This is a genomic window from Thermocrispum municipale DSM 44069 (assembly GCF_000427825.1).
In the GTDB taxonomy this organism is placed as follows: Bacteria; Actinomycetota; Actinomycetes; order Mycobacteriales; family Pseudonocardiaceae; genus Thermocrispum; species Thermocrispum municipale.
The window spans coordinates 230687-346029 of record NZ_ATYT01000003.1; the positions used below are offsets into that span (position 1 = coordinate 230687).

At 68.8% G+C, this 115343-nt stretch carries 104 protein-coding genes and 4 tRNA genes (2 of these 108 running past the window's edge); 65 read left to right on the forward strand and 43 right to left on the reverse strand.

The genetic code is table 11. From position 1 onward, the window contains the following. Positions 1-313: the 5' portion of a hypothetical protein gene (locus YWM_RS0101040; protein WP_043659044.1), read on the reverse strand. It extends 50 nt beyond the left edge of the window; 313 of the gene's 363 nt are visible here — the first part of the coding sequence; its start codon is at positions 311-313; its stop codon lies off the left edge, out of view. A gap of 89 nt (positions 314-402) precedes the next feature. Here YWM_RS0101040 and YWM_RS0101045 point away from each other — a divergent pair, with 89 nt between their 5' ends. Continuing rightward, positions 403-2151 carry a hypothetical protein gene (locus tag YWM_RS0101045; RefSeq protein WP_028849149.1) on the forward strand — a complete coding sequence of 583 codons (1749 nt, stop codon included), beginning with the start codon at positions 403-405 and terminating at the stop codon, positions 2149-2151. Between the two features lie 316 nt (positions 2152-2467). Here YWM_RS0101045 and YWM_RS0101050 read toward each other — a convergent pair. Further along, positions 2468-2542 (reverse strand) — tRNA-Val (locus tag YWM_RS0101050). Between the two features lie 390 nt (positions 2543-2932). Between YWM_RS0101050 and YWM_RS0101055 the strand changes: the two genes are divergently transcribed. From YWM_RS0101055 to YWM_RS0101080, 6 genes are all read left to right on the forward strand, one after another. Continuing rightward, complete coding sequence (locus tag YWM_RS0101055) at positions 2933-3358, forward strand: SsgA family sporulation/cell division regulator (RefSeq protein ID WP_028849150.1); 426 nt, start codon at positions 2933-2935, stop codon at positions 3356-3358. A 90-nt stretch (positions 3359-3448) separates the two neighbouring features. Continuing rightward, positions 3449-3521: transfer RNA gene (locus YWM_RS0101060), tRNA-Gly, on the forward strand. 28 nt (positions 3522-3549) lie between these two features. Beyond that, positions 3550-3620 (forward strand) — tRNA-Cys (locus tag YWM_RS0101065). Between the two features lies 1 nt (position 3621). After that, positions 3622-3696, forward strand: a tRNA-Val gene (locus YWM_RS0101070). Between the two features lie 358 nt (positions 3697-4054). Further along, a complete protein-coding gene (locus YWM_RS27130) occupies positions 4055-4333 on the forward strand; it encodes a helix-turn-helix domain-containing protein (protein WP_425426456.1) in 279 nt (92 codons plus the stop codon). A gap of 264 nt (positions 4334-4597) precedes the next feature. Beyond that, positions 4598-4861, forward strand: a complete 264-nt coding sequence (locus YWM_RS0101080; protein WP_028849151.1) for a DUF732 domain-containing protein — start codon at positions 4598-4600, stop codon at positions 4859-4861. A 168-nt stretch (positions 4862-5029) separates the two neighbouring features. On the opposite strand, the gene YWM_RS0101085 is transcribed toward YWM_RS0101080, so the two are convergent. Further along, positions 5030-5224, reverse strand: coding sequence for a DUF397 domain-containing protein (locus YWM_RS0101085; protein ID WP_028846263.1), 195 nt, complete (start codon positions 5222-5224; stop codon positions 5030-5032). Further along, positions 5199-6059 (reverse strand): helix-turn-helix domain-containing protein, encoded by an 861-nt coding sequence (locus YWM_RS0101090; protein WP_028849152.1) that lies wholly within the window; start codon positions 6057-6059, stop codon positions 5199-5201. Before YWM_RS0101090 ends, YWM_RS0101085 begins: the two co-directional genes overlap by 26 nt. A gap of 393 nt (positions 6060-6452) precedes the next feature. Here YWM_RS0101090 and YWM_RS0101095 point away from each other — a divergent pair, with 393 nt between their 5' ends. The 4 genes from YWM_RS0101095 to YWM_RS0101110 are packed head-to-tail and all read left to right on the forward strand — an operon-like array spanning position 6453 to position 8886. Next, on the forward strand, positions 6453-6701 hold the full coding sequence (locus tag YWM_RS0101095) for a hypothetical protein (RefSeq protein WP_028849153.1): 249 nt from the start codon (positions 6453-6455) through the stop codon (positions 6699-6701). Next, positions 6698-7075, forward strand: a complete 378-nt coding sequence (locus YWM_RS0101100) for a hypothetical protein (RefSeq protein WP_028849154.1) — start codon at positions 6698-6700, stop codon at positions 7073-7075. Before YWM_RS0101095 ends, YWM_RS0101100 begins: the two co-directional genes overlap by 4 nt. Positions 7076-7090: 15 nt before the next feature. Then, positions 7091-8050 (forward strand): radical SAM/SPASM domain-containing protein, encoded by a 960-nt coding sequence (locus YWM_RS21625; RefSeq protein ID WP_084612115.1) that lies wholly within the window; start codon positions 7091-7093, stop codon positions 8048-8050. After that, complete coding sequence (locus YWM_RS0101110) at positions 8047-8886, forward strand: phosphotransferase family protein (protein ID WP_052344425.1); 840 nt, start codon at positions 8047-8049, stop codon at positions 8884-8886. Before YWM_RS21625 ends, YWM_RS0101110 begins: the two co-directional genes overlap by 4 nt. A gap of 131 nt (positions 8887-9017) precedes the next feature. On the opposite strand, the gene YWM_RS27135 is transcribed toward YWM_RS0101110, so the two are convergent. Then, on the reverse strand, positions 9018-9473 hold the full coding sequence (locus YWM_RS27135) for an N-terminal phage integrase SAM-like domain-containing protein (RefSeq protein WP_084612116.1): 456 nt from the start codon (positions 9471-9473) through the stop codon (positions 9018-9020). Positions 9474-9493: 20 nt separating this feature from the next. After that, positions 9494-9655 carry a hypothetical protein gene (locus YWM_RS26005; RefSeq protein WP_156914573.1) on the reverse strand — a complete coding sequence of 54 codons (162 nt, stop codon included), beginning with the start codon at positions 9653-9655 and terminating at the stop codon, positions 9494-9496. A 1014-nt stretch (positions 9656-10669) separates the two neighbouring features. On the opposite strand from YWM_RS26005, the gene tnpA reads away from it, so the two are divergent. Further along, positions 10670-11068, forward strand: coding sequence for an IS200/IS605 family transposase (gene tnpA, locus YWM_RS0101120; protein WP_028849156.1), 399 nt, complete (start codon positions 10670-10672; stop codon positions 11066-11068). After that, entirely contained in the window at positions 11069-12262 is a 1194-nt protein-coding gene (locus tag YWM_RS0101125) for an RNA-guided endonuclease InsQ/TnpB family protein (RefSeq protein ID WP_028849157.1), read from the forward strand. A gap of 915 nt (positions 12263-13177) precedes the next feature. On the opposite strand, the gene YWM_RS0101130 is transcribed toward YWM_RS0101125, so the two are convergent. From YWM_RS0101130 to YWM_RS0101140, 3 genes are all read right to left on the reverse strand, one after another. Continuing rightward, positions 13178-14227, reverse strand: a complete 1050-nt coding sequence (locus YWM_RS0101130) for a TolB family protein (RefSeq protein ID WP_028849158.1) — start codon at positions 14225-14227, stop codon at positions 13178-13180. 312 nt (positions 14228-14539) lie between these two features. Next, positions 14540-15844 carry a hypothetical protein gene (locus YWM_RS0101135; RefSeq protein ID WP_156914574.1) on the reverse strand — a complete coding sequence of 435 codons (1305 nt, stop codon included), beginning with the start codon at positions 15842-15844 and terminating at the stop codon, positions 14540-14542. A 533-nt stretch (positions 15845-16377) separates the two neighbouring features. Further along, positions 16378-16869, reverse strand: coding sequence for a VanZ family protein (locus tag YWM_RS0101140; RefSeq protein ID WP_028849160.1), 492 nt, complete (start codon positions 16867-16869; stop codon positions 16378-16380). 137 nt (positions 16870-17006) lie between these two features. On the opposite strand from YWM_RS0101140, the gene YWM_RS21630 reads away from it, so the two are divergent. The 3 genes from YWM_RS21630 (at position 17007) to YWM_RS0101155 (ending at position 18754) form a co-directional block, all read left to right on the forward strand. Then, positions 17007-17615, forward strand: coding sequence for a maleylpyruvate isomerase N-terminal domain-containing protein (locus tag YWM_RS21630; RefSeq protein WP_084612117.1), 609 nt, complete (start codon positions 17007-17009; stop codon positions 17613-17615). 113 nt (positions 17616-17728) lie between these two features. Further along, complete coding sequence (locus tag YWM_RS21635; RefSeq protein WP_052344427.1) at positions 17729-18232, forward strand: pyridoxamine 5'-phosphate oxidase family protein; 504 nt, start codon at positions 17729-17731, stop codon at positions 18230-18232. Between the two features lie 129 nt (positions 18233-18361). Next, positions 18362-18754, forward strand: coding sequence for a hypothetical protein (locus YWM_RS0101155; protein WP_156914576.1), 393 nt, complete (start codon positions 18362-18364; stop codon positions 18752-18754). A gap of 22 nt (positions 18755-18776) precedes the next feature. Here YWM_RS0101155 and YWM_RS0101160 read toward each other — a convergent pair whose 3' ends face one another. Then, complete coding sequence (locus tag YWM_RS0101160) at positions 18777-19592, reverse strand: LLM class flavin-dependent oxidoreductase (RefSeq protein ID WP_028849162.1); 816 nt, start codon at positions 19590-19592, stop codon at positions 18777-18779. A gap of 280 nt (positions 19593-19872) precedes the next feature. On the opposite strand from YWM_RS0101160, the gene YWM_RS0101165 reads away from it, so the two are divergent. Further along, positions 19873-20667 carry a GH12 family glycosyl hydrolase domain-containing protein gene (locus YWM_RS0101165; RefSeq protein WP_028849163.1) on the forward strand — a complete coding sequence of 265 codons (795 nt, stop codon included), beginning with the start codon at positions 19873-19875 and terminating at the stop codon, positions 20665-20667. A gap of 156 nt (positions 20668-20823) precedes the next feature. Then, a complete protein-coding gene (locus YWM_RS0101170; RefSeq protein ID WP_028849164.1) occupies positions 20824-22062 on the forward strand; it encodes a low temperature requirement protein A in 1239 nt (412 codons plus the stop codon). Positions 22063-22245: 183 nt separating this feature from the next. On the opposite strand, the gene YWM_RS21640 is transcribed toward YWM_RS0101170, so the two are convergent. Further along, positions 22246-22818: a TetR/AcrR family transcriptional regulator gene (locus YWM_RS21640; RefSeq protein ID WP_052344428.1), complete on the reverse strand. Its 573-nt coding sequence runs from the start codon at positions 22816-22818 to the stop codon at positions 22246-22248. Then, positions 22799-23230, reverse strand: coding sequence for an SRPBCC family protein (locus YWM_RS0101180; protein WP_052344429.1), 432 nt, complete (start codon positions 23228-23230; stop codon positions 22799-22801). The genes YWM_RS21640 and YWM_RS0101180 overlap by 20 nt, the downstream gene beginning before the upstream one ends. Before the next feature lie 169 nt (positions 23231-23399). Between YWM_RS0101180 and YWM_RS27215 the strand changes: the two genes are divergently transcribed. Further along, positions 23400-24041: an Rv0361 family membrane protein gene (locus YWM_RS27215; protein WP_156914577.1), complete on the forward strand. Its 642-nt coding sequence runs from the start codon at positions 23400-23402 to the stop codon at positions 24039-24041. A 181-nt stretch (positions 24042-24222) separates the two neighbouring features. Here YWM_RS27215 and YWM_RS21650 read toward each other — a convergent pair whose 3' ends face one another. After that, on the reverse strand, positions 24223-24816 hold the full coding sequence (locus YWM_RS21650; protein WP_084612119.1) for a phosphatase PAP2 family protein: 594 nt from the start codon (positions 24814-24816) through the stop codon (positions 24223-24225). Positions 24817-24896: 80 nt separating this feature from the next. Between YWM_RS21650 and YWM_RS0101195 the strand changes: the two genes are divergently transcribed. From YWM_RS0101195 to YWM_RS21660, 3 genes are all read left to right on the forward strand, one after another. Continuing rightward, a complete protein-coding gene (locus tag YWM_RS0101195; protein WP_052344432.1) occupies positions 24897-25586 on the forward strand; it encodes a response regulator transcription factor in 690 nt (229 codons plus the stop codon). Then, positions 25583-26650 carry a sensor histidine kinase gene (locus YWM_RS21655; protein WP_052344433.1) on the forward strand — a complete coding sequence of 356 codons (1068 nt, stop codon included), beginning with the start codon at positions 25583-25585 and terminating at the stop codon, positions 26648-26650. Before YWM_RS0101195 ends, YWM_RS21655 begins: the two co-directional genes overlap by 4 nt. A gap of 99 nt (positions 26651-26749) precedes the next feature. Continuing rightward, complete coding sequence (locus YWM_RS21660; protein ID WP_052344434.1) at positions 26750-27826, forward strand: alpha/beta hydrolase; 1077 nt, start codon at positions 26750-26752, stop codon at positions 27824-27826. Positions 27827-27869: 43 nt separating this feature from the next. Here YWM_RS21660 and YWM_RS0101210 read toward each other — a convergent pair whose 3' ends face one another. Both YWM_RS0101210 and YWM_RS0101215 read right to left on the reverse strand, forming a co-directional pair. Beyond that, positions 27870-29441 carry an ABC-F family ATP-binding cassette domain-containing protein gene (locus YWM_RS0101210; RefSeq protein WP_028849167.1) on the reverse strand — a complete coding sequence of 524 codons (1572 nt, stop codon included), beginning with the start codon at positions 29439-29441 and terminating at the stop codon, positions 27870-27872. A gap of 298 nt (positions 29442-29739) precedes the next feature. Beyond that, positions 29740-30450 (reverse strand): hypothetical protein, encoded by a 711-nt coding sequence (locus YWM_RS0101215; protein ID WP_028849168.1) that lies wholly within the window; start codon positions 30448-30450, stop codon positions 29740-29742. A gap of 216 nt (positions 30451-30666) precedes the next feature. Between YWM_RS0101215 and YWM_RS0101220 the strand changes: the two genes are divergently transcribed. Continuing rightward, a complete protein-coding gene (locus tag YWM_RS0101220) occupies positions 30667-32154 on the forward strand; it encodes a sugar transferase (protein WP_028849169.1) in 1488 nt (495 codons plus the stop codon). On the opposite strand, the gene YWM_RS0101225 is transcribed toward YWM_RS0101220, so the two are convergent. Next, entirely contained in the window at positions 32132-33286 is a 1155-nt protein-coding gene (locus YWM_RS0101225) for a glycosyltransferase (protein WP_043659051.1), read from the reverse strand. The two genes, YWM_RS0101220 and YWM_RS0101225, sit on opposite strands and share 23 nt — an antisense overlap. After that, on the reverse strand, positions 33283-34515 hold the full coding sequence (locus YWM_RS21665) for an O-antigen ligase family protein (RefSeq protein WP_043659317.1): 1233 nt from the start codon (positions 34513-34515) through the stop codon (positions 33283-33285). The genes YWM_RS0101225 and YWM_RS21665 overlap by 4 nt, the downstream gene beginning before the upstream one ends. 216 nt (positions 34516-34731) lie before the next feature. On the opposite strand from YWM_RS21665, the gene YWM_RS21670 reads away from it, so the two are divergent. After that, entirely contained in the window at positions 34732-35889 is a 1158-nt protein-coding gene (locus YWM_RS21670) for a DUF1972 domain-containing protein (RefSeq protein WP_052344435.1), read from the forward strand. Then, positions 35886-37553 (forward strand): hypothetical protein, encoded by a 1668-nt coding sequence (locus YWM_RS0101240; protein ID WP_084612121.1) that lies wholly within the window; start codon positions 35886-35888, stop codon positions 37551-37553. Before YWM_RS21670 ends, YWM_RS0101240 begins: the two co-directional genes overlap by 4 nt. A gap of 297 nt (positions 37554-37850) precedes the next feature. Here the strand turns inward: YWM_RS0101240 and YWM_RS0101245 are convergent, their stop codons facing one another. From YWM_RS0101245 to YWM_RS0101255, 3 genes are read right to left on the reverse strand one after another with little or no spacing between them, the layout of a single operon-like run. After that, positions 37851-39575, reverse strand: a complete 1725-nt coding sequence (locus YWM_RS0101245) for a right-handed parallel beta-helix repeat-containing protein (protein ID WP_169720947.1) — start codon at positions 39573-39575, stop codon at positions 37851-37853. Positions 39576-39577: 2 nt separating this feature from the next. Further along, entirely contained in the window at positions 39578-40015 is a 438-nt protein-coding gene (locus YWM_RS0101250; RefSeq protein ID WP_028849173.1) for an FAD synthase family protein, read from the reverse strand. Then, entirely contained in the window at positions 40012-40758 is a 747-nt protein-coding gene (locus YWM_RS0101255; protein WP_028849174.1) for a CDP-alcohol phosphatidyltransferase family protein, read from the reverse strand. Before YWM_RS0101255 ends, YWM_RS0101250 begins: the two co-directional genes overlap by 4 nt. Positions 40759-41016: 258 nt before the next feature. On the opposite strand from YWM_RS0101255, the gene YWM_RS21675 reads away from it, so the two are divergent. Both YWM_RS21675 and YWM_RS21680 read left to right on the forward strand, forming a co-directional pair. Next, the gene (locus YWM_RS21675; RefSeq protein ID WP_052344436.1) at positions 41017-42510 is read left to right on the forward strand and encodes an AAA family ATPase; all 1494 of its coding nucleotides are present in this window, start codon (positions 41017-41019) and stop codon (positions 42508-42510) included. Next, positions 42510-43730, forward strand: coding sequence for an MATE family efflux transporter (locus YWM_RS21680; protein ID WP_052344437.1), 1221 nt, complete (start codon positions 42510-42512; stop codon positions 43728-43730). The genes YWM_RS21675 and YWM_RS21680 overlap by 1 nt, the downstream gene beginning before the upstream one ends. Positions 43731-43789: 59 nt before the next feature. On the opposite strand, the gene YWM_RS0101270 is transcribed toward YWM_RS21680, so the two are convergent. Beyond that, positions 43790-45124 carry an LVIVD repeat-containing protein gene (locus tag YWM_RS0101270; protein ID WP_425426449.1) on the reverse strand — a complete coding sequence of 445 codons (1335 nt, stop codon included), beginning with the start codon at positions 45122-45124 and terminating at the stop codon, positions 43790-43792. A gap of 580 nt (positions 45125-45704) precedes the next feature. On the opposite strand from YWM_RS0101270, the gene YWM_RS0101275 reads away from it, so the two are divergent. Next, entirely contained in the window at positions 45705-46406 is a 702-nt protein-coding gene (locus tag YWM_RS0101275) for a DUF305 domain-containing protein (protein WP_028849176.1), read from the forward strand. A 92-nt stretch (positions 46407-46498) separates the two neighbouring features. Here YWM_RS0101275 and YWM_RS0101280 read toward each other — a convergent pair whose 3' ends face one another. Further along, complete coding sequence (locus tag YWM_RS0101280) at positions 46499-46885, reverse strand: hypothetical protein (protein WP_028849177.1); 387 nt, start codon at positions 46883-46885, stop codon at positions 46499-46501. A 244-nt stretch (positions 46886-47129) separates the two neighbouring features. On the opposite strand from YWM_RS0101280, the gene thrS reads away from it, so the two are divergent. The 13 genes from thrS to YWM_RS0101355 all read left to right on the forward strand — a co-directional run bounded on the left by thrS (position 47130) and on the right by YWM_RS0101355 (position 63378). Next, positions 47130-49193: a threonine--tRNA ligase gene (thrS, locus tag YWM_RS0101285; protein WP_028849178.1), complete on the forward strand. Its 2064-nt coding sequence runs from the start codon at positions 47130-47132 to the stop codon at positions 49191-49193. A 15-nt stretch (positions 49194-49208) separates the two neighbouring features. Beyond that, positions 49209-49769, forward strand: a complete 561-nt coding sequence (locus YWM_RS0101290) for an HIT family protein (protein ID WP_028849179.1) — start codon at positions 49209-49211, stop codon at positions 49767-49769. A 665-nt stretch (positions 49770-50434) separates the two neighbouring features. Further along, a complete protein-coding gene (locus tag YWM_RS0101300) occupies positions 50435-51952 on the forward strand; it encodes a sugar transferase (RefSeq protein ID WP_084612122.1) in 1518 nt (505 codons plus the stop codon). A gap of 1 nt (position 51953) precedes the next feature. Continuing rightward, positions 51954-53189 (forward strand): class I SAM-dependent methyltransferase, encoded by a 1236-nt coding sequence (locus tag YWM_RS0101305; protein WP_028849181.1) that lies wholly within the window; start codon positions 51954-51956, stop codon positions 53187-53189. Beyond that, positions 53186-54025 (forward strand): sugar phosphate nucleotidyltransferase, encoded by an 840-nt coding sequence (locus tag YWM_RS21685; protein WP_052344438.1) that lies wholly within the window; start codon positions 53186-53188, stop codon positions 54023-54025. Before YWM_RS0101305 ends, YWM_RS21685 begins: the two co-directional genes overlap by 4 nt. Positions 54026-54048: 23 nt before the next feature. Then, the gene (locus tag YWM_RS0101315; RefSeq protein WP_028849182.1) at positions 54049-54675 is read left to right on the forward strand and encodes a PIG-L deacetylase family protein; all 627 of its coding nucleotides are present in this window, start codon (positions 54049-54051) and stop codon (positions 54673-54675) included. Beyond that, positions 54672-55817, forward strand: a complete 1146-nt coding sequence (locus YWM_RS0101320; RefSeq protein ID WP_028849183.1) for a class I SAM-dependent methyltransferase — start codon at positions 54672-54674, stop codon at positions 55815-55817. The genes YWM_RS0101315 and YWM_RS0101320 overlap by 4 nt, the downstream gene beginning before the upstream one ends. 3 nt (positions 55818-55820) lie before the next feature. After that, on the forward strand, positions 55821-56963 hold the full coding sequence (locus tag YWM_RS0101325) for an NAD-dependent epimerase/dehydratase family protein (RefSeq protein WP_211232402.1): 1143 nt from the start codon (positions 55821-55823) through the stop codon (positions 56961-56963). After that, positions 56963-58273, forward strand: coding sequence for a UDP-glucose dehydrogenase family protein (locus tag YWM_RS0101330; RefSeq protein ID WP_028849185.1), 1311 nt, complete (start codon positions 56963-56965; stop codon positions 58271-58273). Before YWM_RS0101325 ends, YWM_RS0101330 begins: the two co-directional genes overlap by 1 nt. A 47-nt stretch (positions 58274-58320) precedes the next feature. Continuing rightward, positions 58321-59583, forward strand: coding sequence for an MATE family efflux transporter (locus tag YWM_RS21690; protein ID WP_052344439.1), 1263 nt, complete (start codon positions 58321-58323; stop codon positions 59581-59583). A 7-nt stretch (positions 59584-59590) separates the two neighbouring features. Continuing rightward, a complete protein-coding gene (locus YWM_RS26725) occupies positions 59591-61729 on the forward strand; it encodes a polysaccharide pyruvyl transferase family protein (protein ID WP_245565877.1) in 2139 nt (712 codons plus the stop codon). Beyond that, a complete protein-coding gene (locus tag YWM_RS0101350) occupies positions 61726-63048 on the forward strand; it encodes a glutamate-1-semialdehyde 2,1-aminomutase (protein ID WP_028849186.1) in 1323 nt (440 codons plus the stop codon). Before YWM_RS26725 ends, YWM_RS0101350 begins: the two co-directional genes overlap by 4 nt. A 150-nt stretch (positions 63049-63198) precedes the next feature. After that, positions 63199-63378, forward strand: a complete 180-nt coding sequence (locus tag YWM_RS0101355; protein ID WP_028849187.1) for a hypothetical protein — start codon at positions 63199-63201, stop codon at positions 63376-63378. Here the strand turns inward: YWM_RS0101355 and YWM_RS0101360 are convergent. From YWM_RS0101360 to YWM_RS0101435, 16 genes are all read right to left on the reverse strand, one after another. Next, positions 63351-64844, reverse strand: coding sequence for a right-handed parallel beta-helix repeat-containing protein (locus tag YWM_RS0101360; protein WP_028849188.1), 1494 nt, complete (start codon positions 64842-64844; stop codon positions 63351-63353). The two genes, YWM_RS0101355 and YWM_RS0101360, sit on opposite strands and share 28 nt — an antisense overlap. Before the next feature lies 1 nt (position 64845). Further along, positions 64846-65490: a phosphatase PAP2 family protein gene (locus YWM_RS0101365; RefSeq protein WP_052344440.1), complete on the reverse strand. Its 645-nt coding sequence runs from the start codon at positions 65488-65490 to the stop codon at positions 64846-64848. Positions 65491-65553: 63 nt separating this feature from the next. Further along, entirely contained in the window at positions 65554-66543 is a 990-nt protein-coding gene (locus YWM_RS0101370; RefSeq protein ID WP_028849190.1) for a GHMP family kinase ATP-binding protein, read from the reverse strand. Beyond that, positions 66540-67256 carry a nucleotidyltransferase family protein gene (locus YWM_RS0101375; RefSeq protein ID WP_028849191.1) on the reverse strand — a complete coding sequence of 239 codons (717 nt, stop codon included), beginning with the start codon at positions 67254-67256 and terminating at the stop codon, positions 66540-66542. The genes YWM_RS0101370 and YWM_RS0101375 overlap by 4 nt, the downstream gene beginning before the upstream one ends. Beyond that, positions 67253-68377: an NAD-dependent epimerase/dehydratase family protein gene (locus YWM_RS0101380; protein ID WP_028849192.1), complete on the reverse strand. Its 1125-nt coding sequence runs from the start codon at positions 68375-68377 to the stop codon at positions 67253-67255. The genes YWM_RS0101375 and YWM_RS0101380 overlap by 4 nt, the downstream gene beginning before the upstream one ends. Beyond that, positions 68374-69519, reverse strand: a complete 1146-nt coding sequence (locus YWM_RS0101385) for a glycosyltransferase family 4 protein (protein WP_028849193.1) — start codon at positions 69517-69519, stop codon at positions 68374-68376. Before YWM_RS0101385 ends, YWM_RS0101380 begins: the two co-directional genes overlap by 4 nt. A 9-nt stretch (positions 69520-69528) precedes the next feature. Then, positions 69529-70731 carry an HAD-IIIA family hydrolase gene (locus tag YWM_RS25505; protein ID WP_043659063.1) on the reverse strand — a complete coding sequence of 401 codons (1203 nt, stop codon included), beginning with the start codon at positions 70729-70731 and terminating at the stop codon, positions 69529-69531. Then, entirely contained in the window at positions 70728-71954 is a 1227-nt protein-coding gene (locus YWM_RS0101395) for an O-antigen ligase family protein (protein ID WP_028849195.1), read from the reverse strand. Before YWM_RS0101395 ends, YWM_RS25505 begins: the two co-directional genes overlap by 4 nt. Continuing rightward, entirely contained in the window at positions 71951-73471 is a 1521-nt protein-coding gene (locus tag YWM_RS0101400) for a right-handed parallel beta-helix repeat-containing protein (protein WP_245565878.1), read from the reverse strand. Before YWM_RS0101400 ends, YWM_RS0101395 begins: the two co-directional genes overlap by 4 nt. A 12-nt stretch (positions 73472-73483) precedes the next feature. Further along, complete coding sequence (locus tag YWM_RS0101405) at positions 73484-75511, reverse strand: heparinase II/III family protein (protein ID WP_028849197.1); 2028 nt, start codon at positions 75509-75511, stop codon at positions 73484-73486. Then, positions 75511-77694 (reverse strand): bi-domain-containing oxidoreductase, encoded by a 2184-nt coding sequence (locus YWM_RS0101410; RefSeq protein WP_028849198.1) that lies wholly within the window; start codon positions 77692-77694, stop codon positions 75511-75513. The genes YWM_RS0101405 and YWM_RS0101410 overlap by 1 nt, the downstream gene beginning before the upstream one ends. Further along, positions 77691-79619 (reverse strand): asparagine synthase (glutamine-hydrolyzing), encoded by a 1929-nt coding sequence (asnB, locus tag YWM_RS0101415; protein WP_028849199.1) that lies wholly within the window; start codon positions 79617-79619, stop codon positions 77691-77693. Before asnB ends, YWM_RS0101410 begins: the two co-directional genes overlap by 4 nt. Positions 79620-79627: 8 nt before the next feature. Then, positions 79628-80824: a glycosyltransferase family 4 protein gene (locus YWM_RS0101420; protein WP_028849200.1), complete on the reverse strand. Its 1197-nt coding sequence runs from the start codon at positions 80822-80824 to the stop codon at positions 79628-79630. Continuing rightward, the gene (locus YWM_RS0101425) at positions 80821-82152 is read right to left on the reverse strand and encodes a nucleotide sugar dehydrogenase (protein ID WP_028849201.1); all 1332 of its coding nucleotides are present in this window, start codon (positions 82150-82152) and stop codon (positions 80821-80823) included. Before YWM_RS0101425 ends, YWM_RS0101420 begins: the two co-directional genes overlap by 4 nt. After that, a complete protein-coding gene (locus YWM_RS0101430; protein WP_028849202.1) occupies positions 82149-83699 on the reverse strand; it encodes a Wzz/FepE/Etk N-terminal domain-containing protein in 1551 nt (516 codons plus the stop codon). The genes YWM_RS0101425 and YWM_RS0101430 overlap by 4 nt, the downstream gene beginning before the upstream one ends. Further along, positions 83696-85084 (reverse strand): hypothetical protein, encoded by a 1389-nt coding sequence (locus YWM_RS0101435; RefSeq protein WP_028849203.1) that lies wholly within the window; start codon positions 85082-85084, stop codon positions 83696-83698. The genes YWM_RS0101430 and YWM_RS0101435 overlap by 4 nt, the downstream gene beginning before the upstream one ends. 365 nt (positions 85085-85449) lie before the next feature. Here YWM_RS0101435 and pgsA point away from each other — a divergent pair, with 365 nt between their 5' ends. Genes pgsA through YWM_RS0101455 form a run of 4 tightly spaced genes read left to right on the forward strand, consistent with a single transcriptional unit; the run spans position 85450 to position 88629 of the window. Further along, positions 85450-86061: a phosphatidylinositol phosphate synthase gene (pgsA, locus tag YWM_RS0101440; protein WP_028849204.1), complete on the forward strand. Its 612-nt coding sequence runs from the start codon at positions 85450-85452 to the stop codon at positions 86059-86061. Beyond that, complete coding sequence (locus tag YWM_RS0101445) at positions 86058-86981, forward strand: phosphatidylinositol mannoside acyltransferase (RefSeq protein ID WP_028849205.1); 924 nt, start codon at positions 86058-86060, stop codon at positions 86979-86981. Before pgsA ends, YWM_RS0101445 begins: the two co-directional genes overlap by 4 nt. Continuing rightward, the gene (locus YWM_RS0101450) at positions 86978-88138 is read left to right on the forward strand and encodes a glycosyltransferase family 4 protein (protein ID WP_028849206.1); all 1161 of its coding nucleotides are present in this window, start codon (positions 86978-86980) and stop codon (positions 88136-88138) included. The genes YWM_RS0101445 and YWM_RS0101450 overlap by 4 nt, the downstream gene beginning before the upstream one ends. After that, positions 88135-88629 carry a LemA family protein gene (locus tag YWM_RS0101455; RefSeq protein WP_028849207.1) on the forward strand — a complete coding sequence of 165 codons (495 nt, stop codon included), beginning with the start codon at positions 88135-88137 and terminating at the stop codon, positions 88627-88629. Before YWM_RS0101450 ends, YWM_RS0101455 begins: the two co-directional genes overlap by 4 nt. On the opposite strand, the gene YWM_RS0101460 is transcribed toward YWM_RS0101455, so the two are convergent. Beyond that, a complete protein-coding gene (locus YWM_RS0101460; protein WP_028849208.1) occupies positions 88622-90760 on the reverse strand; it encodes an elongation factor G-like protein EF-G2 in 2139 nt (712 codons plus the stop codon). The genes YWM_RS0101455 and YWM_RS0101460 overlap by 8 nt on opposite strands. A 187-nt stretch (positions 90761-90947) precedes the next feature. Between YWM_RS0101460 and pdxS the strand changes: the two genes are divergently transcribed. After that, positions 90948-91853 (forward strand): pyridoxal 5'-phosphate synthase lyase subunit PdxS, encoded by a 906-nt coding sequence (pdxS, locus tag YWM_RS0101465; RefSeq protein WP_028849209.1) that lies wholly within the window; start codon positions 90948-90950, stop codon positions 91851-91853. A 242-nt stretch (positions 91854-92095) separates the two neighbouring features. On the opposite strand, the gene YWM_RS0101475 is transcribed toward pdxS, so the two are convergent. Then, entirely contained in the window at positions 92096-92680 is a 585-nt protein-coding gene (locus tag YWM_RS0101475; RefSeq protein WP_028849211.1) for a helix-turn-helix domain-containing protein, read from the reverse strand. A 46-nt stretch (positions 92681-92726) separates the two neighbouring features. Between YWM_RS0101475 and YWM_RS21700 the strand changes: the two genes are divergently transcribed. The 14 genes from YWM_RS21700 (at position 92727) to YWM_RS0101545 (ending at position 106754) form a co-directional block, all read left to right on the forward strand. After that, positions 92727-93422 (forward strand): AzlC family ABC transporter permease, encoded by a 696-nt coding sequence (locus tag YWM_RS21700; protein ID WP_043659069.1) that lies wholly within the window; start codon positions 92727-92729, stop codon positions 93420-93422. 2 nt (positions 93423-93424) lie between these two features. Further along, positions 93425-93745 (forward strand): AzlD domain-containing protein, encoded by a 321-nt coding sequence (locus YWM_RS0101485; RefSeq protein ID WP_028849212.1) that lies wholly within the window; start codon positions 93425-93427, stop codon positions 93743-93745. A gap of 176 nt (positions 93746-93921) precedes the next feature. Continuing rightward, positions 93922-94545 carry a pyridoxal 5'-phosphate synthase glutaminase subunit PdxT gene (gene pdxT / locus YWM_RS0101490; protein ID WP_028849213.1) on the forward strand — a complete coding sequence of 208 codons (624 nt, stop codon included), beginning with the start codon at positions 93922-93924 and terminating at the stop codon, positions 94543-94545. 17 nt (positions 94546-94562) lie between these two features. Next, positions 94563-95312 (forward strand): YebC/PmpR family DNA-binding transcriptional regulator, encoded by a 750-nt coding sequence (locus YWM_RS0101495; RefSeq protein ID WP_028849214.1) that lies wholly within the window; start codon positions 94563-94565, stop codon positions 95310-95312. 29 nt (positions 95313-95341) lie between these two features. Continuing rightward, positions 95342-96178 (forward strand): hypothetical protein, encoded by an 837-nt coding sequence (locus tag YWM_RS26010; protein WP_156914581.1) that lies wholly within the window; start codon positions 95342-95344, stop codon positions 96176-96178. A gap of 315 nt (positions 96179-96493) precedes the next feature. Next, positions 96494-97063 (forward strand): DUF4262 domain-containing protein, encoded by a 570-nt coding sequence (locus YWM_RS0101505; protein WP_084612124.1) that lies wholly within the window; start codon positions 96494-96496, stop codon positions 97061-97063. Between the two features lie 96 nt (positions 97064-97159). Beyond that, entirely contained in the window at positions 97160-97744 is a 585-nt protein-coding gene (gene ruvC / locus YWM_RS0101510; RefSeq protein WP_028849216.1) for a crossover junction endodeoxyribonuclease RuvC, read from the forward strand. Further along, complete coding sequence (ruvA, locus tag YWM_RS0101515; RefSeq protein WP_028849217.1) at positions 97745-98347, forward strand: Holliday junction branch migration protein RuvA; 603 nt, start codon at positions 97745-97747, stop codon at positions 98345-98347. After that, positions 98347-99405 (forward strand): Holliday junction branch migration DNA helicase RuvB, encoded by a 1059-nt coding sequence (gene ruvB / locus YWM_RS0101520; RefSeq protein ID WP_028849218.1) that lies wholly within the window; start codon positions 98347-98349, stop codon positions 99403-99405. The genes ruvA and ruvB overlap by 1 nt, the downstream gene beginning before the upstream one ends. 162 nt (positions 99406-99567) lie before the next feature. Beyond that, positions 99568-99945 carry a preprotein translocase subunit YajC gene (yajC, locus tag YWM_RS0101525; protein ID WP_425426450.1) on the forward strand — a complete coding sequence of 126 codons (378 nt, stop codon included), beginning with the start codon at positions 99568-99570 and terminating at the stop codon, positions 99943-99945. Between the two features lie 154 nt (positions 99946-100099). Beyond that, positions 100100-101887 carry a protein translocase subunit SecD gene (gene secD, locus YWM_RS0101530; protein ID WP_028849220.1) on the forward strand — a complete coding sequence of 596 codons (1788 nt, stop codon included), beginning with the start codon at positions 100100-100102 and terminating at the stop codon, positions 101885-101887. A gap of 1 nt (position 101888) precedes the next feature. Next, positions 101889-103157, forward strand: coding sequence for a protein translocase subunit SecF (gene secF / locus YWM_RS21710; protein WP_052344441.1), 1269 nt, complete (start codon positions 101889-101891; stop codon positions 103155-103157). A 60-nt stretch (positions 103158-103217) separates the two neighbouring features. Continuing rightward, positions 103218-105536, forward strand: a complete 2319-nt coding sequence (locus tag YWM_RS0101540) for a RelA/SpoT family protein (RefSeq protein WP_028849221.1) — start codon at positions 103218-103220, stop codon at positions 105534-105536. A 432-nt stretch (positions 105537-105968) separates the two neighbouring features. Continuing rightward, positions 105969-106754: an enoyl-CoA hydratase-related protein gene (locus YWM_RS0101545; RefSeq protein WP_028849222.1), complete on the forward strand. Its 786-nt coding sequence runs from the start codon at positions 105969-105971 to the stop codon at positions 106752-106754. Positions 106755-106957: 203 nt separating this feature from the next. Here YWM_RS0101545 and YWM_RS0101550 read toward each other — a convergent pair whose 3' ends face one another. Next, the gene (locus YWM_RS0101550) at positions 106958-107896 is read right to left on the reverse strand and encodes a peptidylprolyl isomerase (protein ID WP_028849223.1); all 939 of its coding nucleotides are present in this window, start codon (positions 107894-107896) and stop codon (positions 106958-106960) included. Positions 107897-108018: 122 nt separating this feature from the next. On the opposite strand from YWM_RS0101550, the gene YWM_RS0101555 reads away from it, so the two are divergent. Both YWM_RS0101555 and YWM_RS0101560 read left to right on the forward strand, forming a co-directional pair. After that, the gene (locus YWM_RS0101555; RefSeq protein ID WP_028849224.1) at positions 108019-108675 is read left to right on the forward strand and encodes an MBL fold metallo-hydrolase; all 657 of its coding nucleotides are present in this window, start codon (positions 108019-108021) and stop codon (positions 108673-108675) included. Further along, positions 108672-109355: a hypothetical protein gene (locus YWM_RS0101560; protein ID WP_028849225.1), complete on the forward strand. Its 684-nt coding sequence runs from the start codon at positions 108672-108674 to the stop codon at positions 109353-109355. Before YWM_RS0101555 ends, YWM_RS0101560 begins: the two co-directional genes overlap by 4 nt. On the opposite strand, the gene YWM_RS21715 is transcribed toward YWM_RS0101560, so the two are convergent. Continuing rightward, positions 109327-110472 (reverse strand): YibE/F family protein, encoded by a 1146-nt coding sequence (locus YWM_RS21715; RefSeq protein WP_245565879.1) that lies wholly within the window; start codon positions 110470-110472, stop codon positions 109327-109329. The two genes, YWM_RS0101560 and YWM_RS21715, sit on opposite strands and share 29 nt — an antisense overlap. Before the next feature lie 785 nt (positions 110473-111257). Here YWM_RS21715 and aspS point away from each other — a divergent pair. Next, positions 111258-113033 carry an aspartate--tRNA ligase gene (gene aspS / locus YWM_RS0101570; protein WP_028849226.1) on the forward strand — a complete coding sequence of 592 codons (1776 nt, stop codon included), beginning with the start codon at positions 111258-111260 and terminating at the stop codon, positions 113031-113033. A gap of 4 nt (positions 113034-113037) precedes the next feature. On the opposite strand, the gene YWM_RS21720 is transcribed toward aspS, so the two are convergent. Continuing rightward, positions 113038-113589: a DUF309 domain-containing protein gene (locus YWM_RS21720; protein ID WP_052344510.1), complete on the reverse strand. Its 552-nt coding sequence runs from the start codon at positions 113587-113589 to the stop codon at positions 113038-113040. Positions 113590-113621: 32 nt separating this feature from the next. Here YWM_RS21720 and YWM_RS0101580 point away from each other — a divergent pair, with 32 nt between their 5' ends. Together YWM_RS0101580 and YWM_RS0101585 are read left to right on the forward strand one after the other, a co-directional pair. Continuing rightward, on the forward strand, positions 113622-114794 hold the full coding sequence (locus tag YWM_RS0101580) for a phosphotransferase (protein WP_028849227.1): 1173 nt from the start codon (positions 113622-113624) through the stop codon (positions 114792-114794). Positions 114795-114842: 48 nt separating this feature from the next. Then, positions 114843-115343: the beginning of a replication-associated recombination protein A gene (locus YWM_RS0101585; RefSeq protein ID WP_028849228.1), read on the forward strand. It continues 846 nt past the right edge of the window; 501 of the gene's 1347 nt are visible here — the first part of the coding sequence; the start codon lies at positions 114843-114845; the stop codon falls past the right edge of the window.

Consider the following 115343-nt stretch of genomic DNA (forward strand, 5'->3'; position numbering starts at 1 on the left):
CGAACATGATGACGTGGTCCTGCTCGGTCGACTCGTAGACCTGTGCGGCCTCGGCGATCTTGTCGCTCATCGCGCCGATGGCCTCGGTCATGTCGTCGACCAGGCCGCGTAACTCGTCCAGCTGCCTGGTGTAGGTGTCCTTGACGAACAGACCGATGAGGCCCCAGGACTCGTTGCTGACCCCATTCGCCCGCTCGACCAGAGCGTCGAACTTGTTCGACTCGCTCTCGTAGAAGTCGAGCGTGCCGACGAACGCTTTCAGTTCGCCGACTTCGACGCCGATACCGCTTCCGCTGGTCCCTCCACCACTCACGGCGTGCTCCTTCCCCCGGTCAGCGGTTCATGGTGAGAAATAATGGCACACTCGGCGTGCTCCGATTGTCGGTTTGAGGAGATCAGTTCGTGGACGCTGCCACGCTCGATCAGGTCGGATTGTGGGTGGCCGGGGGAGGGCTCGCACTTTCCACGGTGTCGGTCGTCGCCGCCAATGCGGCCGAATCGGACGCGCGACTGGAGGAGAAGGAAGTCGCGGCGCACGTGCTGGCCGACGCACGCGACAACGGGCTGACCCGGCAGGCGCCGTCGTTCGTCTCGTACACCAAGCCGGACACGGGGGAGCCGCTGGGGGAGCCACCTGCCTGGTGCGCAGGCTTCGTGGTCGGCGGATACGAGGCCGCCGCGTTCGGCTACGGCTCCCGTGCCGACGAGCGCTGCGTCATTCAGATCAGAACGCCGCGGACACCCGAACTGCGGGTCGTGCGGATCGGCGCCCCGGCGGAGGAAAAGCTGCGCCTGCGGCTGGTGAAAGCGCCCAGCGTGCGGGACTACCGCGGCGAGGTGTGCTCGGTCTACGCCGCCGACGAACGATTTGCGCACGCGTTCCGGCAGCTGGCGGTGGTGCCCTACGACGGTCTGCTGACACCGGACAAGGACAGCGTCCCGGAGTTGGACCGCCCGCAAGCGATCGGGCTTGCCGACGGTGTGATCAGCATCGAGGTCGCGGCCACGACCAACGAGAAGATCTTCGAGTACGCGAAGAACCTGCTTGCGCTGCTGCGAGACGTTCCGGACAGCTCGTGGCGAGCGTACGGACAGCCGAACCAGGTGCCGCCCGGCCACGGCGGCCGCTACTTCCGCAGCACACCAGGGCCGCGCGAGCAGCGCTACCGGTCTCTCACCGCGTTAGGGCTGGTCCCGGCGGTGCTGGTGGCGATCGCCTTCGGTGTTGCGGAGATCTGCCGCTCGCTGTCGTACCTGACCGAGCTGGACGCGCGGATCTTCAGCGGCGAGGAGCTCCCGGCCGTCTTCGGCGGGCGGTTCGCCGCGGTGCCGACGTCGTCATTGGCGGCGAACGCATGGGCGGTCCTGGGTGGCCTGATCGTGTTCCTGGTCGGATCGCTGGCGATGCGGGTCGCGCGCTGGACGGGCATCCGGGTGCCGACGTTGTCCGTACAGTTTCGGACTCTCCTGCGGCGTGCTGTGCTGGCTCTGACAGCTGGCGTGCTGTTGTTGGTGCTGATCAACCTCAGCATGGCCGGCTGGGTCGCCATGGGGCTTGCGGTCGTCCTCGATCTTGTGGTGGCGGGGCTGATCCTGGGGGCCGTCATCGCCCTGCGCCGGTTGTTGCAGCGCGACACCGCGGGTCTCGACCGCGGGGCATATCTCTTGTTGGCGGTGCTGCTGATCCCCGGCGCCTACCTCGCAGGGAATTCGGCTGCGGTCCTGGTGGGCGCCGCGACGACCGTCGACGTCACGGTCACCAACGTTGACCTGCGGCACGCGTACGAGGGACCTCGGCCGACTGAGGCACTGTGGACGGAGCCGCTTCCGTACCTGGATGTCGCGTACGAACTCGACGGGGAACGGCACGTCGTGGCGGACAAGCGGTGGTACGGCGAGCGAGAGGCCGCCCCGGACGAGGGCGACACCCTGACCACGGCCATCGCGCCACTCTGGCCACACCAGCTGTTGCCGGATCGCGCCAGTGCGGCAGAAGCGGGCAGCTTGGGTGTCGCGGAATTCTTGCTGATCTTTTTCCTGGTCGGCGGTGTCCTGGCCTTCCGAAAGGGTGGACGCGGTGTCGAGCCGCCTTACGCCGCGGCCGGACCCGGCGCATCGGCTCTGGACGAGGAGGACGCCCGAGGATGGTGAGTCGGGTGCGGCGTGGATGTGGCTTACTCGGCTGAACTGTTCGGCCGGCCGGGCACGAGGCGGTTCCTGCACACGGCTCGCATTCGCGATCGTCAGCGACGATGGTCCCGTCGACGATCGCCGTGGTGAGTACCCAGCCGTCACCCTGACAGTGATTGCAGATGATGTCCTCGGCCATGTGGCCCCTCCCGTTCGAACTGACTCAAGGAAGGACCTCGAGCACCCGGGCGAGGTTGGGGGCTCCGCAGCTGCGGAGCGCGGTTGCCGCTCGCCGACATGACGAAGACCCGGTCCGCGATCGGACCGGGTCTTCATGTGGTGCGCGATGCTGGGATCGAACCAGCGACCTCTTCGGTGTGAACGAAGCGCTCTCCCGCTGAGCTAATCGCGCTCGCTGTCGCAGTCGATGGTGACTGCACTTCGGAACTTTACCGAAGCCCGATCGGGGCCGTCACGGAGGGTCCCCATCAACGATCACTGAGGGCTTTGATCACGACACCGTACGCACAGGTAGCAGGTCAGGTGGGATACGGGTTAGCCGAAGATAACAATGGTGTGACCTTCGTCTTGCGGCATTCGCGCGACATCCCTTTTGCACGTGCAGCTTCCCGAGCAATATGGAGCGGACGCTTCCCGGCGTTGCCTTTGACCGGACGCGTTAGCTCGGCCAGCCATACGGGTGATTACGGCGGCCGAAGTGGGCCAACCGGGCATAGGTCGCGTCATAGGTGTGTACGCAGGTCGTTAGCACGACCGGGAAGGGAGACGAAGGGTAGAGACGATGCGCAACGACCATGTGACGCTCCGCTCGACCGCGGTGTTCGACTTGCTCGCACCGCGAGCGCCTGCCGTCCCGGTCAAGGTGGAGCTGCGATACGACACTCGCGACCCGTACGCGGTCGTCGCGGCATTCCGCACCGGCAAGGCCGGGTGGGTCGAATGGGTCTTTGCGCGTGACCTGCTCGCCGACGGCCTGCTGGCCGACTCCGGTGACGGGGACGTCCGGATCCGCCCGTCGGTCGAGGACCCCGAGTCGGTGTTCATCGAGCTGAACTCGCCGTCCGGGCACGCCATGTTCGAGGCCTCCGCGCAAGAGCTGGCGGACTTCCTGGACCGGACGTACGACGTCGTGCTTCCCGGCAACGAGCACCTCTGGGTCGACGTGGACGACGCCCTGACCCATCTCATCCCGAACGACCTGGCCTGAAGGTCAAATCCCGACCCCCGTGCACACGGCCTGGACGGCGTCGGCTAGAGTTCTCACCACAACCACCACGGAGCACCGAGGTGGCACAATGCGGATGTAGCGCAGTTGGTAGCGCATCACCTTGCCAAGGTGAGGGTCGCGGGTTCGAGTCCCGTCATCCGCTCGGCGATGGCTTTTGCTCAGGCCGACGCGGTGGAGTGGCCGAGAGGATAGGCAGCGGCCTGCAAAGCCGTCTACACGGGTTCGAATCCCGTCTCCACCTCGCGCGATTAGCTCAGCGGGAGAGCGCTACCTTGACACGGTAGAGGTCACTGGTTCGATCCCAGTATCGCGCACCAGCGTTTCCGCAGGCCGGGCCCGGTTTCGACCGGGCCTGAGGTGTGTTCGTGCCACGTACGTGCCAGATCAAAACCGATCTCGCTGACATGGGTGGCCCCCACCTGGACCACTGTGTAACGTTTTGGACATATCCAGAATCTCGGGCACGTTAGCCCCTCCGAGGGCGGGGCGAGCGGCGTCTCAGGCACCGGACGCTTGACGGCGATGGACGGTCCGTCACCCTCTCCGGGTAAGCCCTCAGCACCTTTACCGACGCCGGGCAGCACTGGGCCGACCGACGGTCTCGTGCGCCCGCGTTCGCACGTGAAGGGAGCGCTCCCCCCATGAACGGCCTCGAAGTCCGGCGCGAAAAAACTGATCTCGCTTAAAGCTGCCGCCGAGTATCTCGATGTGTCTCAAAAGTCTGTCCGAAACTGGATCGCACAGGGTCGGATCACCGGTTATCGCGTCGGCCGGCCCCCGCGGCGAGCATCTCCTCTCGATACTCTGCCGCGGTCATCTCGCCCGCGCACCCGGCGAGCAGCGCCACGGTCGATCCGACTGTCGCGACTAATAGCGCCAATTTGCGCATACTCTTCGGCCTTTCCCGCATGTCAACATTTCACATGTCGGGAGGATCAACTCGTTTGTTGCTGACCGTGGCGGAGATCACCCTCGATAATTTTGATCATTTTTGGCATTGGGCGACGTGTAACCAAGACACGAATGCCGCCGAAAAATCGCGGAAAAGGGGTTCATGATGTCACGCAAGATCATATTCGTGGCCGCGCTCGCAGTCGACATCGTTGGCCTGACGGCCTGCGCCGACGCGGAACCGGCTGAGAAGAACACGCCGACGAAGACCGCCACACGCACGAGCGAGAAATCGGAGCCGGCGGCGGGGAGGCCTACATCCCGGACATGTCGGACGACGAGTCGCCGGAGGATTCGGATCTGCCGCCCGACGAGCTGTTCCTGCAGCTGCTGCGTGAGCGCGGCATGGAGATCGAAGACTGGGAGGAAGAAACGACCATCGAGTTCGGCAAGCTCGCGTGCGAGTGGCTCGAGGAGGGCTTGTTGCTGGGCGACGTAGCCGCCCGCTACGAGGAATCATTCCGGGACGAGGACGCGATGTCCGTTGTCACAGTGGGGGCCGCAGTGTTCTGCCCTGAAAACGTGCGCTGAGCGTAGCCCACAGCAGCCCAGGGACAGCGCACTGGCCTCCGCAGGTCACGAGGCCGCCAGACCACTACCTGATCAGGCAGTAGCCTGAGTTGGATCAGGCGTAGCCCTAGACATGAGGCCCCTCTCCCCGCGCGCAGGGAGAGGGGCCCAGGCCACTGTGTCGACCGTTCAGGTCAGGTCGTCGAACTCGCCCGCCTTGACCCCCTGCACGAAGGCCGCGATCTCGGCCTTGGTGAAGGCCAGGCGAGGCCCGTCGGGGTCCTTCGAGTCGCGCATGAGGATGTGACCATCCTCGGCCTTGCGCAGCTCGACGCAGTCGGAGTCCGGGCCGCTGAAGCTAGACTTGCGCCACTCGCTGCTCATCTGCTGATCCTTCCACTTCTTCCTTGAGCCGCTCGATCAAACGCATCGATTCTGTCTCACCGAGTGCGACAGCATTCAGCTGGGACAGCACCCCGAGATAGATGCCCGTATGTTCTTCGGTGTCGAGAAACACGGTGCCGCGCAAGTTCTCGACATCCACGACTGGTTGCCACTCGTCGAACTCCAGCACGCTGAAGGGGCCGAGCAATGCGCCTCGCGCATCTGCTTCGGGGAGCACGACCCGCAGGGTGATGTTGTCCTGTTGCCCGATGTTGCGGAGCGCCGCGAGTTGGCGAGCCAGTATCTCCCTACTGCCGACCGTTGCTTTGAGCGCGGTCAGCCCAAGGAAAACCCGATATTCCACATCGCCTTTCAAGATCTGCTGGCGACGTACTCGAACCGTCAGCCGGGCCTCGACACTCGCCGCATCGAGATTCGGATCGAACTGAATGGCGGCGCGAGCATAATCCATCGTCTGCAGCAAGCCGGGGATCAGCATCGGAGCCCATTGTGTGATCTTCTGGGCATCGTTCTCGTAGTCCGCAAGGGCTCCCATCGTCTTCGTGACACCCGCGNGCTCCCACCAGCCGGGTTCGTCGAGCGAGCGCACGGTGGCGAGAATGCGGTCGCGCCGGTCACCAGTGACGCGGTACAGGCCGAGCAGACCCGAAATCTCTTCGGGGTTGTACGGCCCCTGGCCCTTCTCGATCCGGTGCAGACGATTGAAATCCCAGCCCACCCCTTCGGCAGCATCCCGCAGGCTCAGACCAGCGGATTCACGACTCTGACGTAGTGCCGCCCCCAGGCGCTTGGCCTTCACCTTCGACTTCGCCATTCAATCCTCCGTCTGGGTGAACTGCGACCCGTTTCAATTGCTGATACAGGCCGTCGGAGCGAACTCTAGCAGCCGTTGTTCACAAACAGACTGCGATCACTGAAACACGGAGGGACACAGCATGCAAGCCCCGACCCTGCAGCTGGCTAGCCGACCGTGTTTCACCTGCGCACCTGATCCGACGGATCGGGTGAGCGCAACCGCGGCACCCCCGCAGGTGAATCCCCGCCCCCTGCGGGGAGTGCCGCCCTCCACACCAGCCGTCGCCGCGATCCCACGGCACGTCGTGGTTGATCGCAGCAGCGGCGGTTCCCGGATGAACGATCTTGCCCTGCTGGCTGCGCCGATCACGACTCGTCAGCCGGGGTATTCGGCCACTGAGGTGAGTCAACGATGACCTTCACGCTGGTGTTCTTGCTGATCGCCGGAATGGCGTATGTGCCGTTTCTGGTGCGCTGGTATCGCCATCAGGCCAGGCTCGAGGGCACACCCCGCCCGCCGGTTCGCCCCATCTTGGACGTGGGTCGGCACAGCGAGGAGTACTCCCGGTTGATCGCCCACCCGCTCACCGTCGAGCAGGCGCAACGGAAGATCGCGCCCGGCATGGGCGGGATGTCGTCGAGATTGCGGAACGTGGCATGACCGGGCTGATCGGCGAATCCGAGGAAGAGCGCGCAGCCATCGACGCTCTGCGGCGCATCACCGCAGCCGGGTTCAAATCCTCCGGAGACAGTGTGCCGGGGCGGGTGATGGGCAAGCGCCGCGGTGACGGCGTTATCGACACCTATGTGGTGTTCGACGTCGACACCGCGTTCGCCGGCCGCTACTTGATCGACGACCACGGTGAGGTGGTGGCGGACCCGGTGTGGTTCTACTTCGGCCCGGTCACTGCGGCGATCACCGCGCTGCTGAAGCTGTCGCCCCACGGCAGCGAGCACGCGCCGAAACACCCCCTGTCCGGTGCGCCCGCGCAGTTCCAATTCCCCCCGTTTTCCCGCGTCGAACACAGCAACTGAGGAGAGGAAGGGTCGATGACCGCCGCAACGATCGATGCCCCGAGTAGCGAGGTGGCCGCGCCGCTGGAATTTGTGTGGTTGGAGATCACCGGCAAGTGCCAGTTCCACTGCACGCACTGTTTCGCCCGCAGCGGGCCACAGGGCTCCCATGGCTCGATGACCGCCGACGACTGGAAACGGGTCCTGGACCAGGTCGCCGCTACTGGTGTGCGCCTGGTGCAGTTCATCGGCGGCGAACCAACGCTGCACCCGGCGCTGCCCGCGCTGGTCGAGTACGCGCTCACGCTGGGGCTGCGGGTGGAGGTGTTCAGCAACCTCGGGCATGTGACCGACGAGCTGTGGGAAGTGTTCCGACGGCCAGGGGTGTCGCTGGCGACGTCGTACTACAGCGGCAACCCGGACGAGCACACCATGATCACCCAGCGCCCCGCCTCGTACGAGCAGACCCGTCGCAACATCGCACGCGCGGTGCGGTACCAGATCCCAATCCGGGTGGGCATCATCAAGGTGCTCGACGAGCAGGACATCGAGGGTGCACGCGCTGATCTCCTCGCCCTTGGTGTACCAGAGCAGGCGATCGGGTTCGACAACGTACGCGCCCTGGGGCGCGCGGCTGGGATCGCGCCGCGGCATACCCCGCTGGGTGGTTGCGACGCGGGCGAGCTGTGTGGTGGATGTGGCGATGGCAAGCTCGCGGTCATGCCGGATGGCTCCGTGACCCCGTGTGTGATGACCCGCGATCTGGAGTTGGGCACCGTGACGACGCACAGCATCACCGAGATCGCCGAGCTGTTGCCCCATGCCCGCCAGCGTCTGATCGCGCTCGGCATGCCCGAGCGCCAGCGAACCGGGTGCCGACCGGGTGGCAGCGGCGAGAATTGCTACCCGGAGAACGAAGCCTTCGGTGCGGGATGTCGACCCGGTGGTGGCGGCACCAACTGCTACCCGGAGAACGAGGCGGTGCGGAGGGCGTGACCAACAGCGAGTCGGCCGAGCGGCTGGAGGCGACATTTCGCCGCTGGCTGCTCGGGCACCGCGACCGCGCCGCCAAGCGGCTCGGGTTGACGGTAATCGGCGAGCCTGAGTTCGGCGTCGGGCTGCGCTCGGTCAGCGGTCTGTGCCGCACCAGCGGTTGGGAGCCGCGCTGGCTGCGCGTCGGGGCGGAGCTGGCCAGCGACGTGCGCGCGTTTCCGCTCGTATGGACCGGGATCGCCGAATCCAATGCGGTGCGGGGCGTACCCAAACCGTACGTGCTGGCCTCGACCGACTACACCGATGAGTTCAACGGCCTGCAGTTCTGCGTTCGCGCCGACGCGATGACCGTCATCGACGGTCAGCCGATCTCCTCCAGCCGGGTGCTGCGACACCCGGTCGATCTGCCCGACCAGTGGTGGAGCGACTTGCGGAGCGCGCTCGACACGCTGCGCGCCACACCGACCGACCGCGTGAAGAAGAACCCAGCCGCGGATGCCCGCATCCGCAAAGTGCTCGGCTTCGACCTGGTCATCCCGCAGCAGGAGACCGTGCACGGTGACTTGCACTGGGCCAATCTCTACCAGCCGCTGGCCATTCTAGACTGGGAACTGTGGGGCCGCGGCCCCGTCGGCGCGGACGCCGCCAAGCTGTACTGCCTGTCGCTGCTGATGCCCGAGGTCGCCTACAAGGTCTATGAGGTCTTCGAGGACCAGCTGGCCAGCGACACCGGCCGGTTGACGCTGCTGCACGTGGCAGCCAAGCTGCTGCAACCCGCGAAGCAAGAGTTTCCTGACTTGATCGACCCGCTGCACGACCTCATCGGCACGCTGCTGTGAGCAGCACGCGCCCCATTTGGGGGTGCACACAGAGTGCTCACTCCGTTACACGTAGATAAGATCCGTGTCGGTATGGGAGGGACCATGGGGAAACACGGCAAGGACAAGATCGAAGCCGACGGTCAGGGCACCTACGACCCGGACAAGACCAAACCGGTGGAGGAAGCCGGCTCGGTCTGCTTGGAGACCCGCTTGGTATTGCCCGCGCCCTTGATGCGACAGGGATTCCTCTTGATCAATGGTGGCTCATCGTTCAACGCAGAGTTAAGAATAGTCCGCAAAAGGCCGTATGCATGCGCCCGAGCAACGGGCCGGTCCTTCAATTTTACTCTCTTTCCGTTAATTGTACGGTGGCCGGGGTGGCACAGATGCGCATACCAGTTGCGAACGTCAGTCGTGGTGATGTCAGCCAACTTCATGCGCCCGAAGCGGGGATAGATATGGTTGCGCAGGACATATTCGAAATGTTCTCTTGAGCGGAGTTCGAGGTCTCTGGTCGCAAGCCATTCGGTCGCGTACTCGCGCAGCGTAGGAGTAGGCACACGCGCGGCTTCTCGTTGTTCCGGTGTCGTCCACGTGCTCTGCACGATCTCGGTGAACTTGACGTTTAGCCAGGTTTAGCGTCGGTCTTGGTGACGAAGGTCAGCGCACGGCCGTCCTCGGTCCGCGCTGTGTAGGTCGTGCCGTCGACGGAGTAGCGGACCTGGAACCGGCCCGATGGGAGCTTGCGGATGCTCCCGAACTTCTTTCTTGAGATGCTCTCGGCCATCGCGGTGGTGGGTTCTTTCCGTGCCAGATTCGTGCCAGGTTCAAAGTAGCTATGGTTCCGCAGGATTCCCACTGATTCCCGCGTTACTAGAAGCAATTCCGGCAGGCCGAACCCGCTATTCCCAGGTCATCTTAGTAGCGCAAGATGCCCCCCTTCTAATTCGATCCCAGTATCGCGCACCAGCGTTTCCGCAGGTCAGGTCCGGTTTTGCCGGGCCTTTCGCATGCGCGTGCCCCCAACGTGCCCTATCGGATCGGTCGGGCGGGGGTGCCTGGACCTGCGATGACATGTCTTGTAACGTTCCGGTTACACCTTGAACCTCGAGGCAGCTAGTCCCCCATGAGGGTGGGACGAGCGGCGTCTCCCGGCTTCGGACGCAGCGCGCGGAGTGACCTGCGCCACGTCTCCGGATAAGCCCGCAGCATCTTCACCGGCGCCAACCCACCTCCAGTGCCCGCGGCCTGTTCCAGAAGGTGACCTCCATCCACGGCGCAGTGGAACCCACCGTCGCCGGGCAAACCCGCTGGGCCTCAACTACATCAAGAACCGCTACGGCGATTCCGTGTCGGCGTGGGCGTTTCACCGCTCCCACAACTGCTAGGCCCAGGACGGCTGGATGCCACCCGGCGGCATCGGCAACAACACCACACGCAAACCCGAAGCGGTGCTCTCGAGGCGAGTCGTACGCCACTCGGTTGTCTCACTTGTCTCACGTGCTTGGGGAGTCGTCGTCGGCTCCTGGCCCTACGCGCGCGCGGGCGCCCGCGCACGCGTAGGGACAACCGCTCTCTCGCCACAAATTGGTGGGTTCATGAGACAACGTGAGACAACTGTCGGACCCCCGTGAGTGGGCGACCCGTCGGGCGCGCCAGCAGTACCGGGCCCGGTGTGTGTTCAGTGGCCGCCTGATGAGTTGATCGAAGTTCTTGGGCGCAGACCCCCGACTTCAGTCGTGGGGTTAGCCTAAATCTCCGATCCCCAGCATTAGATAGCTACAAGCTGTATACTGTTGGGGTGGCTGTAACACTGCGGTCGAACAGCAACATCGTCTTCCAGTGCGCGTACCACGTCGTGTGGTGCCCGAAGTACCGGCGGCGCGTGCTGGGCGGCCGGGTCGAAGAGCGGTTGAAGGACCTCATTCGCGAGGTGGTGGACGAGAAAGGAGCATGGCTGGTGGAGATGGAGGTCATGCCTGACCATGTCCGTCTGCTGGTCGAAGTCGATCCGCAGTACGGCATCCACCGGTTGGTGAAGGCCATCAAGGGCCGCTCGTCCCGTGTGCTGCGCGAGGAGTTCCCGCATCTGAAGTCGCGGTTGCCGACATTGTGGACGAACTCCTACTTCGTAGCCACGGTCGGCGGCGCGCCACTGGCGGCGGTGAAGCGGTACGTCGAGCAGCAGAAGGGCCGCTGAATGCTGACCGGCCGCCGCTACCTGCTCGCATTCACCCCTGAGCAGGAGGAATTCGCCGAGAGGATCGGTGATGCCTGCCGGGTTGTGTGGAACACCGCCTTGGAGCAGCGGCGCGCCTACCGCCGCCGCGGCGCGTTCATCGGTTACGTGGAGCAAGCGCGGCAGGTGGCTGAGGCCAAGAGGGACTTTCCGTGGCTGGCCGAGGCCCCGTCGCACACGCTTCAGCAAACGTTGCGCGACCTGGACCGGGCATGTGCGAGGCACGGCACGTTCAAGGTGCGATGGCGCTCCAAGCGGAAAAACGCGCCGACGTTTCGCTTCCCCGATGCCAATCAGATCACCGTGGAGCGAGTCTCCCGTCGCTGGGGCCGAGTCAAGCTGCCCAAGCTGGGCTGGACCCGCTTCCGGTGGACACGCCCGCTTGGCGGGCAACTTCGCAATGCCACCGTGCTCAAGGACGGCGGGCGCTGGTACGTCTCCTTCATCGTCGAAGACGGGCTGGTGGAGTCCGCACCGAACGGCAAACCTCCGGTGGGGGTGGATCGTGGTGTCGCCCTCGCAGTCGCTACCTCGTCCGGGTGGATGCGTGACCGCGAATTCATCACTCCAGGGGAGGCGGCGCGGCTCAAGCGGCTTCAGCAGCAGCTCGCCCGGCAGCAGAAGGGCTCCAACAGGCGTATGGCCACCCGGGCGAAGTTGGCCAAGCTGAACGCCCGCATCCGCGCCCGGCGTACCGACTTCCTGGCGTGGACCGCCAACCGCCTCACCCGTGACCACGGACTGGTCGTCGTGGAGGACCTGCGCACCAAGAATATGACGGCCAGCGCAAAGGGAACCGTCGAACAGCCAGGCCAAAACGTCCGGCAGAAGGCCGGGCTGAACCGGGCGATCTTGGCCAAGGGCTGGGGCAAACTGCTGACCGCCTTAGAACACAAGGCTCGTTACAACGGCTCCCGGATTCTGCGGGTGCCGCCTGCGTTCACGTCGCAGACTTGCCATGCCTGCGGGCACTGCGCGCCGGACAACCGTGAGAGTCAAGCGGTGTTCCGGTGCCGAGCCTGCGGCCACCAGGACAACGCCGACGTGAACGCCGCAAAGAACATCCTCGCCGCCGGGCTGGCGGTGACAGGGCGTGGAGACCTCGCCGTTGGGCGGTCCGTGAAGCGCCAACCACCCGAGACCGAGGCTGCATGAACGGCACCTCAGCCACGGGAATCCCCCACCTTCAGGTGTGGGGAGGAAGTCAACGTCGTCCTGGAGTGCACGGTCCAGCTCGGTGAACTTAGTCGTGCGCGTGGACTTCAGAGGTGTAAGACGCCTGGCACGTAAACCCGTGTACGCCTGTGTTGCGACCGCGTGATGCACGCGCACGAGTGCGCGCTTTGGGCGTGCATGGCGGGCTTACTCGGCTGCGACCTCGCGCGGTGCCCTAGGCCGCGCAGGACCGGTGAGCTGGGCGTTCGCCAAGGATTCAACGCGTGCACGCGGCACAGCAAACCTCTCAACCTCGTGCGCTGCACGCGTGTTCGAACGTGGTATGCACGCGTGCAGTGCACGAGGGGTCCTGGGGGCGTGCAAGACCGATTGCTCCGGCGCCCATCCCCGGCGCCGGGACGTGCGCGTTGACAAGCGACGAATGGCCGAGGCGCTACGCAGGCAACGACGGCTCCGTCTGACTGCGTGGGCTATTACCCGGTAATAGGTCGACGCTCGGTTTCGACCGGGCCTTTCGCGTGTCCGAGTCAGATTCGTGCCAGATCTCGGGGTCCCTTCAGGGGCTCCCTGGGGCCGGGTGCGATCTTGATAACACCGGTACCAACAGGAACTGCCCGGAGATCAACGCGGGTCGTGCCCACCGTCGGGAATCACCGGGAGCCCGCTGGTCCATCCGCGCGGGGCCCTCGGATCGCCGGCGCTCGAGCCAGGTGTCAGTGCGTCGCCGGCGGAGCCCCAAACCCGGAATCGTTTACAGCACCCGATCCGGGCCGAGCGGGCCGAACGGCGAAGCAAGCTCCAAAGGGCGTCAACGACGGCCGAGCATGGGGCACCGGCGAACATCCCGGCGGCGGGGGCCTGCGTGACTCCCCGCCGAACCCGGGATGGTGGGCGTCAGAACCCGGTCGAGGTCAACCAGATGCGCTCCTTGTGCCCGTCGGCACCCAGATTGCCGGCGCGCGACGTGAACACGACATCGCTGCCGTCGGCGTCGACCGCGATGTCGTCGACACCGCTGTCGGCTCCCGCGCCCAAGGAGTTCTCACTCACCCGGACCGTCTCGCCGCTGCTCATGTCGCGGGCGAACGCCTGGACGTCGGAGAAGACCACGACATTGCCGTCGTCCGAGATGGCGGAGATGTAGAGGGCGTTGCTCGGCTTGCCGTCGATGATGCTCGCCACTTCGGTGGAGCCTGCCGCGGTGTCCCGCCGGAACACGCAGCCGCCCTCGATCTGCTCGCACTCCTCGGACCCGTCCACCAAATTCGTGGCGCCCGAGGTGAACGTGACGTAGTGCCCGTCGTAGCTGACACCCCCGAGGACGACGTCACTGAAGTTTCCGGGTTCGCCGGTCGGTGACTGGTCGAGCAGCTCCCACTGCCCGGTGGACGCGGTGGCCTGGTACGCGTGGCCGTCGACGGTGTACGCGACGTGGCGTCCGTCCCCGCTGATCTTCGCAGTGCGGACCCCAGCCTTGTGCGACACCTTGGTGATTGCGTCAGTCGCCAAGTTCCACCGGTACGCGTGCACCGGGCCGCCTTCTTCAAGACTGCCGCGGAACGCCACCCAGCGGCCGTTGCTGGAGATCGACGGCTCACTCGCGCCCGCGACGCCGCGCAGCCACTGCGTGGAGCCGGTATTGATGTTGCGTACGCGCAGTGTGCCGCCACTGCCGATCACGACGTACGTGCCGGACCCCGAGATGTCGGCGACCGCGCCGTCACCCACCTTGCTGGTGTAGATCTTCGTGGTCTTACCGGAGGAGCGGTCGCGCACGTAGACATGCGACGCCTCTCCCTGCGACTTGGACGGTTCGACGAACACCACACGATCGGCGTCGTCGTCGACCCGGCTGTCGTAGACCTCGGGCGCCAGTTCGGCACCGGACGACGAAACCGAAATCAGCTCCGGCCCGGTGGCCCCCCACGCGGTGGTGGCGACCACCGCACAAGTCGCCAGAGCTGCTGCACCTGCTGTCAGGACACGTCGAGCGTGCATCCGTAACCCCTCCCCCTCACGTTGAAAACGGAATTGCACTGAGGACGCCTTCAGGTCGTTCGACGTTGCCCGAAAAGCGAGACAGGTCGGAATTTCTTCACCTCGCTGGAGTGGGGAGAGTCCGGTCACCAGGACCGCAGCGTGCGCCGCGGCCAATCATCAACCGCATGCCGCGTCAGGCCGGCGACCTGCCAAAACGGCACGCCGCACCCGCGGGAACCCTGGCGGGGGAGCCGGGGGACCGACGCTCGTGGCGTCCTAGGACGTGCGGTAGTCCTTGCCGTCCTCGCGCCGCCGCTCCCCGTGCTCCCCGCGGTTGAACTGGTCCTCTTCCGGCTCGACCTCGCCTCGGTCGGTCGGTCCGGTGTGTCCGTCCGGGTCGGACTGCACGCCCGGCTTCCTCGGGTCCAGGTCCACGCGCTTGCCGCTGATCCTCTCCTCGCGCCAATCCTTCATCTTCTCGCGGTAACGCTCGGCCTGGTCCGCGTCGGTCTGGGCGTACTCCTTGGCTGCCTCCTTGATCTGGTCCCCGGCAAGCAGGTAGCGCGCACCGCTGGTCTTGAAGAAGGATTCCAGCGTGTCGCGGATGGCCAGCACTTCCTTGTCCGCCTCGATCTGGTGACCGTCACGCCCGGCGAGCTGCCGGTCGGCGCTCGCGGTGGTGGTGATCTTGCTCAGCAGGCCCGCGTATCCCTCGGCCGCCTCGTAACAGCGCTGCGCGATGTCGAGCACGAACGCCACGTCCACCGAGTAACCCTTGGACGCGGGCGGATCGGAGCAGTCGCCGTCCGGATCGTTCCTGGTGAGGTCGTACAGCTCGAGGTTGTAGCTGTGCACTCCGCCCAAGGCGCTCTGCACTGTGCCGACCGAGACCAGGTATTCGGCCTCCGTCGCGTCCATCTCGGCGTGCAAGGAGCACACGTCGGTGTCCATCTGGGTGAGCAGTTCCGGCAGGCTCTTCGCGTGCACCTCCATGGTGGCCTCGGACATTCCACCAGCGAGGAAGCCGAGGAGGCCGACGACGACGCCCGCGGGTCCGGTGGCCGACGACACGGTCTTACCCAGCAACCCGACGACGCTGAGCACCTGGCCGACGATGTCGAGAGCCAGTTTGCCTTTGCCGGCGTCGGGAAACACCTTGACGGTTTGCTTCGCGTTCAGTGCCTTGGCCATGGCGGCGAGCCACTGCACCGTGTTGTTGCGCCCCACGTGCACGATCTTGGCCCGTTCGGAGTACAGCTCGGCCAGGCAGCCGAGCAGGACGGATTGGTTGTGCAGCGTCGGCTTGACCGAGGCGAGAAAGCCGTCCTTGACCGTGCTCGCGGCTAAGCCGGTCCAGCCGGCGAACCACTCCTTGTTCCCGTCGTTGCCGCCCAGCCATTCGACGTCCTCGAGGAGCGGACGGCTACCCAGCGGCGGCAGGTTCGCCTTGTCCGGCCCCTCGGTCTGCAGCCCGAGCCGGCCGCCGAGGCCGACGAACGTGTCGTAGACGTCCTCCAGCTCACCGAGTTCGAGCACCTCCAGCTGGGGAGTCCCTTGGCGACCTCTTCGCGCTTGTCCCATGCCCAGTCCGCGACCCGGGCCAATACGTCGGCGACCCGGCATTCGACATACTCCTGGCTCTGCTTGTTCCAGCCTTCGCAGGACTCCGCCGGGACCTCGCCCACCTGCCCGTCGCGGACCCAGCTCAGGTGCGGGCAGTCGGCGATGCTGGCCACCAGGTGGCCGTGCGACTCGGGCGGGGGCTGCCAGCGCAGCGGTTCCGGCGCGCCGGGTACGTCGAACACGGTCTTCGACAGCGCCTTGCAGGCTTCTTCGCGCCACCGGAATGTCAACGCCTCGTAGGACTCGTCCAGCCGCGTAGTCAGCGCCTTCGAGTATTCGTCGGCCGTGAGGTATGTGGCCATGTCCACCCCCCCTTCTCCCGCCCCCCAAGCAACCCGACCCTAACCGAGCGCCGGAATTTTCGAGGAGTTTTCGCGAATTCTGCGAAATTCGCGCGGCCGGTACATCGGCACATTTCTCTCGGTCCGTGCGTCGAGTTTGCGCACGTCGGAGGGGTGACATTTGCTTCGCGGCGGCACGGCCGTCCCGCGTCAGTCGGCGTCTTCGTTTGCGCGTTTTCGCGTCAGCCGATAGGTCAGCACGGCGAGCACGACACCGATGATCACGCCGAAGGAATTCATCGCCCAGTCGTTGGTGTCGCACGAGCGGCCGATCGCAGGAATCAGAGCCTGCACCGCTTCGATGGCCGCCGACAGGCCGATGCCCGCGGCGAGGACACGTCCGGGGCGCCGCGCCACGAGCGCGGTGAAGTACGCGGGCGGAATGAACAACGCGACGTTGGCCAGAAGCTCGACGCTGCCCAGCGTCGGCCACGATAACTGCACCGCGCACACCTGATCCAGGCGGCGGGACTCCGGGATCAGCGTCAATGCGACCACGGGCACCAGCGACAGTCCGGCGAGGATCCACAAGACAACGGCGCGGTGGCGCGCCAGGTAGCCGAGCAGGACACACGCCAGCGCGACAAGAACCAGCGCCACCGGGACGAGTGCCGCGTTGTCCAGGAGAAAGTTCGTGATCATAGGTGCGGGCAGCCTAGCTCGTCCGGCGCCGCCGAGCTCGCCGTCAACGAGCGGTCGTGCGCTGTTCGATCCCAACCTCGGTTCGACGAAGGCTACTGAGCGCGGACAGCGCCACTGTGGCGTGGCACGATGCGCGTGTGGACACTTCTCGAGCCGTTGAACTGTGCTTGTCGGCCCACCGACGAGTGTTGCAGACGTTGGCCGATCTGGACGACGACACGGTCCGTCAGCCGAGCCTGCTGCCTGACTGGACGGTCGGGCACGTGGTCACTCACCTGGCACGCAACGCGGACGGACATGCGCGGCGACTCGAAGCGGCGCTGCGCGGTGAGGACGTGAAGCGCTATCCGGGTGGTGAGGCTCAGCGCGAGCGCGAGATCGAAGAAGGCCACGCACGCCCGGCGCAGGTGATGGTCGAAGACCTGCGGACTTCGCAGGAACGGCTCGAGGACGTGTGGAGACGGTGCGCGGAGCGCGGGTGGACGTTCGATGTGCCGGACCGCGACGACGATTGGCCGCTGCCCGACAGTCCGAAGCGTCGGCTACGGGAGACGGAGCTCCACCACTCGGACATGGGGCTGGGCTACACCCCGCAGGACTGGCCGGCGGAGTACGTGGCGTGGGAGTTGGCGACGCAATTGCGCGCATTGCCCGGGAGACTGCAGCCAGGGGACGACCTGCGTCTGCTCACCGGGTTGACCGGCCGTGCGCCGTGGCCCAGCACGCTTGAGCTCGGCCCATGGTGAGTTCGAGCCTGGTCGGCTCGGTGCGGAGGCGGGCAGCGCGGGCGGCGTTCGCGAGTCTGGGGCGCGCCTATCGCTGGTGGGCGCTGCGCCGCCGAGTCACGGATCCTTCGCGGGTGGCCGCCATCGCGCTGAAGCAGATCAGGTCCTCGCGCTACTGCCTCGTCGTGACGGAGTCCGACAGGGGACCGACGGCTCGAGTCGTCGAACCTTTTCCGCCGGCAGCGGACGGCACGATCAGGTTCGGAACGGACCCGTTGTCACGCAAAGCACGGGATGTTCTCCGCTCAGGGCGATGCCTGCTGGTGTATCAGGACGACCGGCGACGCAGCTGCGTCACGGTCGACTGCGCGGCGACACTGGAGGACTGGCCCGAATCCGGGTCTCCCCGTTTCAAGGCCATGTGGACGGCGTTCTGGCCCAGTGGCCCGATTCCGCAGAATTACGTCGTGGTGGCCTGCAAGCCGCGGTTCATGGAGATTTGGCACGGGACTGCCGTCGTCGCCCCGGAGCCGTTCGGCAGGCGGTCGTTCCAACTCCTCCGTGTTGGCGGGAGCTGGATAGCGGACGAAGGCGACGACGGGCCGCAACAGCAGTCCTCATCGTGCAAACCTTGTTGACCATAGGTTCGCAGTCGCATCGCTGAGCACGCGTGCGTCGAACCGGCCCGTAGCGTCGATCGTGTCGTCGGCAGATGCCACGTCAGATGTCGGCGGGGCCGAATCACGGCGGATGCGATCGGAGTGCTGATGGCTACTGGGAACATTGCCAAACGAGTGGGTGGCCTCGCGGCTGCAGGTGCCGTGGCGTTCGGTGGTTTGGTTGCCGGCGCCACGCCTGCCCTGGCCGATGGGCCGGGGCCGGGCATCAACCGCGTGTGCCTCTTCGTCGATTTCGACGTCACCGTGAAGTGGACGTTCGACGGTCTCCAACCCCGCTGGGCTCATTTCCCCGCCTCGTTGCCGTTCGAGAATCAGTGCGTCGACGTGAACTGGGTCGACAAGCCGGGAACGATCACGGTGCACCAAGGCGACGAGAACGGTGCGGAGTTCGGCCGCGCCGAGGACTACGATCCGGCCGAAGGTGCGACCATCGTCATCTACGGCGACGAGGACAACCCGCAGGCGCACATTCACACGTAGTCGGCACCGCACGCGGGCTCGCCTACTTTCCGGCGAGTTCGGCGACGACGGGTGCCAGTGCCTCGGCGGCCAGGGAGCCGATGACGAAGTAGGTGAAGCCGTACTCCGCGCGCCTGCGCAGGATCTCCTCGCCGGCAGCTGCCGGATCGACCGGCAGGGCGAGCAGAGAGTCGGCCGCGTGCAAGGCCGCCGGGTCGGTGTCGGGTCCGGTCATGAACGGCTCGACGACATCCCCGACGACCGGCACGTGCAGCGCCAGTTCGACGTCCGCGCCGGAAAAGCTCGCCGCGAGTTCGCCCACCACCGCCCGGGAGTCCGCGGGCAAGCCGACGATGGTGACGATGTCGGCCAGCTCGGCGGCCACCGCCCTGGCCTTCGGTCCACGAACTGCCATCGCCACCGGCGTGCGGACGTTCTCGCCGTCGAGCTCCCGCAAGGACCTGACCGCTTCGCGGACGTCGTCCACGCGCTGACGCGGGGGTGCCGCATCATCGCCGAGTTCACGCAGCTCGTCCTCGATTCCCGGTCGGCCGGTACCGATGCCGAACTCGAAGCGCCCGTCGGTGAGCAGGGACAACGAATGCGCTTCCCACGCCACGCTCCACGGAGGCCGATACGGCGAGGCGTAGACCCACGTCCCGACGCGCGTGTCGGTGAGGGTGGCGGCGACCGCCAACGTGGGCCCTGGTGCCGGCAGCATGCGGATGTCCGGCATCAGCAGCGTGGAGAATCCGGTGTCGGCCATTCGCCGCACGTCGTCCCGCCACGCGCGGATGTCCGTCCTCGGTGGCGTGACCACCCCGAAGCGAAGCGGCCGGTTCGCGTTCCGGTCATGCATCGGCGCTGTCCTCTCTGTCCGTTCGCAGAAGTAGACCCGTGTGCGCGGCAAAACTCGTCGGTCAGGCACCGGGAAATCGGGCGCAGTTGGTGAATCACGCACCGCTGCGCTGACTGCAGGACCGGTGCCCACCGTCTTGCGCAACGCCTGCAAACCCTGGCGCAACGCCCACCTCGCCATTCGGCGTAACCCACGCGGCGCGCGTTGATCAGGGATAACAGCATCCGTAGCTTTCCGGTCTCGAATTGATAACGCCGATCTGCAGGAGTGAGTCAAGATCATGCGCAAGACGTTCGCCGCGGCATCCGCGGTCGCCCTGATCGCCACCGCGACGGGAGTGTCCGTGGCGTCCGGGGGGCCTGAGGCCGCCGGCGAGGCTGCTCAGAAGTGCGCCAACCCGACGCAGACGTGGTCCACCAGCGATGGTGGTGGACCCGTGAGTGCCGACGGAGAGGGCGACGGCAAGGACTACTACGGCAGCCCGAACCTGTGGAACGACAACGGCTCGGTGTCCCAGAGCATGGGCGTGTGCTCGTTCGACTCCTGGTACGTCGACGCCGCCGCCAGCGACTCCGGTGACGGTGCGGTGTTGAGCTACCCGAACATGCACAAGGACTGGCACGACTGGAACAGCGGGTCGGAGCCCAGCCTCGACAGCTTCGAGCGCATTCCCACGCAGTTCGCGCACGAAGCCCCGGAGTCGGGCACGTGGAACTTCGCCTACGACGTGTGGATCAACGGGGTGGGCAACGGTCCCGGCACCACCGAGCTGATGATCTGGACCGAGTACAACGGGCAACGGCCCGCCGGTGAGCTGCAGGAGACGGTCACCGTCGATGGCGCCGAGTGGGAGCTGTGGGCGAACGAGAACAACGAGATCGTCTCGTTCGTGGCGAAGTCGCCGCAGACCTCGGGTGAGCTGGACATCAAGGCGTTCACCGACCATCTCACCGAGGCGGGCATGCTCAAGTCCGACTCCACCCTCGGCCAGGTCGGCTACGGCGTGGAGATCGTCGACACCGCGGGACAGAAGCAGCGGTTCGACGTCACCGACTTCCAGGTCGACGCCTACTGACCGCAGGGAGAGACGAGCCCGGTGACCGACGGATGGGCGGTCACCGGGCTCGTCGCGTCCAGCTTCTCGTCGCGCTCCCGCACGGCGGATCGCCGAGCCTGACTCGTGCCGCTGTGGCACGATGCCAACGGTTCCGGCGTAGATGGGGAGGAGCCGATGAGTCACCCGGTCGAGCGGCCCGTTCGCGGCCATCGCCTGGCTCGGATGATCGGGCGCGACCCGCACCAGGAGCACCGGGTGGCCACTCCACTGGAGCTGCTGTTCGACCTGGTGTTCGTGGTCGCGTTCTCGCAGGCCGGAAGCCAGATGGCGCATCTGCTGGCCGAAGGCCGCACGGCCGCCGCGCTGGCCGGGTTCGGGTTCGCCACGTTCGCCATCTGCTGGGCGTGGATCAACTACTCGTGGCTGGCGTCCGCGTACGACAACGACGACCTCTTCTTCCGCGCCGCCACGTTGATCGTGATGGTCGGCGCGCTCATCCTCGCGCTGGGGCTGCCCGAGGCGTTCCGGTCGATCGACGAGGGCCAGCACCTGGACAACCGGGTGGTCGTCGCCGGCTACATCGTGATGAGGGTGGCGAGCCTGGCGCTGTGGCTGCGCGCCGCCGCCCACGACGAGTACCGCAGGCGGACGTGCCTGACCTACGCCGCCGCGATCGGGATCGCCCAGGCCGGGTGGGTCGTCGTGCTGGTGATCAACCCGCCGCTGGACGCGTTGTGGCTGCCGTACCTCGTGCTGGTGGCAATCGAGCTGGCCGGGCCGATGACGGCCGAACGGCAGGGTCGTCCGACCCCGTGGCATCCGCATCACATCGCCGAGCGGTACGGACTGCTGGTCATCATCACGCTCGGCGAGGTCGTGCTCGGCACGATCACCGCGATCTCCGCGGTGGTTCAGACGCAGGGCTGGTCGACCGAAGCTGTCCTGGTCGCCTGTGCGGGCACGGTGCTGGCGTTCGGGTTGTGGTGGGTGTACTTCACCCTGCCGTTCGCCGAGCTGCTCGAGCGCTACCGCGACCGGGCGTTCCGGTGGGGCTACCTGCACATCGTGATCTTCGGCGCGCTGGCCGCCACCGGTTCCGGGCTGCATGTCGCCGCCTACGTGATCGAGCGTGAGGCGCACGTCGACACCACCACCGCGGTGCTCGCCACGGTCATCCCGGTGCTGGTGTACCTGGTCGTGCTCTACTTGATCTACACGCTGCTGCTGGCCAAGGTCGACGGGTACCAGGCCGTGCTGTTCGCCGGAGCGATCGTCGCCCTCGTGCTCGCTGTGGTGGTCAGTACCGTCGGCGCGACGTTGGGGGTCTCGCTGCTGGTCACCGCCGTGTGTCCGATCGTGATCATCACCGGTTACGAGGTTCGTGCCCGGCGGATCGCCGCCAGTCAGGGCTGACTGTGGCGCGTGGCCCGTCGGCTCGACAGCATCGGGAGCTGTCGGTCGACGGCATGGGCCTCGGCATGGCCGATGAGGTCGGTGCAACCGCGACGGGTTGCGCCGCGTGTCCCTCAGCGGTACGGGGACTGAGGTCGAGCTCCGAACGAGTACGTCAGGAGCGGTCGAAGTCCGACGAACACGTCATGAGTGGTCGACCTCCCGCCGCACGAGCTCGGTGAAATCCTTGATGGCCGCGTCGGCGGCGGCGCGGTCACCGGTCAGCGCCATGTCGAACAGCACGCCGCGGCCCATCGCCAAGCACAACCTGGCCAGCCGCGCGGCGCGGTCGGGAGTGGTGATCCGCTCGAACGCCTGCGTGAAGCCGGACAGCCACGCGTCGGTCAGCACGGTGCGCAAGGTTTCCGCATACGGCTTGCGGTACATCGCGTGCGACGACAGCTCGTAGAACAACGGCGCGAACACCTCGGCCGTGTCGGCGATGTGACTCCAGTAGCGCGCGCCCGCCTCCATCGGGTCGGAGGCTTCGTCGACGAAGCGTTCGAGCGCTTGCCGTTCCGCTTCACACACGCGCTCGATCACCGCGGTGAGCAGCTGCTCGCGCGAGCCGAAGTGGTAGTTGAGCATCCGGTTGCTCGTGCCGACTCCCGCCGCCAGCGTGCGCATGCTGGTGTCCAGCACGCCGTGCTGCATGAACCAGGCGACGACCTTGTCGAGCAGCACCTCGCGCGGGTGCTCAGTCCGCTTGTCCGGCATCCTCGGCCGCCCGGGCGATGCCCTCCGCCTCCTGCGTCATGAACCGCCGGGCCTTGCTTCCGTAGAGCTTGCGGGCCAGCCAGGCCAGCGGGCCGGACCACGTCATGGTCAGCACGATCCGGGTGCCCTCCGGCGTTTCTTCCAGTCGGTGCGAAGCCGTCGAGCGCACGCCGGGTGCCGGGGACTCCCAGGTGAACAGCGTGGTCGGCTGCCACTCGGTGACCTGATAGACCGCCTTCGGCAAGCCGGGCTGTCGGACCTCGAACTTGGCGCCGACGCCGACAGGTCCGTCGGCGTGCAGGCGCGTGACCTTGTCGAATGTCGGCAGCAACGCCGGCCAGCTCTCGACGTCACTGAGCACCGGCCAGATGTCGTGCGCGCTCGCCTTGGTCGTACGAGCCACCTCGATCATGTAACGAATGATACATCGCCGGAGAGGTGGCTTGCCTCGGCCACGGTCGAGAGGGAGCGAGGGCGTCGCATCATCGTGTGATCGTCGCCCGTCGTGACGTCATGGCGCCATAGAATGCGCCGAGTGTTCTTGCGCGGGATCGCCGCGCCTCGATCGTGGGGGGATGTCCATGAGCTACCCGCCCGGCCAACCGCAGGGTCCTCAGCAGCCGGGCTACGGTCCGCCGGGGCCTGGCCCGCAAGGGTATGGTCCCGCCCAGTACGGCCCGCCGGGGCCTGGCCCGCAAGGATATGGTCCGGCCCGATACGGCCCGCCGTTGCCGCCGCAGCACGGTCCCGGCGGATACGGCCCGCCGGGCTATGGCCCGCCCCCGCGCAAGAGCAAGACCGGCCTCGTCGTGGGCATCGTCAGTGCCGTCGTCGTGCTCGCCGCGCTCGGCGTCACCGGTTTCGTGGCCCCCGGCTTCTTTCTGTCCGACGACGGCGGCGGCTCAGAGCAAACGGCCAGCGCGAAGAGCACGGCGGAATCGCTGGTCACCGCCATCGGTTCGCGGGATGCCGACGCCCTCAACAAGCTGTCGTGTCAGGACATCACGCCGGGTGCTCGCGACCTGATCGAGGATGTCGCCGAGGTCGGCACGGCGCAGTTGTCCGGCCAGGTACAAGAGTCCGGTGACCGGGCAACCGCGCCGTTCGCCGCGAGCCACAAGAATGCTCCTGACATCACGGCCGATTTCGTGGCGGTCCTGGCCAAGCAGAACGGTTCCTGGTGCTGGCAGGACCTCCAGTACCCCGAGGATCTCGGCGGCTGATCGGACAATTCTCCGCCGCGACACGTGGTGTGCGTTCACCCGAGTCATGGGGTCGGCAACGTTCGGACGAGACCGAGCGGCCGGCCTGGTCGGCCGCTGCTACGCCCGAAGATGGGGCTGCCACGCGTGGCGGAAGCCTGCCGAACAACCTGGCCGATGCGGCAGTGTGCGCAGGAACTCGCTAGTCGTCGTCGACCGGCGAGTCGGCGACCAGGTACTTCAGCCGCGGATGCGCGCGAAACCGGTCGATCGTCCGCGTCGCGGGCACGGACAGGCCCAGCACCACGGCCGCAGCGGTCGCGCTGCCGACGAGCAGGCCGGCGACCACATCGAGCGGGTAGTGGACACCGACGACGACTCGCGAGGCGGCCACCGCGACAGCCAACACCCCCGCCGGGACGGCCAGCACGCGCCACGCGCATGCGATGCCGACGGCGCAGGCAGCCGCTAACGCGGCGTGGTTGCTCGGAAAAGACCAGTCACCGGCCGGTGGGCAATCGACGAGTGCACGAACCGCCGGCGTCTGGCACGGGCGCTCGGCAGCCACTAGCAGCTTCAAGCCCGAGCTGATCAGCCAGGTGGCCAGCACGCCCAACGGGGCGAGCACAGCGCGGGCCATGTCCTGGGAGGGCAGCCGTCGCGCTCGCCACCAGCACACCGCGAGCGCGGCGTAGAGCACCCCGACACCAGCGTCGGTGAAGAATGCGGCCAGCGACTCCCACCACACCGACCCCGTCTGGTGTTGTAAGCCCATCCGGCCCCCGATCTCGCTCACCCCGACCCTAGCCGGGCGTATCGCTGAGAGAACTCTGTGAATATCACTGCCCCCTGCGAGTACTGGGTGAAACTGGCTCCATGGGGCACAAGGTGCTTGTCGTCGACGACGAGACGTATCTGGCCGAATTGGTCGCGACGGCGTTGCGGTACGAAGGCTTCGACACCCGCATCGCGGGCACCGGCAAGGGTGCACTGGACGGGGTCGCGACGTTCCGGCCCGACCTGGTGGTACTCGACGTGATGCTGCCGGACATGTCCGGCGTCGAAGCGTGCCGCAGGCTGCGGGCCGACGGCCGGCAGGTGCCGGTGGTGTTCCTGACCGCGCGCGACGCCACCGAGGACAAGATCACGGGCCTGACCGTCGGCGGCGACGACTACCTGACCAAGCCGTTCAGCCTCGGTGAACTGGTCGCCCGCGTCCGCGCGGTATTGAAACGGACCGCGCCGAGCCGCGACGATGTGCTGAGCTTCGCCGACCTGGAACTCGACGACGCGGCTCACGAGGTCCGCAGGGACGGCCTGCGCATCGATTTGACGCCGACCGAGTTCACCTTGCTGCGGTATCTGCTGGTCAATGCGGGCCGGGTGCTGTCGAAACGCCAGATCCTCGACCACGTCTGGCAGTACGACTTCGGCGGCAACGACGGTGTCGTGCAGACCTACATCTCATACCTGCGGCGCAAGATCGATGCCGGCCGGACACCGCTGATCCATACGGTGCCGCGCGTCGGATACGTCCTGCGCCTGCCGGAAGGACACCGACCGTGAGCCTGCGCGCGCGGCTGACGCTCATCGTCGTCGGTCTCTGCGTGCTGTGGATCGGATTGGCCGTCGGAGCCACATTCGGCGCGGTGCAGGACTTCGACGGAGCGGTCGCAGAGCTGGACCCGGCCGCCTACGACGAACTCACCAGCCGGGTGGCCGCGGTGGCCATCGTCTCCGGGGTCGGCGCAGTCGTCGCCATGGGCGTGCTGACCGCGGTCGTCTTGCGCCGTGGCCTCCGTCCGCTCGAGCGCATCGCCGACACCGCGGTCCGCATCGGTGCGGGGGAGTTGTCGCAACGTATGCCGGAGGAAGCGCCGGGCACCGAGGTCGGCGTGGTCAGCGATGCCCTCAACCGAATGCTCGCCGAGCTGGAGCAGGCGTTCACCGAACGCATGGCGGCCGAACAGCGACTACGCCGCTTCGTCGCGGACGCCTCGCACGAGTTGCGCACACCGGTGGCCACCATCGCCGGGTACGCCGAGTTGTACCGGCGTGGTGGGTCCGAGCATCCGGAGGATCTGGCCAAGATCCTTTCCCGCATCGAAGTGGAAGCGCGGCGCATGGGCGTGCTGGTCGACGAGTTGTTGCTGCTCGCCCGGCTGGACGAAGGACGCCCCCTGGAGCGCGCGCCGGTCGAGCTCGCCGAGGTGGCAGCGGACGCCGTCGCTGCCGCACAAGCACGGGACGCCCAGCGACAGTGGTCGTTGGAAGCCGAACCGTCGGTGATCGTGACCGGCGATGCGGCGCGCCTGCGTCAGGTCATCGACAACGTGTTGACCAATGTGGAGCGTCATGCGAGCCCAGGGCCGGCGAGCGTGCGCCTCCAGTGCGACGGGCCGGATGCCGTTGTCGAGGTGAGCGACAGTGGGCCGGGACTGACCGCCGAGCAGACCGAGCGGGTGCTGGAGCGTTTCTACCGCGCGGATCCGTCACGCTCCAGGGAAACCGGCGGCTCCGGACTTGGACTGTCCATTGTGGACGCTGTGGTGCGTGCGCACGGGGGAACCGTGCAGGTGCTGTCGGAACTGGGGAAAGGCACCACCGTGCGGATCCGGCTACCGCGCTGAGTGCGATTCACAGCGTTCTCCCAGAACAATCGCAGAGCGCCGGAAATCCGCGTTGGTCGACTGAGGGTGATCCGATCTCGCCATGGAGGAGGACACCTGATGAGACATCGAGTTCTGGCCGTCGCGCTCGCTGCCGTCGCGGCACTTGCCGCGGCGGTGAGCATGGCCTTCGCCGACGGTTCGCGCCCGCAGCGCGCGGCTACCGCGATCACGTGCAAGGCCTACCGCCTCCCGGTCGAACACCGGGGCACCGAACAGCACGTGTTCGCCGAGCTGTGTCATCGCGGCATGGTGCGGGCGCGCACGCCGGTGCAGGTTCTGCTGCACGGTGGCGGCTACGACCACCGCTACTGGGATTGGCCGTACCGGCCCGAGAAGTACTCCTACGTGGAGTACGCGACCAAGCGTGGATTTGCCACGCTGAATCTCGACCGGCTCGGTTACGGCGCCAGCGATCATCCCGACGGAGCCTCACTCGATTTCGCCGCGGGCGGCCGCGTCGTGCACCAAGTGGTCGAGAAGCTGCGGGACGGCGCCCTCGGGCCACGATTCGAGACGGTCGTCCTCAACGGTCACTCGATGGGCGGCATCGTCGCCGAGCGCGCGGCTGCCTACGGGGGAGTGGACGCGGTCATCGTGAGCGGGATCCCGCTGAACGCGGACGGCGAGCCGGAGGAGGGCGATCCGGACGACGGCGGCGAGCCGGGGGATGAGGATTCGGACGACGGCGACGAAGACCTGTATCCGTTCACACCGGCTGTGCAGGATCCGCGATTCGCAGGCCTGCCGTGGGCCAAGGGCTACTTCACCACCCTGCCGGGAAGCCGCACCCAGGTCTTCCACTACCCGGGCACGTACGAAAGCGCCATTGCTCGCGGAGAGGAGTCGGCCAAGGACACGCTGAGCAGCGGTGAGCTGTGCTCGCTGCGACCCTGTGCTGATGCAGCCGCCGACGATCAAGACCGACGGTCGCGAGTCGACGTTCCGGTTCTGCACGTGCTGGGACGGCACGACATGCTGTTCTGCCGAACGACGAAGGATTGCGCCACTGACCCCGGCGCCGGAGAAGTCAAGCACCTGATCCCGAACGCCGGGCACTCGATCAACCTCAGCAAGGGCGCGCCGCAGTTCTACCGGCTGACCCTCTCGTGGTTGGCCGGCCACGGCATCGCGTGACCACAAGCGCTGGGGCCGTCCACCGTGGCCGGCCCCAGCGTGCTCACGGCCCGAGATGCAGCCGCCGGTCGACGTCGACCTCCTGCAGGAACGGTTCGTCGTGACTGGCGACGACGAGCGCTCCCCGGTACTGCCGCAACGCCTGCACCAGCTGCCGGACGCTGGACAGGTCCAGGTTGTTCGTCGGCTCGTCCAACAACAGCAACTGCGGTGGCGGGTGCGCGATCAGCAGCGTGGCCAGCGTCGCTCGGAAGCGCTCACCACCCGAGAGGACACCGACCGGCAGATCGGCCCGCCCGTCCTTGAGCAACAGCCGGGCGAGTTGGGCGCGAATCGTGTTGGCCGACGCTCTCGGGTTGGCGCGGGCGACGTTGTCCACCGCGGTGGCCTCGTCGTCGAGCACGTCCAGGCGTTGCGGCAACAGGGCGACCGGGACGAGCGCCTCGACCCGGCCCGAAGCCGGTGGGACGTCGCCGGTGATGGTCCGCAACAACGTGGTCTTGCCCGCGCCGTTCGGCCCGGTCAACGCGACCCGCTCGGGACCACGCATGTCCAGCTCGACGGAGACGCCGTTGCGGAGAACCGCATCGACGCGCAGCACCTCCCGGCCCGACGGGACCGTCGTCCCGGCCAGGTCGACGCGAATCGCGTCGTCGTCGCGCACTGCCTCCTCGGCTTTGGCGAGCCGTCCCTTGGCCTGCTCGACCTTCTCCTCGTGCATGATCCGGTAGCGGCCCGCCGACACCTGCGCTTCACGCTTGCGGGCGTTCATGACGATCTTCGGCTCGCGCTTGTTGGCGAACTGCTTGCGGCCGTAGCGCAGCCTGCGATCGAGCGTGGTCCGGGCGGCGACGAGTTCGCGCTGCTGGCGCCGCACATCCGCCTGGGCAGTGCGTAGCGCCCGCTCTGCGGCCTCCTGCTCGGCTCGCACGGCTTCCTCGTAGTCGGCGAAATTCCCGCCGTAGATCCGAACGGTGCCGTCTCGCAGTTCGGCGATCTGATCGACGCGGGCGAGCAGCTCACGGTCGTGCGAAACGATCACCGTGACGCCGGTCCACGCTTCCACCGCCTCGTACAGCCGCTCGCGTGCGTTCCGGTCGAGATTGTTGGTCGGCTCGTCGAGCAGCAGCACTTGGGGACGCGCCAAGAACAACGCGGCCAGCCCGAGCAGGATCGTCTGCCCACCGGAGAGTGCACCGACCCGGCGGGACAACTCGACGTCGGCCAGACCGAGCTGATCCAGCAGTGCGCGGGCACGCTCCTCGGCGTCCCAGTCGTCGCCGACGACGTCGAACAGCTGCGGATCGGTCCGGCCGGCTTCGATGGCCGCGACGGCCCGGATCACCTCGGCGATGCCCAGCACCTCGGCAACCGTGCGTGAGGTGTCCAGCACCAGGTCCTGTGGGAGGTAGCCGACCTCTCCGGTCGTGATCGATCCCCGGCTGGGTCGCAGCTTGCCGGCGATCAGCCGCAGCAGCGTCGACTTGCCGCTGCCGTTGAGGCCGACCAGTCCGGTGCGGCCGGACGGGATGACGGTGTTGAGGCCGTCGAGCACCACGGTGCCGTCGGGCCAGGCGAAACGAAGATCGGAAATGACGATGGCGGATGGAGACATGGCGGGCTCCCGCGAGGTCGACACGAGTAGGACGCGACGGCAACCTCAGCTGAGCACCGGCATCTCCCTTCGACGGCGACACGGCCTGGCCGAGAGTAGCCAGGCCGTGTCGCAGTGAGCAACCGATTAATCAGCAGGAGCCGCAGCAGCCGCAACCCGGGCCGGAACAGTTACTGCAGCACGAGCAACCACCCATCGAGACCTCCAATGATCGCTATATGGCCATATGCGCATATGAGCGCACGGTTGTCGAACGTAACGATCACGAAGGATGAATCGCTACCGCCGTCCGAGCGGGTCAGCCGTCACGCTCCGCAGTGATCCGGGCCGAGGTATCACTGTGCAGTTCCTCCCACCGGCGCACGGCCAGCCGTGCCGTCAGGTACAGCACGCAGGCGTTGAACACATGCCACAGGAAATGCGTGCCGAACGGGATGACCTCGCACAACGGCTGGTCCAGCGTGCGCAGCGTCAGCGATACGCCGAACAGCAAACCGATCGCGGCGTACTGCACGCCGTACGGTCGCACTTTCGGGTCACTGGAGAAATGCAAGGCTCCGCCGAGCACCACGAGCGCGAGCAGGGCGGACAGATACATGCCCGGCCCGCGCAATCCGGCGAAGTCGGCCAGTAGCGCGATCAGCACCGTGAAGCCGATGAACACCGGGGCGGCCAGCCACGCGACCCGCCACGGCACTCGCCAGTACAGCACCACGAACAGCACGATGTAGTAGAGCAGGTACACCGCGATGGTGCCGGTGTCCGCGATGCCGCCCCACCGCGTCGCGGTGGTGTGGAACGCTCCGCTGCCCAGGAAGATGCAGAAGATGATCACGGGGAGGGCGCGGATCGTTCCGCGGCGGGCCGGCCCGCCTGCCCGCTCGACCAGCAGCCACGCGCCGATCGCGGCGAGCGCGAAGGCGAGGTTGGTCCACGCGTTGAGTGGCTCGTCCCAGAATCCGGGGCCGACACGCTCGCAGTAGTTACTGATCGTTTCGCCGGCTTGCACGGTTCAGGTCTATCAGGTGATGCCGCTGAGCGGGAGTGGGAAACCGTCCGCGCGAGCACCGATTTCCCTGTCTCCACCGTGAGTTGTTCAGCCAAAGTGTGGGTCCACGATCGTGTGATCTTCGATATGGCTAATATCCACCCACTGTCGCGGCGATAACTCCGGTGCGCGGCATGTGTCCGCCCGTCGTGTTGGTGCGAGCTAAGGGGTAGTTGGATGCGCGAACCCTTGACGTCGGCTACGTCCCTGTCCACCGACGCCATCGGGAGCGCAGTCGCGCCACGCGGCAGCCGCCGGGGGAGCGGCCCGGTCATGCGCTGGGAGCGGCGGTACCGAGCCGCCGTCATCCTGTCCGACGCCATCGCGGTGATCGGTGTCGCCGCACTGGCGGGCATCCTCGGCCTGCTCGGCACCATCGAAGGCTTGCACCCGGCGATCGCACCATTGATCGCCGTGCTGGTGCTGATCTTCCTGCCGGTGCGTCGGGCATGGCAGATCGAAATGCTGGGCGACGGCGCGGAGGAGTACCGCCGCGTCCTGTCGGCGATGTTCTCCGCCGCCGTGGTGCTGGCTTTGCTCGGTCCGTGGCTGGAGCGCCTGGACGTGCGCCCGTGGATGCTCGGGGTGCTGCCGACCATGACGTTTCTGGCGTTGCTGGCTCGCTATCTGCTGCGGCAGTGGCTGCACCGGTCCCGGCGGCACGGCAGGTGCATGTTGCCCGTGGTGGTGGCGGGCGCGGCCGACTCGGTCCGCGAGTTGATCGAGCGCACCCGCGAGCACTGCCACGTGGGATGGCGCGTCGAGGCGGCGTGCCTGGTGGACTCGGACCCGCAGGCCCAGCAGGACGGTGAGATCGCCGGGGTCCCGGTGATCGGCTCGCTCGATCAGCTCGCCGATCACGTCCGCCGCGGCGGCTATCGCGTCGTGGCGGTGACGCCGCACTCGCACTGGACACCCGAGGTCCTGCGGCGGTTGGCCTGGAACCTGGAAGGCACGTCCGCGGAGCTGGCCGTGGCGCCGGTGCTGATGGAGGTGGCCGGCCCCCGGGTGAAGGTCTCCGGCGTGCTCGGCATGCCGATGCTGCGCGTCAGCCAGCCCGCGTTCACCGGCGGCGGCCGCCTGATCAAGGAGATCGCCGATCGCATCGGCGCATTCCTCGCGCTGGTGCTGACGTCCCCGGTGTTGCTGGCCGCCGCCATCGCCATCAAGCTCGACGACGGCGGGCCGGTGTTCTACCGGCAGCTGCGCGTCAAGCGCGACGGCGAGGTCTTCACGATGTGGAAGCTGCGGACCATGCACGTGGGTGCCGACCGCATGCGCTCCCAGCTGGCCAACGAGGCGGACGGTCCGCTGTTCAAGATCCGCTCCGACCCGCGGGTGACCAGGGTGGGGGCGGTGCTGCGCCGGTTCTCCATCGACGAGCTGCCGCAACTGTTCAACGTGCTCGGCGGGTCGATGTCGTTGGTCGGGCCGCGCCCGCCGCTGCTGGAGGAGACGCTCAGCTACGGTCCGGACATCCGCCGCCGCCTGCTCGTCAAGCCGGGGATGACAGGATTGTGGCAGGTCAGCGGGCGCAGCGACCTGTCGTGGGAGGACTCCGTTCGGCTGGACCTGCGCTACGTCGAGGACTGGTCGCTGACCCTGGACGCCGTGATCTTGTGGAAGACGGTGCGCGCCGTGGTCAGCGGGCGCGGCGCCTACTGACGTTCTCGACGGCCTCGGCGACGGCTGCCCGATAGGCGGCGGGGGAGAAGCGCTGTGCGGCGGCTTCCCGTGCGGCCTTCGCCCGTGCCGCTGCGGCCGGCCAGTCACGGATGATCTCGAGTACGGCGTCGGCGAGTGCCGCGTCGTCGTCGCGCGGGACGACCAAGCCGTACTGACCGCCGTCGACGGTCTCCGGCAGGCCCTGGGTGTCCGAGACGACGACCGGGACTCCGGCCAGCTGAGCCTCCACGGACGTGTTGCCGAACGGCTCCACGCGCGAGGGAACCAGTGCGACATCGGCCTCGGCGTACACCTGCCAGACGTCGGGGTTGAAGCCGTCGAACCGCACATGTTCGGTCAGTTCGAGGTCGCGCACCTGCTGGTGGAGCTGGTCGACGAACCACTCGTAGCCGGTGAAGGCGGATCCGACCAGCCGCAGGCTCACCGGATGACCGGCGTCGTGCAGCCTGCGGACCGCGCGGATGGCGACGTCGGTGCCCTTGCGCGGGGACAGGCGGCCGACCAGAACCAGGCGTGGTGGCTCGGGTGGCGAGTCGTGCACATGCGGGTCCCGGCTCGGTCCGACGACGCCGTTGTAGATCACCTGCGTGCGTGGCCCGAGCCGGGGAATGGCCGTGACGACGCTGCGGGCGCTCGCCTCGCTGTTGGCGATGACCGTGTGCCCGGCGAGCAGTGGTGCCGCCAGTGCTTTGCGAATGATCAGCGGCACGTCGTCCTCGGCTTCGTGCACGTGGGCCACGACCGGCAGACGCAGCACCCGAGCCAGGGCCGACCACAACGGCACGGTGACGGTGTTGACGTAGACGGCGTCCGGACGCGCTTCGCGGGTCAGCCGCAGCATGGGACCGATCGCGCGCAGCGTGTCGAGTACCAGTCGGACGAATCCCGCCGGCCGGAGCGCGGCCTTCCGGAGCACCGGTGTCGGACAGAACCGCACGTCGGCGCCTTCGGACCGCAGCAGACGAGCAAGGTCGCCGTCGCCGGGCAGGGCCACCACAACGCGCCAGTCGTGCTCGACAAGTCCCAACACCGATTCGGCGAACATGCGATCCGAGCCGTACAACTCGACCGAGGGATGCACCAGCAAAGCCGTGCGCTGTGCGGAATTCACCTGGTTGACGTCCTCCTCTTGATCCGCCTGCTCTCGACGTCCTCGGTGTCGGCCACCGTCCTGGCATGCAGCACCCAGGCCAGGAGCAGATACAGCCAGGTGAACGACGCGTTGGCCGGGGAACCGAGGCCTTCGGTGAAGATCGAGTTCGCCGTCATGCCGAGCAGCACGGCCAGCACCAGCATGCCGTCGACCCTGGTCACGCCGGTGCGGCGGCACAGCCGATAGGCGGTCACGGCGATCCCGGCCAGCAGCGCCAGCCACGCGAGCGCCCCCACCAGCCCGGCGTCCACCAGCAGATTGATCAGCGCGTTGTGGCCGCCGCCCAGGCCCATGCTTTCCAGGAACAGGCCGCGGGTCGACGTGAGCCCGTAGCCGTACAGCGGGTGCTCGGCGAACAGTTCGAATGCGTACGCCCACAGGTCCGTGCGCGCGTTGAGCGTGGCGAGCTTGTCGACCGATTCGCCGCGAGCGAAGTACGCCTCGATCGCGTCCGAGCTGCTGATCACCACCACGGCGAGCGCCACCGCACCGACGATGGCGAGCTCGAACTTGCGCACGCCACGCCAGCGGGTCCACAACAGCACGGCGACGCCGACGGCGGCGCCGAGCACCGCACCCCGCGTCCTCGTCGCCAGCAACGCCCCTCCGCAGATCGCCAGCAACAACAGGTACACCCCGGGACGCCACTGCGGGCCGCTGCGCGGCAAGCCGCTGGTCAGCAGGTAGGCGGACAGCACGACCGTGGCGATCGCGAGCATTTCGCCAGCCTGAACGGGGTGCACGTACAACCACGTAAAGCGCTCTTGCTGGAGCGGCAACCGGGGGAACGGGACGAGCACACCGAAAATCGCGGACGCGGCCATCAGCACCGCGTAGCCGTGCGCCATGCGATGCGGCGTGTGTACGTCGGTATGCAGCGCGACGCAGCGGAACAGTGCGACCGCGACGGCGACTTGCCCGGCGCGGACGAGCGCGAGCGCGGTGTACGGGGAGTACACCGCCGAGAAGATCAGCGCGCCCGCGTAGATGTAGCCGAGCAAGGCGAGTTTGGTGGGGCGACGAAACCGCGGCCGCGGTCGGAACCGGAAGAACAGGAACAACGCCACCGCCGCGTACGTCCCGACCTCCAACATCACGAACGGGTCGGCATTGCCGGACACCGCTGCCTTGTTGTCCCGGAGGCGGAACTGGAAGTCGCTGACCACCACCAGGGCGATCAGGCACACCACCGGCCAGGCAGGCGGCCGGGTCCGCCACGCCTGCCGGGAACGGAAAGTCGAAACTCTGGGAATACGTTGCTCCAAATGGAGTAGTGCGGCCGGTTTATGTGACCTCGTGGCGGAGTCTAATTCAGCCCCCGGTAGATTGTGCTCGCGCATGCGACGCGGGGATCGTGTGTGGTCGGCGTCCGGTTGCTCCTCCGAGCTGCTTTGGGGTGTGTCATGCGTATTGCCATGATTGGCACCAGGGGGGTTCCGGCGCGTTATGGCGGATTCGAAACCTGTGTGGAAGAAGTGGGTCGCCGCCTGGTCGAGCGCGGCCACCGCGTCGCCGTCTATTGCCGCACCACGCAGGGGGACGAACGGCCCGACGAGCACCTGGGCATGCGGCTGGTGCACCTGCCCGCGGTGCGTCACAAGGTGCTGGAGACCCTGAGCCACACCGCCCTGTCCGTGCTGCATGCCCGCCGGGCGCGGCCCGACGTGGCGTTCGTGTTCAACGCCGGGAATGCGCCGTTGCTGCCCGTGCTGAGAATGGCGCGCATCCCGGTGGCAACCCATGTCGACGGACTGGAATGGAAACGTGACAAATGGCGCGGCGCCGGTTCTGTCTACTACCGCCGCGCGGAATCGCTCGCGGTGCGCTGGTCCGATTCCCTGATCGCCGACTCGCGCGCCATTCAGGACTATTACCTGGACCGATTCGGAATCGACAGCACGTACATCCCGTACGGCGCTCCGATTCTGCCGGAAGGCGAATTGGACCGTTTGCCGGAACTCAGTCTTCAGCCGGCGCGCTACCACTTGGTGGTGGCCAGGTTCGAGCCGGAGAACAACATCCATCTCGCCGTCGAGGGCTACCTGCGCTCGGAAGCGGTGTATCCGCTGGTGGTGGTCGGCTCGGCCCCCTATGCCGACGCCTACCGGGCCAAGGTGGAGGCGATCGCGGCGAACAGCCCGCGCGTGCGCTTCCTCGGCTCGATCTGGGATCAGCAGCTGCTCGATCAGCTGTATGCCGGCGCGTTGACCTACATCCACGGTCATTCCGTCGGCGGCACCAATCCGTCGTTGTTGCGCGCCATGGGAGCGGGCGCGCCGACATCGGCTTTCGACGTGCCGTTCAACCGCGAGGTCCTGGGCAGCTACGGCCGGTATTTCTCCACCGCTGCCGAGCTCGCCCGGCTGTGCACCGAAGCGGAGGCTGAACCCGGCGTCACGGCCGTCCGTGGTCGTAAGCAGATTGACACGCTGGACCGTTACGACTGGGACGCCGTCGCCGATGCCTACCACGAGCTCGCCCTGCGCTTGGCAGGTCGCGCACCGGCGAGCGTGACCCGTCCTGTCCGGAATGCTCGAGTAACGAAACGGGAGCCGCGATGAAGTTGACCCGTCGTAGCTGGACCTTGCTGGGGGCGCTGGGCGCCCTCGTGGTGCTCGTGGTCTCACTGCTGCCCGCTTCGGCGCAACAGGCCGCGCCGGAGCCCGGCAAGCATCCGGCCACGGCGGGTGCGCTCCCGACGCCGCAGACCGACGGCATCGTGTTCAGCATCGAGATCGTCGGCAACACCGCCTACGTCGGCGGCCGCTTCTCCAAGGCGCGGCCCGCCGGTGTCGAGCCGGGCGGTGAAGGCGAGGTGCCGCGACACAACCTGCTGGCCTTCGACGTGCGCACCGGTGAGTTGCTGCCGTGGGCGCCCAAGGTGACCGGCAGCGAGTTCACCAGCACCACCGACCCGGGCAACTACTGCAAGAAGACCGGGCTGAACCGCTACGTGTGCGACTCGGTGTTCCGGATCAAGGCCAGCCCGGGCGGCAGCGCGCTGTACGTCGGTGGCGACTTCGACCGGATCGACGGCAAGTGGCGGTCCCGGCTGGCGAAGTTCCGGCTGGACAACGGTGGCGCGCTGGACGAGAACTTCAAGCCTGCGTTCTCCAGCCGGGTGCGCGGCCTGGCCGTGACGTCGCAGACCCTCTACGTGGGCGGTGCGTTCAGCTCGGTCAACAACGAGCCGCGCACCAGGTTGGCCGCGGTTGCGCACAACGGCTCGCTGCGCGCGTGGGCGCCGAAGGCCGATGGCACGGTGTTCGCCATGCTCGCTTCGCCGGACCACAACCGCGTGCTGGTCGGCGGGGCGTTCGAGAAGCTGAACAACACCACGCAGCGGCGCATGGGTGCGCTGAACGCGCGGACCGGCGCCACGGTCTCGTGGGCGGCCAAGGTCAACGGCTCGCCGACCGTCACCGACATCGCCACGGACGGCACCGGCGTCGCGTACTTCGCCGCCTACGACGCTGTCGGGAACGTCGGCCTGGGCCGGTTCGAGGGCCGGATGGCCGCCAAGATCGACACCGGTGAGGCGTTGTGGTGGGACGGCTGCCTCGGTGACACCCAGGCGATCGCCGTGCGGCACGGTGTCATCTACGCCGCCTCGCACACCCACGACTGCTGGGCGTCGGAGGTCATGCCGGAGAAGGGCGCGTCGTTCCAGTACTACCGGATGACCGCGGAATCGACCAAGGCGACCAGGACGGCACCGCGCGACTACGCGCTGGTGAAGAAGGGCGACCCGATCCCGGAGTTCTACCCGTGGTTCCCGAACACCAACGGTGGCCCGTCGACCAGCCCATGGAAGAACGGTACGTGGGCGGTGGCGGCCAACGACCAGTACGTCGTCTTCGGCGGTGAGTTCACCACGGTCAACGGCGAGCCGCAGCAGAGCCTGACCCGTTTCGCCGTGCGCGGCGTGTCCGGGGTCAAGCACCGCGCGCCGGAGACGCCGTTCCGCAAGCCGACGCTCACCCGCAACGCGCAGGGCAAGATCGTGATCGAGTGGCAGGGCACCTGGTCGCGGCAGAGCGACACCCTCACCTACCAGGTGATCAAGGCGGGTACCGCGGAGCCGATCTACGAGGTCACCAAGTCGTCGCGGCCGTGGTCGATCCCGGAGTTCAAGTACACGACGAATTACACCTCGGGCACGTTCTACATTCGGGCGGTCGACGAGGACGGCAATCGGATCGGTTCGCCGAACGCGACGATGTGACGGCATCGTCGGCCAGGCGGGCGGCGCGCTTCGCCTGGCCGACGTGGTGGTCCGGAACGCCGTAGGTTCGGCCGAGCTGCTGGTCGGTCGGTACCACGGGCGCCCGGGGAGTCTGCGCAGTACCGGCATCCACGAGCGCCGGCCCGGTCTTGTTCGGTGCCCGGACGCTTACGGCGTTCCCGCCCGTGTGGGTTCCCTGCTCGGTGTCCGACCGCACGCCGGATGCTTGGCCCGCATGGTGCGAAGCGTGCACGCTGATCGGCCATCAGTCCAGCTGCTCGTGCGAGCGCAGCGCTGCTAGCCGGTCAGAATGCCCAGGTTCGGGCGTTGCTCGGCGATGATGCCGAGCAGATCGGCGATCTCCTGCGGAATCGGCCGGCCGGCGTCGATGCCCAGCGACCCCGGCTTGAGGGCGTAGTCGTCGGTGAGGTCCACCGCACTCGGCGCGCCGGTCAGTCCGTGCCGCTCGAAGCCCGCTTTACGCAGGTCGGCCAGCTTGGCGAAGCGGTGTTCCTTGCCGTTGTCCTCGACGAACACCGCCAGCGGTTCACCCGACGGGGCGCGCAGGTAGCCGTTGCCGTCGGCTCGCGTGACGAACGCCGGATTGCCGCGTGGCTTCTCGCGATGATCCTCCGACACGATGACCGGCGAGCCGGAGGACCGCTGGATCAGCAGGTTGTTCACCGCCACCAGTTTCTCGGTCAGCCAGCTCAGCCCCTTCGCCTCGCTGTACCAGTCGAAGCTCGGCAGCCGGGGATCGTTGTACAGCCCGAGTGCCGCGGCGCGGTCGCCGGTGAGCAGGTTGTGGAACAACCGCACCCGGTCCGAGCTGGAGATCTTCAGCCCGTGCCGGGCGTTGTCGACCAGCACGTTGTCGGCGATCACCGCCGCACTGGAGACCTCGTAGTGCATGCCGTGGCCCGCGTTGTCGATCGCCCGGTTGCTGATCACCGTCGCGTTGGTGCAGCCGAGGTCGCACCACCAGCCGGTGGCGTGGTTGCCGATGAAGATGTTGCCTGCGAAGTGCGGCCGGTCGGTGCGGGTGACCTTCGCGCCCGCGGACCCGACGGCGTCGCCCGACGTGGCGAAATGCTCGGCGTTGTTGCCGTCGAACCTGCTGTCGGTCACGCGGAGCCGGTCCGCCCGGTTCGCCAGTAGTCCGACCAGGCCGTTGCCGGTGAACGTGCTGTCGACGACCTGAGCGTCCGGCTGGAACACCGCAAGGCCCGTGGAGGCGGAGAAGCGGAACGTCGACTTCTCGACCCGGACCCGGGGAGCGTTGACGGTCACCATCGCCCCGCGGGCGCCGTACCGCTGGTTCGATCCGTAGTGTGCGACGCCGACGCCACGCAGACGGGAGCCGTCCGCGCCCTTGTCGAACTGAAGCAGATGGTCGTAGGCGGTGACTTCCACGGTCCGGCCGTCCGGGTCGTCACCGATCACCACGGAGCCGTCGCCCACGTAGAACGTGCCCGCCCGGACCTGGTCGCGCTCGGCGACCTGGCGCAACGGCTTGCCGTCGACGAACACCATCTGCGGGCGGCCTGCCAGCGGGTACTCGGGGTCGATGATCTCCGGCAGGTAGCAGTCGTTGCACAGCTCGTCGCGCCACCCGGTGTGCTGCCACACCTCGCCGACGGCTTCCCAGTCGCGCACCACCACGCTGCCTTTGAACCACACCCGTTCGTGCGGATACGGCTGGATGGTCAGCCGCTTGCCGATCATGCCGACCTTCTCCCGGTACGTGCCCGCGCGCAGCACGATGGTCTGGCCCGAGTGGGCGGCGCGGACCGCGGCCTTGACCGTGCGCAACGGCGTGTTCTTGCCGCCGGACGCCGAGTCATCGCCGTGCGGCGAGACGAACAGGGCATCGTCGGGGATCGGGTAGGCGGTCCGGGGGAGCAACGGACCGCCCGCGGTGGAGCCGTGGCTGTGCGAACGGTCGAGGTAGACCACCAGCACGGCGACACAGGACAGCGCGACGACCACCGAGGCCACAAGCCAGCCGGAGCGGGCGCGCACTGTCAGCTCCCCATGTCCCTCACTTCGGTCGCCGCCGTCAGCAGAGAACGCAATGCCGTCGACGACGTGTGGATCGTGTAAGGAAAGTAGACCACGCGCGCGCCGACTTCGCCGAGCAAGCGCTCCAGGCGCTCGGCTCGCGCGGTGCCGCGCCAGTCGTCGCCTTTGAACAGGATGTCGTAGCGCAGCTTCTTCCACGTCTCGAACTTGTCGACGAATTCGTCCTCGATCGCTTCGTCGACGTAGCGCACGCTGCGCACGATCTCGATCCGTTCCCGGAACGGCACGATCGGTGTCTTGCCCTTGGCGGCCAGCACCACCTCGTCGGTGACCACCCCGGCGATCAGGTAGTCGCACTCGGCCGCGGCGCGGCGCAGAATGTTCAGGTGTCCGATGTGGAACATGTCGTACGCGCCGGGCGCATAACCGACGACGGTCACCGAGGTCCTCCCTGGGCGGCGTCCAGCGTTCCGGCTTCCCGGAACCACTTCACCAACGCCAGCGCGAGAAACGCGGCATTGGCGGCGAACAACAATGCGTACACCGCCCCGAAAACGGTGGGAAATCCGAATGTCAGGAAAGCGACGCAGAGCAAGCCATAATCGGTCGGCACGACCAGAATAGACCGAACGGCTGAATGCTTTACTCCATTCGGCCTAGTGGCATTGTGGGCTCGTCGCAACAGATCGTTGAGGATCATCGCGAAGAACATCACCGCGGCCACCACGGCGAATCCGATCGGCACCAGCAGCCACTCCGGGGACACGTCGAAGTGCCGGTAGGCGGCGATCAGCACGGCCAGGTGGAGAGCGGAGATCTTCGCCGCGTCCACCACGTGGTCGAGCCACTCGCCGGCCGCCGATCCGCCGCCGCGCAGGCGCGCCAACTGTCCGTCCGCCGCGTCGAGCGCATAGCCCACGACCAGCAGTGCGGTGACGAGGATGCCGACGGGTGGCGCGGGCGGCACCAGGGCGATGACCGCGATGCCCGCGTAGGTGAACAAGGCGCTGACGGCGGTCACCTGGTTCGGCGTCGCACCGATGCGATAGGCGGCCGCGGCCAGCACGCGCCCCGCCTTCCGGTTGACAAAACGGGAATACGCGGGAGCCCCTTTTGTGCTCTTTTGCGCGTATCGCAGTCGGCCGAGCGCCTCGACGAAGCTAAGTTCGGTTGCGACAGTCATGAGCTCTCGGTGGTCAGTTCGAACGGGACGAACAGAATGGTCGCCTACGGCGCACGAGAATGGCCTTCGACAGCTTAGCGGACAGCCCGAAACGCGGTGCGGTCAGTTCGCGCAAGACAGTTGTCCGAAGATCCATTACCGCAGTTATCGCCGGTCGGCGCGATCTTGTTACCCGCACCGGCTGCGGCGCGGGTAAGCGGTGCCGATCTGTTAGGTTGAACCGACCGTTCGGCATGGCCACCCAGGGAGAACGACGTCATGGACGAGCTGCCATCGCCACGGCTCGTCGACGCGGTATGGCGGTACCGGGCGAGCTCGTTGATCATCGTCGCCGTCGCGGTGCTGCTCAGCGTCATCGTGGCGTTGATCGTCGGCGAACCGTCGCGCATGCAAGCCCGCCTGGCGCTCAAGACGCCGGACAAAGCGGGTGTGCTCGGTGTCGAGTCGGGGGAGACGGCGTTCGCGCGGTACGCCACCCAGCGCGCGCTGTTCGTGACGTCGGACAAGGTGATCGCCGCCGCGGCGAAGAAGCTCGGCGCCGCGGTGTCCAAGGAGACGTTGCGCAACGCGGTGACCGCGGAGGCGTCGGAGACCGGCGAGTCGCTGGTGCTGCAAGTGTCCGCGGACAGCCCGGACGAGGCGAGCAGGATCATGGCCGCGGTCATCGAGGCCTACCGGGACGCCTCGCGCGCGGAAGTCAGCCAACGGGTCAAGCGGCTGCTGGCCACGTTGGCCGAGCAGCGTGCGTCGATCGAGGAGCGGCTGGACGACACGCCGGAGGGCGAACAGGGCTCGGCCAACACGGAGGCGGCCGCGGTGTCGCTGGCCGAGCTGGACAAGCGGGCCACCGAACTGAAGGTCGCGGCCAGCCAGATCGGTGACGGCGTGGCGTTCGTCTACGACACCGCGCCGGACACCATGGCGCTGATGCGCTCGATCGCCAGGGACGGCGCGATCGGCCTCGGCCTCGGTGGCGTGATCGCGGTGGCGTTGGCGTGGTTCCGTGCCGACCGGGACCGGCGCGTGGGCAATCTGGGCGAACTGGAGGCGCTGGTCGACGAACCGGTGCTCGGCGAGATCGAACAGGTCAGCAAGGACGAGGCGGCGACGCTGCTGTGGCTGGGTGCGCCGCCGTCGAAGACCTACCGGATGGTCGCCTTCGGTGTTCAGCGAGTGATCGACGAGGGCGTCGTGATCGTCACCGGCGAACCCGACAGCGGTGTCACCACGACGAGTATCCAGCTGGCCAGCGCGCTGGCGCGAAGCGGCCTGAACGTGCTGCTGGTCGACGGGGCGGTGCGCACGCATGGGTTGTCGACCAGCATCGGTCTGGCCGCCAAGGACTCCTACGAGCAGGACGACCATCGGGAGCATCCCGGCTTGACCGACATCGCGATGGGGACCGTGCGTCCGCAGAGCACGATGCGGGTCGTCGAGCTCGGCGAAGGCGTCACGCTCACCGTGATCCCGGCCGGTGCCTACGTCGACGGTGTGCTCGAACGGTTCAGCGTCCCGCTGCTGGACCAGGCGATCGACGAGATGCGCGCGCAATTCGACATCGTGTTGATCGACACCCCGACGCCGGCGAGCGCGCCGGAAGCGGGTGCGCTGGTCCGGGCCAGTGATGCAGCGATCGTGGTCGTGCGGCGGGATGCCGACGCGGCGGGCCTGCACCGGCTGACCGAACAGATCCGGATCGTGGGTGGCAGGGTCGCCGGATACGTGCTGACCTTCGCCACGCCCCGCGAGTGATGCGCGCCGCGGCCGGTGGCGCCGTGCGCGGGCTGCGGCGGATCTCCGCGCCGGTCGCCGCCCAGGCGGTCACCGCGGCAACCAGCCTGGGGCTGCAGATCCTGGCCGCCCGCGGCCTCGGCCTGGCCGAGTTCGGCGCGTTCGCCGTGCTGCTGGGGCTGCTCATCACGGCCTCGGCCGTCTACACCGGCTACGTCGGCGACAGCCTGGCGGTGCTGGACCGGCACGATCCCGTCGTGCGGGGCGCGCTGGTCAGCAGTGCGCTGGTGACGTGGGCGCTGGCCGCCGGTGCCGGAGCGGTGACGGTGATCGTGTTACGTGGACCGGATGCGCACCTCGCGCTGGCGTTCGCGGTGTTGGTGGTCGTGTGGTTGATGCGGGAGACCCTGCGCAGGCTGCTGATCGCTCGCATGGAGTTCACCCGGCTGCTGGGCAACGACGTGCTGTACCTGGTCGCCACCGTGATCGCCGTGGTGCTGGTCGCGATGTCCGGCTTGTCGCTGACCGGACTGGTGTCGGCGATGGCGATCGGTGCCTTGGTCGCCGTCGGCCTCGGCGTGCCGCTGTTGCCGCGCGAGGAGTTGCGGCATCTGCGACCCGGGTGGCAGGGGATGGGGCAGCTCGCTGCGTTCGCCACGTGGCGAGCCGCGCAAGCGACGCTACGACCGCTGGCGATGTTGGCCGCGCGCGTGCTCGTCGGGGCGTTCGGGTCGCTGGCCGCGGTCGGTCTGCTCGAGGCCGGTCGGCTGGTGGTGGCCTGGCTGCAGGTGGTCGTCAACGGCGCGGGGAGCTATCTCCTGCCGCGGTTCGCCGCCGCGGAGAAGAACCCGGAGCGCGGTCGGCCACGCACGACCAGGCTCGCCGTCGCGTTGACCGGCGGGACGCTGGCGTGTGGTGGTCTGTGCGCGGTGCTCGCCGGACCGCTGGGGGAGTTGATCACCGGCGATCCGGTGCCCGGGATGCTGGTTCTCGGCTGGTCGGTGTATCTCGCGGTGTGGGCGGCCGGGTTGCCGTACGTCGCCGAGGTCGTGGCCCGGCAGCTTTCCCGCGCCACGTTCGTCGCCCGGTTCTTCGACACGGTCGTCGGGCTGGCGCTGGTCGTCGTGGCCCTGGCTTCGGCCGCGACCGTCAGTGTGGTGCCGTGGCTGATGGCGGTCGGTGGTTGCTATGCCGTGGTGCGACTGCACCTGCTGGCCGTTCGTAGCCGTCCCCGGACATGAATCAGGGGCGCCTCCCCGAGGGAAGACGCCCCTGACTGGATCTGTCGATCGGTGCGAGATCAGCGCTCGCGGTAGTGCTCCTGCGTCTGGGCGTTGAGCACGTTGGTCCGGACCTTCTTGGCCGGGTCGGTGATCTTGTCGTCGATGCGCAGGACGTCGAAGCCCTTGCCGAGGTCGGACGAGTAGATGTAGCCGTTGTAGTAGTACGACGACCACGTACCGCCGCCCTCTTCAGGGTTCGCGGCCGGACCACGCTCGACGTAACCGATCTGCTTCGGGTTCGACGAGTCGGTGAAGTCCCACACCGCGGTGCCGCCCATGTACCAGGACTGCACCATGATGTCCTTGCCGGGCACCGGCAGCAGCATGCCGTTGTGCGCCACGCAGTTCTCCTCGTCGGTCTGCTCGCGATCGATCTTGAAGAAGCTGCGGAACACCAGCTTGCGCTCGTCGCCCTTGCCGACGATGTCGTAGATGCCGTCGGCGCCGAGCTCGGGGCCGATCTCCGGGTTGCAGGTGGCCGCGCCGCCGCCGCCCAGCTCGTCGGTGAAGACGACCTTGGAGGCGTCGTTGCTGAACGTGGCCGAGTGCCAGAACGCGAAGTGCTCCGCGTCGGTCACCCGGTCGATCACCTTCGGGTTCTCCCGGTCGGTGATGTCCATCAGCACACCGTCACCCATGCAGGCGCCCGCCGCCAGGTTCTTCGACGGGTACACGGTGATGTCGTGGCAGCCCTCGGTCGGCACGCCGCCCGGCTTGTTGATGTCCCACTCGGGGTCACCCGGGAAGCCGCCGTCCGGGAACAGCACCGGCGTGGCCACCACTTCGGCCTTGGTCGGCTTGTGCACCGGCACCTTGATGATCGAGATCAGGTCGTGCGGCGGCTGGCAGTTGGACAGCGACTCGGAAGGTGCGTACGACGACACGTAGAGGTAGACGTGGCTCTTGAACTTGCCAGGAACCAGCGTGTGGGTGTGCGAGCCACACTTCGTCTCCACCGACTTGACGTAGCGCGGGTTGCGCATGTCGGAGATGTCGAAGATGCGCACGCCCTCCCAGTACGGCTTGGTGCCGTCGTTCTGTGGCTCGGAGTTGCACGAGTCGTCGCTGCGCCGCGCGTCGACCGACAAGAACAGCAGGTTCTTGTAGACGCTCACGTCGTTCTGCGCGCCGGGGCACAGCACATTGGCCACGATCTTCGGCTTCTTCGGGTTCTTGATGTTGTAGATGGTGAACCCGTTGTAGTTGCCGACGATCGCGTGACCGTTCTTGAACGCGATATCCGTGCCGACCGCACCGTCAGCCAGCGGCTCCTGGAACGGCACGTTGGCCACGTGCTTCATGTTGGGGCTGGTGACGATCTCGTCCGGGGCAGGACCGGACGGCTCTGCCACGGCGGACGATGTGCCTAATGTCGTGCTCAGCAGCGATGCGCCAAGCGCTGCGGCGAGCGCGGCGGCACGCCAACGTCGGGTACGGGTGCCTGTCACGGTATGTCGCCCTTCTCCCACAGTCGACGGTTCGGCGCCGACTTCCGTTGCGCACGGTACCGTTAAAGGGGACTCGATCGCGCGACTTTTTCGGTTCAGTTGTCGATACTCCGACACATTTGGCGCACATGGCCGGTGAATGCGCGATCCATCTCATCGGGTGAACACCCATTGCGGTCGAGGTGACGCCGGATTCGGTGACGGCCCGTGATCGACTCACGGTTCGACCTGCGGCAGATCGTCGGTCGACGTTGTCCGATGTGCACTCTTTAAGGTGATTGCGAATCTGTCTCCGGTGGGGCGGGGCGATTCAGTGTTCGGTCTCGGCGCAAGGAGCCGATTCTGCGAAATGTTGTGTCCGGGCCGTGGTGAAATGTCGTTGCCGCGACAATTGCGTGCGCGTTATTGACGTAGGCACGGTCGTGTGACAAGGCTGTGCGAGCCGCGCACGGTCGCGCGGGCGCGGGAGTCGGAGGAGTATTCGGTGCGTAGGTGGATCGTCGTGCCGTTGGTGGCCGCGGTGCTGGCAGTGCCGGCCTGTACCGGCGACGAGGGTGATGGTGGCGGCCAGGCCGGGACGTCCGGGCCGTCGGTGATCGCGCCGGGCAAGCCGGGCGAGGACAACAAGACACTCTCGCCGGAAGAGGCGAAGTCCGCGGTGCCGAAGAGCAAGGCCAACGAGGCCGACGTCGCGTTCATGCGCGACATGGTGATGCATCATTCGCAGGCCGTCGTGATGACCGACCTGGCCAAGACGCGCGCGGCCTCCGGTCCGGTGAAGGGGATCGCGAAGCGGATCGCCGGTGCGCAGCGGGCGGAGATCGGCATGATGAACCTGTGGCTGAAGCGCCACGGTCACGAGCCACTCATGGTGCCCGGCGCCAAGGGGTATCAGGAGGGGCACGGTCACGGCGGCCACCACGGCATGCCCGATTCGCACGGCGACCACGAAGGCATGCCGGGCATGGCCACCCAGAAGCAGCTGGACGAGCTGGCCGCGGCCAGCGGGGCGAAGTTCGACGAGCTGTTCCTGAAGCTGATGATCACCCACCACGAGGGCGCGCTGACGATGTCCCGTGAGGTGCAGCGCAAGGGTTCGGACACCCGGGTGCAGGAGATCGCCGACGAGATCATCGCCACGCAGACGGCGGAGATCACCAAGATGAAGGCGATGCAGCGCGGCTGAGGCGCCACTGGCGTCGTCGCCGGCAGGACGGGGTCAGCGAGCAGACCCGCCACGCGGCGCACCTTGCGCGGCGCGGCCGGCTCGCTCCTCCGTCACCCGTGCGTGATCGTGTACGACAGGTCGCCCACCGTGCCGTACGTGGTGACGACCGCTCCCTTGCTCGGCCGGAACGACTCGCGGCCGATCTCGCTCAAGTCGCTGTAGTCGCCGCCCATGACCACGATGTCCTCCGGCTGCTCGCTGGTGCCGAGACCGCCGAGCGTGTCGCACTGGCCGGGAGCGACCAAGCCGGTCGTCGTGTCGCGGCCGGGCAGATGAACAAGCGCGAGGTGCTGGCCCGCGGCGCACACCGTGATCTCGCCGGGTGCCGGTGCGGGGCTCGCCGCGGCCGATCCAGCGGTGGCGAGCATCCCGACCGCGACCAACGCACCGGCCGAGGCAACGGTGGCTGTCCGCTTCGTGAGCTGCTTGGCGCTCATGCCGAATGTCCTCCCCTTGGGGCCGCACACGCGGTCCCTTTTCGTGTCTGCTGGCTGACCATCCCGCACAACGAACGTGAAGGATGTTCGGTTCAACGGCGGAGGCGGAAAGTCTTTCCCGGCTGCCGTGCGGCCCGGCCGTCGAAAACGGTGGACACGGTGAGTAATGCGTTGGGGCCGGGGACTAGCATCCGCAGTACCGCATCAACAGTTCTCAGTGATTCGCATCGTTCGAGGAGTCATCGTGTCCAAGCCGTACTCGCCCGCAGCTGCACCCGCCGAGCGTGTGGTGGTGCCGGCGGGCACTACGGCGGGCAGCGCGATCCGGGAGGCCGGACTACCCGGCAAGGGCCCGGAAGCGATCATCGTGGTGCGGGACGCCGACGGCGTGCTGCGCGACCTGTCCTGGACGCCGGAGACCGACGTCGAGGTCGAGCCGGTCGCGGCCAACACCGACGAGGGCCGCAGCGTCATCCGGCACTCGGCGGCGCACGTGCTCGCGCAGGCCGTTCAGCAGGAGTTCCCGGAGGCCAAACTGGGCATCGGGCCGCCGGTCAAGGACGGCTTCTACTACGACTTCGGCATCGACCACAACTTCACCCCGGAGGATCTGCAGCGGCTGGAGAAGCGCATGAAGCGCATCGTCAAGTCCGCGCAGCGGTTCTCCCGCCGAGTGCTGCCGTCGGTCGACGAGGCCAAGAGCGAGCTGGCCGACGAGCCGTTCAAGCTCGAACTGGTCGACCTCAAGGGCGCCGACCAGCAGGAGGTGGACACCTCCGAGGTGATGGAGCTCGGCGGCAGCGAGCTGACGGTGTACGACAACGTCGACCCGCGCACCGGCGAGACGGTGTGGGGCGACCTGTGCCGCGGCCCGCACGTGCCGACGACGAAACACATCCCGGCGTTCAAGCTGACCAGGGTGGCGGCCGCCTACTGGCGGGGCGACGAGCGCAACCCGCAGTTGCAGCGCATCTACGGCACCGCGTGGGAGTCCCCGGAAGCGCAGGAGGAGTACCTCGAGCTGCTGGCCGAGGCGGAGCGGCGTGACCACCGCAAGCTCGGCGCCGAGCTGGACCTGTTCAGCTTCCCCGACGAGATCGGATCCGGGCTGGCGGTGTTCCACCCCAAGGGCGGTGTGGTGCGTAAGGCGATGGAGGACTACTCCCGCCAGGCGCACGAGCGCGCGGGCTACGAGTTCGTCAGCACGCCGCACATCACCAAGGCGAAGCTGTACGAGGTCTCCGGGCACGCGGGCTTCTACGCCGACGCGATGTTCCCGCCGATGCAGCTGGACGCCGAGTACAACCCGGACGGCACGCTGCGCAAGCCGGGCCAGGACTACTACCTGAAGCCGATGAACTGCCCGATGCACAACCTGATCTTCCGGGCGCGTGGGCGGTCCTACCGGGAGCTGCCGCTGCGGCTGTTCGAGTTCGGCTCGGTCTACCGGTACGAGAAGTCCGGTGTGGTGCACGGGCTGACCAGGGTCCGCGGTTTCACGCAGGACGACGCACATATCTACTGCACGCCGGACCAGCTGCAGGACGAGCTGGCGAACCTGCTGGACTTCGTGCTGAACCTGCTGCGGGACTACGGCCTGACCGAGTTCACCGCGGAGCTGTCCACCCGGCCGGAGAAGTACTACGGCAAGCTGGAGGACTGGGAGCGCGCCGAGTCCGCGCTGGAGGAGGCGCTGAAGCGGGCCGACCTGCCGTATCGCATCGGGCACGGCGAGGGCACGTTCTACGCCCCGAAGATCGACGTGCACTGCACCGACGCGCTCGGCCGCTCGTGGCAGCTGTCCACGCTGCAGGTCGACCTGCAGCAGCCGGAGCGCTTCGACCTGCGCTACACCGCGCCGGACGGCTCCCGCCGGCAGCCGATCATGATCCACCGGGCGCTGTTCGGCTCGATCGAGCGGTTCTTCGGCATCCTCACCGAGCACTACGCGGGCGCGTTCCCGGCGTGGCTGGCTCCCGTCCAGGTGGCGGGGATCCCGATCGCCGACGAGCACATCGAGCACCTGCAGAGCGTGGCGAGCAAGCTGCGCGAGCACGGTGTGCGGGTCCAGGTGGACGTCAGTGACGACCGGATGCAGAAGAAGATCCGCACGCACACCACGCACAAGGTGCCGTTCATGCTGCTGGCGGGCAACAAGGATGTCGAGGCGGGCGCGGTGTCGTTCCGCTTCCGGGACGGCTCGCAGGTCAACGGCGTGCCGGTGGACACCGCGGTGAAGGCCATCGTGGAGTGGATCGCCCGCCGGGAGAACGCCTCCCCGACGGCGGAGAACGTCCCGCTGAGCTGACTTACGATCAAGGTTATGCAGCACAGCGGGGCGCACGAGGTACAGGACGGTGTCGGCGTCCCGGACGCCTTGCAGCGTTTGTGGACGCCGCACCGGATGGCCTACATCAAGGGCGAGAACAAGCCGGACGGCGACGAGCCGCAGGGCTGTCCGTTCTGCCGCATCCCCGAGATGGACGATGACGAAGGCTTGATCATCGCTCGAGGCGAACTGGTGTACGCGGTGCTGAACCTGTACCCGTACAACCCCGGGCACCTCATGCTGGTGCCGTACCGGCACGTCGCGGACTACACCGACCTCACCAAGGACGAGACCGTCGAGGTGGCGGAGCTGACGCAGACCGCGATGCGGGTGGTGCGGTCGGTGTCCAATGCGCACGGGTTCAACATCGGCATGAACCAGGGCTACGTCAGTGGCGCGGGGATCGCCGCCCATCTGCACCAGCACGTGGTGCCGCGGTGGGGTGGGGACTCGAATTTCATGCCGGTGATCGGTCACACCAAGGTGTTGCCGCAGCTGCTGGGGGAGACCCGCAAGCTGCTGGCGGACGCGTGGCCGAGCGCGGGCCCTGCCTGACAGGGGCACGTGTCGGTTGGAAGGTGCGCGGCCCGGTGGCCGTGCCGACCGCCAAGTGATCAGGCCCTGGGCGCGCCTGACGCGGCGTGGTTCGACCGCCAGGCGGTCAGCAACACGCTGCCGGCGAGTGCAGTCGGACAAGTGATCAAGCTCTGGATGCGCTTGGCGCGGGCACGGTTCGGCTGCCAGCGGGCCGGTGTCCGGTGGCCGTACCGACCGCCAAGTGATCAGGCCCTGGGCGCGCCTGACGCGGGAGGTGCCCGGGGTGCCGCGCGGTCGGCGACGCGTGGGGCACGCCAGTCACCCTGAGTAGCCGCACGACCTGGCTTGCTCCGGGTCGGTCACCTGTGGCTGGGGACCTTGGTCACCGCCTGCTCGCGCACGCCGCACACCCCACAGAGGCGCGGCGCCATCAAGGTGTCGCAGGCCAAGGTGTAGATCTGCGCCGGTCGGCCACGCCCGCATCCGACGTTGCCCTAATCATCCGGAAAATCCGTTTTCTGCTCCCGTAACTCTTTCGGGTGAACCGGCGAATCTGTGGGCAGGCAAGACGGTGAGCCTCGGGTGTTCGGGATTCGGTTCGCCGTCGGGATTCCACAGGTGGCTGATACCGGGCTGCGCGCTGTCCTGTCACCAGCGCGGGCCGGACGGAAGGGGCGTGGCGAATGAGTGACCATGTCGATTCCTCCGCGCCGACCGTGCAGACCGAGTCGCGGCTGAATCGAGAAGCCTTCTACTCGCGCTCGTTCCGGCCGCCCGCGGCGGCGTGGGAGCCGCGCTATCGGCAGTGGATCATCCTCGCCGACTTCGTCGCCACCATCGTGGTCGTCGTTGTCGTCGGCGCGATCATGGAGATGCGTCATCCGCACTGGGGTGTGACCCCGCTGTTCGGGTTGCCCGTCCTGGTCACGCTCGAGCTGCTGACCGTCGGCGCGGTCATGCTCGCGTTCGGGCTCAGCCGCGTCTGGCATCCGGTGGTGCTCGGCCAGGGGCCCGAGGAGTTCGGCAGGCTGGGCAAAGGCCTGTTCGCCTCGATCGTCGCGTTGAATGCCGCGCTGCTCGCCGCGGGAAGCCCGGCGGGTGCGCGGCTGTGGGTGTTCGTGGTCGTTCCGGCGATCGCCGCCCTGGTGTTCCCTCAGCGCTATCTCGCCAGACGGTGGTTGCACCGCCGGCGCAGGCAAGGACGATGTCTGCTGCCCGTGCTGGCCACCGGGACACCGGAATCCATCAGCGACCTGATCGACCGCACCACGAAGGCCTCGCACGTCGGGTGGCGGGTGGCCGCGGCCTGCACGGTCGACGGCGGTACCGACAAGAAGGCCGAGATCGACGGCGTTCCGGTCGTCGGCCGGTTCTCCGATGTCGCCGAACACGTCAAGCGGGGCGGCTACCGCATCGTGGCGGTGACGCCCGACCGGTACTGGACACCCGAGCGGCTGCGCAGGCTGGCATGGGACCTGGAGGGCACCGGCACCGAGATGGTGATCGCGCCGCGCCTGATGGAGGTCGCCGGGCCGCGGCTGCACATCTCCGGGGTGCTCGGCATGCCGCTGCTGCGGGTGAGCGAGCCCGCGTTCACCGGGTTCTCCCGGCTGGTCAAATCCGCCGTCGACCGGGTCGGCTCGCTGCTGTTGCTGATCCTGTTGTCGCCGTTGATGCTGCTCACCGCCCTCGCCATCAAGATCGACAGCCGCGGACCGGTGCTGTTCAAACAGCAGCGGATCGGCAAGGACGGCGTGCCGTTCACCGTGCTGAAGTTCCGCACCATGGTCCCGGAAGCCGAGCGGATGCGCGCCGACCTGATCGAGGTCAACGAGGGCGCGGGCCTGCTGTTCAAGCTCCGCCGCGACCCGCGCGTCACCCGGGTCGGCCGGATCCTGCGGCGCTACTCGATCGACGAACTCCCGCAGCTGTTCAACGTGCTCGGCGGCTCGATGTCGTTGGTCGGCCCGCGGCCACCGCTGCCGGAAGAGAGCGCCAAGTACGCCCCGAGCGTGCGGCGCCGGCTGCTGGTCAAGCCGGGAATGACCGGGTTGTGGCAGGTCAGCGGCCGCAGCGAACTGTCGTGGGAGGAGTCCGTGCGGCTCGATCTGCGCTACGTCGAGGACTGGTCGCTGGCACTCGACTTGATGATCTTGTGGAAGACACTACGGGCCGTCATCGGCGGCGAGGGGGCTTACTGACATGACGAGCTGCCGACTGTGCGGATCCTCGGCGCTGGCCGGCGTGGTCGACCTGGGCGCAACACCGCCGTGCGAACTGTTCTTGACCGCGGACCAGCTGGACGAGCCGGAAATGACCTATCCGCTGCACCTGCGGGTGTGCACGGACTGCCTGCTCGCGCAGCTTCCCCCACTCATCACCCCGGAGGACACCTTCACCGAGTACGCGTACTTCTCGTCGTACTCGGACTCCTACGTGGCGCACGCCCGGCAGCTCGTCGCCCACGCCGTCCACCGCCTCGGCCTCGGTGACGAGTCGTTCGTCGTGGAGGTCGCCAGCAACGACGGATACCTGCTGCAGCACGTGGTGGAACGCGGCATCCGCTGCCTCGGCGTCGAACCGTCGGTCAACGTCGGCGAAGCCGCCCGCGGCAAAGGCGTCCCGACCGTGACGGAGTTCCTCACTCCGGAGTCCGGTGCCGAGCTCCGCGCCGAGCACGGGCCCGCGGACCTGGTCGTGGCGAACAACGTCTACGCGCACATTCCGGACGTCGTCGGCTTCACGCAGGGACTGCGTGCACTGGTCGCCGACGACGGGTGGGTCTCGATCGAGGTGCAGCACCTGCTCACGTTGATCGAGCTCAACCAGTACGACACGATCTACCACGAACATTTCCAGTACTACACCGTGGCGTCGGCGCAGCGAGCGCTGGCCAGCGGCGGGCTGGCACTGGTCGACGTCGAGTTGATCGACACCCACGGCGGGTCCATCCGGCTGTGGGCGCGGCCGCAGGAGGTCGCCGGCGAACCCACCAGCCGGGTGGCCGACGTGCTGGCCGCGGAAAAGGCCGCGGGCCTGCACGAACTGTCCGGCTACGCCAACTTCGGCGCCGCGGTGGCGAAGGTCCGGCGCGATCTGTCGCGGTTCTTGATCGAGGCCGCCGAGAAGGGTCAGCGCGTCGTCGGCTACGGCGCGCCCGGCAAGGCGAACACGCTGCTCAACCACTGCGGCATCCGCACCGACCTGCTGGCCTACACGGTGGACCGCAACCCGTACAAGCACGGCCGCTACACCCCGGGCACGCGCATCCCGATCCTGCCGCCGGAGCGGATCGCCCATGACCGGCCCGACTACGTGCTGGTGCTGCCCTGGAACCTGCGCGAGGAACTCACCGAACAACTGGCCTACGTCGGCGGGTGGGGTGGCCGCTTGGTCTACGCCATCCCGCGGCTGGAGATTGTGGAGGTATCGCCGTGAAAGTCGTTCTGTTCTGCGGCGGTTATGGCATGCGCATGCGCGACGGCGTGTCCGCGCTGCCCAAGCCGATGGCCATGGTGGGTCCCCGCCCGCTGATCTGGCACGTGATGCGGTACTACGCGCACTTCGGGCACAAGGACTTCGTCCTGTGTCTCGGCTACGGGGCCGACCACATCAAGGAGTTCTTCCTCAACTACTCCGAGACCGCCTCCAACGACTTCGTGTTGCGTGACGGCGAGGTCGAGATGCTCACGTCGGACATGAGCGACTGGACCATCACGTTCGTGCACACCGGTCTGGACTCGCCGATCGGGGAGCGGCTGCGGCGGGTGCGTCCCTACGTCGAGGACGAGGAGATGTTCCTGGCCAACTACGCCGACGTGCTCACCGATGCGCACCTGCCGGACATCATCGACCGGTTCGCCGCCGCGGACGCCGGGGCGTCGCTGCTCGCGGTGCCGCCCCAGTCGGCGTTCCACGTGGTGCAGCTCGGCGAGAAATCCCGCGTCGACCAGATCATCGAGGTCTCCACGATGCCGCTGTGGGAGAACGGTGGGTACTTCGTGCTGCGGCCGGAGATCTTCGACTACCTGCCGCCCGACGGCGACCTGGTCGGTGACGTGTGCACCGAGCTGGCCAAGCGTGGCCGCCTGCTGGCCTACCCGTACCGCGGCTTCTGGCAAGCGGCGGACACGGTGAAGGAACGCGCGGCGCTGGACGCCGCCTACGCGGCCGGTAACCGTCCCTGGATGCTGTGGGAGCAGGGTCGGGCCGACCCGCCGCCCCGGCATCCCGAACCCCAGCAGCTGCCCGCGCTGCAGCTGACCGAGCGGTGACCGGGCAGGCGAGCCTCGGGCGGGTGGATCACCTCCTGCTGCTCGGGGCACATTGCGACGACATCGCCATCGGCTGCGGCGGCACGGTGCTCCAGCTGTGCCGGGCGAACCCAGGACTGCAGGTCAGCGCGGTGGTGCTGTGCGGGGGAGGGACCGCGCGGGAGGCCGAGGAGCGGATGGCGCTCGCCGCGCTGTGCGCCAAGGCCGAACTGGACGTGATGGTGCTGGATCTGCCGGACGGCCGGGTGCCCGCGCACTGGACCCGCGCCAAGGACGCGCTGGAGGCGTTGCGGCTGCGCTGCGACCCGGACCTGATCTTGGCGCCCGCTCCGCACGACGCGCACCAGGACCACCGGACACTGGCCAAGCTGGTGCCCACGGTGTTCCGGGCACACCAGGCGCTGGGCTACGAGATCCTCAAGTGGGACGGCGACCTGGCCCAGCCCAACCTGTACGTGTCGCTGCCGGAGACCGTGCTGGCTGACAAGCTGGACATCCTGCACCGGCACTACGGCTCCCAGCGCGGACGGACCTGGTTCGACGACGAAGCCTTCCGCGGGCTGGCGCGCGTCCGCGGCGTGCAGTCCGGCGACCGCTACGCCGAGGCGTTCCACGCGCCCAAGCTCTCGCTGCGGGTAGGTGCGTCGTGAGCACCGACATCCGCTGCCGGTTCTGCGGCAGCACGAACGGCGAGGTCGTGGCCGACCTCGGCATGCAGCCGGCGTGCGACCACTTCCCGTACGCCGACGCCGCGCAGACCGATCCGGTCTACCCGCTCAGGTTGTGGGTGTGCCGCCGCTGCCACCTGGCCCAGCTGGCCGAGGACCCCACCGAGCCGGACGAGCCGCGCGGCGTCGAACCGCTGGCGCTGGTGCGGCAGGCCCGCCAGGCCGTGGCCGCGGTGCACGCGGCCGGACTGCTGCCGTCCGAGGGCGTGGCGCTCGAGCACGGCAGTCCGCACGGTGGGTCGTGGCTCGGTCTGCTCGACGAGCGCGGCATCCGCCCGGCGACCGACCCCGGCCGACCGGTCGACGTGGTGGTGGACAGCTTCGGGCTGATGCACGACGCCGACCAGAACGCCGCGCTGGAGCAACGGGTTGACGAACTCAAGCCGGACGGCGTCCTGCTGGTCCAGTTCCACTCGCTGGCCGCGGTGCTGCGGAAGCGGCAGTGGAACGCCATCCGGCACGGGCACCCGGTGTATCTGTCCACCCCGGCGCTGGTCGGCATGCTCGCCCGGGTCGGACTGCGCACCGTGGCCGCGTGGTGGTTCGACCTCTACGGCGGAACGGTGTTGCTGGCCGCGCGCCGTCAGGGGTCGATCAGCCCGTCCGTGCGGCATCTCATCGACGACGAGCTGGCCGCCGGGGTCGAGGACTTCGGCGAATTGCGCGCGCTGGCGACCGCGGCCGACGAGACCGCGCTGGCGCTACGCGGATGGCTGGCCGACGAGCAGTCCCACGGCCGCACCGTGCTCGGCTACGGCGCTGCCTCCCGGGCCGTGCCGCTGCTCAACCACGCGGGCATCGGACCGGACCTGCTGCCCGCGGTGGCCGATGCCTCCGAAGCCAAACAAGGCAGGCGATTCCCCGGCGTCGGTGTTCCGATCATCTCGCCCGACGAGCTGGTCAGCCTCGCTCCGGACGACGTAGTGCTGTTCGTGCCCGACATGCTCGACGAGATCCGTGCCCGGCTGCCCGAGATCGAGCGCAGGGGTGGCCGCTGGGTGGTGCTGGAGCCTGCGCCCCGGGTGATCGAGACGAGCAAGAAAACCGCGACGAAGGGGTCCTGACACATGACTGCGCCCAGCGTGACCGACCGTTTCCGGGCCGACGAGGTACGCGCCGACGATCTGACCACGATGCTGGCCGATCTGGCGGCCGCCGGTGCCGACCTGGCGCGCCTGTCCGGGCAACGGCTGCTGATCACCGGCGGGGCCGGCTTCCTCGGCTACTACCTGGTGCAGCTGCCGCTGGCGTGGAACGACCAGAACCCTGATCTGGCGCCGATCGACGTCACGGTGTTCGACAACTACATCCGCGGCGTGCCGCCGTGGCTGGACCGGCTGGCGGTGCGGCGTGATGTCACGCTACGGCCGCACGACGTGCGAGAACCGCTCCCGGGCGACATGGGGGAGTTCTCCTACGTCATCCACGCGGCGGGTATCGCGTCACCGACGTACTACCGGGCGCACCCGATCGAGACGATGGACGCCAACATCACCGGGCTGCGCAATCTGCTCGACTACGCCCGCGAGCGGCTGGCCGCCGGCGCCCGGTTCGAGGGGATGCTGTTCTTCTCCTCCAGCGAGATCTACGGTGACCCCGAGCCGTCGGCCATCCCCACGCCGGAGACGTATCGCGGGTTCGTCTCCTGCACCGGCCCGCGCGCTTGCTACGACGAATCGAAGCGGTACGGCGAGACACTGTGCGTGAACTTCGCGCAGCAGTACGGCGTGCCGGTGCGCATGGCACGGCCCTTCAACAACTACGGCCCCGGCATGAAGATCACCGACGGCCGAGTGATCGCCGACCTGTGCCGGGACGCGCTCGCCGGACGTGACCTGGTGCTGCGGTCGGACGGCACACCGCGCCGGACGTTCTGCTACGTCTCCGACGCGGTCACCGGCTACTACCTGGCGTTGCTGCGCGGCGGTGACGGCGAACCGTACAACGTGGGCATCGACGGCCCGGAGATCTCGATGCTCGAGCTGGCCACCACGATCGCGCGCGTCACCGAGGAGCTCACCGGGGTGCGCCCGTCGGTCACCCACGAGCCGAGCCCGGAGTCGGCCTACCTGATCGACAACCCCAACCGGCGCTGCCCGGACATCACCAAGCTGCGCGGCCTGGGCTTCCGGCCACGGGTCGACCTGGAGGACGGACTGCGCCGCACGCTGCGCTGGTATGCCGGCAACCCCGGCGGGACGGAGCAATGATGCGCATCGCCGTCGTCGGAGCCGGCTACGTCGGTCTGGTCACCGGAGTGGGTCTGGCCGAGCACGGGCATCACGTCGTATGCGTCGACGTGGATGCCGCGCGGGTCGAGGCCATCAACGCGGGCCGAGCCCCGATCGTCGAAGCAGGCCTGGACGAACTCCTCGCCCGGCACGCGGGGGAGCGGTTCACTGCCACGACCGACATCGTCGACGCCGTCGCTGCCAGCAGCGTCATCTTCGTGTGCGTCGGCACGCCGTCACGGCCGGACGGCAGCATCGACACCTCGTTCGTGCAGGCTGCCGCCGCGGAGGTCGGGGCGGCGCTGCGGCCGGGGCACAGCGTGATCGTCAAGAGCACGGTGGTTCCGGGGACGACCGACGAACTGGTCACCGCGACACTGACGGAGGCATCCGGGCTGCGGCCGGGTGAGGACTTCGGTGTCGGCGCCAACCCCGAGTTCCTCACCGAGGGGCAGGCGGTGGCCGACTTCCTGTACCCGGACCGCGTCGTCATCGGTGGCGACGACCTCGCACTGTCGGCGCTGCGCGAGGTGTACGCGGAGTTCACGGGTGTGCCGCTGGTGCAGACGAACGCGCGCACCGCCGAGATGATCAAGTACGCGTCCAACGCCATGCTCGCCACGGCCATCTCGTTCACCAACGAGCTGGCCAACCTCGGGGCGGCCCTGGGCGGGGTGGACACCACCGAGGTCATGCGCGGCGTGCACTTGTCCCGCTACCTGACGTCGCACGCCCCCGGCCGCGCCGGGTTGGCCTCGTTCTTCGAGGCGGGCTGTGGCTACGGAGGGAGCTGCCTGCCGAAGGACGTGGCCGCGTTGACCGCGCTGGGCGATCAAGTCGGCTCGCCGCTGCGGGTGTTGCAGGCGGTGGCGGCCGTCAACGACGACCAGCCGTCGCGCCTGGTCGACATCGTCGAGCACGAGCTGGGCGGCTTGGCCGGGCGTCGCGTGACGGTCCTGGGACTGGCGTTCAAACCGGACACCGACGACACGCGGTGTTCCCCCGCCTTTCCGGTGATCAGGCAACTGCGCGACAAGGGCGCCGACGTGGTCGTGCACGACCCCGTGGTCGGCGCCGAGGCGGTTGCCGACTCGCCCGGAGTCACGCACAGCACGCATCTCGCGGTGGCGGTCAAAGGCGCCGATGCCGTGGTGCTGATCACCAAGTGGGAGCAGTACCAGGCGCTGCCGGGGCTGTTGGCCGAACTCGACGCGAAGCCACTGGTCGTGGACGGCAGGCGGGTGCTCGAGGCGTCGTCGGTGGCCAGATACGCGGGGATCGGGCGATAGCGCGGTGGATGAAGCGAGGGGATGGGTGAGCAGTCGGTGAGCAGACGATGAGCACCGTCATCCGGTTGACCTGGGGCCTGGCCGACCAGGCCGTGTCCAGCATGACCAATTTCGCCGTCGGCGTCGTGGTCGCACGGGCGCTCGGGCCGGTCGAGTTCGGGGTGTTCAGCCTGGCCTGGGTCACCTACACCGTGGTGCTCAACATTTCGCGCGGGTTGTCCACCGACCCGCTCGTGGTCCGCTTCAGCGGGGCGGCGACCGCGCGGTGGGGTGTCGCGGTGTCCCGATCCGCGGCGACCGCGCTGCAAGTGGGTGTGGCCGCCGGGGCGCTCTGCGTCGGGGTGGGGCTGATTCTGGGTGCCACGGTCGGTGGTTCGGTCGGGCCCGCGTTCGTCGGGCTGGGCATCGTGCTGCCCGCGCTGATGCTGCAGGACAGCTGGCGGTTCGCCTTCTTCGCCGCAGGTCTCGGCAGGCGCGCGTTCGCCAACGACATGGTGCGGGGCATCGCGCTGCTGCCGTTGATGGTGTTGGCGGCTTTGGACGGCCGGATGCTTGCCTTCCTGCTGGCGTGGGGCGCGTCCGCCGCGGTCGCCGCCGGCTACGGCTGGTGGCAGACCGGGTTGCGACCTGCGTGGGCAGGAACCCGCACCTGGCTGCGGGACCATCGCGAACTCGGCCCGCGCTACCTGGTGGAGAACGTCAGCATCAGCGGAGCCACCCAGCTGCGCGCCTACGGCCTCGGCGCCATCGCCGGGCTGGCCGACGTCGGCGCGGTCCGCGGCGCCGAGCTGCTGCTCGGACCGTTCCTCGCGGTGCTGATGGGGCTGAGCCTGGTGGCGGTGCCCGAGGCGTCCCGCATGCTGCGGCGCGGCAGCAAACACCTGCTGTCGTTCTGCCGATGGCTCGGCGGCATCCAAGCAGGCGCCTCCCTGCTGTGGGGCGTTGCGCTGCTGGTGCTGGTGAACGACGACATCGGGCGGCTCGTGCTCGGCGACGTCTGGCCGCCGGCCTCCGAGCTGATCGTCCCGGTGACGCTCGATGTGGCGTTCGCCGGCTTGATGAACGGGGCCGCCGCGGGTGTGCGGGCGCTCGGAGCGGCCCGGCGCAGCTTGCGTGCCCAACTGATCACCGCAGGCGCCTATTTGTCCGCAGGCCTGGCCGGGGCGGCCCTCGGGGGAGCAGCCGGTTCCGCGTGGGGGGTGGCGATCGCGCTCGGTCTCGGCGCGGCCGCGTGGTGGTGGCAGCTCGCCGTCGGCCTGGCCGAGTACGTACCCCAATCCGAAGTTCCGGTCGAGAGCACCACGAAATGAGGACCCCATGACTGCCGCACCCCGTCTGAGCGTCGGGCTCCCGGTGTACAACGGCGAGAACTACCTCGCGCAGTCGCTCGACGCGCTGTTGTCGCAGACGTTTGCCGACTTCGAGCTGATCATTTCCGACAATGCGTCCACCGACAGCACGCCGGAGATCTGCCGCTCCTACGCCGCTGCCGACTCGCGCATCCGGTACCTCCGGCAGCCGGTCAACATCGGCGCCGGGCCGAACCACGCGATGGTCGTCCGGCACGCGCGCGGGGAGTACTTCAAATGGGCCTCGCACGACGACCTCTACGGCCCGGACCTGCTGCGGCGCTGCGTACAGGCCCTCGACGAGAAGCCGGACGTCGTGCTGGCACACGCCTACATGGGTACGGCTGACGAGAACGGCGACGTCATCGACACGTTCGACTACACGCTGGCGACGGACTCGCCGTCGGCGCCGGAACGCTTCCGCAGCTTGCTGCTCACCGAGGGCGGCGACGACTTCTACGGGGTGATCCGGACCAGCGTGCTGCGCCGGATTCCACCGCACGCCAGCTACCACAACGCGGGCCGGAAGCTGGTCATGGAACTGTCCCTGCACGGCGCGTTCCACCAGGTTCCGGAGGTGCTCTATTACCGGCGCGAGCATCCCGGCCGGATCGAGAACTCCGGGTCGGTGCCGGAAGTGGCCGCCAAGCTCGAGCCGCGGCGAGGCGAACAGTCCACCGCCCGGTTGTACGCCGAGTTCCTGGCCGGGCTGGTCCGCGCCATCCAGCGGGCTCCGCTGTCGACGGCCGACCGTGCCACGTGCTACCGCTACCTGATGCAGTGGCTGGCCCGCCGGGCAGGCGTGCGCCGTGCCGTTCCCGCCCCCACCCCCCGTCGCTGTGCAGAAGCAGGCATCGTGACCACTCTCCGACGCTCCCGTCGGCCGACGCCCGACAAAGCCGTCCGCATCGGCCTGTTCGGAATCCTCTGCTCCGGCAATCTGGGCAACGACGGCTCGCTGGAGGCCGTCGTGCGCCATCTGAAGGGCAGGCATCCCAACGTCCAACTCGGCTTCTTCTGCATGGGGCCGGAGGAGGCGGCCGCCCGCTACGGGGCCCCGGCCACGTCGATGCAGTGGTACGAGGCGCACGCCGGCTCGACGACCGGGCTCGCCGGAGCGGCGATGAAGATTCTCGGCAAGCTGCTCGACCCGTTCCGCACGTTCGCGTGGGTGCGCAAGTACGACGTGGTGATCGTGCCGGGCATGGGCGTGCTGGAGACGACCACTCCGGTGCGGCCGTGGGCGTTCCCGTACTCGCTGTTCTGGCTCGGCGTGGCGGCGAAGCCGTTCGGCACCAAGGTGGCCCTGGTCAGCATCGGCGCCAATATGCTGCGCGAGCGCGTCACCCGGTCGCTGTTCGCGTACGGCACCAAGCTCGCCGATTACCGGTCCTATCGGGACGCCATGTCACGCGCCGCGGTCGAGAGCCTGGGCGTCGACGTGTCGCACGACGAGGTGTACCCGGATCTGGTGTTCGCGCTGCCGTCTCCGAAACCGACCAGGAATCCAGCCGGACGCGTCGGCGTCGGATTGATGGCCTACCGGGGTGGCAACGAGGACCGGCGCCAAGCGGCCGAGCTGCATCGCAACTACGTGGAGACGATGAAGCAGTTCGTGCGCTGGTTGTTCGACTCCGGCTACGACGTGCGGCTGTTCCTCGGCGACAAGGAAGACGACGACGTCCGGATCGAGGTGCTGTCGGACGCGCTGCGCTACCGCCCCGACAAAGCCGCGAGCATCGGCGCGCCGCGGGCGACCACGCTGACCGATCTCATGACGCAGATGGCCAACGTCGACACCGTGGTGGCCACCCGGTACCACAACGTGCTGTGCGGGTTGAAGCTCGGTAAACCCACCCTGTCGGTCAGCTACGCGGACAAACACGACGTGTTGATGTCCGCCATGGGCATGGGTGAGTTCTGCGTGCCCGCCCGCTCGGTCCAGCTGTCCGACCTGATCGAACGCTTCACCAAGCTGCAACAAGGCCGCGCCGAGCACGCCGCGCTGTTGCGCAAGCACAGCAGCCGAGCCCGCGACGAACTGGACCGGCAGTTCGCCCAGTTGGACAAGGTCTTGTTCCCGCACCAGGCAAGGAGTTCGAGATGACCGCGAACCACGAGCTGCCCAAGTCGGCCGAACTCAACGAACGCCTGCACGCGATGATCCCGGGTGGGGCCCACACCTACGCCAAAGGCTCCGACCAGTACCCGGAAGGCCTGGAGCCGGTGATCTCGCACGGGCGGGGTGCGCATGTGTGGGACGTCGACGGCAATCGCTACGTCGAGTACGGCTCCGGTCTGAAAGCGGTGACCCTCGGCCACGCCCACCCCAGGGTCCTGGCGGCCGTACGGCGCGAGCTCGACCGGGGCAGCAACTTCGTGCGGCCGAGCGTGCTCGAAGCGATCGCGGCGGAACGGTTCCTCGCCACAGTGCCCACCGCGGAGATGGTGAAGTTCGCCAAGAACGGCTCCGACGTGACCACCGCGGCCGTGCGACTGGCCAGGGCCGCGACCGGCCGCAAGCTGGTGGCGCTGTGCCATGACCAGCCGTTCTTCTCCACCGACGACTGGTTCGTGGCCACCACGCCGATGTCGGCAGGGATCCCCGACGAAGTCGCCTCGCTGACCGTCACGTTCCCGTACGGCGACCTGGCCGCGACGGAGGAGCTGCTCCGGCAGCACCCCGACGACATCGCGTGCCTGGTGCTGGAGCCGGCGGCGCTGCGGGAGCCACCACCCGGCTACCTGCAGGGTTTGCGCCGGCTGTGCGACCGGTACGGCTGCCTGCTCGTCTTCGACGAGATGATCACCGGTTTCCGCTGGTCGGCGTCGGGGGCCCAGGGTCTCTACGGTGTCGTGCCGGACCTGTCGACCTTCGGCAAGGCCTTGGGCAACGGCTTCGCGGTCTCCGCCCTGGCGGGCAAGCGCGACGTGATGGAACTCGGCGGCCTGCGCGACCACCGCGAGCGGGTCTTCCTGCTGTCCACCACACACGGCGGCGAAACGCACTCGCTGGCCGCTGCGGTGGCGGTGATGGACGTCTACGCCGAGGAGGACGTCGTCGGCAACATGCACGCGCTGGGCGAGCGGCTGGCGGCCGGGGTGCAAGAGGTCACCGACGCGCACGGGGTGAGCGACCATCTCGTCGTCAAAGGCAGGCCGTGTGCCCTGGTCTTCGCCACGCTGGACGAGAACCGGCAGCCGTCGCAGCAGTACCGCACGCTGTTCATGCGCCAGCTGATCAGCAACGGCGTCATCGGACCGTCGTTCGTGGTGAGCAACGCGCTCAGCCACGACGACATCGACCGGACCGTGGAGGCGGTCGCCCAGGCGTGCGTGGTGTACCGCAAGGCGCTCGATGCGGGTGACCCGACGCCGTGGATGGGTGGACGGTCGATCAAACCGGTGTTCCGCCGATACGCCTGAGCCGCAGCCGACGCCGGTGCGGTCGAGGGGGCCGCATCCGTCAGCGGTGCGGTCGAGGGGCGGTGCGGCCGAGGGTGCGTCACCGGTGCGGTCGACGGTGCCACACCCGTTACCGGTGCGGGCGTACCGTGCCCGTCACCGTGGCCGAGGGTGCCGCGCGTATTTCGAGGTCGTAAAGCCGACGGTGAACGGCTGGAGAAGCTGGGCGGCCGGAAGCTGTACCTGCAGAAGGCCGACGAGCACCACGAGTCCTGCCTGACCATGCAGGTCGTCGAGGGCAACGAGCTTGCCTGGACTGACCGCTACGACGAGCCGGCGTCCTGCCGGTAGGGCGCCGCGCGCCATTGACTGAACGACAGGTAGCGGCTCGGCTCGTACCCGACGAACTGCCACGCGCCGCGGTAGCGGTTGTCGTACCAGCGGTTGTCCTGGCGGAACGTGAGGGCCTGCTGCACCCGGCGCCCTTGGTACGGCGACCACTCCGGCCACGTGCCGACGTTGGCCACCAGCGCCTGGACCGCGCAGTAGCGTGGGCGACAGCCGCCGTCGACGGCGTCGGAGTCGAAGACGAACAGGTTGTCGTGGATCCGCAGCCGCTGCGTCTTCCACCGGCAGTCGTCGTACAGCGGGTCACGCTTGATCTTCGTGCCGCTGCACCGAGCGCCGTCGTTCTCGCCGATCAGCAGCGTGCACTCCGACGTGGTGTTGGTGCCGCAGAACCGGTCGGAGTTCTCCCAGCCGACGACGCCACCCCAGTTGTTGTCGAACACGTTGCCGGTGACCTCCAGCACCGAGGTCCTGGCCGGCACGCGGGGCTCGCCGCCCGCCTCGGACAGGTAGATGGTGCCCACCGGGAACGTGTCCTCCTCGTCGGCGAACGTGCGGCCCTCCTGCCACGTGTTGTGCCGCAGCACGTTGTTGCGGATCGTGGCGTTGTAGCTGATCTCGTAGAAGATCGCTTGCGACTCGTTGGCCTCGATGAGGTTGTCCTCGATCAAAAAGTCGTTGTTGTTGGTGTCCGCCCAGATGCCGGGCCCGTGGTTGCGATGAATCCAGTTGTCGCGGATGTCCGCGCCGTCGACCGACCAGAACTTCATCGCTCCGGTGCAGCCGCACCCGTCCACCCGCGCTTCCCAGTCGTCGGTGTTGTTGCCGGTGAACTCGTTGCCCTCCACCAGCAGATCGGTGATCTTGTTGCCTGCCTGGAACGCGTTGAGGCCGTACTGGCCGTTGTGCGCGACGCAGTTGCCGACGATCCGCTGCCCGGATCCAGCCATCATCGCCGCACCTTTGTTCCGGATGAGCGTGGTGTGCTCGATCGTCCAGCGATCACCGGAGTCGTGGTTGACCACGCCCTCGTTGTGCGGCGCCACGAAGTTGCGCACGGTCAGGTACTTGATGGTCACCCCGGAGGCTTGGCCGCCGAACGCGTAGCGGTTGACCTTGCGTCCGTCGAGCACCGCACCCGGCGCGCCGATGTACGACGCATCGTCGCCGGGCCCGATCTGGGCGAACTCGTCGTCGCCCAACGTGTGCACGCCGGAGGCGAACCAGTACGTGGTGCCGGGCTGGGTGAAGTCGAAGTCGGCGTTGTCGCCGGCGGGCACGACCGTCGCCCCTTTCGGTGGCTTGGCCGGGCCGTCGAGCCCATCGGTTCCGCACACCTTCTTCGCCTTCTCGGTGGCCGGCGCCTGCGGGGCGGCCGCAGGGGGACCGCCCGCCGGATCGACAGCGACGGCGACACTGAGACCGACCGCCACGGCGGCCAAGGCGATCCACGCGGTGTGGCGCGCCATGTCAGGTCCCCTCGGTGAGCCGGTCGACCGCCCAGCCGGCGACCGGGACGACCACCATCGCCGCGCACAACCCGCCGACCGTGTCGGTCATGAAGTGCGACACCAGCACGGTCTGCGCCCAGCCCATGGCAACACCGCACAACAGCCCGCTGCCCAGCACGACCACGGCGGCGGCGCGACGATCGGCAACGTGATGGGCGACGAGCAATCCGCCGATCAGGCCGACGGCGGTGAACATGCCGGTATGGCCGCTGGGAAAGGCCAGGTTGTCGCCGTGGATCATCCGGCCGGTCAGCGGCTTGAGCAGCGAGGTCACGCCGACCGTCAGCAGTGGCCCCGCCATGGCCAGCACGGCGAGCCGTCTGCGGCCTCGCAGCCAGCACACGACGGCGAGCAGCGGCAGCACGATGGCCGCGCCGACGGGTTCGCCGAGCGCGTCCACCAGGGTCGCGAGGACGCGCGCCAGGCCGGCGGCGGCGGGGCCCTCCACACCGTCGGAAGGCCACAGCCGATGGCCGCTGACGTACACGGCGGTGAGCGCGCTGAGCACGGTTGCGGCGAGCACCGCGGCCACGCCCACCGGCGGCCGCAGCCTCAGCGGGATCGCGGGCAAGGAGTCGCGGAAATCCAGCACACGGGAGATCACATATGCACGTCGGCGAACCTCGTCCTGATGTTTCGGCGCGGCGGCCGGGGAGTGCGCCACCCGTCAACCCCAGATGTCGTGGTGCACGTTGAAGATCACCCGCGAGCCGACCGGTTCCAGCTTGATCGGCAGCTCGCGCATGCCGGACAGCCGGTCGCGGACCGCGTTCTGGCGCTCCACCGGGCAGGTGACCAGCAGGAAGCCACCGCCGCCCGCGCCGGTCACCTTCGCTCCGGTCGCGCCCGCGGCCAGGGCCGACTCGACCGCCGCGTCGATGGTCGCGTTCGACACCCCGGAGGCCAGCGTCCGCTTCGCCTCCCAGCCCTTACTCAACGCCGCGCCGAGCGCCTCGACGTGACCGGCACGCAAGCCGTCCGCGGCTTCGCCCGCCAGATCCCGTAGCTGCTGCAGCTGCGGGATCTTCTCGGTGGTGTTGGCGTTCTGCTCGGCCAGGATCGTCGTGGCGCTGCGCGTGCTGCCGGTGAAGAACAACAACAGCTCGTCCTGCAAGCGGCGCCGCGCGGCGGGCGGCATGGTCACCGGGTCCAGCCGGACCTGGTCGCCCGGCCCGAACCGGATATCGTTGAGCCCGCCGAACGCGGCCGCGTACTGATCCTGCTTGCCGATCGGTTTGCGGCAGCGGTCGATCTCGATGGCGCACGCCCGCTCGGCCAGCTCTTCCGCACTGACCTGCCGCCCGCGGTAGGCGAACAACGCCTGCAACAGGCCGACCGTGACCGAGGACGACGAGCCGAGACCGGACCCGGCGGACGGGATGTCGGCCAGCGTGGTGATCTCCACCCCGCTGTGCACCCCGGCCATGTGCATCGCCTCGCGCACCAGCTCGTGTTCGAGCTCGCCGACGTGGTGGGCGATCTCCTTGCGCGAGTAGTTGACGTAGATGTCGTCGTCGAAGCGCTGCTTGACGATGACGTAGACGTATTTGTCGATCGCCGCGTTGAGCACTCGGCCGCCGTGCCTGCGGTAGAACGACGGCAGGTCGGTGCCGCCGCCGACCAGGCCGATGCGAAGCGGAGTCTGCGTGATGATCATGACGTGCCTCGCCATTCCCGCCGGGCGCGCTCCAGGGCGTCCGGCGTGCCGATGTCGATGAAAAAGCCGTCGAGCCGGATCGCCCGCACCCGTCCAGGCGCGGCGACGAGCCGGGGGAGCAGGTGGTAGCCGATGTCGGCAGGGGCGTCCGGCGGGATGTGGTCGAGCGCCGCGGGGGCGAAGGCGTAGATGCCCGCGTTCGCCAGGTCCGACCGTGGGGTGCGGGGTTTCTCCTCGAAACCGCGGACCTCACCGGCGGACAGCTCGACGATGCCGCACCGGGTCGGGTCGGGAGCGCGGAACACGGTCAGCGTGGCCACGGTGTCCGGATCGGCGGCGCGATGGGCGCGGTGTGCGTCGACGAGCCGGCCGAGGTCGAAATCGGTGAGGTTGTCCGCGTTGATCGCCAGGAACTCGTCCTCGCCCGCCACGAAGTCGCGGTTGGCGCGAAGTGTCCCGGCGCTGCCCAGCAACTCCGGCTCGTAGGAGAGCGTGACCGTGGGTCCTGTGGAGCGTGCGGCCACGTGCGCCGTGACCTGGTCGGCGTGGTGGTGGGTGTTGACCAGGACGTGGTCGACCCCGGCCTTGGCCAGGGCATCCAGCCAGATGTCCAGCAAAGCGACGCCGCCCACGGTCACCAAGCACTTCGGGACGTGCTCGGTCAACGGCCGCAACCGCGTACCGAGGCCTGCGGCCAGCAGGAATGCCTTCACGGGAGTCTCCCGCCCGCGACGGTGCGTACCACCCCGAGCGAGCGCATGGTGGCTTGTGATCTCGCCAGCACGTCGTCCAGATCCGGCATCGAAGGCAGCCACGCGGCGTATTCGGCGACCGAGTCCTCCGGGGTGCGCTGCGGCCGCCAGCCCAGCTGCTTGAGTGCGTCGATGTCGGAGAAGATGTGCCGGGTGTCGCCGAAGCGGTATTCGCCGGTGACGCGAGCGCGCTGGTCGGAGCCGAACTGTCGGCGGATGATGTCGGCGAGTTCTTCGGTGGTGTAGGCGACCCCGCCACCGACGTTGAACACCCGACCGACCGCCCGGTCGTCGTCCAGCACCAGCAGGTTGGCGTCGACGACGTCGTGGATGTTGACGTAGTCGCGCAACGACTGGCCGTCCTCGTAGAGCGTCGGCGCTGAGCCGCGCAGATAGTGCAGGCTGAAGATCCGGCAAGCGCCCGAGTAGGCGTTGTAGACCGACTGCCGCGGCCCCTGCACGATGCTGTAGCGCAGCGCCGTGGTGGGGATGTCGTAGCGGCGGCCCAGGTTGAGCGCCAGCACCTCGGCGGCGTGCTTGGACATGCCGTAGGCGTTCTGCGGGTTCGCCACGCGCTCCGGTGTGCGCCGCACCGTCATCGGCCCGTCGCAGGTCGGGCACCCGATCTCCCAGCGCGCCGCCTGCAACGCCGCGTCCGGGCGCATGGCAGGCAACTGCTCACCGTGCTCGGGACACCAGTACAGCCCTTCGCCTGCGGCGGCTTGCGACGAAGCGATCACCACCCGCATCAGATCGAGCCGTTCGGCGACCGCGATCTCGTACAGCATCGCCACCGACGTGACGTTGACGTCGGTGAAACGCGCGAAGTCCGGCAGATAGTCCTGGTAGGCGGCGAAGTGGTACACCGCGTCGGTCCGGCGCAGCAGGTTGGCGAGCAGGTCGCGGTTGCGCACATCGCCGATGTAGAGGTCGACGCCGGGCGTGACGTACATCGGGCGCCCTTGCCGGTGCACCGGAGGTGTGACCGCGTCCAGCACCGTGACCTCGTGTCCGCGGGCCACCAGCGCGTCGCACGTGTGCGAGCCGATGAACCCGGCACCCCCAGTGACCAGAATCCTCATCGTGACCTCCGGTTCGCGTACACCTCGCGGTAGACCTGCAGGGTTTGTTCGGCGGTGGACTCCCAGGTGAACTTCGCCGCGTGCGCGAACCCGAGGTCCCGCAGCCGCTGTTGCTGCGGACCGCAGGCCTGGATCAGCGCGTCGGCGATGGACTCGGGACTGTGCGGGTCGACCAGCAGGGCGGCGTCGCCCGCGGTCTCCGGCATCGCGGTCACGTTCGACGTGATGACCGGGCAGCCGGTGGCCATCGACTCGAGGATGGGCAGCCCGAACGTCTCGTTGAACGACGGATAGGCGAACGCCTCCGCACAGCGGTAGAACCACACCGTCTCCGCCTGCGTGACCGGCCCGATCCAGATCAGGTCGTCGCTCACACCCAGCCGGTCGGCCAGCTCGTGCAGCTGGCGCACGTACTCCTCGTCGCGGCCCGCGCCGACCACGACCAGTCGCACATCGCCGAGCTTGGGTTTGGCCTGCGCGAACGCCTCGATGAGCCCGTGACAGTTCTTGTACTGCCACAGCGAGGAGACGAACAGCACGAACGGGCCGTCCACGCCGTAACGGCTGCGCAGGTGGTCCCACGCCTCGTCGGGGTCGCCTGGCCGGAACCGCTCGTGGTCGACCCCCTCGGTGATCATCCGCAGTTTCGACTCGTCGACGTCCAAGTAGGTCAGCAGCTCGGACTTCAGGCTCTGCGAGTTGATCACGATCGCGTCCGCGGCCCGCACCGTGCGCGGGTAGCTCAACCGTCGATAGACCCGCGCAGGCAGACCGATCGCGCCCGGAGTGGTGTAGGCGTGCAGCGTCTTGATGTGCGCCACCAGCCCGGGCGCCGGCTTGACGATCGGCGCCAGCAGCGTGTTGAACACGTCGATCTTGGACCGCGGTAGCCGCACCGGCGCGTACAAATGCTCGCTGAGCGTGCGCGGCCAGCGCCGTTCGTTGGACCACGGGAACGTGATGTAGTGAACGCCTGGTCCATAGCCTTCGTGCAGTGGCCGCATCGTGGGGCTGACCAGCAGGTGCAGCTCCTCGTCCTCGGTGAGCCGCTTGGCCATCTCCGGGATGATGCGGGTCCAGAACCAGTGCGCGCCGGACGGATGCGCTGGATCGTCGGTGAGCAGGTTGATGGCAACGCGCATGCGTGATCCTCAGAAGGTCGTGGTGGCAACGGCTTCGGCGGGCATGCGCGACTGCCGCACGTATTGCGCGAGCAGATGCATGCAGGCCTGGTGGGTGTCCTCGATGACGCCGTAGTTGGTGGAGTCGACGTGCACCGAGACGGTGGCGCGTCGGCGGGAGGGGCCGCCGCTGAATCCGGTCAGCGCGATGGTCTTCATCCCGTGCGCGTTGGCCCAGTCCACGGCCCGCACGATGTTGGCCGAACTGCCCGACGACGACACCGCGATCAGGACGTCGCCCGGCCGGGCCAGCGACTGCAGCTGGTACTCGAAGACCTGCTCGTAACCCAGGTCGTTGGCGATCGCGCTGAACAACTCGATGTTGGTGCTCAAGCTGTGCACCCGACTGGTCAGCCCGGTGCCGGTGCGCACGCCCTTGACGTGGTCGCACTGCAGGTGGTTGGCGATCGAGGCGGAGCCGCCGTTGCCGCAGGCGAACACCGTGGCGTCGCGTGTGTAGGCGTCACCGAGGATCTTCGCCGCCCGGCTGATCTGTTCCAGGTCGACCGTGGCGAACGCGCGCGACAGTTCGGTGACGTAGGCGCCGCCGAAGCTGTCCGCGCGGTGGAACTGCTCGGCCGGGAACTTCACCGGCGCCTGCACCGGTGCGCTCGGGCGCTCCGTCTCGGCGTCGCTGAGGATGAACCGCACGGCCGCCGCCAGGTCCGGGAAGCACGCCACGTCCGGTCCGAGCGGGGCGGGCGAGCCGACCTGCAGCGGCCGGGCGCCGATCGTGCGGGCCAAGCCGATGTCGGCCGGGCTGTCGCCGACCACCCAGCACTGGGCCAGGTCCAGATTCAGTGCCTTGGCTGCGGCCAGGGCCATCCCCGGCGCGGGTTTGCGGTCGTTGCTGGTCCTGGCGAACGCCTCGACCGTCCCGTCCGGGTGATACGGGCAGAACAGCCACCGGTCGACGTGCGCACCGGCGCGGGCCATCTCCGCCGCCATGTGCTTGTGCACCTGCTGCACGTCGGCGATGTCGTAGCGGCCGCGCGCCACGCCCGCCTGGTTGGTCAGCACGGCCACCGGGATCCCGGCGGCGTTCAGCGCCGCGATCGCTTCGATCGCGCCGGGGATGAACTCGACCCGGTCGACCGAGCCCACGTAGCCGGTGTCGACGATGATCGTGCCGTCGCGGTCGAGAAGCACTCCCGCGCGTGGAGATCCGCTCATGATGCTCCTCCTGTTTTCGAGGCAACGGTGCGGGTGGTCGGCGTGACGAGCAGGGCGGCGGCCACGGTGAGATGCAGCAGATACGGCGACGCGTCGGCCAGCCCCGCCTCGGTGTAGGAGGCGACCAGGCAGTACGCGATGAGGAACAGCGCGCAGGCGCGCTGCGGTGACGGTGGCCGGGCCACCGCCACGACGAGCAACGTGATCAGGAACAACGCCACCAGCGATGCCCCGATCAGCCCCTGCTCGTGGTAGGCGGCCAGCCAGCTGTTGTCGATCGGCAGTCCGGTGAACGACTTGTCCGACAACCCGGTGCCGAACAGCTCCTGGTAGAGCGTGCGCGGCTCGGACAGCAGCGCGTCCCACACCTTCGCGCGCCCGGTCAGCGTGCCGAAGTCGTCCTGATCCTGTCCGCGCAGCACCCACGCCTGCAGCACAGGAAGGAAGATGACGGTCCCCACCCCGGCGGTGATCGCCCCGACGGTGAACACCTTCCGCGCCCGAGGATTGGTCAGCAGCGACGACAGCAGCGCCACGGTCAACCCGGCGACCAGGCCGAACGCTGCGGTGCGGGTATGGGTGAGCAGGAGGACGGCGATCGCCGGCACGGAGACGAACAACGCCACGTTGCCCGGAGTCAGTTTGCTCAACCACAGGATCAGCACCAGCCCGGTGAGCACCGCGGCGTACTGGCCGACCTGCGGCGCGGTCAACGGCCAGATCGCCCCGACCAGCCGTCCGTCGTAGTACTCGGGCATCGCGTGCCCGGGGGAGATGAGCAACCCGATCACCACGGACGCCACCACGACCATGAGCACCCGCACGTGGTAGCGAACGAACGTCAGCGAGCCGTCCCACCACCGGCTGATCAGCCACAACGTGGCCACGAACCCGGTCAGCCTGGCGCAGCGGAACAGGCCGCCCCAGCCGGACTCCAGCGGCATGCTCGCGGCGATGCTCACCGCGGCCAGCAGGGTCAGGATCACCAGGTAGGCGCTGGGCCGGACCTTGAGCCGCGGGTTGAGCACCAGCGCGATGACGAACGCCAACCCGACCGCACCCATGGTGATCATCTGCGTGACGGTGCGGGGGAGCGGGACGATCGTCTCCGCTCCTTGCGAGCCCAGGGTGTTGACGATCAGCAGCGCCCACACCGCACCGAGGGACCGCGGCACGCCGGCGCGGACCGGTGCCAGCTCGGGGCGATCCTGCGTGACGGTCATGGCTGCTCCGCCCGGAGGGAGAAGACGCTGCCGCGGTCCTGGCGATGCGGCGCCGATTGCCAGACGCTCGGCTCGAGCAGCGTGTCGGTGTCGAACGCCATGAACCGCCACGGCCCGATGTAGACGTTGTCGTGCCAGCGGTTGTCCTGCTTGAACGTGATGGCGTCCTGGATGTCCGACCCGTGATACGGCGACCACGACGGGGAGGTGCCGAAGTTGGCCAGCACGGCCATCCGGGCGCACAGGTACTCGCAGCCGATTTTCGTGGTGTCGACCTCGAACCGGTTGTGGTGGATGTCCACCCGCTGGGTCTTCCACCGGCAGTCGTCGCGCAGCGGCTCGCGTTTGATGGCCGGGCTGCGGCACTGCTCGACGTCGTCGACCAGCAGCGTGCAGTGGCCGCTCGAGGTGTTGTGCGGGCTGTTGCAGAAGCGGTCGGCGTTCTCCCACAACGTGATGCCCGACCAGTTGTCGACGAACCGGTTGCCGGAGATGACGAGCCGGTCGGTCCTCGCCGGGATGCGTGGCTCGCCGCCGGATTCGGAGACGTAGATCGTGGCGGACGGGAACGGGTCGCCGTCGGTGACGAACTCGCGCCCGTCGAGGAGGTTGTTGCCGCGGATCAGGTTGTCGGCGATGACCGCGTTGTAGCTGGTCTCGTAGATGATCGCGGCGCCTTCGTTGTCGGAGATGACGTTGTCGCGGATGACGAAGTCGTTGTTGTTGGTGTCCGCCCACAGGCCGGGGCCGTGGTTGTGGTGCACCCAGTTGCCGGTGACGTCGGCGCCGTCGACCGCCCAGAACTTCACCCCGCCGGTGCAGCCGCAGCCGGCGATCTTGGCCTCCCAGTCGTCGGTGTTGTTGCCCGCGATCTCGTTGCCGTGCACCACCAGGTCGGTGATGGTGCCGGAGTCCTGGTAGGCGTTGATGCCGTACTGGCCGTTGTCGCGCAGGCAGTTGAACCGGATCCGCTGGCCCTTGCCCGCCGCCATGGCCGCGCCGCTGTTGTCGCTGATGGTGTTGTGCTCGATCACCCAGTGGTTGGCGGAGTTGTGATTGACCACGCTTTCGTTGCCCGGCGCGACGAAATTGCGCACGGTCACATGCTGGATGGTGACTTTGTCCGCCTTGCCTGCGAACGCGTAGCGGTTGACCTTCCGGCCGTCCAGCACGGCGCCCGGAGCCCCCACGTAGGTATTGCCTTTCTTCGGGATGACCTGCGCGAACTCGCTCTCGGCAAGCACGTGCACGCCGGTGGCGAGCCAGAACGTCGTGCCCGCCGGGTGCTGCTCGGTCAGCTCGGCGAGGTCGTCGGTACCGGGCCGGACGACCACCGCGCCGCTCGGCGGCTTCGCCGGGCCCGGCTCGGTCCGGCCGCAGACCTTCATCGGCCGAACCGGGCGATCGGTGACCGGTTCGTCGGTGGTGCAGGAGGTCAACCCGGCAGCGACGACGACGCTCGCCAGCACGGCCGCGATGCGGCGGTGCCGGGAGCGAGACGTCGTCCGGGTGATCACGGTGGCTCCTTGTCAGCTGGTGAAGCGCAGTAGGGTGGTGAACGTGGTGTGGCGTCGTGCCCGGCCGATGCCGAGCAACGTGGTGGCCGGTTCCCGCCGTCCGAAGCTCTCCGAGTACCAGCCCAGCGGCGGGTCGGTCTGGCCGCGGGTGGCCGACCAGATCAGGTCGCCGGGCAGCACCAGCACCGCGGTGTGACAGGCGCCCGGGATCTTGCGGTGCGGCCAGCTCAACCACGCGGTGCCGCCGACCAGCTCGGCGGTGATGGTCGGCCCGAGGTGGAACGCGATCGAGCAGCGACGCAGCGCCGACGAATAGATCTCGTCGACGATCCGTAGCTCGCGGAGCTGTTCGAACAGTTCCACCGTGCGCTTGTGCACGGCGGGGTGGTCGCCGTGCGCGTAGCCGTCGTGGACCGCCTGCCAGACGCCGGCCGCCGGGTCGGCGACCAGCACCGAGCTCCGGGCGTGCCGGGTCCACAGGAACGGCCCTCCGGACACCGACTGATCGCTCCCGTTGAGCTGCACGGTGTTGTGGCCGAGCGTCGAGCGGAAATACGACCGCCACTCCGGCTGCCCGTGGTAGCAGTACGTGCCGGGGTCGGCCAGCACGTCGACGCCGTTGTGCCGTACCTCGACCGACAACGCGTCGGCGTGGGCGTGCGCGGCGATGGACAAGAACCCGTGCGGCCCGCCGTCGCAGCGACACCAGATCTCGCCGAGCTCACCGTGGCCGGTGGTGCGCAGCATCGTCATGCCCGCGTCCGGGAAGTGGTCCGGCCGCCGGGGTGGCCGAGTCGCCGGGTGCAGGCCGTCACCCGGCGACTCGACCCCTACTCCGGGCCGCACCGGGCCCACGGTGCGCCAGGGCCGCGCCAGCGCTGCCAGCACTGTCGAGCGGACATCCGCGCCCGGAGGCTTGGGCCACCACGGCAGCCGCCCGAACAAGGCGTCACCGGTGGTCAGCAGCGACGACCAGCGGTCGGCGGACGTGCCGTCGACGATCAGCCCATAGCCGTCGTCGGCGTCGCCCTGCCGAGGCGGCCGGCGTGTGTCGTCGAGTATCGCCGCCAGCGCGTCGGTCATGCGCACCAGGACGACCCGCGTGGTGTCGGGTACCGGCACGTCTGCGCAGTCGGCTTCGGTGACGGCGGCCAGGCCCAGCTCGAGCACCAGCGCGTGGTACTCGGTGGCCAGCTCGCGGTTGATGCCCGACGGGAAGGTGTTGTTGCGCAGCTCGGTGTCCAGCGTGCGCACGGCGTCGGCGCGCCAGCGCGGCGATTCGGTGAACCAGCCGAACGCGCTCGCGGCGGCCAGCTGCCCGGCGGCCTCGGCGATCACGTGGTTGTTGGCCGACGAGCCGTGGCTGCCGAACGTGGCCAGCCAGCGCTGGTGCCAGTACAGGTGCCTGCGGAACTCCGGGTTGTCCTCGAACAACCTGCTGACCGCGGGCCAGCCGTCCAGCAGGCGCCGGGTCCACACCCAGGACAGCAGCCGGATGCCCAGCTCGATGCCGCTGACCCAGTGCACGCCGCGCAGTGGCGGATTGGCCGCCCACCACGACCGCAGATGACGGGCGACGCGGGTGGCGTAACGGTCGTCGCCGGTGGCGGCGTACGCCGCCGCGAGCACGGTCAGATGCTGGTGCCGGGACACTTCCCAGATCTGCTTGATGTCGCCGACCGCGTCCTCGTCCCGGTACGGAATGTCGAACGCGTAGTTGACCGGGGCGTTGCGCCGGGTGCGCGGGTCGTGATGCCAGTCCGGGTCGACCAGGTCGTCACGGGCGACGCCGAAGTACTCCGCCCTGCCCGCCAGCAACCGGTCCGCGGTGGCCAGCAGGTCCTTGGTCGCGTCCACGGCCACCGCGTCCAGACAGTCCGCGGGCAGCGGCGAGGTGAACTCGGGCTTGCGCACCACCGCGGGAACGGCTGCGGTGTCCAGATGCCGCCAAAGCCGCACCTCGACGGCGGTTGCTGCCCGCCGGGCGATTTCCTGGGGGCGCATGGCCGCCAGGCGACGGAGGTACCAGGAAGCGTCCATCACCCTGCTCCATTCGTGCTCAACGAGACCGGCACACCGCCCGCGAGGCTGTCGTGGACGGCGAGCGTGGCGGTCGTCGTGGCGGTCAACGACGACAGGGGGATGGGCATCGGGGATCCGGTTCGCACCGCGTCGACGAAGGCCGCGACCTCGGCGGCTTGGCCTTTGTCCCGGCCGCGCGGCAACCGGTTGACGGCGCTGGACCACCGGCGGCGGCGGTGGACGCGGGCGCGGACGAAGTCGTCGAAGCGCAGCACCTTGCCATCGGCGATCAGGTCGATCGTTTCCTTGGGGAACGACGCGTGGCCTGCGGTGGTGTAGGTGATCACCGCGGTGGACCCGTCCGGGTAGCGCAGCGTGGCGTGCAGATCGTCCGGCCCGCGGGTGGCGGAGGCGTACACCGAGACCGGGTCGGCGTCCAGCAGCCAGCTGATCGTGTCGATGAAGTGGCCACCTTCGCCGGTGAACCGCCCGCCTTCGACGTCGGTGCGGCGGTACCAGCTGTTCGCCTCCAACGACCCGGCGTTGACCAGGTATCGCACGGTCGCCGGGCCGACCCGGTCGCCGAACCGCTGCTTGGCCTCGACCAGCAGCGGTGCGAACCGGCGGTTGAACCCGACCTGCAGCCGGTCGTTGCCCGACTCGGCCACCGCGGCCAGCACCTTCTCCAGCTCCTGCTCGGACAACGCCAGCGGCTTCTCCACGAACACCGCCTTGCCCGCCAGCAGCGCCCGGCGGGTCAGCTCGGCGTGCGAGCTGTGCCTGGTCACCACGAACACCGCGTCGAGGGAGTCGTCGGCCAGCACGTCGTCCAGGTCGGTCGACGCGGTGGCGAAGCCGAACTTGCGGCGGGCGTTGGCCGCGGACAGCGGTGATGTCGTCACGACGTGGGCCAGCCGGACGTCGTCGCGGTCGACCAGGTGCGGCAGCAGCATCGACGAGGCGTAGTTGCCCGCCCCGACGAAGCCGATCCGCAGCGGCCGGTCGATCGGCGCGGCGGCGTGCGTGGTCGGCTGCACGACCGGCGTTGCCACCGTTGTGGTCCGTGCCGTGGGTTGCGCGGTGGGGTAGGAGAACAGCACGCCGATCCCGCGCAGCTCGCCCTCGTGCAGCCGCTGATAGGTCTGCTCGGCCGAGGAGAACGGCGTGATGTGCGAGATCAATGCGGAGACGTCGACCCGGCCGCGCTGCACCAGGTCGAGAAAGCACTCCAGGTTGCGGCGCTCGGTCCACCGCACGTAGCCGATGGGGTAGTCGTGGCCGTCCAGCTCGTAGCCGGGGTCGTAACGGCCCGGCCCGTACGAGCGGGAGAACCGCACGTCGAGTTCCTTCTCGTAGTAGGCGTTCCACGGCAGGTCCAGGCGGCACTTGCCGATGTCGACGACCACCGCGCGGTCGCGGCTGAGCCGGGCGGCCAGCTCGACCGGTTCGTTGCTCGACCCGCCCGCGGCCAGATACACCTGGTCGACTCCCGCGCCGCCGGTCAGCTCTGCGACGGCGCTGTCGACGTCCTCGGACCCGGGAGCGCCGGATGCCAGCGCTCCGTGCCCGCGCGCCAATTCGCAGCGCTCAGGGTCCGGGTCGACGCCGATCACCCGGACGCCGCCGGCGTCCAGCAGCTGCACGACCAACTGGCCGATCAACCCAAGGCCGATGACCAGCGCGGATTCGCCCAGCGCCGGCTCGCCGCGCCGCACACCCTGCATCGCGATGGCGCCGACCGTGGCGAACGCGGCATGCTTCGGATCGACGCCGTCCGGCACCCGGGTGTAGAGGTTCCTCGGCACCCAGTTCAGCTCGGCGTGCACCGCGTGCTCGTTGCCCGCGCACGCCACCAGATCGCCGACCGACACGTCGTCGATGCCGTCGCCGACCTGCTCGACGACCCCGCACAGCGAGTAGCCCAGCGGCGTGAGCGAGTCGAGCTTGCCCATCGCCTTGCGGTAGGTGGCCGACAGCCCGTTGGTGGCCACGCTCTGCACGACCTTGGCGACCTGGTCCGGCCGCGCCTTGGCCTTGCCGAGCAGCGACATGCCCGCCTCGGACACCTTCATCAGTTCGGTGCCGGTGGAGATCAGCGAGAACGCCGTGCGCACCAGCACCCCACCCGGCTTGACCGCGGGCAGGGGGACGTCGACGAGCCGCAGCTCACCGGTCTTGTAGTTCTGCACGATCTGTTTCACGCGGTCTCCTTCCACGGCTGGCGGATGCCCGGCTGCTCGGTGGCGCCGCGGTACCAGTACTCGAGCGCGAGCACGTGCCAGAGGTGTTTGCTGCGGTCCTGCCTGCCCGCGGCGTCTTCCTCGGCGAGCAGGCGCAGCGCGTCGCGCCGCAACAGCCCGGAGGAGACCAGGGCGCCGTCGTGCACGACCTCACGCAGCACCGGGGCCAGATCGCGGCTCATCCAGGCCCGCAGGGGAGCGGAGAACAGGCCTTTCGGTCGGTGGACGATCTCGCGCGGCAGCACCGCTTCGGCGGCCTTCTTGAGCGCGAGCTTGCCGTGCCTGCCTGCGACCTTGTCCTTGCCGGCCAGCGCGAACGCGGCCTCGACGACCTTGACGTCGACGAACGGCACGCGCACCTCGGTGGAGGCGGCCATGCTGGCCCGGTCGGTGTAGGCCAGGTTCAGTCCCGGCAGGAACATCCGGGCATCGGCCAGGCACATCCGGTTGACGAAGTCGTCGAGCGCCTGGTCGTGGTAGACGTCCGCGTGCTCGGTGAGCACATCGTCCACGGTCGCGGCCAGATCGGGGTTGACCAGGCGCAGCAACTCGGCGCGGTCGTACATGGTGTAGCTGCGCCGGAACGCCGTCTCCTCCGGCAGCTCGGCGAACGACAGGAAACGCTTGGCGAACCGCACCGACCGGTAGCCGCGGCGTGCACCGGCCACCGGCAGCTTGGCCACCGTGGCCGAGACCGGCGCCCGCAGCGCGCGCGGGAGCCGCTGATACCGCAGCGCCAGCGTGTTGGCCACGTGCTTGCGATAGCCGCCGAACAGCTCGTCGGCGCCCATCCCGGACAGCATGACCTTCACGCCGGCCTCGCGCGCCGCCTGACAGATCAGGTACGTGTTGATCGCCGCGGGATCGCCGATGGGCTCGTCCAGGTGATAGGTCATGGTCGGCAGCAGCGACAGCACGTCCGGCGCGATCTCGATCTCCCGCAGGTCGACGCCGAACTTCTCGGCGACCACCCGGGCGTAGCGCAGGTCGTCCGGCATCGCCTCGAACTTGGCGTCGGCGGCCCGGAACCCGATGGTGTAGGCGGCGATCCCGCCCAGGTCCTGCGCGGCCAGCGCGGTGAGGTAGCTCGAGTCGAGGCCCCCGGAGAGGAACGTGGCCACCTCGACGTCGGCGAGCAGGTGCCGTCGAGTGGAGTCGGCGACGACGTCGTGCAGGTCCGGCGGATCGGCGTACGCGGCCTTCTCGGCCACCTCGCGCAGCGAGTAGTAGCGCCCCTGCCGAACGTCGCCGTCCGGCCGGACGGTGAGCCAGGTGCCCGGCGGCAGCTTGGTGACCTCGCGATACACGCAGCGTCCGTCGGGGACCCAGTAGTACAGCAGCGAGGCGACCAGCGCGGCCTGGTCGATCTCCAGCTCGTCGCCCAGCTCGCCGGCCAGGGCCTTCAGTTCGGAGGCGAACAGCAACCGCTCGCCGCGCCGCAGGTAGAACAGCGGTTTGATGCCGAGCTGGTCGCGCACCAGGGTGAGCTCGCCGGTGCGTTCGTCGTACACCGCGAACGCGAACATGCCGCGCAGCCGGGGCAGACACGCCGTGCCCCAGCGGCGCCACGCCTGCAGCAGCACCTCGGTGTCCGACGTCCCCCGGAACCGCACACCCAGCGAGGTCAGCTCGGCTCGCAGGTCCGGCGCGTTGTACAGCTCGCCGTTGTAGGTCAGCGCGAGCCCGTCGGCGACCATCGGCTGCGCACCGGTGTCGGACAGGTCGAGGATCGCCAGCCTGCGGTGACCGAGGTGCACCTCACCCGCGCCCGCTCGATGGCTGTACCGGCCGAACCCGTCCGGACCGCGGTGCGCGACGGCAGCGGTCATTCGATCGGTGATGGCTCCGCCGTCCGGCCACCCGAAACTCCCGGCAATGCCGCACATGGTGGCTCCTAGCTGCCCAGCAGGCGGTCGTAGACACCGACATACGCGGGGATCTGATGCCGCCAGGCGAGCACGTCCTCCACCCGGCGCCGCCCGGACGCCCCCATCTGCTTACGTCGCACTTCGTCGTCCAGCAGCCACAAGATGACGTCGGCGTATTCGGCGACGTCGTTGGGCGTGGCGTACGCGGCCGCCTCCGCTGCGGACACCCGTGTCTCGACCAGGTCGAACGCCACCACGGGCAGCTCGAAGGCCATGTACTCCATGGTTTTGTTCATCGTCGAGACGTCGTTGAGCGGATTGCGCGGATCCGGCGACAGTCCGATGTCCGCGCTGGACAACAACGCCGCCACCTCCGCGTCGGGAATCCGGCCGGTGAAGTGCACGTACGGCTCGAGATCGAGTTCGGTGGCCAGCGCGCGCAGCTCGGGTCCGGCGTCACCGTCGCCGATCAACGTCAGGCCGACGTCGGTGCGGCCGCGGTCGTGGACGATGTGTGCCATCGCCCGCAAGGCCAGGTCGACACCGTCCTGCGGGCCCATCACGCCGAGGTAGACGAGCAGGTGCTGAAAGCCCCGACGAAGCTCGGGATGGGCGTCGCCGCGGCGCATGCGATCCGGATCGGGTCCGGTGCGCACCACGGTGACGTCGGCGGCCTTCTTCTTGCCGCGGCTCATGGCCACCTGCCGATAGGAGTCATTCGTGGCGATGACTCGCTCCGACAGCCGGTAGGTGATGCGCTCGGCCAGCAGCAGGGCTCGATACGGCAGGGCCGCGCGCGTGCCGAACCGGGACTCGTACAGCTCAGGACACAGATCGTGCTGGTCGAACACCAGCTTGACGCCCCGCAGCAGGAACGGCAGCGCGGCGACGAACAGCACGTCCGGCGGGTTGCACACCTGGATCGCGGCGAACGGCTTCCGCCGGTACGCCCGCACCAGGCCGAAGAACGTGGCCAGGATCGAGTAGGCGTACTCCGCCAGGAACATGATCTGACGGGTGATCGGGGGGAACGCCCGGTACTTGAACAGGTGCACGCCCGCCATCCGTTGATACCGGGGATCGCCCTTGGCCTTCGGGCACACCACGGACACCTCGTAGCCGGCGTCCCGCAGCGCCTGGCACTCCAGCCAGACCCGGCGGTCGAACGGCACCGGCAGGTTCTGCACGACGATGCAGACGTGCCGGTCACGGGTGGCGCTCACCAGCCCACCCCCTGGTAGCCGGCGAGCCGTTCCACGTCGGTGCCCAGTCGTCCGTTGAGGTCGAGCACGACCGGTGGCTGGGCCTGGCGCAGCGCGGCCAGCGCGTCCGGATCGGCGGTCGACACGATCACCACGTGCGAGCCGCGGATGGCGTCCTCGGCCCGGTCGTGGAGCACCCGACCCAGGTGCGGCAATCGCTGCTTGACGTACCGCAAGTTCGACCCGGTCAGCCGGGACAACGTCACCACCGGGTCGTGCACGCGAACGTCCAGGCCCTTGCCGATGAGAATTTCCGCCAGCGCGACGTTGGGGCTTTCCCGCAGGTCGTCGGTGTTGTTCTTGAACGACAGGCCGAGCAGGGTGACCTGCCTGCTGCCGCCACCGTCCTCCACGGCGTGCAGCACCCGATCGGCCACGTCCCGGATGAGCAGCTCGTTCGACGCCAACGACGCCTGCAACAGCGGCAGGTCGACGAAGCTGGTCCGGCCCAGGTACAGCAGGCTGCGCAGGTCCTTGGGCAGGCACGAGCCGCCGAACGCGAAGCCCGGTCGCAGGTAGGCGGGGGAGATGTTCAGCTGCCGGTCCTGCACGAACACGTCCATGACCTGGCGCGAGTCGATGTCGAGGATCCGGTAGAGGCGGGCAAGCTCGTTGGCGAACGACACCTTGAGCGCGTGGAAGCTGTTGCACGCGTACTTCAGGCTCTCCGCGGCGCGGGTGCTCACCTCGTGCACCGAGCAGGCGTCACCGAGGAAGGCGAACAGCTGCCGCACCACCGACGCCGCCTTGGGCGTGCCGCCGATGACCAGAAACGGTGGCCGGAAGAAGTCCGCCACGCTGGTGCCTTCCCGCAGGAACTCCGGCACCATCGCCACCTGCAGGTCGTCGCCGACCGTGCGACCGGACCGGCTCTCCAGCAGCGGAACGACCTCGGTGTCGACCGTGCCCGGCGGCACCGTCGAGCGGATGATCACGGTGTGCGGCCGGGTCTGGTCGGCCAGTGCGGCACCGATGTCGGACACCACGCGCCGAACCGAGTTCAAGTCGGTGCTGCCGTTGGCCGCCGAAGGGGTGCCCACACACACGATCGACACGTCCGACTCGCGGACGTTGTCACCCACCGTGCGGGTGGCGTGCAGGGCGCCGGAGTGCACCACCTCGGTCAGCAGTTCCGGCAGGTCCTGCTCCACCACCGGCGGCCTGCCTGCGTTGACGTCGGCGACCTTGCCCGCGTCGGTGTCGATGCCGACGACGTGGTGCCCGCGGGCGGCCAGGCAGGTGGCCGTCACCGTGCCGACGTATCCGAGTCCGAAGAGTGTGACGTTCACGAGACCTCCTGGTGCGCTGGTGCCGCCGGCCGAGCCGGAGGGGCGGGCAGGGCGCCGGGGTCCGGGGCGCGCGTGCCGGATGGGGTGTCTGCAGCCGAGTGCGCCGCGCGGCCGCGCAAGGCGGTGTGCAACGCGTCCCACAACGTCCCGTCGGTGCGGTCCCGCGGGTCGGGGTCGACCAGCACCACGCCGATGACGACGATTCCGGCGTCGGCGAGCTGCCGCGCGACGGTGTGCAGCCACTCGGTGGCGGCGTGCCCGGCGCGGACGACCAGCAACGTCTCGTTGCCGAGGCGGGGCAGATCGGTCCACGGTGCGCCGGGGCGCAGGGTGCCGACACCGATGGTGTAGCCGGCCTCGCCCTCGATGGCCGGGTGCGGCCAGCCGGCCTCCGGCCATTCGGTGCCGTCGACCACCCACACACCGTCGCCGAGCGAGTCGACGACCTCGGTGTTGTCGCGATCGGGCAGGTCGTTGATCAGCACCACCGGCTTGCCTTCGCGGGCGAGCTCCACCGCCATGTCGGCGGCGAGTTCCGCGGCGACGTCCGCGGCGCCCAGCTCCAGCACCGAGACCGAGCCCGGCCGGCCGCGGACCGTCCGAGCCAGCGTGGCCGCGGCGCGGCGTCGCTCCTGCTTGCGTTTGCGCCCGGGCGTCCGGCCGAACAGTCGTCGCGGCGGTAGTTGGGTGATGACCGAGGCGCCCAGATGCGCGGTGATCTCCCTGCGCAGCACCGGGCGGTCGTGCACGACGGTGAGCACCCCGGCCAGGCCGAGTCCCAGCACCAGCCCGAGACCCAGGCCGACCAGCGCCTTGATCGCGCCCGCCACCAGCAACGACTCGGGCACGATGCGCGGCGCGTCGACCACCGTGGTGCCCGCGATGATCCGGCCGGTCCCCGCGCCTGCGTCCTCCGCCTGCGCGATCAGCTCCTGGACCTTGGCTTCGAGCGTTCCTTTGCGGCTGAACAGCGACGACTGCCGGGTGGTGGACGCCGGGTCGGTCGCGTCGGACAGCGCGGCGATCTGCTTGTTGACCGTGTTCAGCTGGGCTTGCGTGCGCCGTTGCCGGTCCTGCAGTTCCTGCAGCGCCGCCTGGCTGGACGCTTCCACCCTGCGCCGGTGATCGGCGATGAACGTGCTGCTCAGCGCTTCGGCGCGGGCCAGCGCCTGCTCGGCGGTGTCCGCCTCGACGGTGATCTCCATGACGTTGTTGGACAGCGGGATCCCGCTGTACTGCTCGACGAAGTCCTCCGGCTTGTCGGTGCTGCCGACCTTCTTCAGCACCTGCTCGGCGATCCGGTTGGTCTGCAGCAGGGCGATGTCGGTGGCGATCAGAGCCCCGCCGTCGTTGGGCTGGTCCTCCTCGTGCAGCACCAGCACCTTCACCGACGCGACCGGCTGGGGCGGCGCGACCACGGCCAGCGCGATGCCGATCAGCAACCCGAGCGCGGCCATCGGCAGCCACAGCCGCCGACGCCAGCGAATCCCCGCCACCAGCCGTTGCAGGTCGAGCAACGGCTCCGCGTAACTGCGATCGGCCGTCATGAGGCCCCCACGAGTTGTTGGTCGACGGCCTCGTCCGGCCGCTCGGCTGGTTGTGCCTTGGCCGTGCGGACAGGGCGCGCCACCACGACTCCGGCGAGCCGGTGGCCCGCGTCCCGGCAGGCCTCGGCGATGGCGATCAGTTCCCACTCCGTGCGCAGGCCCGCGGAGGCCACCAGCAACGCCCCGGACACGGCGTGGTCCTCGCCCAGGTCGGGTTGCTGAGCGGAGACTTCCACCAGGCGCGGCGTGGGCGGCGCAGCAGGCCCGTGGCCGGCCGACCCGGTGGCCGCCGATCCGTGCCCGTTGCCGGCGACGACGACGTCGTGGGCAGCGTCGGCGATCAACCGCTGGGCCACCGCGCGCGCTGCGGGATCGTCGTCGGGAACCACCACGAGCAGACGCAGCGGGACGCCCTGCGCAGTGCGGAGCTTGGCCAGGATGCGGTGGTATCTGCCGGGGGCGGAGACCTCGCCGTCCGGTGTCTGCCACGGCCGGTCCGTGCCGAGCAGCTGCGCCGGCCTGCGCGACGTGGCCGGGGGTGGTTCGGCGATCGCCACCTCGCCGACGCCCCTGGCGCCGAACGCCGAGGCGATCGAGCCGGCGTCGCGCAGCCTGCGGTCGGCCCGGGCGGCGATCAGGTGGGCGGCGATCGCGATCAGGAAGCCGGCCAGCGCACCGGCCGCGGTCAGTTGCCACCTGGTGGGTGGTGCGGGCGACGTCGGAACCTCGGCGGGCTCGACGATCACCGCGTTGGTGTTGGTGCCCGCGGCCTCGGCTTCGTCGAGTTCCTTGACCGCGCCGGTCAGCGCGCTGCGCATCTGCTCCAGTTCGGTGCGCACTCCGACTTCTTCCGAGGTGAGATCGCCCGAGGACGCCTTGCGGTGCAGGTCGGACAGCTGGCGGAGGGCGTCGCGTACCTCCACCTGCAAGGCGTTGCGCTGCTCCCTGATCACCTGCGCGGACGCGTTCGCCGGGTTGCTGGCCAGCTGGCCGGAGTAACTGACGAACTCCTTGGCCACCTGATCGGCCAGCGCCTGCGCGCGTTGCGGGTCGTTCTCCGCCGCCCGGATCTCGATGACGTTGCCCTCGACGACCTCGGCGGTGACATGCTCACGCAGTTCGTCGATCGGTTCGTCCCAGCGCAGGGCTGCCGCGGCGCGTTCCAGCACGGTCGAGCTGACCGCGATCTGCGACTCGGTGAGCATCTCGTCCGCCTCGCGCGCCCCCTGCATCAGCACCTGGCTGCTGGCCTGGTAGCCGGGGGAGACCAGGAGGGAGACCAGGTAGCCGACCACCGCGCCGACGAGGGCGGCCGCGACCAGAACCCGCCACCGCCTGCGGATGACCTGCCCGACCACGAACAGGCGTACGACATCGTCATTCACCGCACGAGATCCCCTCTGCGTGCTTCGAGCGCCCGCCGGTGGGGGTACGAGACGTCCCGTCGCGAGCATTGGCCTGTGTAAACGCCATTCGCGCCTGTCCGGGCGTTGGTTACTATGTCGCCTTTATCCGGTCTGTCCGTAACGTTCGCGACGGTGAAGGCGAAGAGGAACCTCGGCGAGAATCGGTGTCGCGCCGCTGGTCAGGTGCGCGCTCGAGCGGTTGTCGGTCCGGGGCTCCCGGCTGCTCTCGGCGCGCAGTCGCGACAGGCTGCCGAGCAGAGCGGCGAGGTGTCTTCGGCGACGCGTCGGGTGTGACGATCGGAGCCTGCCGCCGTGGCGGACCCCACGTCGCTAGGCTGTCAGTGATGTTGAACGTCTTCGCTCGCGCGTCGGTATCCCGCGTGCTCGACCCGGTCGGTGCGGCGCTGGTCAGGGCCGGCCTGACTCCGAATGCGATGACGTTGATCGGTGCCGTCGGCGTCATCGCGTGCTCGCTGTCGTTCTTCTCCACCGGATTGCTGCTGTGGGGGACCTTCACCGTGTGGGGGTTCGCCATGCTCGACCTGCTGGACGGCGCGATGGCCAGGGCGTCCGGCCGCAGCACGCCGTTCGGCGCGGTGCTGGACGCCACGTGTGATCGGCTGGCCGACGGTGCCCTGTTCGGCGCGATCACCTGGTGGTGCATCTCGGCCGGTGAGCAGCGTGCGGCCGTCGCGGCGCTCGTGGTGCTGGTACTGGCGCAGGTGATCTCCTACATCAAGGCACGGGCAGAGGCCTCCGGACTGACCGCCGACGGTGGTCTGGTGGAACGCGCGGAACGGCTCATCATCGCCCTGGTCGGGACCGGCCTGCAGGGCCTCGGCGTCGCGCACGCCGTCGAGGTGGCGCTGTGGCTGCTGGCCGCACTGTCGGTGCTCACGCTGGCGCAGCGGATGTGGTCGGCGATCGTGGCCGCGCGGGAGGTGCAGTCACCGTGAGCAAACTGTCCGCCAAGGCGGCCGACCTGGGCTTCGCGCTCGGGTGGCGGTTGACCCCGCACGTGCCGGCAGGCATGGCCCGCACGTTGTTCAACGTGGCGGGTGACCTGATGGCGAGCCGCAACCGTGGTGGGGCAGCCCAGCTGCGGCGCAACCTGCAGCGCGTGGTGCCCCAGGCGGACAAGGAAGAGCTGGACGAGCTCGTTCGGCACGCGATGCGGTCGTACGCGCGCTACTGGCGCGAGGTGTTCCAGCTGCCCGCGATGGATCCGGGTGAGGTCGCGGACCGGCACCTGATCGAGGGGCGGGAGAACCTCGACGCCGCCCTGGCCGAAGGCAACGGCGTGATGATGGCGCTGCCGCACACCGGCAACTGGGACGCGGCGGCGGTGTGGATCGTGCGCCACTACCGCACGTTCACCACGGTGGCCGAACGGCTCAAGCCGGAGTCGCTCTACCAGCGCTTCCTGCGATTCCGTGAAGGTCTCGGCATGGAGCTGTTCCCGCTGACCGGCGACGGGCCGGTGGCGCCGAAGTTGTCCGCGCGGCTGCGGGAGAACCGGATCGTGGCGTTGCTGGCCGACCGCGACCTGAACCGTGACGGTGTCCCGGTGACGCTGTTCGGTGAGAAGACCACGATGCCGCCGGGGCCGGCGTATCTGGCCGCCCGCACCGGGGCGGCCCTGCTGCCGATGAGCACGTGGTTCACCGATGAGGGCTGGGCGATCCGCTTCCATCCGCCGGTGCGCGTGGCCAGCGTGCGCGAGGTGCCGTCGGCAATGCAGCAGCTGGCGGACACGTTCGCCGGGGCGATCGCGGTGCACCCGCAGGACTGGCACATGTTGCAGCCGCTGTGGCTGGCCGATCTGCCCGCGGACGACAAGCGGGTGGCGGAGACCGACGCCGCGGAAGCCCAGTGAGCAGCAAGCTACGGATCGGTATCGTCTGTCCGTACTCGTTCGCGGTGCCGGGCGGAGTGCAGAACCACGTCGCCGACCTGGCGAAAGCGTTGCTGGCCCGCGGGCACGAGGTGTCCGTGCTGGCACCCGCGGCGGCCGACTCGGAATTGCCGCACTTCGTGCAGCAGTCCGGCCGCGCGGTGGGCGTGCCGTTCAACGGGTCGGTGGCGCGTCTGCAGTTCGGCCCGGTGGCTTACGCCCGGGTGCGCCGGTGGTTGCGGGAGAACTCCTTCGACGTATTGCACCTGCACGAGCCGGTGGTGCCCAGCCTGTCCATGCTGGCGCTGAAGGTCGCCGACGGGCCGATCGTGGCCACGTTCCACATGTCCACCAGCAAGTCCCGCACCATGCTCGGCTTCCGGCCGGTGTTGCGGCCGTTGTTCGAGAAGATCACCGCCCGTATCGCGGTGTCCGAACTGGCCAGGCGGGTGCAGGTCGAGCACCTCGGTGGCAACGCGGTGGAGATCCCCAACGGCGTGGACGTCCCGTTCTACGCGCAGGCCGAGCCGTTGGACGGGTATCCGCGCCCGGGCACCACGATCGCCTTCGTCGGTCGCTACAACGAGCCGCGCAAAGGCATGCCGGTTCTGCTGGACGCGCTTCGGCTGCTCGTCGCGCGGCTGCCTGATGTGCGGCTGCTGGTCGTCGGCCGTGGCGAGGAAGCCGAGCTGCGATCCGCTGCGGGACGAGAGTTGTCGTCGCGCATCGACTTGCTCGGCCAGGTCGACGACGCCACCAAGGCGCGTGCCCTGCGCAGCGCGGACGTCTACTGCGCGCCGAACCTGGGCGGGGAGAGCTTCGGCATGATCCTCACCGAGGCGATGGCAGCGGGCACGCCGGTGGTGGCCAGCGCGCTCGACTCCTTCCGGCGCGTACTCGACGACGGGAAGGCCGGCGTGCTGGTGCCGGTCGGTGACGCCACGGCCCTGGCCGACGGTTTGTACTCGGTACTCAGTGACCGCGAGCGGGCGGCGCAACTGGCCACCGCCGGGTCCGAGCGAGTCCAGCAGTACGACTGGTCGACCGTGTGTGATCAAGTGCTGCGGGTGTACGAGACCGCGGTCGCGGCCGATCCCCGGCGGGTCGCGGAAGCTCCCGCGCAGCGGGAGGTGCCGTGAGCGGTCTCGAGCAGACCATCCTGATCGTCGTCGGCGTCGCGGCTCTGCTGGTGCTTGCCCTGCTGGTCACCACCGCGAATCGGCTCGACCGGCTGCACATCCGCACTGACGCGGCGTGGGCCGCCCTGGACGCCGCGCTGGCCCGTCGCGCGGTGGTGGCTCGTGCGGTGTCGGCCACGCTGTCGCAAGCGGACGAGCTGCGCACGGCTGCGGACACCGCCGAGTCGGCACCCCGGCACGAACGGGAGGCCGCGGAGAACCGGCTGACCAGGCTGCTCGCCGAGATCGACCGCACCGCACTCCCGGAAGGGATGGCGGCCGAGCTCGCCGACGCCGAGCAGCGAGTGGTGATCGCCCGCCGCGTGTACAACGACGCGGTGCGTGACACGCTGGCCCTGCGCAGACGGCGCAAGGTCCGCTACTTCCGGCTCGCCGGGTCGGCGCCTGCGCCCGAGTACTTCGAGATCGCCGAACCGGAGATCGCTACTTAGCCGCGGCCAACGCCGCGTGCGGAACCGGCTCGTAGCGGGCGAACTTGCGCGTGAACGTCGCCGTTCCGGACGCGATGGACCGCAGGTCGATCGCGTAACGGACCAGCTCGGCGGCCGGGACCTGAGCCTTCACCACGGTGTGTCCGCTGTGCGCCGCCTCGGTACCGAGCACCCGGCCACGCCGCGACGACAGATCACCCAGCACCGCGCCGAGGTATTCGTCCGGCAACGTGATCTCGACGTCGTCCAGCGGCTCCAGGGTCACGATCTTCCCGGCCGCCGCGGCCTCCTTCACCGCCAGCGCACCAGCCGTCTGGAACGCCGCGTCCGACGAGTCGACGCTGTGCGCCTTGCCGTCCACCAGGGTCACCCGCACGTCGACCACGGGATACGCATCGTCGGTGACGCCTTTCTCGAGTTGGGCCCGCACGCCTTTGGCCACGCTCGGGATGAACTGATGCGGGATCGCGCCGCCGACGATCTTGTCCACGAACTCGAACCCGGATCCGCGCGGCAACGGCTCGACGTCGATCTCGCAGATGGCGTACTGGCCGTGCCCGCCGGACTGCTTGACGTGCCGCCCGCGACCGTGCGCCTTGCCGGCGAATGTCGCGCGCATCGGGATCTTGACGTCCTCGGTGTCCACGTCCGTGCCGCCCGCGCGTAGCCGCGACAAGGCCACGTCCGCATGCGCTTCACCCATGCACCACAACACCAGCTGGTTGGTCTCCGCGTTGCGCTCGAGCCGCAACGTCGGGTCGCCCGCCACCAGCCTGGCCAGGTTGCGGGCGAGCGCGTCCTCGTCCGAGCGGTTCTTGGCCACCACCGCGATCGGCAGCAACGGCTCCGGCATCTGCCACGGCTTCATCAGCAACGGCTGGCGCGGGTCGGAGATCGTGTCCCCGGTCTCGGCCGACCCCACCTTGGTCAGCGCGCACATGTCGCCCGCCACGCAGTAGGGCACCTCGTTCAACTGCGAGCCGAGCGGCGAGTACAGGTGGGCGACACGCTCGTCGGCGTCGTGATCGGCATGCCCGCGTTCGGCCATCCCGTGCCCGGAGACGTGCACCGGCCGCTCCGGACGCAGCGTCCCGGAGAACACGCGCACCAAAGAAACACGGCCGACGTAGGCGTCGACCGTGGTGCGCACGACCTCGGCCGCCAGTGGGCCGTCCGGGTCCACGCTCAGCTCCGGGTGGTCCGCGCCGTCGATAGTGGTCACCGGTGGCACCGGGCGCTCGACGGGGGAGGGGAAGCCACGCGTGATGACTTCGAGCACCTCGGCCATGCCGACCCCGGTGTACGCGCAGACCGGGACGACCGGGTGGAACGAGCCGCGTGCCACGGCGGTCTCCAGGTCGGTGATGAGCGTGTCTTCCGAGATCTCCTCGCCGTCGAGGTAGCGATCCATCAGCGTCTCGTCCTCGGACTGCTCGATGATGCCCTCGATCAGCTGGGCGCGGGCCTGGTCGAACCGGTCGCGCTCGGATTCCGGTACCTCGCCGATGGTGGCCCGCTCGCCGTCGGAGTAGTCCAGCAGACGTTGCGTGATCAAGCCGAGCAGCGCCTCCGGGCCGGACGGCAGATACAGCGGTTGGACGCCGTCCCCGAACGCCGCCTGGCATGCGGCCAGCTCGCCCTGGGCATCCGCTCGCGGGTGGTCGAGCCGGGAAATGACCACCGCGCGCGGCATACCGATCTGCGCGCACTCGTGCCACAGCGCCGTCGTGGCCTCGTCGACGCCGTCGGCGGCGCACACCATGAACAACGCGGCGTCAGCGGCGCGCAGCCCGGCGCGAAGCTCGCCGAGGAAGTCGGCGTAGCCGGGCGTATCGATCAAATTGACCTTGATGCCGTCGTGCAGCAGCGGTGCCAGCGCGAGCCCGACCGAACGCTGCTGCTTGATCGCCGCGGGGTCGTGATCGCACACCGTGTTGCCCTCGGTGATGTGACCTGCGCGCGGGATCGTGCCGGTGTGTGCCAGCAGGGCTTCCACCAGGCTGGTCTTGCCCGATCCGGACGGTCCGACCAGTGCGACGTTGCGAATGCGGGTGGGCGAGTCGACGACCAGCGACGAAGTACCGGCCTTGCCGTTCTGCCTGCCGCTGGAGTGAGTATGTCTGTCAGCCATGGCGGCCTCCTCGGTGGCGCGACGCAAGCCGTGTGTGCCTGTGTCCCCGATCACACACCCCACCCGCCGATGGTGCAAGGGGTCGGCCGAGTGGCCTGCCGAATCACTCCGCCACTGGCCCGCCCGAAGAGGCCACGTCGGCCGTACCATCGGGTTGTATCCCCCGGAAGTAGAAAGGCATGAAGCGTTGACCGCTGAGCAGAATTCGACCTCCGAGACCGGCACCCCGCGGGTGAAGCGCGGCATGGCCGAGATGCTCAAGGGCGGAGTGATCATGGACGTGGTCACCGCCGAGCAGGCCAAGATCGCCGAGGACGCCGGTGCGGTCGCCGTCATGGCACTGGAGCGCGTGCCTGCGGACATCCGTGCCCAGGGCGGGGTGGCCAGGATGTCGGACCCCGACCTGATCGAGAGCATCATCGACGCGGTGTCCATTCCGGTGATGGCCAAGGCGCGGATCGGCCACTTCGTCGAGGCCCAGGTGCTGCAGGCGCTCGGTGTCGACTTCGTCGACGAGTCCGAGGTGCTCACCCCGGCCGACTACGCCAACCACATCGACAAGTGGCAGTTCACCGTGCCGTTCGTGTGCGGGGCGACGAACCTGGGCGAGGCGTTGCGCCGGATCACCGAAGGTGCGGCCATGATCCGTTCGAAGGGCGAGGCCGGCACCGGTGACGTGTCCAACGCCACCACCCACATGCGCAAGATCCGCTCCGAGATCCGCCGGCTGACGTCGCTGCCCGAGGACGAGCTCTACGTCGCCGCCAAGGAGCTGCAGGCGCCGTACGAGCTGGTCAAGGAGGTGGCGCAGACCGGGAAGCTGCCGGTGGTGCTGTTCACCGCGGGTGGCATCGCCACCCCGGCGGACGCGGCGATGATGATGCAACTGGGTGCCGAGGGTGTGTTCGTCGGCTCCGGCATCTTCAAGTCGGGCAACCCGGCCGAGCGCGCCGCGGCCATCGTGAAGGCCACGACGTTCTACGACGACCCGGACGTCATCGCCAAGGTCTCCCGTGGCCTGGGCGAGGCCATGGTCGGCATCAACGTGGAAGAGGTCCCGCAGCCGCACCGCCTGGCCGAGCGCGGCTGGTGATCTCGCGTCGCGAGCGGCCCCGGCCGATGTCGCCGGGGTCGCTACGCGGCGGTCACCAGTACTCGGTCGGCAGCTTGCTCTCGATGTTGCGGACCTGATCGCGGGCGCACCGGTCGCACAGCCACTGTGGTCGGCCGCTCGAGCGGTCGCACACCCAGCTGAGCGCCTCGAGCGCACTTGCCTCGTCCTTTCCTCGGCCGCAGCGCCAGCAGCGCCAGCAGCGCGCGCCGTTCGTGGTGGGCTCAGACATGTTCGGAGACCAGCACGGCGGTGGTGGCCGATTCCAGTGCTTCGAACACGTGCGGTAGATCGCCGGGGTAGGCGATGTAGTCGCCTGGGCCGAGTTCCACGGGCTCCTCGGTGAGGCCGAGCCGGGCACGTCCCGAGCAGAGCACCACGTGCTCGACCACGCCCGGCATGTGCGGCTCGGACTCGCGGACCGATCCGGGCTCGGCCGAGATCAGGTACAGGTCGCGGCGGGCCCCGGGTGGGCACGCCGACAACACGGTGGCGATGTAGTCGGCGCGTTCGGAGGCGACGGTAGGTCCTTCGCCACGGCGCAGGACCTGCACGGTTGGCCGGGGCGGCTCGACCAGACGCGCGAACGGGACGTCGAGCGCCACCGACAGCGCCCACAGCGTCTCGACGCTGGGATTGCCGGTGGCCGACTCCAGCTGGGAGAGCGTCGACTTGGCGATCCCGGCCTTCTTGGCCAGCTCGGACAGCGACAGCCCGGCGCGTACCCGCTCCCGGCGTAGCGCGCGGGCGATCTCGGCCAGGGGTGCGGCGGATTTGGCTTCGGACACTTCGTTCGCTCCATCGGTCATGTCGTTCGCCTTGACGAACACTCGGAATCCGTTCATTGTAGGAGTCATGCGTTCGATATGGCGATCGCTCGATCCGGCACTGGCCCGCGACATCGCGCTGGTGCTGGTCGCGGACACGCTCGTCGGCGTGTCGTTCGGCGCCATCGCGGTCGGCGCCGGTCTGCCGTTCTGGCTGCCCATGCTGCTGTCGGTCGTGGTGTTCGCCGGCGCGGCACAGTTCATCTTCGTCGGGTTGGTCGCCTCCGGCGGGAATCCCGTCGCGGCGGTGCTCGCCGGCCTGCTGGTCAACGCCCGCCACCTGCCGTTCGGGTTCGCGGTGGCCGACACACTGGGCACCGGGTGGCGTCGGTTGGTCGGGGCACACCTGATGATCGACGAATCGGTGGCGTTCGCGCTGGCCCAGCCCGGCCAGGAGCAGCGGAGGCGGGCCTACTGGGTCACCGGCGTCGGGTTGTTCGTGTGCTGGAACGTCGGCGTGCTCGCCGGTGCGGTCGCAGGCACGGCCATCACCGACACCAACGCGCTCGGCCTGGACGCGGCGTTCCCCGCGGTGTTGTTCGCGCTGGTGCTGCCGTCCCTGCGTGACCGTCACGCGCGCCGGGCCGCACTCGTCGGGGCGGCGATCGCGCTGGCCACCACACCGCTGTTGCCGGCCGGCCTGCCGGTGTTGCTGGCGCTGGCCGGGGTCGCCGTCGCCGAGATCAGCCGCCGCGGATCCGCGCAGGCACAGGAGTCGTCGTGAGTGTGTCCGCCACAAGCCTGCTGGTGCCCGCCCTGGTGCTGGGCCTCGGTACGTACGGTTTCCGGGTGGTCGGTCCGCTGCTGCGAGACCGCTTCACACTGTCCGAGCGCGTCGAGCGATTGATGGTGACCGCGACCGTCGTGCTGCTGGCCGCCCTGGTGGCCAGCGCGGCGTTCATCGAAGGCCACGCCTTCGCCGGGTGGGCACGGCCCGCCGGGGTGCTCGTCGGCGCCGCGCTGGCGATCCGGAAGGCACCGTTCGTCGTCGTGGTGCTGGCCGCTGCGGCGACCGCCGCACTGCTCCGGCTCGCCGGGGTGCCGTGACCTGCGGCTTTCGTCGAGTCGCAGGGCGCTCGGATCCTGACACCCGGTGCCGCCGCCGCTCGGACTGACAGTCCGGCCTGCGGCTTTCGTCGAGTCGCAGCTCGGCCCGGTACCCGCTCACGGGCCCATCGGGCCGCACAACTACGCTGGTAAAGCCGTCCAGGAGGGTTCAGCCGTTGACCGTTATCAAGCCGCACGTCGGTGTCCTTGCCCTGCAAGGTGACGTACGTGAACACCTAGCGGCACTGGAATCGGTCGGTGCCCGCGCCAGCACCGTGCGCCGGGTGTCCGAACTGGAAGCGGTCGACGGGCTGGTGATCCCCGGCGGCGAGTCCACCACCATGTCCCGGCTGCTCGACGTGTTCGAGTTGCTCGAGCCGGTGCGGGCCCGGATCGCCGACGGGATGCCCGCGTACGGGTCGTGCGCAGGCATGATCCTGCTGGCCGACAAGGTGCTGGACGGCAGGCCGGACCAACACCAGCTGGGCGGCATCGACATGCTGGTCCGCCGGAACGCCTTCGGCAGGCAGGTGGACTCGTTCGAGGAAGACGTGCCGTTCGCGGGTTTCGCCGAACCGCTCCACGCGGTGTTCATCCGAGCGCCGTGGGTCGAGTCGGTCGGCGCGAAGGTCGACGTGCTGGCCACGGTTCCGGACACCCCGGCGGCGGGAGCCGCGGCCGGTAAAATCGTCGCGGTTCGGCAGCAGGCGGTGCTGGCGACCGCTTTCCACCCGGAAATCACCGGGGACCTGCGGGTGCACGAGCTGTTCGTCGGCATGGTGTCCGCCGCACGAGCGTAAGGAAGAGACGAGGAGACATGGCCGGACACTCCAAGTGGGCGACGACCAAGCACAAGAAGGCCGCGCTGGACGCCAAGCGAGGCAAGCTGTTCGCGCGGCTGATCAAGAACATCGAGGTGGCGGCGCGGACCGGTGGCGGTGACCCGGACGCCAACCCGACGCTGTACGACGCGATCCTCAAGGCGACGAAGAACTCGGTCCCGAAGGACAACATCGAGCGGGCGCGCAAGCGCGGGGCCGGTGAGGAAGCCGGTGGCGCGGACTGGCAGACGATCACCTACGAGGGCTACGCGCCCAACGGTGTCGCCGTCCTCATCGAGTGCCTGACCGACAACAAGAACCGTGCGGCCTCCGAGGTGCGCACCGCGCTGACTCGCAACGGGGGCTCGCTGGCCGACCCCGGCTCGGTGTCGTACTTGTTCAACCGCAAGGGCGTCGTCATCGTCCCGAAGGGTGAGCTGACCGAGGACGACGTGCTCATGGCGGTGCTGGACGCCGGTGCCGAGGAGGTCAACGACCTCGGCGAGAGCTTCCAGATCATCAGCGAGGCGAGCGACCTGGTCGCGGTGCGCGACGCGGTTCGCGAGGCCGGGTTCGAGTACGAGTCGGCCGAGGCGAGCTGGATCCCGTCCGTCACCGTGCCGCTGGACGCCGACGGCGCCCGCAAGGTGTTCAAGTTGATCGAGGCGCTCGAGGACTCCGACGACGTCCAGGACGTCTACGCCAACTTCGACGTTTCCGACGAAGTGCTCGCGGAAGTGGGCTAGTCTCGGCCCCCCGCGACGAAGGGGGCTTGATGCAGATCAATCACGCGGGTGGCTATCCGCAACAGCAGTTCACCGGACCACGCAAGGTCAACCCGGGCGTCCTGGTCGGCGTCACGCTCTGGCGCCTGTTGATCGTCGCGTTCGCGCTGATCGGCGTGTTCGCTTCGTTCGAGCAGCTGGCCGGTGACCCGTGGCCGGGCCTGAGCCTGCAGGCCAGCTTGTTCACCGCGATCGTTTACGGTGTGCTGGCGCTGTGGCCGCTGTTCACCCTCGGCCGCAGCCATGAGCCGGCGACGCCGTGGATCCGTGGCGGCACGGCGGTGCTGTTGCTGCTGGTCATGGCCGTCTACATGACGATGCTGGGCGGTGACGTCAGCGAGACGTGGTCGCTGTTCGAGCACTTGCTCACGCCGCTGGTGGTGTTCGTCGACGCGTGCTTCGTGAGTGCGAGCGCGGCCAGGGCGAAGTGGTGGTTCCCGTTCACCTGGGTGTCACTGCCGCTGTGCTACCTCATCTACTACATCGCCGACGGCCTGAACATGTACGGCGGCATGCTCAACCCGGACAACGACGACTTCGCCATCTATGTACCCGTGTTGCTGGTGGTGACGATCGCGCTCGGTTTCCTGGTGTACGGGCTCGGCAAGCTGCGCGGGGCGATCGCCGCCGGGCAAAGGCAGCCAGGACCAGGGCAGCCGCAGCAGCAATGGGCGCCGGCGGGGCCGCCGCTTCAGCAGTACGGTCCGGCAGGCATGCCGCAGGGCGGGCCGCAAACGCCGTACCCGGGCGGACCGGGCCCCTACGGTCAGCAGATGCCGCAGGCGGGTAACCCGGCGCAGCCTTACGGGCCCGGCGGACCTCGCTGAGGGAACTCTTCCGGAGGCCGCCGACGGACGATCAATCGCCGCCTCACGGGCCCGGCGGAAGGGCGCCGGGGCGACTATCACCGCCTCACGGGCCCGGCGGACCGCGCCGACGAAAGGACGCCGGGGGCAACCGTCGCCGCCTCGCGAGCCCGATGGATCACGCCGACGAAAGGCCGCAGTGGCGACTCCCGTGGCCTGACGGGCCCCGGCGGACCGGGCTGACGAGGACCTTCGGCGTAGTGCGGTGATCCGTTCGGCGGCCCTGACTCTCCCAGTGCGGCGGGCCTGTTCTCGCCACGGAACGCGTACGGCAAGATGTCGGCTGTGACGACCGACTCCTACGCCGACGCCCCTCGCACTCGGAGGTCCGCGCCGCGCCAGGCGCCGGAACCGGCCCCGGACTCGATCTTGAGCCCGGAGGAGATCGAGCTGAAGCACTGGCTGCTGGACCAGGCCGCGACCAGGGGCAACGCGGTGGTCTCGGTCCAGGCGGAGGACGGCGTCGGCAACTACGACTTCACCGCGGGCGCGTGGCGGACCCACGGCGTGCCGGAAGGCGTGGTGATCGGCCTGCCCAAGCCGATGGGCACCGTGCTGCTGGACGCCTACGTGGACCGCGCGGCGACCGGCGGACAGTTCCGCATCGGCGAGTTCTACCACGACTTCTTCGAGGGCATCCCGGTGCTGTTCCAGCGGGTCGCCGAGCGCTACTACCCGCAGTACTTCGGGTCGGCCTTCCTGCTGTACCCGAACGGCGACTTCCCCGCGGTGCAGCTCGTCGTGCCGACCCCGCAGGGCCAGTGGCCGTGGGCGGCCAACGCCCCGGAGGGCTTCCGCCGCTGGCAGCCGATCCTGACCGAGACGGGCAAGCCGGACCTCGACTGATCCGGCGCGTCGTCGTCACCAGCGCTGCGGGCCGCAGGTAGCCTGCTTGTCGAACGAATGTTCGTCGAGCCGGAGTCGGCAGGACGGAGGCAGAGGGTGCGCGTGCTCGGGGTCGACCCGGGGTTGACCCGGTGCGGCATCGGCGTGGTGGACGGTGGCCGCGGCAGGCAGGTCAGCTGCGTCGACTACACGGTGGTGCGGACCCCGGCCGGGGCCGAGCTGTCGTCCCGGCTGCTGGCCGTGGCCGAGGCGGTCGATCGCGCGCTCGACGAACACAAGCCCGACGCGGTGGCCGTGGAACGGGTCTTCAGCCAACACAATGTCCGCACGGTGATGGGTACCGCGCAGGCCAGCGGGGTGGTCGCGTTGTGTGCGGCGCGCCGGGGCCTGCCGGTCGGGTTCCACACGCCGAGCGAGGTGAAGGCGGCGGTCACCGGGGCGGGCCGGGCGGACAAAGCCCAGGTGATGACGATGGTGGCGCGGCTGCTGTCGCTGCCCGAGCGGCCGACCCCCGCCGACGCCGCGGACGCCCTGGCGCTGGCGATCTGCCACTTGTGGCGGGAGCCGATGCGGGCTCGGCTCGCCGAGGTCGAGCGGCGCGCGGCGCAAGTGGCCAAGCAGCACAAGGCGCGGCTGCGGGAAGCGGCCCGGCAGCGCGCGCGAGCAGAGGGAGTGAAGTAGATGATCTCCTCGGTACGGGGCACGGTGTTGTCCGTCGGGCTCGACCACGCGGTGGTCGAGGTCGGCGGGGTCGGGCTCGCCGTGCAGGCCGCGCCCGCGACGCTGGCCACGCTGCGGGTGGGGGAGCAGGCCCAGCTGCACACGTCGTTGGTGGTCCGGGAGGACTCGCTCACCCTGTACGGCTTCTCCGACGCGCAGGCTCGGGAACTGTTCGTCCTGTTGCAGACGGTGTCCGGGATCGGGCCGCGGCTGGCGTTGGCCGCGATCGCGGTTCTGGAACCCGAGACCCTGCGGTCGGCGATCGCGGACGGCAACATCTCGGTGCTGACCCAGGTCCCGGGCATCGGGCGCAAGGGCGCCGAGCGGCTCAGTCTCGAGCTGCGGGACAAAATCGGCAATGTGGGAACGGCCGAGATCGCCGGCTCCGCCGCGCCGACCGCGAACAGTGCTGTGCGTTCCGAGGTGATCGAGGCGCTCATCTCGCTCGGGTTCCCGGCCAAGCAGGCGGAGCAGGCGGTCGACGGTGTGCTGGCGAACAACGGCCACGGTGACAAGTCCGCGGTCCTGCGGGCCGCGCTGAGCAGCATCGGGAAGCAGCGCTGATGAGCCACGAGGACGAGTTCGGCGAGATCGGCAGCGCGCACTCCGCGGTCTCCGCGCTGCCGGAGACGGGGGAGCGCGAGCTGGAAACCGCGCTGCGGCCACGCAACCTCGACGAGTTCATCGGGCAGCCGCGGGTGCGGGAGCAGCTGGCGTTGGTGTTGGAGAGCGCCAAGCGGCGCGGTGCCCCGCCCGATCACGTGCTGCTGTCCGGCCCGCCCGGCCTCGGCAAGACGTCCCTGTCGATGATCATCGCCGCGGAGCTGAACAGCGCCATCCGCATCACCTCCGGCCCGGCCCTGGAACGTGCCGGTGACCTGGCGGCGATGCTGTCGAACCTGGTCGAGGGCGACGTGCTGTTCATCGACGAGATCCACCGCATCGCCCGGCCGGCCGAGGAAATGCTGTACATGGCGATGGAGGACTACCGGGTCGACGTCGTGGTCGGCAAGGGGCCCGGCGCGACCAGCATCCCGCTGGAGATCGCGCCGTTCACCCTCGTCGGCGCCACCACCCGGTCCGGAGCGCTGACCGGCCCGCTGCGCGACCGGTTCGGCTTCACCGGGCACATGGAGTTCTACGAGCCCGAGGAGCTCGAGCAGGTGCTGCATCGCTCGGCCGCGATCCTCGGCGTGCCGATCGAGCCCGACGGGGCGGCCGAGATCGCCCGCCGGTCCCGGGGTACGCCGCGCATCGCCAACCGGCTGCTCCGCCGCGTCCGGGACTACGCCGAGGTACGGGCTGACGGCATCGTGACGCTCGAGACGGCCAAGGCCGCCCTGGAGGTCTACGACGTCGACGAGCTGGGCCTGGACCGGCTGGACCGTGCGGTGCTGAAGGCCTTGGTCCAGTCGTTCGGCGGGGGACCGGTCGGTGTCGCCACGCTTGCCGTCGCGGTCGGCGAGGAAGCCACCACCGTCGAGGAGGTCTGCGAGCCGTACCTGGTGCGCGCGGGCATGCTGGCCCGCACCCCCCGCGGCCGGGTGGCCACCCCCGCGGCGTGGCAGCACCTGGGGCTGACCCCGCCCAAGCGGGACGAGTCCCCGACGCTGTTCGACTGAGCCCGCCCGGCGCAGGAGGCGGGACCTGGGCGCAACAGCCGGGGCGTAGACTGGCACACTCGGCTGGGACGCGGACTATGTCAGCCCGTCACAGGCGGACGTGTACACAATCGGGCGCCGCGAGTGCCCAAACAAGGGAGCAACATGGAAATCCTCCTTCCCATGTTCTTGGCACTGCTTGTGCTCATGATCTTCAGCGTGCGCAAGCAGAAGAAGATGATGGCTGCGCAGCAGGAGCTGCAGGACAGCCTCAAGCCCGGCGACCGCGTGATGACCACCTCCGGTCTGTACGGCACGGTGGCCGACGCCAGCGACGACACCACCATCGACGTGGAGATCGCCGACGGTGTGGTGACGACGTGGCTGCGCCAGGCCATTCGGGAGAAGGTCGGCCCGGTCATCGAGGACGACGCGGAACTGACGGACACCGACGCCGACGACACGACCGAGGTCGAGGCCTCGGCCGACGAGGCGGACGAGCGTGCCGAGAAGACCGAGGGCGCGCAGGTCGCGCCCCCGCTGGAGCACGGCACAAAGTAGCCGGCGGCCAGGCGTCACATCAGGCTCACGCGGCACGGAGTACAGTCTCCGTGCCGCGCGGGGTCAGATGTGACCAACACCCCGCGGCGATCCGTCACCAGTCAACTTCGGGCCGCCTCGTCGTGCAGCCCCGTCGAGGAGGAGTAGTACTCCCGTGGCACCACCTGCCGGGACCATCCGACCCGGACGCTACCTGGCGATCTTCCTGTTGATCGTCGTCGGCCTGTACAGCCTGGTGTTCTTCACCGGCGACGGTAAGCCCGTTCCGAAACTGGGCATCGACCTGCAAGGCGGCACCAGCGTCGTGCTGACCGCGCGCACGCCGGACGGCTCCGAGCCGTCGCGTGACTCGCTGAACACCGCGCGGTCGATCATCAACCAACGTGTGGACGGCCTGGGCGTCAGCGGCGCCGAGGTGGTGCTGGACGGCAACAACATCGTCATCACGGTGCCGGGGTCGGACAACTCCGAGCAGGCCAAGACGCTCAGTCAGACGGCCAAGCTGGGCTTCCGTGAGGTCATCGCGGGCCCGTTCGACCCGGCACAGTTGGCGGCGGCGGACGACGAAGGCCAGGGCGACTCCGGCGACGAGGACTCCGGCGACAAGAAGGACGAGGAGTCCAAGGGCGACAAGCCGAAGGCCTCCTCCGGCGGCGAGGGCAACAACGGCAGCGGCGGTGGGAGCGCGCCTGCCTCGGCCGCGGACCGGGCACCTGCGCAGCAGCCGGAGAACGACGACAACCTCGACGAGGAAACCAAGAAGCAGATCGCCGCGGCGCGCAAGGTGCGGCAGAGCAAGGACCTGGCCTCGCAGGACCAGAACAAGCAGAGTGCGGCGATCGAGGCGGCGGTCAAGGCGCTCGAGGGGTGCGGGCCCAAGTTCGACGACCCGCTGCGCGGCAACGACCGGCCGGACCTGCCGTTGGTGGCCTGCCACCAGAAGCAGGAGAACTCCGACGCCGGGCCGCAGGCGTACGTGCTCGGTCCGGTGGTGCTGGACGGCACGATGGTCTCCAACTCGACGTCCAGCGTGAACCCGGACGGCGCGGGCTACCAGGTCAACATCGACTTCACCAGCGAGGGCAACGAGAAGTGGTCCGAGCTGACCGCGCAGCTGGCGCAGAAGTCGAAGATGCAGCCCACTCCGGCGCTCGTGGCGTTCGTGCTGGACACCGAGGTGGTGTCCGCGCCGCAGGTGACGCAGCAGATCAGCGGCAACACCAGGATCACCGGTGACTTCAGCGAGCAAGAGGCCCGCGACCTCGCGGAGATCCTCAAGTACGGCTCGCTCCCGCTGTCGTTCGAGACGCAGGACGCCCAGTCGGTCTCGCCGACGCTGGGCCTGTCCTCACTGCGTGCGGGTCTGATCGCCGGCGCCATCGGCCTGGCGCTGGTCGCGCTCTATTGCTTGTTCTACTACCGGCTGCTGGGCGTGTTGTTGTTCGCCTCGCTGGTCCTCACCGCCGGCGTGGTCTATCCGGTGATCATCTTGCTCGGCCGGTCGGTGGGCTACACACTCGACCTGGCCGGGGTCGCCGGTTTGATCATTTCGGTCGGTGTCACCGCCGACTCGTTCATCATCTACTTCGAGCGGATCAAGGACGAGATACGCGACGGCAGATCGGTCCGGTCCGCCGTGCCGCGGGCATGGGTCCGGGCCAGGCGCACGATTCTGTCCGCGGACGCGGTGGTCCTGCTGGCCGCGGTGGTGCTCTACATCCTGGCCATCGGCCAGGTGAAGGGCTTCGCGTTCACCGTCGGCTTGTCGACCGCGCTCGACCTGTTGGTGGTGTTCCTGGTGACGCACCCGCTGATGGTGGTGGCCGGGAACTGGAAGATCTTGAACAACCGGGCACTGTCCGGACTTGGTCTGGTGCAGGACGCCGGCCGCGAGGTCGCGGCCCGGCGGAAGGCCCGCACGGCGACGGCGAAGGGGGTCTGAGGTGGCGGACGAGACGACGCAGCCGCCGGAGGCCCCGGCCGCGCAGAAGAAGCCGAGTGTGTTCGCCCGGCTGTACATGGGCACCGGCGCGTTCAACATCGTCGGCAAGCGCAAGATTTGGTACACCGCGACCGCGGTGCTGCTGCTGATCTGCATCGGCAGCATGATCTTCCGCGGGTTCAACCCGAGCATCGAGTTCGTCGGCGGCACGAAGATCCAGATGCCTGCCATCTCCGCGGAAGGCCGGATCAGTGCCGACGACGCCAAGCAGGTGTTCGCCGAGGCGATGGGCGAGGACCCGGTCGCCGTGCAGGAGGTCGGCGGCGGCCAGGACGCCACGATCGAGATCCGCTCGGAGACGCTGAGCAACGCGCAGGTGGTCGAGCTCAAGGACGCGTTGTTCGAACAACTGAAACCGGTCGGATCCGACGGTGAGCCGGATCGGGGGACGATCAGCGACCGGGCGCTGAGCGGCTCGTGGGGCGGGGAGATCACCCGCCAGGCGATCATCGCGTTGGTCGTGTTCCTCGGGCTGGTCGGACTGTTCCTGGCCTTCTACTTCGAACGTTGGATGGCCGTCTCCGCCCTGCTCGCCCTGGGCTTCGACCTCACGGTGACCGCGGGCGTGTACTCGCTGGTGGGCTTCGAGGTCACGCCGTCGACGATCATCGGCCTGCTGACCATCCTGGGCTTCTCGCTGTACGACACCGTGGTGGTGTTCGACAAGATCAAGGAGAACAGCAAGGGCCTGCTCAACCTGACCAGGAACACGTTCGCCGAGGTGTCCAACCTGGCGGTCAACCAGGTGTTGATGCGGTCGATCAACACGTCGCTGGTCACGCTGCTGCCGGTGCTGGCCCTGTTGGTCATCGGCGTCGGCCTGCTCGGCGCGGGCACGCTGAAGGACCTCGCCTTGGTGATGTCCGTCGGTACGGTCGCGGGCACGGCGTCCTCGGTGCTGCTGGCCACCCCGCTGTTGGTCGACTTCAAGATGCGGCACCCGGAGTACCAGGAGCACGAGCGCAAGGTGCTGGCACGCCGGGCGCAGACCGAGCAGCGCAAGGCCGAGCGGGCCACCGTCACGGTGGACGACGAGGAGCTCGAGGGCGAGCTGCGCAACGAGAAGGCCTACGCGGCCGCTTCGAGCGTGCCGGGCCGCACGTTGAAGCGCATCGATCAGCAGCGCGCGGCGGGCAGGCCGACCGGCAAGCGAGCGGCGCGGGGCAGCGGCCGGCCGACCGGGAAGCCCACCGGCAAGCGTCGTCGCTGAGCCGAGCGAGCTAACCTGGTAATTCATCAGGCCGCGCCGGAACGACGTGAGGAGGTGCGGGTGAGCCAGGAACTCGACTCGTCGGCGGGCACTTCCGCGGTCGCGCCAACGCCTGGGTCCGGCAGGCCCGCGACTCCGTCGGCGACCAAGCGGGTGCGTGCCCGGTTGGCCAGGCGGATCACCGCGCAGCGCGCCGCCTCGGTCAAACAGGTGCTCGAACCGCTGGTGGCGGTGCACCGGGAGCTGCACCCGAACGCCGATCTCGCCCTGTTGCAGCGGGCCTACGACGTCGCCGAGGAGCTGCATCGCGATCAGCGCCGCAAGTCCGGCGACCCGTACATCACGCACCCGCTGACCGTCGCCACTATCCTCGCCGAGCTCGGCATGGACACCACGACGCTGGTGGCCGCGCTGTTGCACGACACGGTGGAGGACACCGGCTACTCGCTCGACCAGCTGCGTCAGGACTTCGGTGACGAAGTCGCGCACCTGGTGGACGGGGTGACCAAGCTGGACAAGGTCAAGCTGGGCACGGCCGCGGAGGCGGAGACCATCCGCAAGATGGTGATCGCGATGGCCCGCGACCCGCGGGTGCTGGTGATCAAGCTGGCGGACCGGCTGCACAACATGCGCACGATGCGCTTCCTGCCGCCGGAGAAGCAGGTGCGCAAGGCGCGGGAGACGCTCGAGGTGCTCGCCCCGCTGGCACACCGGCTGGGCATGGCCACGGTGAAGTGGGAGCTGGAGGATCTGGCGTTCGCCATCCTGCAGCCGAAGAAGTACGACGAGATCGTCCGGCTGGTCGCCGACCGCGCGCCGTCGCGGGACAAGTACCTGCACCGGGTGATCGACGAGCTCAACAAGCACCTGGCCGAGTCGAAGGTCGAGGCCAAGGTCGAGGGCAGGCCGAAGCACTACTACTCGATCTACCAGAAGATGATCGTCCGCGGGCGCGACCTGGACGAGATCCACGACCTGGTCGGCGTGCGGATCCTGGTCGAGGACGTGCGGGACTGCTACGCGGCCATGGGCGTGGTGCACGCGCTGTGGCAGCCGATGCCCGGACGGTTCAAGGACTACATCGCGCAGCCGCGCTTCGGCGTGTACCAGTCGCTGCACACCACGGTGATCGGCCCGGACGGCAAGCCGCTGGAAGTGCAGATCCGCACCTACGACATGCACCGCACCGCCGAGTACGGCATCGCCGCGCACTGGCGCTACAAGGAGTCCGGCGGCACCCACCGCAGCCCGGCCAACGTGGACGAGATGGCGTGGATGCGGCAGCTGCTCGACTGGCAGCGGGAGGCCGCGGATCCGGGCGATTTCCTCGAGTCGCTGCGCTACGAGATGGCGACCAAGGAAATCTTCGTGTTCACGCCGAAGGGCGATGTGATCACGTTGCCCGCCGGGTCGACGCCGGTGGACTTCGCCTACGCGGTGCACACCGAGGTCGGCCACCGGTGCATCGGCGCCCGGGTCAACGGCAGGCTGGTGCCGCTGGAGCGGAAGCTGGACAACGGTGAGGTCGTCGAGATCTTCACCTCGAAGGCGGAGAACGCGGGCCCGAGCCGGGACTGGCTCGGCTTCGCCGGATCGGCCAAGGCGCGGGCGAAGATCCGCCAGTGGTTCGCCAAGGAGCGCAGGGAAGAGGCCATCGAGGCGGGCAAGGAGGCCATCTCCAAGGAGATTCGCCGGGCAGGCCTGCCGCTGCAGCGGTTGATCTCCGCCGACGTGATGGGCGCGCTGGCCACCGAGCTGCGCTACAACGACATCACCGCGCTGTACGCAGCGGTCGGCGAAGGCAATATCAGCGCCAAGCACGTGGTGTCGCGGCTCGTGGCGTTCATCGGCGGGATGGAAGAGGCCGAGGAGGAGCTGGCCGAGCGGTCCACGCCGTCCACTATCAGCCGCAGGCGCGCCTCCAACGACGTCGGGGTGATCGTCAAGGACGCCGGTGACGTCTGGGTGAAGCTGGCTCGCTGCTGCACTCCGGTGCCCGGTGACGAGATCCTGGGTTTCGTCACCCGCGGCGGCGGGGTCAGCGTGCACCGGACCGACTGCACCAACGCCGACGACCTGCGTGCTCAGCCGGAGCGGCTGGTCGAGGTGGAATGGGCGCCGTCGGAGAACTCGGTGTTCCTGGTCGCGATCCAGGTCGAGGCACTGGACCGGCACCGTCTGCTGTCCGACATCACCAAGATCCTCGCCGACGAGAAGGTCAACATCCTGTCGGCGTCGGTGACCACGTCGCGGGACCGGGTCGCCATCTCCCGGTTCTCGTTCGAGATGGGCGACCCGAAGCACCTCGGCCACGTGCTCAATGCGGTGCGCAAGGTGGAGGGCGTCTACGACGTGTACCGCGTGACGTCGGCGTCCTGATCACACAAGAGGTTCGTGATCAAAGACGTGGCGTTGTCTTCCTCACCGCCTGCGCCGTGAACCCGGTCCGGTCCACCGGCCGTGTACCGGTCGACATCGTCACCAGGCCGGGGTCATCCGCCCAGCGAGCTGAACGGCGGTGTCGGCAGCGGCTGTGATCCAGCGCTGTGCCTGGCTCGGGCCGAGCGCATCGACCGCTCGGCCCGGCCGGTGGCAGCGCTCTGGGTCACCTACCGACCACTGGCGAGGGTTTGTACGCCCCGTCAGTACCGGCGTCCGGCAATGAGAGGCATGCGCCGCGGGGTGATCGTGCGGCGATGCAGCAGGGACCTCATTGCCGGGCGCCACTTCTGGGTGGGCTGTTACGCGGCGGCCCGTGAGCCTGGCAACGCAACGCTTCCGAGCGGCCGACGAAGCCGTAGGGTGCTGGTCATGGTTGCCGGCCTCGAGTTCACCGTCGATGCCGAGTCGGGCATCGCTCGCTTGATGTTCAACCGTCCGGAGAAGCACAACGCGATCACGTTCGAGATGTGGCAGGCCATCCCGGACGTGGTGGCCACGGTGGAGTCCGATCCGGCGGTGAAGATCCTCCAACTCACCGGGGCTGGTGGCTCGTTCTCCGCGGGCGCGGACGTGGGCGAGTTCCGGCAATTGCGCGCAGAACCGGCCGACGCCGCCCGCTACGACGAAGCGGTGCTCGGCGCGGTGCGTGCCCTGCACGACATGGTCAAGCCGACGGTGGCGGTCATCCAGGGCAACTGCATCGGGGGTGGATGTCAGATCGCGGTCGCGTGCGATCTGCGGTTCGCGGCCTTTAGGTCGCGGTTCGGCATCACGCCCGCCAAGCTCGGCATCGTCTACGACTTCGAGTCGACCAGGCAGCTGGTGTCCCTGATCGGTCCGGCGCACGCGCGGTACCTGCTGCTGTCCGCCGAACTGCTCGATGCGCGTCGGGCCCGGGAGATCGGGCTGGTCAACGAGGTGTTCGACGCCGACGAGTTGCCGTCGGCCGCCGACCGATTCGCCGCGACCATCGCCGGCCGGTCGCAGTCGTCGGTGCGGGGAATGAACCGGATCATCAACAAGATCAGCGCCGGGCAGCGGGAAGCCGACGACGAGGTGCACCAGATCCGGTTGAGCGCGCTGACCGGGGAGGACTACGCCGAGGGGGTCGCGGCGTTCCTCGAGCGCAGGCCACCGCGGTTCACGTTCCGCTGAGGCACCCGACCTAGGCGGCGGACGGCCGGGCACTCCGGCTGCCGTGGCCTCTTCGCGGCGGACAATGCAGGACAATCAGGCACCCTGGCTGCAGTGGCCCCGTCGCGGCGGCACATCACGGCATCGGGCTCCCGGCTGCCGCGAGCCCTTTGCTGCGGACACATCAGGGCGACCGACTCCCCGGCTGCGGCGGTCCGACCCCGCTAGCTCTTGACCGACACCTCGGTGAACTTCACCTCGAGATTCGGCTTGCCCGTGCCGTCCCCGTTCTCGATCAGCGACTTGGGTTCGATGCCCTTGCGCGCCACCTTCTCCAGCGTCTTCAGGCCTTCGTCGGAGATGGTGCCGAACACCGTGTACTGCGGTGGCAGCATCTGGCCGTTGGTCATGTTGGCCGTGCCGTAGATCAAGAAGAACTGGCCGCCGCCGCTGTTCGGGGCACCGGTGTTGGCCATGGCCACCAGGCCGCGGCCGTACTTGGACTTCTTGTGGAACTCGTCCGGAACGGTGTAGCCGGGGCCGCCCTGGCCGGTGCCCGTCGGGTCACCGCACTGCAGCATCTGCAGGCCCTGGATGCCGAGCCGGTGGCACGACGAGCCGTCGTAGTAACCCTGCTCGATCAGGCTGACCATGCTGTTCACCGTGCACGGCGCCAGCGCACGGTCCATCTCCATGCCGATCTCGCCCGCGGTGGTGTGGAACGTGACGTTCACCTTGCCGGACGCGGGGGCCTTGGTGCCCTTGGGCAGGTCGACGTCCTTGGCCGGTTCCTCGCCCGACTTGGGGTACTTGCACGAGGTCGGGTCGTCGAACGGCTTCGGCTGCGGGACCGGCTTCATCCGCTTGGACGGGATCTTCAGCTCGCGGACCATCTTGTCCGAGATCTTCTTCGCCTCGTCCAGCTGCTTCTTTTCCTCCGCCTTGCGTTCCGCGGCGGCCTTGGCCTCCCGCGCCGCCTCGGCCCTGGCTTCCTGCCGCGCCTGGTTGACGAACATCAGCACGAGGGCGATCACGGCGATCACCGCCACCCCGATGGCACCCGCGGCGATGATCCGATTGCGCTTCGCCCGAGCCGCCCTGGCCTCGATTTGGCGTTCCAACTTGCGCTTCGCGGCTTCGCGGCGCTGCTGGTTCGTCGACACAGGCCCTCCTGGGTGGTTGTCGCCGATGGCGTATTCGGGCGGATTCTAGGGTGTGCGGGTGTCAAGCCCTCGTGTAGGTCGCCGGGGCTGGCCTGCTCGGCCACTACCGGTACCCTGGCGGCGTGCTTGTGGTGGGGTTTCCGGCCGGAGCGTTTCAGGCCAATTGCTACCTGGTGGCCGCCGACACCGGGCAGGACTGCGTGATCATCGACCCGGGGCAGGACGCCGAGCAGGGCATCGAGAAGGCGCTGCGGGAGCATCGGCTGAACCCGGTCGCGGTGCTGGCCACCCACGGGCACTTCGACCATGTCTTCGCGGCGCAGAACGTGGCGGACGCGCACACCATCCCGGTCTACATCCAGCCGGAGGACCGGGTGTTGCTGTCCGATCCGTTCCGTGGGCTCGGCCCGCAGCTGGCCGCGATGTTCGGCGGCCAGGTGCAGATGCGCGAGCCGCGGGACGTGGTGGAGCTGACCGAGGACACGCTGAGCGTGGCCGGGTTCGAGTTCACCGTCGACCACGCCCCCGGGCACACGCCCGGCTCGGTGATCTACCGGGTGCGCAACGAGGAGGGCGGCCAGGTCGCGTTCACCGGCGACGTGCTGTTCGCCGGATCGATCGGCCGCACCGACCTGCCTGGCGGTGATCCCGAGGTGATGCAGCGTTCGCTGAAGGAGAAGGTGTTGACGCTGTCCGACGACACCGTCGTGCTCCCCGGGCACATGGGAGCGACGACGATCGGTAAAGAACGCGCGAGCAACCCGTTCCTGCAGTCATGAGCGAGACACCCGAGCAGGCTTCCCGGCCGGAGCCCGGCCGCGAGTCCGGTGAGCGCATCCTGCTGCACGGCACCGATCCGCAGCAGCGGCGCAAGCGACTGGTCGGCGCCCTGATCGTCATCGTGCTGCTGGCCGCGGCGGTCGGTGGCATCGTCGGGCTGATCGCCGGCCGCACCGGAGGGCTCATCGCCGCCGCCGTGGTGGGGTTGCCGTTGTTGCTGTTGACGTCCTACTCGCTGCGCAGGCAGGTGTGGCTGGAGGGCAACGACCTGGTGGTACGCACCTGGGGCACGCGCCGCCTGCCGGTGGCGGAAGCCACCAGGGTGGACGTGGTGATCACCCAGGTGCGCGGCGCCCGCACGGTCGGCCTGCTGGTGGGCGGCAAGCGCACGTCGGTGAAGGTCGACCTCGCCGTGTATCAGGGCACCGGTCTGCAGGCGGCCGGCCGCGAGATGGGCATCGTGCCGCTGCGCAGGCTGGCGAACGCGTTGATGAACAACACCGAGGTCAACGGCATGGTGTTCGCCGAGCTGCTGGTCGCACAACTGCGTGCCGAGGCCAAAGGCGACGGGCTGGAGGACCGGCCGCTGTACCGGTTGGCCACTGCCGCACCGGGCGACAAGCTCGCGCAGCGCTACAGCATGCAGGCGATCAGCCGGTTCGTCGCTTCGCTCGACTGATCTGCGGCGCGCCGAGCGGTTCGCGGTGCACCACCAACGCGGCAACCGCCGTGGTGACCGGAACGGCGGCGATGATGCCCAAGCTGCCCACGAGTGTCCGGAGCACCTCCTGGGCGATGTCCTGCGAGGTCAGGATCGTGCCGAGGCCGACCCCGGAGATCGCGGTGTAGAGCATCACCGGCAACGCTGCCCCGGCGTAGGCGAGCACCAGCGTGTTCACCGCGGAGGCGACATGGTCCCGCCCGATCCGCAACCCTGAGCGGTACAGCTCCCGCCAGGTCAGCTCGGCGTTCGCTTGCCGCAGTTCCCAGACCGCGCTGGCCTGCGTGACGGTCACGTCGTCGAGGACACCGAGCGCGCCGATCACCACGCCGGCGAGCAGCAGCCCTCGGGTGTCGATGCCGTGTCCCAGGGAGCTGATCAAGGTCGCCGTCGGCTCGTCCAGGCCGGTGAGCTGCGCCAACCCGGAGAAGATCGCCGCGAACACTCCGATCAGCACCAGGCTGACCAGCGTCCCCAGCACGGCGACCGTGGTGCGGGCGGAGACGCCGTGGGTCAGATACAGCGTGGCGAACATGATCAACCCGGCCGCGGTGATGGCGACCAGCAGCGGATCCCGTCCGTCGAGAATCGCAGGCAGCACGAACAGTGCGAGCGCGCCGAACGTGAAGATCAACCCGATCAGCGCGCGCAAGCCCTGCCACCGGCCCAAAGCCACCACCGCAAGCGCGAACAACGCCGCGAGCAGCAACAACGGGAGGCCGCGCTGGAAATCCTTGACCTGGTACGCGTCGGGGGTGGTGGGGTCGCCGCCGGTGTAGGCGAGCACGATGTCGTCGCCCGCGGCGAACCGCGGGGTGGTGGGCTGGATCGGGATGAGCTTGCGCAGCGTCGTGCCTTCGGCTTCGCCCTCGGTGAGCCGGAGCGTCAGCGTCAGGCAGCGCTGCGGGCCCTTGTCGTCCGGTGTGTCGGCAACGTTGACTTCGCCGGGCTTGGTGCACGACCCGGCCGCGACGGCGGTGACGGTGGCGCCGATGGGCCGGCCCGAGTCGATGGTGCTGTCCGGCAGATCCCCGGACGGCCACAACGCCACCGTGCCCGCCAGCGCGGCCAGCACGAACGGAGCCAGGAGTGCAGCGAGGATCTTGCGCAGGCGGTCGGAGGCCGGGGGCGGCGGTTCGTGGGAATGGCTGTGCGCATGCGAGATCCGCGGCGGTTCCGGGGAGTCGCCGGGTGCGCGCGGCGGCTCGGGGGAGTCGTCGCGGGACCGAGTGCTGGGGGCCGGTTCGGGGGTGGGGTCTGCCGGCTGGTGACGCTCCGGCCGGTTGGGGGAGTGGTCGCGGGACCGGGAGCTGGGGGCCGGTTCGGGGGTGGGGTCTGCCGGCTGGTGACGCTCCGGCCGCTCGGGAGTGTGGTCGCGTGCGCGTGGTCGCTCGGGTGAGTCGTCGCGTGATCGATGCCGCCGGGCCCGCTCACCAGAGTCGCCACGTGATCGCGGGCCCGGTTGCGGCGGAGGGGCGTCGCGATGTGACGGAGCGCGGGAGTGGCCGCTCGACCGGGAGCTCTGCGGTGGTTCGCCACGCCGCCGCTGCGGAGCGTGTCGACCACGCGCATCTGCTGGTCGACGCGGTCGGCTGCCGGCATCCGGAGTGACGCGGGGGATCTCCTCGGTGGGGTCTGGCACCCGCCTCCGGCGGTCGTTGTGCGGGGGTTCGGGTCGCGTCACCCCTCGCCTCCTGTCTGTCCGGCCTACTCGCACGTCCGACAACGCTGTCGGTCCGGCGGCAGTATGCCAGCGGCGATCGGGCCCGCTGAGACGAAACCGGTGGCAGGCGGCTCCGCGGCGTTGGTTAGCCTTGCCGTCTTGGGAGAAGACCGACGAACCGAGAGGCAGCGATACTCGTGCTCCGCACCCACGAAGCCGGCACCTTGCGTGCCGAGCACGCCGGCCAGACCGTCACGTTGACCGGTTGGGTGGCCCGGCGGCGTGATCACGGCGGCGTCATCTTCATCGACCTGCGCGACGCGTCCGGGGTGGCGCAGGTCGTGTTCCGGGAAGGCGAGATGGCCGAGCGCGCGCACGGGCTGCGCTCGGAGTTCTGCATCCAGGTCACCGGTGAGGTGGCCAAGCGGCCGGAGGGCAACGAGAACCCGGAGATCGCCACCGGTGAGATCGAGGTGCTGGTCACCGACCTGACGGTGCTGTCGGAGTCCGCGCCGCTGCCGTTCCCGGTGGACGACCGGGTCGACGTCGGTGAGGAGACCCGGCTGCGCTACCGCTACCTGGACCTGCGCCGGTCCGGTCCCGCGCGGGCGCTGCGGCTGCGCAGCGAGGTGAACCGGGTGGCCCGGGAAGTGCTGCTCAACCGCGGCTTCGTCGAGGTCGAGACGCCGACCATGACCCGCTCCACGCCGGAAGGCGCGCGGGACTTCCTGGTCCCGGCCCGCCTGCGTCCGGGCAGCTGGTACGCGCTTCCGCAATCGCCGCAGTTGTTCAAGCAGCTGCTCATGGTCGCGGGCGTCGAGCGGTACTTCCAGATCGCCCGCTGCTACCGGGACGAGGACTTCCGCGCCGACCGGCAGCCCGAGTTCACCCAGCTGGACATCGAGCAGAGCTTCGTCGACCAGGACGACGTCATCGCGCTGTCCGAGGAGATCCTGGTCGCGCTGTGGAAGCTGATCGGGTACGAGATCACCACCCCGATCCCGCGGATCAGCTACGCCGAAGCGATGGCGAAGTACGGCACCGACAAGCCGGACCTGCGCTTCGACCTGGAGATCACCGACCTCACCGAGTACTTCGCCAGCACCCCGTTCCGGGTGTTCCAGGCGCCGTATGTCGGTTCCGTCGTGATGGAAGGCGGTGCCTCGCAGCCGCGGCGCACGCTCGACGCCTGGCAGGACTGGGCCAAGCAGCGCGGCGCTCGCGGCCTGGCCTACGTCCTGGTGCAGGAGGACGGCTCGCTGACCGGTCCGGTGGCCAAGAACCTGTCCGAGTCCGAGCGTGCGGGCCTGGCCGAGGCCACCGGCGCCAAGCCGGGCGACTGCGTGTTCTTCGCCGCAGGCAAGCCGAACGAGGCGCGCGCCCTGCTCGGTGCGGCGCGGGTGGAGATCGCCAACCGGCTCGGCCTGATCGACCCGAACGCCTGGTCGTTCGTGTGGGTGGTGGACTTCCCGCTGTTCGAGTCGGCGGCCGAAGCCGAAGCGGGCGGCGAGGTCGCGGTCGGCAGCGGCAACTGGACCGCGCTGCACCACGCGTTCACGTCACCGACACCGGAGTGGCTGGACAAGTTCGACAGCGACCCCGGCAATGCGAAGGCCTACGCCTACGACATCGTCTGCAACGGTAACGAGATCGGTGGCGGGTCGATTCGTATCCACCAGCCGGACGTGCAGCGCCGGGTCTTCAAGGTCATGGGCCTGTCGGAGGAAGAGGCGCAGGAGAAGTTCGGCTTCCTGCTCGACGCGTTCCAGTACGGCGCGCCGCCGCACGGCGGTATCGCGTTCGGCTGGGACCGCATCTGCGCGCTGCTGACCGGTGCGGACTCGATCCGCGAGGTGATCGCCTTCCCGAAGTCCGGCGGCGGGTTCGACCCGTTGACGTCGGCTCCTGCGCCGATCACCGAGCAGCAGCGCAAGGAAGCGGGCGTGGACGTCAGGCCCGAGCCACAAGGCTGAGCGACTACTCCTGGGAATGCGCACGCAACCGAGGACTGCGCTCGGCGACCGAGTCCGGCAGCCTGCCGGATTCGACCTCCGCGGCCAGTTCGTCCGCCCATGCCCGCAGCCCGTCGACGTCGATGCCGTGCGGCTGCCGGCCGGCGTACGGACCCAGGTTCGCCGCTCCCCGGCGGAGCAACCGGACGCTCCCGCGCGGATTGCCGCGGCCCGCGTGGGTCAGCCCGACCGCCAGCTGGGCCAGCGCCTGCCACAGCGGCTCCCGGCCACCCGGCCGGTCGTCCCCGGCCTTCCACGCGTCCTCGAACACCTCGTGGGCGTGGAACGGCCTGCCGGCGTCCAGCAGCCGCTGGCCCTCGTCGAGCGTCTCCGCCACCGTGCGCACGACGCCCTCGGGCTGCCGCTGCACCCCCGGCGTGCCGTAGGGGAGCGGGCGACCCAGCCCGTCGCGCGGCCGATTGTTGCGCGGCCTGCCCGTTTCGTCCCGGTCCCGGGTGGCTCGCGGGGCGCCTCGGCCCCGGGATTTGCCCGTCGATGCTCCGCTGGTGCTGGTCATGGTGACTGCCACGCTAGTAGGGTCGGCCGTTGATGCGTGTGGACACTCCTTCAACCGGCGATGATCTGCTCGCCGAGGGGCCGGAGGAGGATCAGCTGCAGGCGGCCGTGGCCGCTGCAGAGTCGGTTCTCGCCGATCGATTCGGGTCGCCCATCACGTTGACCGATCCAGAAGACCTCGCCGGCAGCGGACCGGCCGTCGTGGTGCGCGTGCGGGTGGCGTCCTCGCCGTTCTCGTTGCCGAAGACGTTGGTGGTCAAGCACTACCGACGACAGTCGGCGTTCGCTACCGAGGCCGCGAGCTACCAGCTGTTCACCGCGCTGACCTCGGAGGAACGGATGTGCCCCGAGCCGATCGGGCACGACAAGACGCGCGGTGTGCTGGTGCTGTCCGACCTCGGGCTGGCTCCGACGCTGGAGGACAAGCTGCACCAGCGGGACGCGCGCGCCGCCGAGCGGGCATTGCTGTCCTGGTCGCGAGCCCTGGGGCGGGTGCACGCCACCACGGCGCGCCGGGAGGCGGATTTCAACGCCTTGCTGCGGCGGCTGGGCGGCACTCCGTCCTGCGACGACGAGGCGCAAGCCGCGGTGGCGGCCCAGCTGCCTGCGGTGCTGCAGGACGTTCTCGGAGTCTCGACGTCGGACACCGTGCGGGAACAGGTCTCGGCCGCCCTTGCCAGGGTGCAGGCCGCGACCTTCCGGGCGTTCTCCCCGGTCGACCTGTCGCCGGAGAACAACCTGGTGACCAGCAGCGGTGTGCGATTTCTGGATTTCGAGCACGGCCAGGTGCGCAATGCGTTGCTCGACGTGGCGCACATGCGAGTGCCGTTCGCGTTCTGGCAGGGCGCACTCGCGTTGCCCGCGGGCATGAGTGAGGCGATGATCGCCGGCTGGCGTGCGGAGGTCGTGTCGGTGTGGCCGCGGCTGGCCGACGAGTCGGTGTTCTCCGAGGCGTTGCTCGACTGCCAGCTGATGTGTGTGTGGCAGCAGACGCACCGCGAGCTGCCCGGCCTGGCCGCGAGCGTCAACGGCGCACAAGCGAGCAGCAGGCCGGCCGCGCTGGTGTCGTGGTGGCAGGAGCTGTCCAAGCAGGCGGCGTTCGCCGGTGCCGACGACCTGGCCGACCACGCGGGAGCCGTGGCCGCCGGGCTGGACGAGCGATTCGGGCCAGGTCTCGAGTTCGCTCCGTATCCGGCGTTCGCGTGAGGCGGCCGTAGCGGCCTGGTCGACGGTCCGGCGCGGTAGCGTCGAGGTGTGCAGGACGAACTGTTCACCGTCAACCCGGCGCTGGAGGAGTCGTCGTCGGGCGAGCAGACGCCGGTCGACCCGATGGACCCGTTGGCGGTCCGGATGCGCCCGCGCTCGCTCGACGAGGTAGTCGGTCAGGATCACCTGCTGGGGCCGGGGGCGCCGCTGCGCAGGCTGGTGGAGGGCGCGACGCCGGCGTCGGTGGTGCTGTTCGGTCCGCCGGGTACGGGGAAGACCACGTTGGCCTACCTCATGGCGGGGGCGACCGGGCGGCGCTTCGTGGCGCTCTCGGCGCTGAATTCCGGCGTGAAGGAGCTGCGCGCGGTGATCGCCGAGGCGCGGCGCAGACGCTCCCACGCGGCCGAGAACACCGTGCTGTTCATCGACGAGGTGCACCGCTTCTCCAAGACGCAGCAGGACGCCCTGCTCGGCGCGGTGGAAGATCGCACCGTGCTGTTGGTGGCTGCGACCACCGAGAATCCGTCGTTCTCCGTGGTGGCGCCGCTG

Excerpts from the sequence above, each read along its gene's own strand:
- YWM_RS21690 (WP_052344439.1), top strand. The coding sequence starts at position 58,321 with ATGAGCACCGTCATCCGGTTGACCTGGGGCCTGGCCGACCAGGCCGTG.
- YWM_RS26725 (WP_245565877.1), top strand. The coding sequence starts at position 59,591 with ATGACTGCCGCACCCCGTCTGAGCGTCGGGCTCCCGGTGTACAACGGC.
- YWM_RS0101505 (WP_084612124.1), top strand. The coding sequence starts at position 96,494 with ATGTCGGCTGTGACGACCGACTCCTACGCCGACGCCCCTCGCACTCGG.
- YWM_RS0101305 (WP_028849181.1), top strand. The coding sequence starts at position 51,954 with ATGACGAGCTGCCGACTGTGCGGATCCTCGGCGCTGGCCGGCGTGGTC.
- YWM_RS0101135 (WP_156914574.1), bottom strand. The coding sequence starts at position 15,844 with ATGGGACAAGCGCGAAGAGGTCGCCAAGGGACTCCCCAGCTGGAGGTG.
- YWM_RS0101360 (WP_028849188.1), bottom strand. The coding sequence starts at position 64,844 with ATGGCGCGCCACACCGCGTGGATCGCCTTGGCCGCCGTGGCGGTCGGT.
- YWM_RS0101095 (WP_028849153.1), top strand. The coding sequence starts at position 6,453 with ATGACCTTCACGCTGGTGTTCTTGCTGATCGCCGGAATGGCGTATGTG.
- YWM_RS21680 (WP_052344437.1), top strand. The coding sequence starts at position 42,510 with ATGCGCGCCGCGGCCGGTGGCGCCGTGCGCGGGCTGCGGCGGATCTCC.
- YWM_RS0101370 (WP_028849190.1), bottom strand. The coding sequence starts at position 66,543 with ATGATCATCACGCAGACTCCGCTTCGCATCGGCCTGGTCGGCGGCGGC.
- YWM_RS0101220 (WP_028849169.1), top strand. The coding sequence starts at position 30,667 with ATGCGCGAACCCTTGACGTCGGCTACGTCCCTGTCCACCGACGCCATC.
- YWM_RS0101580 (WP_028849227.1), top strand. The coding sequence starts at position 113,622 with ATGCGTGTGGACACTCCTTCAACCGGCGATGATCTGCTCGCCGAGGGG.
- YWM_RS21660 (WP_052344434.1), top strand. The coding sequence starts at position 26,750 with ATGAGACATCGAGTTCTGGCCGTCGCGCTCGCTGCCGTCGCGGCACTT.
- YWM_RS0101085 (WP_028846263.1), bottom strand. The coding sequence starts at position 5,224 with ATGAGCAGCGAGTGGCGCAAGTCTAGCTTCAGCGGCCCGGACTCCGAC.
- pgsA (WP_028849204.1), top strand. The coding sequence starts at position 85,450 with ATGTTGAACGTCTTCGCTCGCGCGTCGGTATCCCGCGTGCTCGACCCG.
- YWM_RS27215 (WP_156914577.1), top strand. The coding sequence starts at position 23,400 with ATGAGCTACCCGCCCGGCCAACCGCAGGGTCCTCAGCAGCCGGGCTAC.
- YWM_RS25505 (WP_043659063.1), bottom strand. The coding sequence starts at position 70,731 with ATGAGCGGATCTCCACGCGCGGGAGTGCTTCTCGACCGCGACGGCACG.
- yajC (WP_425426450.1), top strand. The coding sequence starts at position 99,568 with ATGTTCTTGGCACTGCTTGTGCTCATGATCTTCAGCGTGCGCAAGCAG.
- YWM_RS0101125 (WP_028849157.1), top strand. The coding sequence starts at position 11,069 with ATGCTGACCGGCCGCCGCTACCTGCTCGCATTCACCCCTGAGCAGGAG.
- YWM_RS0101210 (WP_028849167.1), bottom strand. The coding sequence starts at position 29,441 with ATGTCTCCATCCGCCATCGTCATTTCCGATCTTCGTTTCGCCTGGCCC.
- YWM_RS21720 (WP_052344510.1), bottom strand. The coding sequence starts at position 113,589 with ATGACCAGCACCAGCGGAGCATCGACGGGCAAATCCCGGGGCCGAGGC.
- YWM_RS0101280 (WP_028849177.1), bottom strand. The coding sequence starts at position 46,885 with ATGAGCGCCAAGCAGCTCACGAAGCGGACAGCCACCGTTGCCTCGGCC.
- YWM_RS0101140 (WP_028849160.1), bottom strand. The coding sequence starts at position 16,869 with ATGATCACGAACTTTCTCCTGGACAACGCGGCACTCGTCCCGGTGGCG.
- YWM_RS0101240 (WP_084612121.1), top strand. The coding sequence starts at position 35,886 with ATGAAGTTGACCCGTCGTAGCTGGACCTTGCTGGGGGCGCTGGGCGCC.
- YWM_RS0101055 (WP_028849150.1), top strand. The coding sequence starts at position 2,933 with ATGCGCAACGACCATGTGACGCTCCGCTCGACCGCGGTGTTCGACTTG.
- YWM_RS0101155 (WP_156914576.1), top strand. The coding sequence starts at position 18,362 with ATGGCTACTGGGAACATTGCCAAACGAGTGGGTGGCCTCGCGGCTGCA.
- YWM_RS0101395 (WP_028849195.1), bottom strand. The coding sequence starts at position 71,954 with ATGACCGTCACGCAGGATCGCCCCGAGCTGGCACCGGTCCGCGCCGGC.
- YWM_RS0101300 (WP_084612122.1), top strand. The coding sequence starts at position 50,435 with ATGAGTGACCATGTCGATTCCTCCGCGCCGACCGTGCAGACCGAGTCG.
- YWM_RS0101160 (WP_028849162.1), bottom strand. The coding sequence starts at position 19,592 with ATGCATGACCGGAACGCGAACCGGCCGCTTCGCTTCGGGGTGGTCACG.
- ruvB (WP_028849218.1), top strand. The coding sequence starts at position 98,347 with ATGAGCCACGAGGACGAGTTCGGCGAGATCGGCAGCGCGCACTCCGCG.
- YWM_RS0101495 (WP_028849214.1), top strand. The coding sequence starts at position 94,563 with ATGGCCGGACACTCCAAGTGGGCGACGACCAAGCACAAGAAGGCCGCG.
- YWM_RS26005 (WP_156914573.1), bottom strand. The coding sequence starts at position 9,655 with ATGGCCGAGAGCATCTCAAGAAAGAAGTTCGGGAGCATCCGCAAGCTC.
- YWM_RS0101475 (WP_028849211.1), bottom strand. The coding sequence starts at position 92,680 with ATGACCGATGGAGCGAACGAAGTGTCCGAAGCCAAATCCGCCGCACCC.
- YWM_RS0101180 (WP_052344429.1), bottom strand. The coding sequence starts at position 23,230 with ATGATCGAGGTGGCTCGTACGACCAAGGCGAGCGCGCACGACATCTGG.
- asnB (WP_028849199.1), bottom strand. The coding sequence starts at position 79,619 with ATGTGCGGCATTGCCGGGAGTTTCGGGTGGCCGGACGGCGGAGCCATC.
- YWM_RS21640 (WP_052344428.1), bottom strand. The coding sequence starts at position 22,818 with ATGCCGGACAAGCGGACTGAGCACCCGCGCGAGGTGCTGCTCGACAAG.
- YWM_RS0101170 (WP_028849164.1), top strand. The coding sequence starts at position 20,824 with ATGAGTCACCCGGTCGAGCGGCCCGTTCGCGGCCATCGCCTGGCTCGG.
- YWM_RS21700 (WP_043659069.1), top strand. The coding sequence starts at position 92,727 with ATGCGTTCGATATGGCGATCGCTCGATCCGGCACTGGCCCGCGACATC.
- YWM_RS26010 (WP_156914581.1), top strand. The coding sequence starts at position 95,342 with ATGCAGATCAATCACGCGGGTGGCTATCCGCAACAGCAGTTCACCGGA.
- YWM_RS0101080 (WP_028849151.1), top strand. The coding sequence starts at position 4,598 with ATGTCGGACGACGAGTCGCCGGAGGATTCGGATCTGCCGCCCGACGAG.
- YWM_RS21675 (WP_052344436.1), top strand. The coding sequence starts at position 41,017 with ATGGACGAGCTGCCATCGCCACGGCTCGTCGACGCGGTATGGCGGTAC.
- YWM_RS0101330 (WP_028849185.1), top strand. The coding sequence starts at position 56,963 with ATGCGCATCGCCGTCGTCGGAGCCGGCTACGTCGGTCTGGTCACCGGA.
- YWM_RS0101100 (WP_028849154.1), top strand. The coding sequence starts at position 6,698 with ATGACCGGGCTGATCGGCGAATCCGAGGAAGAGCGCGCAGCCATCGAC.
- YWM_RS21625 (WP_084612115.1), top strand. The coding sequence starts at position 7,091 with ATGACCGCCGCAACGATCGATGCCCCGAGTAGCGAGGTGGCCGCGCCG.
- YWM_RS0101430 (WP_028849202.1), bottom strand. The coding sequence starts at position 83,699 with ATGACGGCCGATCGCAGTTACGCGGAGCCGTTGCTCGACCTGCAACGG.
- YWM_RS0101405 (WP_028849197.1), bottom strand. The coding sequence starts at position 75,511 with ATGGACGCTTCCTGGTACCTCCGTCGCCTGGCGGCCATGCGCCCCCAG.
- YWM_RS21670 (WP_052344435.1), top strand. The coding sequence starts at position 34,732 with ATGCGTATTGCCATGATTGGCACCAGGGGGGTTCCGGCGCGTTATGGC.
- YWM_RS0101545 (WP_028849222.1), top strand. The coding sequence starts at position 105,969 with ATGGTTGCCGGCCTCGAGTTCACCGTCGATGCCGAGTCGGGCATCGCT.
- YWM_RS0101460 (WP_028849208.1), bottom strand. The coding sequence starts at position 90,760 with ATGGCTGACAGACATACTCACTCCAGCGGCAGGCAGAACGGCAAGGCC.
- YWM_RS0101165 (WP_028849163.1), top strand. The coding sequence starts at position 19,873 with ATGCGCAAGACGTTCGCCGCGGCATCCGCGGTCGCCCTGATCGCCACC.
- YWM_RS0101255 (WP_028849174.1), bottom strand. The coding sequence starts at position 40,758 with ATGACTGTCGCAACCGAACTTAGCTTCGTCGAGGCGCTCGGCCGACTG.
- YWM_RS0101560 (WP_028849225.1), top strand. The coding sequence starts at position 108,672 with ATGAGCGAGACACCCGAGCAGGCTTCCCGGCCGGAGCCCGGCCGCGAG.
- YWM_RS0101380 (WP_028849192.1), bottom strand. The coding sequence starts at position 68,377 with ATGAGGATTCTGGTCACTGGGGGTGCCGGGTTCATCGGCTCGCACACG.
- YWM_RS0101325 (WP_211232402.1), top strand. The coding sequence starts at position 55,821 with ATGACTGCGCCCAGCGTGACCGACCGTTTCCGGGCCGACGAGGTACGC.
- YWM_RS0101195 (WP_052344432.1), top strand. The coding sequence starts at position 24,897 with ATGGGGCACAAGGTGCTTGTCGTCGACGACGAGACGTATCTGGCCGAA.
- YWM_RS0101350 (WP_028849186.1), top strand. The coding sequence starts at position 61,726 with ATGACCGCGAACCACGAGCTGCCCAAGTCGGCCGAACTCAACGAACGC.
- ruvA (WP_028849217.1), top strand. The coding sequence starts at position 97,745 with ATGATCTCCTCGGTACGGGGCACGGTGTTGTCCGTCGGGCTCGACCAC.
- YWM_RS0101290 (WP_028849179.1), top strand. The coding sequence starts at position 49,209 with ATGCAGCACAGCGGGGCGCACGAGGTACAGGACGGTGTCGGCGTCCCG.
- YWM_RS0101385 (WP_028849193.1), bottom strand. The coding sequence starts at position 69,519 with ATGCGCGTTGCCATCAACCTGCTCACCGACGATCCAGCGCATCCGTCC.